At 69.6% G+C, this 113669-nt stretch carries 102 protein-coding genes, 5 pseudogenes and 2 CRISPR repeat arrays (1 of these 109 running past the window's edge); of the genes and pseudogenes, 62 read left to right on the top strand and 45 right to left on the bottom strand.

The annotated features are described in order from the left end of the window. Window positions 1-62: the beginning of a TIGR03619 family F420-dependent LLM class oxidoreductase gene (locus tag AC5L3X_RS31760; protein ID WP_189127820.1), read on the bottom strand. Its footprint begins 817 nt before the window's first position; the window shows 62 of its 879 coding nt (coding positions 1-62); it begins with the start codon at window positions 60-62; its stop codon lies beyond the left edge, outside the window. A gap of 83 nt (window positions 63-145) precedes the next feature. On the opposite strand from AC5L3X_RS31760, the gene AC5L3X_RS31755 reads away from it, so the two are divergent. Beyond that, entirely contained in the window at window positions 146-586 is a 441-nt protein-coding gene (locus tag AC5L3X_RS31755) for a DUF5713 family protein (RefSeq protein WP_225263160.1), read from the top strand. A gap of 59 nt (window positions 587-645) precedes the next feature. Here the strand turns inward: AC5L3X_RS31755 and AC5L3X_RS31750 are convergent, their stop codons facing one another. Beyond that, entirely contained in the window at window positions 646-2880 is a 2235-nt protein-coding gene (locus tag AC5L3X_RS31750; protein ID WP_494861918.1) for an Orn/Lys/Arg family decarboxylase, read from the bottom strand. A gap of 274 nt (window positions 2881-3154) precedes the next feature. Between AC5L3X_RS31750 and AC5L3X_RS31745 the strand changes: the two genes are divergently transcribed. Continuing rightward, window positions 3155-4849: a DEAD/DEAH box helicase gene (locus tag AC5L3X_RS31745; RefSeq protein WP_494861916.1), complete on the top strand. Its 1695-nt coding sequence runs from the start codon at window positions 3155-3157 to the stop codon at window positions 4847-4849. Next, window positions 4815-6962 carry a sensor histidine kinase gene (locus AC5L3X_RS31740; protein ID WP_494861915.1) on the top strand — a complete coding sequence of 716 codons (2148 nt, stop codon included), beginning with the start codon at window positions 4815-4817 and terminating at the stop codon, window positions 6960-6962. The genes AC5L3X_RS31745 and AC5L3X_RS31740 overlap by 35 nt, the downstream gene beginning before the upstream one ends. A 22-nt stretch (window positions 6963-6984) precedes the next feature. On the opposite strand, the gene AC5L3X_RS31735 is transcribed toward AC5L3X_RS31740, so the two are convergent. The 3 genes from AC5L3X_RS31735 to AC5L3X_RS31725 form a co-directional block, all read right to left on the bottom strand. Further along, a complete protein-coding gene (locus tag AC5L3X_RS31735; protein ID WP_494861913.1) occupies window positions 6985-8109 on the bottom strand; it encodes an epoxide hydrolase family protein in 1125 nt (374 codons plus the stop codon). Between the two features lie 62 nt (window positions 8110-8171). Then, window positions 8172-9401: an RNA polymerase sigma factor gene (locus AC5L3X_RS31730; RefSeq protein WP_494861912.1), complete on the bottom strand. Its 1230-nt coding sequence runs from the start codon at window positions 9399-9401 to the stop codon at window positions 8172-8174. A gap of 7 nt (window positions 9402-9408) precedes the next feature. Beyond that, window positions 9409-9807 (bottom strand): YciI family protein, encoded by a 399-nt coding sequence (locus tag AC5L3X_RS31725; protein WP_494861910.1) that lies wholly within the window; start codon window positions 9805-9807, stop codon window positions 9409-9411. A 191-nt stretch (window positions 9808-9998) separates the two neighbouring features. Between AC5L3X_RS31725 and AC5L3X_RS31720 the strand changes: the two genes are divergently transcribed. Beyond that, window positions 9999-10403 (top strand): AfsR/SARP family transcriptional regulator, encoded by a 405-nt coding sequence (locus AC5L3X_RS31720; RefSeq protein ID WP_494861908.1) that lies wholly within the window; start codon window positions 9999-10001, stop codon window positions 10401-10403. Here AC5L3X_RS31720 and AC5L3X_RS31715 read toward each other — a convergent pair. Beyond that, the gene (locus AC5L3X_RS31715) at window positions 10324-10647 is read right to left on the bottom strand and encodes a hypothetical protein (RefSeq protein ID WP_494861906.1); all 324 of its coding nucleotides are present in this window, start codon (window positions 10645-10647) and stop codon (window positions 10324-10326) included. The two genes, AC5L3X_RS31720 and AC5L3X_RS31715, sit on opposite strands and share 80 nt — an antisense overlap. 168 nt (window positions 10648-10815) lie before the next feature. Between AC5L3X_RS31715 and AC5L3X_RS31710 the strand changes: the two are divergent. Next, window positions 10816-11175 (top strand): annotated as a pseudogene (locus AC5L3X_RS31710) (transposase); the annotation flags it as partial. Window positions 11176-11289: 114 nt separating this feature from the next. Here AC5L3X_RS31710 and AC5L3X_RS31705 read toward each other — a convergent pair. Continuing rightward, the gene (locus tag AC5L3X_RS31705) at window positions 11290-11463 is read right to left on the bottom strand and encodes a hypothetical protein (RefSeq protein ID WP_494861939.1); all 174 of its coding nucleotides are present in this window, start codon (window positions 11461-11463) and stop codon (window positions 11290-11292) included. A 572-nt stretch (window positions 11464-12035) separates the two neighbouring features. Between AC5L3X_RS31705 and AC5L3X_RS31700 the strand changes: the two genes are divergently transcribed. Further along, window positions 12036-12464, top strand: coding sequence for an STAS domain-containing protein (locus AC5L3X_RS31700; RefSeq protein ID WP_494861904.1), 429 nt, complete (start codon window positions 12036-12038; stop codon window positions 12462-12464). A 27-nt stretch (window positions 12465-12491) separates the two neighbouring features. Here AC5L3X_RS31700 and AC5L3X_RS31695 read toward each other — a convergent pair whose 3' ends face one another. Both AC5L3X_RS31695 and AC5L3X_RS31690 read right to left on the bottom strand, forming a co-directional pair. Beyond that, on the bottom strand, window positions 12492-13061 hold the full coding sequence (locus AC5L3X_RS31695; protein WP_494861902.1) for a hypothetical protein: 570 nt from the start codon (window positions 13059-13061) through the stop codon (window positions 12492-12494). A 353-nt stretch (window positions 13062-13414) separates the two neighbouring features. Continuing rightward, a complete protein-coding gene (locus AC5L3X_RS31690) occupies window positions 13415-14173 on the bottom strand; it encodes an NAD(P)H-dependent flavin oxidoreductase (RefSeq protein WP_494861900.1) in 759 nt (252 codons plus the stop codon). Between AC5L3X_RS31690 and AC5L3X_RS31685 the strand changes: the two genes are divergently transcribed. Together AC5L3X_RS31685 and AC5L3X_RS31680 are read left to right on the top strand one after the other, a co-directional pair. Beyond that, window positions 14172-14357, top strand: a complete 186-nt coding sequence (locus AC5L3X_RS31685) for a hypothetical protein (protein WP_494861898.1) — start codon at window positions 14172-14174, stop codon at window positions 14355-14357. The two genes, AC5L3X_RS31690 and AC5L3X_RS31685, sit on opposite strands and share 2 nt — an antisense overlap. 161 nt (window positions 14358-14518) lie before the next feature. Continuing rightward, the gene (locus tag AC5L3X_RS31680) at window positions 14519-15091 is read left to right on the top strand and encodes a DUF4386 domain-containing protein (RefSeq protein ID WP_494861896.1); all 573 of its coding nucleotides are present in this window, start codon (window positions 14519-14521) and stop codon (window positions 15089-15091) included. Between the two features lie 204 nt (window positions 15092-15295). Here the strand turns inward: AC5L3X_RS31680 and AC5L3X_RS31675 are convergent, their stop codons facing one another. Together AC5L3X_RS31675 and AC5L3X_RS31670 are read right to left on the bottom strand one after the other, a co-directional pair. Next, the gene (locus tag AC5L3X_RS31675) at window positions 15296-15421 is read right to left on the bottom strand and encodes a hypothetical protein (protein WP_494861894.1); all 126 of its coding nucleotides are present in this window, start codon (window positions 15419-15421) and stop codon (window positions 15296-15298) included. A 457-nt stretch (window positions 15422-15878) separates the two neighbouring features. Continuing rightward, window positions 15879-16391: a protein kinase domain-containing protein gene (locus tag AC5L3X_RS31670; RefSeq protein ID WP_494861892.1), complete on the bottom strand. Its 513-nt coding sequence runs from the start codon at window positions 16389-16391 to the stop codon at window positions 15879-15881. Between the two features lie 160 nt (window positions 16392-16551). Here AC5L3X_RS31670 and AC5L3X_RS31665 point away from each other — a divergent pair, with 160 nt between their 5' ends. Next, on the top strand, window positions 16552-17979 hold the full coding sequence (locus AC5L3X_RS31665) for an MFS transporter (protein WP_494861890.1): 1428 nt from the start codon (window positions 16552-16554) through the stop codon (window positions 17977-17979). Next, the gene (locus AC5L3X_RS31660; protein ID WP_494861888.1) at window positions 17976-18800 is read left to right on the top strand and encodes a carbohydrate deacetylase; all 825 of its coding nucleotides are present in this window, start codon (window positions 17976-17978) and stop codon (window positions 18798-18800) included. Before AC5L3X_RS31665 ends, AC5L3X_RS31660 begins: the two co-directional genes overlap by 4 nt. 75 nt (window positions 18801-18875) lie before the next feature. Here the strand turns inward: AC5L3X_RS31660 and AC5L3X_RS31655 are convergent, their stop codons facing one another. After that, entirely contained in the window at window positions 18876-19838 is a 963-nt protein-coding gene (locus AC5L3X_RS31655; RefSeq protein ID WP_494861886.1) for a phage baseplate protein, read from the bottom strand. 224 nt (window positions 19839-20062) lie between these two features. Between AC5L3X_RS31655 and AC5L3X_RS31650 the strand changes: the two genes are divergently transcribed. Then, window positions 20063-21412 (top strand): glycoside hydrolase family 6 protein, encoded by a 1350-nt coding sequence (locus AC5L3X_RS31650; RefSeq protein ID WP_494861884.1) that lies wholly within the window; start codon window positions 20063-20065, stop codon window positions 21410-21412. Between the two features lie 529 nt (window positions 21413-21941). Further along, window positions 21942-23567, top strand: a complete 1626-nt coding sequence (locus AC5L3X_RS31645; protein WP_189127812.1) for a WD40 repeat domain-containing protein — start codon at window positions 21942-21944, stop codon at window positions 23565-23567. A gap of 139 nt (window positions 23568-23706) precedes the next feature. Here the strand turns inward: AC5L3X_RS31645 and AC5L3X_RS31640 are convergent, their stop codons facing one another. Together AC5L3X_RS31640 and AC5L3X_RS31635 are read right to left on the bottom strand one after the other, a co-directional pair. Continuing rightward, window positions 23707-23835, bottom strand: a complete 129-nt coding sequence (locus AC5L3X_RS31640) for a hypothetical protein (protein WP_263648108.1) — start codon at window positions 23833-23835, stop codon at window positions 23707-23709. Window positions 23836-24009: 174 nt separating this feature from the next. Beyond that, entirely contained in the window at window positions 24010-24222 is a 213-nt protein-coding gene (locus AC5L3X_RS31635) for a hypothetical protein (RefSeq protein ID WP_494861882.1), read from the bottom strand. A gap of 221 nt (window positions 24223-24443) precedes the next feature. On the opposite strand from AC5L3X_RS31635, the gene AC5L3X_RS31630 reads away from it, so the two are divergent. The 5 genes from AC5L3X_RS31630 to AC5L3X_RS31610 all read left to right on the top strand — a co-directional run bounded on the left by AC5L3X_RS31630 (window position 24444) and on the right by AC5L3X_RS31610 (window position 27738). Then, window positions 24444-24788 carry a VOC family protein gene (locus AC5L3X_RS31630; protein ID WP_494861880.1) on the top strand — a complete coding sequence of 115 codons (345 nt, stop codon included), beginning with the start codon at window positions 24444-24446 and terminating at the stop codon, window positions 24786-24788. A gap of 145 nt (window positions 24789-24933) precedes the next feature. Continuing rightward, window positions 24934-25359 carry a VOC family protein gene (locus tag AC5L3X_RS31625; RefSeq protein ID WP_494861937.1) on the top strand — a complete coding sequence of 142 codons (426 nt, stop codon included), beginning with the start codon at window positions 24934-24936 and terminating at the stop codon, window positions 25357-25359. Window positions 25360-25449: 90 nt separating this feature from the next. After that, window positions 25450-26268 carry an SDR family oxidoreductase gene (locus tag AC5L3X_RS31620; protein WP_494861878.1) on the top strand — a complete coding sequence of 273 codons (819 nt, stop codon included), beginning with the start codon at window positions 25450-25452 and terminating at the stop codon, window positions 26266-26268. Window positions 26269-26359: 91 nt separating this feature from the next. Further along, a complete protein-coding gene (locus AC5L3X_RS31615; protein ID WP_494861876.1) occupies window positions 26360-27088 on the top strand; it encodes an SDR family oxidoreductase in 729 nt (242 codons plus the stop codon). Between the two features lie 134 nt (window positions 27089-27222). Further along, window positions 27223-27738: a DinB family protein gene (locus tag AC5L3X_RS31610; RefSeq protein WP_494861874.1), complete on the top strand. Its 516-nt coding sequence runs from the start codon at window positions 27223-27225 to the stop codon at window positions 27736-27738. Between the two features lie 193 nt (window positions 27739-27931). Here AC5L3X_RS31610 and AC5L3X_RS31605 read toward each other — a convergent pair whose 3' ends face one another. The 3 genes from AC5L3X_RS31605 to AC5L3X_RS31595 all read right to left on the bottom strand — a co-directional run bounded on the left by AC5L3X_RS31605 (window position 27932) and on the right by AC5L3X_RS31595 (window position 30843). Continuing rightward, window positions 27932-29329, bottom strand: coding sequence for an MFS transporter (locus AC5L3X_RS31605; RefSeq protein WP_494861873.1), 1398 nt, complete (start codon window positions 29327-29329; stop codon window positions 27932-27934). Between the two features lie 20 nt (window positions 29330-29349). Beyond that, window positions 29350-30030, bottom strand: coding sequence for an esterase/lipase family protein (locus AC5L3X_RS31600; RefSeq protein WP_494861871.1), 681 nt, complete (start codon window positions 30028-30030; stop codon window positions 29350-29352). Window positions 30031-30189: 159 nt separating this feature from the next. After that, entirely contained in the window at window positions 30190-30843 is a 654-nt protein-coding gene (locus tag AC5L3X_RS31595; protein ID WP_494861870.1) for a TetR/AcrR family transcriptional regulator, read from the bottom strand. A 61-nt stretch (window positions 30844-30904) separates the two neighbouring features. Here AC5L3X_RS31595 and AC5L3X_RS31590 point away from each other — a divergent pair, with 61 nt between their 5' ends. Together AC5L3X_RS31590 and AC5L3X_RS31585 are read left to right on the top strand one after the other, a co-directional pair. Beyond that, a complete protein-coding gene (locus AC5L3X_RS31590) occupies window positions 30905-31957 on the top strand; it encodes a DUF1214 domain-containing protein (RefSeq protein ID WP_494861869.1) in 1053 nt (350 codons plus the stop codon). Between the two features lie 23 nt (window positions 31958-31980). Beyond that, window positions 31981-33300 carry a DUF1254 domain-containing protein gene (locus AC5L3X_RS31585; protein WP_494861868.1) on the top strand — a complete coding sequence of 440 codons (1320 nt, stop codon included), beginning with the start codon at window positions 31981-31983 and terminating at the stop codon, window positions 33298-33300. Window positions 33301-33377: 77 nt separating this feature from the next. On the opposite strand, the gene AC5L3X_RS31580 is transcribed toward AC5L3X_RS31585, so the two are convergent. Continuing rightward, window positions 33378-33809, bottom strand: a complete 432-nt coding sequence (locus AC5L3X_RS31580) for a hypothetical protein (RefSeq protein ID WP_494861867.1) — start codon at window positions 33807-33809, stop codon at window positions 33378-33380. A gap of 260 nt (window positions 33810-34069) precedes the next feature. Continuing rightward, window positions 34070-34381 (bottom strand): hypothetical protein, encoded by a 312-nt coding sequence (locus AC5L3X_RS31575; protein ID WP_494861865.1) that lies wholly within the window; start codon window positions 34379-34381, stop codon window positions 34070-34072. A 467-nt stretch (window positions 34382-34848) separates the two neighbouring features. Between AC5L3X_RS31575 and AC5L3X_RS31570 the strand changes: the two genes are divergently transcribed. Then, window positions 34849-35421 carry a helix-turn-helix domain-containing protein gene (locus AC5L3X_RS31570; protein ID WP_189127803.1) on the top strand — a complete coding sequence of 191 codons (573 nt, stop codon included), beginning with the start codon at window positions 34849-34851 and terminating at the stop codon, window positions 35419-35421. An 11-nt stretch (window positions 35422-35432) separates the two neighbouring features. On the opposite strand, the gene AC5L3X_RS31565 is transcribed toward AC5L3X_RS31570, so the two are convergent. Together AC5L3X_RS31565 and AC5L3X_RS31560 are read right to left on the bottom strand one after the other, a co-directional pair. After that, window positions 35433-36473 (bottom strand): RidA family protein, encoded by a 1041-nt coding sequence (locus AC5L3X_RS31565; RefSeq protein WP_494861864.1) that lies wholly within the window; start codon window positions 36471-36473, stop codon window positions 35433-35435. Between the two features lie 29 nt (window positions 36474-36502). Further along, the gene (locus AC5L3X_RS31560) at window positions 36503-38128 is read right to left on the bottom strand and encodes an amidohydrolase (RefSeq protein WP_494861863.1); all 1626 of its coding nucleotides are present in this window, start codon (window positions 38126-38128) and stop codon (window positions 36503-36505) included. 91 nt (window positions 38129-38219) lie between these two features. On the opposite strand from AC5L3X_RS31560, the gene AC5L3X_RS31555 reads away from it, so the two are divergent. The 7 genes from AC5L3X_RS31555 to AC5L3X_RS31525 all read left to right on the top strand — a co-directional run bounded on the left by AC5L3X_RS31555 (window position 38220) and on the right by AC5L3X_RS31525 (window position 46618). Continuing rightward, complete coding sequence (locus AC5L3X_RS31555) at window positions 38220-39752, top strand: PucR family transcriptional regulator (protein WP_494861861.1); 1533 nt, start codon at window positions 38220-38222, stop codon at window positions 39750-39752. 234 nt (window positions 39753-39986) lie between these two features. Beyond that, complete coding sequence (locus AC5L3X_RS31550) at window positions 39987-40982, top strand: L-2-amino-thiazoline-4-carboxylic acid hydrolase (RefSeq protein WP_494861859.1); 996 nt, start codon at window positions 39987-39989, stop codon at window positions 40980-40982. Window positions 40983-41067: 85 nt separating this feature from the next. Next, entirely contained in the window at window positions 41068-42123 is a 1056-nt protein-coding gene (locus AC5L3X_RS31545; protein ID WP_494861857.1) for an extracellular solute-binding protein, read from the top strand. A 118-nt stretch (window positions 42124-42241) separates the two neighbouring features. Continuing rightward, a complete protein-coding gene (locus AC5L3X_RS31540; protein WP_494861855.1) occupies window positions 42242-43105 on the top strand; it encodes an ABC transporter permease in 864 nt (287 codons plus the stop codon). After that, window positions 43102-43914 carry an ABC transporter permease gene (locus AC5L3X_RS31535; RefSeq protein ID WP_494861853.1) on the top strand — a complete coding sequence of 271 codons (813 nt, stop codon included), beginning with the start codon at window positions 43102-43104 and terminating at the stop codon, window positions 43912-43914. The genes AC5L3X_RS31540 and AC5L3X_RS31535 overlap by 4 nt, the downstream gene beginning before the upstream one ends. Further along, on the top strand, window positions 43911-45014 hold the full coding sequence (locus AC5L3X_RS31530; RefSeq protein ID WP_189127795.1) for an ABC transporter ATP-binding protein: 1104 nt from the start codon (window positions 43911-43913) through the stop codon (window positions 45012-45014). Before AC5L3X_RS31535 ends, AC5L3X_RS31530 begins: the two co-directional genes overlap by 4 nt. Then, window positions 44990-46618, top strand: a complete 1629-nt coding sequence (locus AC5L3X_RS31525; protein ID WP_494861850.1) for an amidohydrolase — start codon at window positions 44990-44992, stop codon at window positions 46616-46618. Before AC5L3X_RS31530 ends, AC5L3X_RS31525 begins: the two co-directional genes overlap by 25 nt. Here the strand turns inward: AC5L3X_RS31525 and speB are convergent. Then, on the bottom strand, window positions 46593-47570 hold the full coding sequence (gene speB / locus AC5L3X_RS31520; RefSeq protein ID WP_494861849.1) for an agmatinase: 978 nt from the start codon (window positions 47568-47570) through the stop codon (window positions 46593-46595). The two genes, AC5L3X_RS31525 and speB, sit on opposite strands and share 26 nt — an antisense overlap. Before the next feature lie 95 nt (window positions 47571-47665). On the opposite strand from speB, the gene AC5L3X_RS31515 reads away from it, so the two are divergent. From AC5L3X_RS31515 to AC5L3X_RS31490, 6 genes are all read left to right on the top strand, one after another. Then, window positions 47666-48253, top strand: a complete 588-nt coding sequence (locus AC5L3X_RS31515) for a flavin reductase family protein (protein ID WP_494861847.1) — start codon at window positions 47666-47668, stop codon at window positions 48251-48253. 5 nt (window positions 48254-48258) lie between these two features. Continuing rightward, window positions 48259-49692, top strand: coding sequence for a 4-hydroxyphenylacetate 3-hydroxylase N-terminal domain-containing protein (locus AC5L3X_RS31510; RefSeq protein WP_189127791.1), 1434 nt, complete (start codon window positions 48259-48261; stop codon window positions 49690-49692). Further along, on the top strand, window positions 49689-50915 hold the full coding sequence (locus AC5L3X_RS31505; protein ID WP_494861845.1) for a M20 family metallopeptidase: 1227 nt from the start codon (window positions 49689-49691) through the stop codon (window positions 50913-50915). Before AC5L3X_RS31510 ends, AC5L3X_RS31505 begins: the two co-directional genes overlap by 4 nt. Next, entirely contained in the window at window positions 50912-51742 is an 831-nt protein-coding gene (locus AC5L3X_RS31500; protein WP_494861843.1) for a polysaccharide deacetylase family protein, read from the top strand. The genes AC5L3X_RS31505 and AC5L3X_RS31500 overlap by 4 nt, the downstream gene beginning before the upstream one ends. Then, the gene (locus AC5L3X_RS31495) at window positions 51742-53361 is read left to right on the top strand and encodes an amidohydrolase (RefSeq protein ID WP_494861841.1); all 1620 of its coding nucleotides are present in this window, start codon (window positions 51742-51744) and stop codon (window positions 53359-53361) included. The genes AC5L3X_RS31500 and AC5L3X_RS31495 overlap by 1 nt, the downstream gene beginning before the upstream one ends. Before the next feature lie 81 nt (window positions 53362-53442). Continuing rightward, a complete protein-coding gene (locus AC5L3X_RS31490; RefSeq protein ID WP_494861840.1) occupies window positions 53443-54597 on the top strand; it encodes a C45 family autoproteolytic acyltransferase/hydrolase in 1155 nt (384 codons plus the stop codon). 71 nt (window positions 54598-54668) lie between these two features. Here AC5L3X_RS31490 and AC5L3X_RS31485 read toward each other — a convergent pair whose 3' ends face one another. Continuing rightward, entirely contained in the window at window positions 54669-56267 is a 1599-nt protein-coding gene (locus tag AC5L3X_RS31485; protein WP_494861838.1) for an ATP-binding protein, read from the bottom strand. 49 nt (window positions 56268-56316) lie between these two features. Here AC5L3X_RS31485 and AC5L3X_RS31480 point away from each other — a divergent pair, with 49 nt between their 5' ends. Continuing rightward, window positions 56317-57225, top strand: coding sequence for a PhzF family phenazine biosynthesis protein (locus tag AC5L3X_RS31480; protein ID WP_494861837.1), 909 nt, complete (start codon window positions 56317-56319; stop codon window positions 57223-57225). A gap of 107 nt (window positions 57226-57332) precedes the next feature. On the opposite strand, the gene AC5L3X_RS31475 is transcribed toward AC5L3X_RS31480, so the two are convergent. The 7 genes and pseudogenes from AC5L3X_RS31475 to AC5L3X_RS31445 all read right to left on the bottom strand — a co-directional run bounded on the left by AC5L3X_RS31475 (window position 57333) and on the right by AC5L3X_RS31445 (window position 61448). After that, window positions 57333-58025, bottom strand: a complete 693-nt coding sequence (locus AC5L3X_RS31475) for a CBS domain-containing protein (protein WP_494861835.1) — start codon at window positions 58023-58025, stop codon at window positions 57333-57335. Between the two features lie 343 nt (window positions 58026-58368). Further along, entirely contained in the window at window positions 58369-58590 is a 222-nt protein-coding gene (locus AC5L3X_RS31470; RefSeq protein ID WP_494861834.1) for a hypothetical protein, read from the bottom strand. Further along, the gene (locus tag AC5L3X_RS31465) at window positions 58568-58873 is read right to left on the bottom strand and encodes a 4Fe-4S cluster-binding domain-containing protein (RefSeq protein WP_494861833.1); all 306 of its coding nucleotides are present in this window, start codon (window positions 58871-58873) and stop codon (window positions 58568-58570) included. Before AC5L3X_RS31465 ends, AC5L3X_RS31470 begins: the two co-directional genes overlap by 23 nt. Before the next feature lie 35 nt (window positions 58874-58908). Beyond that, a complete protein-coding gene (locus tag AC5L3X_RS31460) occupies window positions 58909-59268 on the bottom strand; it encodes a glycine radical domain-containing protein (protein ID WP_494861936.1) in 360 nt (119 codons plus the stop codon). Window positions 59269-59361: 93 nt separating this feature from the next. Then, a pseudogene (locus AC5L3X_RS31455) lies at window positions 59362-59542 on the bottom strand (pyruvate formate lyase family protein); the annotation flags it as partial. A gap of 92 nt (window positions 59543-59634) precedes the next feature. After that, window positions 59635-60873: a hypothetical protein gene (locus AC5L3X_RS31450; protein WP_494861831.1), complete on the bottom strand. Its 1239-nt coding sequence runs from the start codon at window positions 60871-60873 to the stop codon at window positions 59635-59637. Window positions 60874-61157: 284 nt separating this feature from the next. Beyond that, complete coding sequence (locus AC5L3X_RS31445; RefSeq protein ID WP_494861829.1) at window positions 61158-61448, bottom strand: hypothetical protein; 291 nt, start codon at window positions 61446-61448, stop codon at window positions 61158-61160. 302 nt (window positions 61449-61750) lie between these two features. On the opposite strand from AC5L3X_RS31445, the gene AC5L3X_RS31440 reads away from it, so the two are divergent. Continuing rightward, entirely contained in the window at window positions 61751-62356 is a 606-nt protein-coding gene (locus tag AC5L3X_RS31440; RefSeq protein WP_494861827.1) for a class I SAM-dependent methyltransferase, read from the top strand. A 19-nt stretch (window positions 62357-62375) separates the two neighbouring features. On the opposite strand, the pseudogene AC5L3X_RS31435 reads toward AC5L3X_RS31440, so the two are convergent. Next, window positions 62376-62489 (bottom strand): annotated as a pseudogene (locus AC5L3X_RS31435) (transposase); the annotation flags it as partial. Between the two features lie 156 nt (window positions 62490-62645). Here AC5L3X_RS31435 and AC5L3X_RS31430 point away from each other — a divergent pair. The 6 genes and pseudogenes from AC5L3X_RS31430 to AC5L3X_RS31405 all read left to right on the top strand — a co-directional run. Next, window positions 62646-63152: a superoxide dismutase gene (locus tag AC5L3X_RS31430; RefSeq protein ID WP_494861825.1), complete on the top strand. Its 507-nt coding sequence runs from the start codon at window positions 62646-62648 to the stop codon at window positions 63150-63152. Window positions 63153-63412: 260 nt separating this feature from the next. After that, the gene (locus tag AC5L3X_RS31425; protein WP_494861823.1) at window positions 63413-64480 is read left to right on the top strand and encodes an ABC transporter substrate-binding protein; all 1068 of its coding nucleotides are present in this window, start codon (window positions 63413-63415) and stop codon (window positions 64478-64480) included. Next, the gene (locus AC5L3X_RS31420; protein ID WP_494861821.1) at window positions 64477-65574 is read left to right on the top strand and encodes a FecCD family ABC transporter permease; all 1098 of its coding nucleotides are present in this window, start codon (window positions 64477-64479) and stop codon (window positions 65572-65574) included. Before AC5L3X_RS31425 ends, AC5L3X_RS31420 begins: the two co-directional genes overlap by 4 nt. Beyond that, a complete protein-coding gene (locus tag AC5L3X_RS31415) occupies window positions 65571-66314 on the top strand; it encodes an ABC transporter ATP-binding protein (protein WP_494861819.1) in 744 nt (247 codons plus the stop codon). The genes AC5L3X_RS31420 and AC5L3X_RS31415 overlap by 4 nt, the downstream gene beginning before the upstream one ends. Next, window positions 66311-66691 (top strand): hypothetical protein, encoded by a 381-nt coding sequence (locus tag AC5L3X_RS31410; RefSeq protein WP_494861817.1) that lies wholly within the window; start codon window positions 66311-66313, stop codon window positions 66689-66691. Before AC5L3X_RS31415 ends, AC5L3X_RS31410 begins: the two co-directional genes overlap by 4 nt. A gap of 21 nt (window positions 66692-66712) precedes the next feature. Further along, window positions 66713-67360 (top strand): annotated as a pseudogene (locus AC5L3X_RS31405) (ABC transporter transmembrane domain-containing protein); the annotation flags it as partial. Between the two features lie 235 nt (window positions 67361-67595). Here AC5L3X_RS31405 and AC5L3X_RS31400 read toward each other — a convergent pair. Together AC5L3X_RS31400 and AC5L3X_RS31395 are read right to left on the bottom strand one after the other, a co-directional pair. Beyond that, window positions 67596-68721: pseudogene (locus AC5L3X_RS31400) on the bottom strand (IS3 family transposase). A 330-nt stretch (window positions 68722-69051) separates the two neighbouring features. Then, window positions 69052-70722, bottom strand: a complete 1671-nt coding sequence (locus AC5L3X_RS31395) for a YncE family protein (protein WP_494861815.1) — start codon at window positions 70720-70722, stop codon at window positions 69052-69054. A 146-nt stretch (window positions 70723-70868) separates the two neighbouring features. On the opposite strand from AC5L3X_RS31395, the gene AC5L3X_RS31390 reads away from it, so the two are divergent. From AC5L3X_RS31390 to cas2, 8 genes are all read left to right on the top strand, one after another. Further along, a complete protein-coding gene (locus tag AC5L3X_RS31390) occupies window positions 70869-71114 on the top strand; it encodes a site-specific integrase (protein ID WP_494861813.1) in 246 nt (81 codons plus the stop codon). 673 nt (window positions 71115-71787) lie between these two features. After that, window positions 71788-75292: a CRISPR direct-repeat array (repeat unit 37 nt; unit sequence GCAGCACCGGCCCTTCGGGGTCGGTGAGGATCGCAAC). 530 nt (window positions 75293-75822) lie between these two features. Further along, window positions 75823-78090, top strand: a complete 2268-nt coding sequence (gene cas3, locus AC5L3X_RS31385; RefSeq protein WP_494861811.1) for a CRISPR-associated helicase Cas3' — start codon at window positions 75823-75825, stop codon at window positions 78088-78090. A 387-nt stretch (window positions 78091-78477) separates the two neighbouring features. After that, window positions 78478-79152, top strand: a complete 675-nt coding sequence (cas5c, locus tag AC5L3X_RS31380) for a type I-C CRISPR-associated protein Cas5c (protein ID WP_494861809.1) — start codon at window positions 78478-78480, stop codon at window positions 79150-79152. Next, the gene (gene cas8c / locus AC5L3X_RS31375; RefSeq protein WP_494861807.1) at window positions 79152-80939 is read left to right on the top strand and encodes a type I-C CRISPR-associated protein Cas8c/Csd1; all 1788 of its coding nucleotides are present in this window, start codon (window positions 79152-79154) and stop codon (window positions 80937-80939) included. Before cas5c ends, cas8c begins: the two co-directional genes overlap by 1 nt. Before the next feature lie 10 nt (window positions 80940-80949). After that, window positions 80950-81828 (top strand): type I-C CRISPR-associated protein Cas7/Csd2, encoded by an 879-nt coding sequence (gene cas7c, locus AC5L3X_RS31370; protein ID WP_494861805.1) that lies wholly within the window; start codon window positions 80950-80952, stop codon window positions 81826-81828. Beyond that, entirely contained in the window at window positions 81825-82475 is a 651-nt protein-coding gene (gene cas4 / locus AC5L3X_RS31365) for a CRISPR-associated protein Cas4 (RefSeq protein WP_494861803.1), read from the top strand. The genes cas7c and cas4 overlap by 4 nt, the downstream gene beginning before the upstream one ends. Beyond that, a complete protein-coding gene (gene cas1c / locus AC5L3X_RS31360) occupies window positions 82468-83490 on the top strand; it encodes a type I-C CRISPR-associated endonuclease Cas1c (protein WP_494861801.1) in 1023 nt (340 codons plus the stop codon). Before cas4 ends, cas1c begins: the two co-directional genes overlap by 8 nt. A 1-nt stretch (window position 83491) precedes the next feature. Next, window positions 83492-83782 (top strand): CRISPR-associated endonuclease Cas2, encoded by a 291-nt coding sequence (cas2, locus tag AC5L3X_RS31355; RefSeq protein WP_494861799.1) that lies wholly within the window; start codon window positions 83492-83494, stop codon window positions 83780-83782. A gap of 124 nt (window positions 83783-83906) precedes the next feature. Beyond that, window positions 83907-85420: a CRISPR direct-repeat array (repeat unit 37 nt; unit sequence GCAGCACCGGCCCTTCGGGGTCGGTGAGGATCGCAAC). A gap of 303 nt (window positions 85421-85723) precedes the next feature. Here cas2 and AC5L3X_RS31350 read toward each other — a convergent pair. From AC5L3X_RS31350 to AC5L3X_RS31295, 12 genes are all read right to left on the bottom strand, one after another. Beyond that, window positions 85724-86788 carry a methyltransferase gene (locus AC5L3X_RS31350; protein ID WP_494861797.1) on the bottom strand — a complete coding sequence of 355 codons (1065 nt, stop codon included), beginning with the start codon at window positions 86786-86788 and terminating at the stop codon, window positions 85724-85726. Next, complete coding sequence (locus tag AC5L3X_RS31345) at window positions 86785-87834, bottom strand: ABC transporter substrate-binding protein (protein ID WP_494861796.1); 1050 nt, start codon at window positions 87832-87834, stop codon at window positions 86785-86787. Before AC5L3X_RS31345 ends, AC5L3X_RS31350 begins: the two co-directional genes overlap by 4 nt. Before the next feature lie 113 nt (window positions 87835-87947). Continuing rightward, a complete protein-coding gene (locus AC5L3X_RS31340; protein ID WP_494861794.1) occupies window positions 87948-88949 on the bottom strand; it encodes an NAD-dependent epimerase/dehydratase family protein in 1002 nt (333 codons plus the stop codon). Between the two features lie 12 nt (window positions 88950-88961). Then, window positions 88962-89741 carry an aminoglycoside phosphotransferase family protein gene (locus AC5L3X_RS31335; RefSeq protein ID WP_494861793.1) on the bottom strand — a complete coding sequence of 260 codons (780 nt, stop codon included), beginning with the start codon at window positions 89739-89741 and terminating at the stop codon, window positions 88962-88964. An 11-nt stretch (window positions 89742-89752) separates the two neighbouring features. Next, complete coding sequence (locus tag AC5L3X_RS31330; RefSeq protein ID WP_494861792.1) at window positions 89753-90589, bottom strand: class I SAM-dependent methyltransferase; 837 nt, start codon at window positions 90587-90589, stop codon at window positions 89753-89755. A gap of 37 nt (window positions 90590-90626) precedes the next feature. Further along, a complete protein-coding gene (locus AC5L3X_RS31325) occupies window positions 90627-91142 on the bottom strand; it encodes a P-loop NTPase family protein (RefSeq protein ID WP_494861791.1) in 516 nt (171 codons plus the stop codon). Window positions 91143-91184: 42 nt separating this feature from the next. Next, the gene (locus AC5L3X_RS31320) at window positions 91185-92243 is read right to left on the bottom strand and encodes a glycosyltransferase family protein (RefSeq protein ID WP_494861789.1); all 1059 of its coding nucleotides are present in this window, start codon (window positions 92241-92243) and stop codon (window positions 91185-91187) included. Continuing rightward, a complete protein-coding gene (locus AC5L3X_RS31315; RefSeq protein ID WP_494861787.1) occupies window positions 92240-93967 on the bottom strand; it encodes a carbamoyltransferase family protein in 1728 nt (575 codons plus the stop codon). The genes AC5L3X_RS31320 and AC5L3X_RS31315 overlap by 4 nt, the downstream gene beginning before the upstream one ends. Continuing rightward, a complete protein-coding gene (locus AC5L3X_RS31310; protein ID WP_494861785.1) occupies window positions 93964-94911 on the bottom strand; it encodes a thymidylate synthase in 948 nt (315 codons plus the stop codon). Before AC5L3X_RS31310 ends, AC5L3X_RS31315 begins: the two co-directional genes overlap by 4 nt. A 361-nt stretch (window positions 94912-95272) precedes the next feature. Continuing rightward, the gene (locus tag AC5L3X_RS31305) at window positions 95273-95602 is read right to left on the bottom strand and encodes a hypothetical protein (protein WP_494861783.1); all 330 of its coding nucleotides are present in this window, start codon (window positions 95600-95602) and stop codon (window positions 95273-95275) included. A 74-nt stretch (window positions 95603-95676) separates the two neighbouring features. After that, window positions 95677-96552 (bottom strand): SAM-dependent methyltransferase, encoded by an 876-nt coding sequence (locus AC5L3X_RS31300; protein WP_494861782.1) that lies wholly within the window; start codon window positions 96550-96552, stop codon window positions 95677-95679. A gap of 709 nt (window positions 96553-97261) precedes the next feature. Continuing rightward, window positions 97262-98473: a helix-turn-helix domain-containing protein gene (locus AC5L3X_RS31295; protein WP_494861780.1), complete on the bottom strand. Its 1212-nt coding sequence runs from the start codon at window positions 98471-98473 to the stop codon at window positions 97262-97264. Window positions 98474-98575: 102 nt separating this feature from the next. Here AC5L3X_RS31295 and AC5L3X_RS31290 point away from each other — a divergent pair, with 102 nt between their 5' ends. The 13 genes from AC5L3X_RS31290 to AC5L3X_RS31230 all read left to right on the top strand — a co-directional run bounded on the left by AC5L3X_RS31290 (window position 98576) and on the right by AC5L3X_RS31230 (window position 113453). Beyond that, window positions 98576-99286 carry an HAD family hydrolase gene (locus AC5L3X_RS31290; protein WP_494861779.1) on the top strand — a complete coding sequence of 237 codons (711 nt, stop codon included), beginning with the start codon at window positions 98576-98578 and terminating at the stop codon, window positions 99284-99286. A gap of 696 nt (window positions 99287-99982) precedes the next feature. After that, entirely contained in the window at window positions 99983-102823 is a 2841-nt protein-coding gene (locus AC5L3X_RS31285) for an AfsR/SARP family transcriptional regulator (protein ID WP_494861777.1), read from the top strand. Window positions 102824-103146: 323 nt separating this feature from the next. Next, window positions 103147-103605, top strand: coding sequence for a single-stranded DNA-binding protein (locus AC5L3X_RS31280; RefSeq protein WP_494861776.1), 459 nt, complete (start codon window positions 103147-103149; stop codon window positions 103603-103605). Window positions 103606-103769: 164 nt separating this feature from the next. Further along, window positions 103770-105617, top strand: coding sequence for a ParB/RepB/Spo0J family partition protein (locus AC5L3X_RS31275; protein ID WP_494861775.1), 1848 nt, complete (start codon window positions 103770-103772; stop codon window positions 105615-105617). A gap of 120 nt (window positions 105618-105737) precedes the next feature. Next, complete coding sequence (locus AC5L3X_RS31270; RefSeq protein WP_494861773.1) at window positions 105738-106079, top strand: hypothetical protein; 342 nt, start codon at window positions 105738-105740, stop codon at window positions 106077-106079. Between the two features lie 2 nt (window positions 106080-106081). Next, complete coding sequence (locus AC5L3X_RS31265) at window positions 106082-106642, top strand: hypothetical protein (protein ID WP_494861772.1); 561 nt, start codon at window positions 106082-106084, stop codon at window positions 106640-106642. Between the two features lie 160 nt (window positions 106643-106802). After that, on the top strand, window positions 106803-107954 hold the full coding sequence (locus AC5L3X_RS31260) for a DUF932 domain-containing protein (RefSeq protein ID WP_494861771.1): 1152 nt from the start codon (window positions 106803-106805) through the stop codon (window positions 107952-107954). Window positions 107955-108164: 210 nt separating this feature from the next. Beyond that, the gene (locus AC5L3X_RS31255; RefSeq protein ID WP_494861770.1) at window positions 108165-108551 is read left to right on the top strand and encodes a hypothetical protein; all 387 of its coding nucleotides are present in this window, start codon (window positions 108165-108167) and stop codon (window positions 108549-108551) included. After that, entirely contained in the window at window positions 108548-109528 is a 981-nt protein-coding gene (locus AC5L3X_RS31250) for a hypothetical protein (RefSeq protein WP_494861768.1), read from the top strand. Before AC5L3X_RS31255 ends, AC5L3X_RS31250 begins: the two co-directional genes overlap by 4 nt. Beyond that, the gene (locus tag AC5L3X_RS31245; protein WP_494861767.1) at window positions 109528-110910 is read left to right on the top strand and encodes a recombination directionality factor; all 1383 of its coding nucleotides are present in this window, start codon (window positions 109528-109530) and stop codon (window positions 110908-110910) included. Before AC5L3X_RS31250 ends, AC5L3X_RS31245 begins: the two co-directional genes overlap by 1 nt. Before the next feature lie 12 nt (window positions 110911-110922). Next, complete coding sequence (locus AC5L3X_RS31240; protein WP_494861766.1) at window positions 110923-111402, top strand: hypothetical protein; 480 nt, start codon at window positions 110923-110925, stop codon at window positions 111400-111402. A gap of 90 nt (window positions 111403-111492) precedes the next feature. Further along, window positions 111493-112731, top strand: coding sequence for a hypothetical protein (locus AC5L3X_RS31235; protein WP_494861765.1), 1239 nt, complete (start codon window positions 111493-111495; stop codon window positions 112729-112731). Between the two features lie 131 nt (window positions 112732-112862). Beyond that, complete coding sequence (locus tag AC5L3X_RS31230; RefSeq protein WP_494861764.1) at window positions 112863-113453, top strand: hypothetical protein; 591 nt, start codon at window positions 112863-112865, stop codon at window positions 113451-113453. Window positions 113454-113669 lie beyond the last annotated feature (216 nt).

Below are 113669 nucleotides of genomic sequence, written 5' to 3'. Positions count from 1 at the left end.
GCCCGCGCCAGCGGGAGGTAGTACGACGGATCGGTCATGGCCTCGGCATAGGTGAACCGCATGCGAGGAGCGTAATAGAACCTGTTCCACTACAGAAGGCTCGGGTGGGATCCGGGTCAAACCGGCACGCGCCGCGGAGCGGACCGTGGGTGTCGCGCTACTCCGGAGGCTGCCGGTGTCGCCGGTGTCGGCGGTGTGGTGCAGCATCGAGATCCAGCCGTACGCGCAGAAAGGGGAGATCGCGATGTCGCTCACCAACCAGCAGGTGGCCGGCCATGCCTTTCTCAAGGACCTGTACGAAGACGACTACTACCCGGATCACGTCCTCGACCAGGCGAAGGCGATCCTGCTGAGGCTGTGCGGGCGGATCGAGACCGAGCGGCCGGCGGATCTCGCGGCACTCTACGCGCTCACCCGGACCGCGACGGAGGAGTTCAACGCCCTGGAGGCGGAGTTCGAGGCGGCCGGCAGTGAGATCGAGACCGTCGCGCGAGAGGTGATCGCCGAGGACTTCTGGTTCGTGGCCTCGGCGTACGGGTTCGCGGAGGCGGACGCGGAGAAGCTGGTCGCCGCCCGCGAGTGGTGACACGGGCCTGCCCGGCGGCCTGGCGCACCTCGCGCTCTGGCTCGCCGGAACGTTCTACCTCAGCGTTCGACCTCGACGTGGTAGCGGCCGGCGTCGTCGCGGTGCGCGCCGTGGATGTCGGTGGCCAGGTCGGGGAACGAACGGTCGAAGTCCTCCAGGGCGTGCAGGAACGTCATCAGCGGGCCGTCGGCGGGCCCGGTGGCCTCGCCGGGGATCAGCATCGGGATCCCCGGCGGGGTGACGACCACCGTGGCGGCGGAGACACGGCCGGGCAGCTCGGCGAGAGGGACGCGTTCCGTGCGCGAGCGGATCAACGCCTGGTAGCTGTCGGCGGGGGTACGGACAGGCTCGGGGAGGGTGGTGAAGATCTCATCGAGGAGCGCGCCGAGCCCGAGCGCGCGCAGCCTGTCGTGCACGTCGGCGCAGAAGCGGCGCAGCGTGGTGGCCGGCGGCCCGAAGCCCGGCAGCACCTCGGCCAGGGGCAGGTCGTCGTCGTAGGCGCGCTTGAAGTCGGTGAGCGCGTCGATCAGCGTGCCCCACTTGCCCTTGGTGATGCCCATGGAGAACAGCACCAGCAGGGTGTGGTCGCCGGTCTTCTCCACGACGATGCCGCGCCGCCGCAGGTAGGTGGCGACGATCCGGGCGGGGATGCCCCAGTCGAGGGTGCCGTCGGTGGCGTCGGCACCGGGGCAGGTGATCGTCACCTTGATGGGGTCGAGCAGGCAGTAGCCGTCGGTCAGGCCCTGGAAGCCGTGCCAGGCGGCGCCGGGCTCCAGGGTCCAGCAGGCCGGATCGGTGCTCAGCAGCACGGGATCGGCGTCGGCGAACGGGATGGGCCGGCCGGTGCCGGGATCCGTGACCTGCGGGGGCTGCCAGACGCCGAAGTACCACTCGGGCCGCCGGCCGTCCTCCCGGATGCGGGCGGCCAGCCGGACCATGGCCTGGCGGAACCTGACCGCCTCAAGGACGGCCTCACCCGTCAGGTACGCCCCCGACGGGCCGTCCATCATGCCCGCCGCCACGTCCAGCGAGGCGATCATCGGATAGAGCGGCGAGGTGGAACAGTGCATCAGGTACGTCTCGTTGAGCCGCTCGTAGTCCACCGGGGCGCGCTCGGCGGACCGGACGTGCAGCATCGCCGACTGCGACAGGGCCGCCAGGAGCTTGTGCGTGGACTGGGTGGCGAACACGGTGGGGCGACCCGGCCCCGGCAGGGTCCGCTCGTCCACGGCCATCCCGTAGCGGCGGGCGTAGAGCGGGTTGAAGCGGGCGTAGGCGAACCACGCCTCGTCGAAGTGGACCCGGGGGACGCTCTCGCTCAGCAGCTCGGCGACGCGTACGGCGTCGTAGCAGAGCCCGTCGTAGGTGGAGTTGGTGATCACGGCGTAGGACGGGGCGCCGTCGGCGAGGGGGTGGCCGGACAGCCGGTCGCGCAGGGCACCGGCCCGCAGCGCGGCGGGCGGGATGGGGCCGGCCAGGCCGAGACCGTTGCGTTCGGGCACCAGGTAGACGGGGCGCGCGCCGCTGATGGTCAGCGCGTGCTGGAGTGACTTGTGGCAGTTGCGATCGACCAGGGCGGTCTCGTCACGGGCGACGGCGTGGTGGCCGACGATGCGGTTGGCGGTGGCGTTGCCGTTCATCACGAAGAAGGTGCGGTCGGCGCCGAAGACGCGGGCGGCGTTGCGTTCGGCGTCGCCGATCGGGCCGGTGTGGTCCAGCGGCGAGCCGAGCTCGGGGACGGAGATGGACAGGTCGGTGCGCAGCAGGCGCTCACCGTAGAAGTCGAAGAACGCCCGCCCGACCGGCGACTTCAGGAACGCCACGCCGCCCGCGTGCGCCGGGGTGTGCCAGGAATACTGGTGGTGGTCCTGCAGCTTGCGCAGCGCGCGGAAGAACGGCGGGAGCACTCGCTCGGCGTATTCCTCGGTGGCGTGCGCGATGCGGCCGGCGATGAAGTCAGGGGTGTCCTCGAGCGGGAACACGTAGCCCTGGATGACCTCGTACACCCACAGGGGGAGCTCCTGCTCGGCGGTCAGGAGGAAGACCGGCAGGCCGCGGAAGCGCTGGGTGACCGCCCGCAGCACCTGAGGGGCGCCCGGGGTGTCCCAGTCGGCCAGCATCCCCGCCAGCGAGGCGTCCGAGCCGATCACCGCCAGCGCGTCCTCCGTGCGGTGCGTCCAGCGCAACTGAACGCCGAGGTCGTGCATCGCCGCGCGGACGCGGCGGATCTGCTCGGCGAGTGCCGTGTCGGCGTCGGGGCGTTCAGCGACCGCGGCGAGGACCGTTCGTTCCATGCGCACTCCATGACCGGGGGGACCGTCGATCCGCCCTTTACCCTGAGTCGTTGATCGTCACTCAGGGTGGGCGGGCCCGTCGCCTGCGAAATCACCGTAAAATCAGAGGCGACTTGAGGGTCGCGCCGGCCGTGTTCGGCGGGGACGAGTCCGCACCGCGATGCTCCCCGCACCGGCCTGTCGCCGGACAGCGCACAGGGGGCGGGGTGCGTCGGAGCCCTTCCCGGGAGATGACCGGCGGCAGGGATGAGCGGGAGTTCGTGAGGAGTCGGAGATGAGCATGAACACGACCGGTGGCGAGGGCACCTTCGCCGATCTGGGGCTCCGAGCCGAGCTCCTGGACGTCCTGTCCGCGCTGGGCTACGAAGAGCCCACCCCGATCCAGTGGGAGGCGATCCCGCCGTTGGTGCAGGGGCGTGACCTGCTCGGCCAGGCGGCGACGGGCACGGGCAAGACCGCGGCGTTCGCGCTGCCCATGCTGCAGCGCATGCCGCACCCCGGCGATGGCACCGGGCCCGTGACGCTGGTGCTCGTGCCCACGCGCGAGCTGGCCATCCAGGTCTCGGAGGCGTTCCATCGCTACGGCCGCGCGCTGGGTGCCCGCGTCCTGCCGATCTACGGCGGCGCGCCCATCGGGCGGCAGTTGCAGGCGCTCAAGCGCGGGGTGGACGTCGTGGTCGCGACCCCGGGCCGGGCCCTCGACCACATCGGCCGCGGCACGCTCGACCTGGAGGGGCTGCGCACGGTCGTGCTGGACGAGGCGGACGAGATGCTCGACATGGGGTTCGCCGACGACATCGAGGCGATCCTCGCGGCGACCCCCGAAAGCCGCCAGACCGTGCTGTTCTCCGCGACGCTCCCGCCGCGCATCGACGGCATCGCCCGCCGTCACCTGAACGACCCGGTGCGGATAGAGATGGGGCACGCGGCGGCGGAGGGCCGCCAGACGACCCCGCTGGTGGAGCAGAGCGCCTACCTGGTCGCCAGGGCGCACAAGCCCGCGGCGCTCGGCCGCCTGCTCGACATCGAGGCGCCGACGGCCGCGATCATCTTCTGCCGCACCCGTGAGGAGGTCGACCAGCTCACCGAGACCATGAACGGCCGCGGCCACCGCGCCGAGGCCCTGCACGGCGGCATGGAGCAGGAGCAGCGCGACCGGGTGATGTCACGCCTGCGGGCCGGGACCGCCGACCTGCTCATCGCGACCGACGTGGCCGCGCGTGGCCTCGACGTCGAACAACTCACCCACGTCGTCAACTACAACGTCCCGTCCGCGCCCGAGGCGTACGTGCACCGCATCGGCCGGGTGGGCCGCGCCGGCCGCGAAGGGGTGGCGCTGACCCTGGTGGAGCCGCGCGAGCACCGCATGCTCAAGGCGATCGAGCGGGTAACCAGACAACGGATCCCGGTGGAGAGGCTGCCGACCGTCGCCGACCTCCAGGCGCGCCGGATGGAGCTTACCCGTGCCGCGCTGGAGGAATGCCTGCTGCAGGACGACCTGGAGCCCTTCCACGCCGTGGTCGAGTCGCTCACCGACGAGTTCGACCTCATGGAGGTGGCGCTCGCCGCCGTCAAGCTGGCGCACGAGGCCAGTGGCGCCACGCTCGACGAGCAGGAGATCCCCGAGATCACCGTGCGGCCCGTGGACAAGCGGCGCGGGCAGCGGGAGGCCGCCCCCGACGGCGAGCGATCCCACCGCGCGCCGGCGGGCGGCATGGAACGCCTCTTCTTCAGCCTGGGCCGCAGCGCGGGCATCAGGCCCCAGGACCTGGTCGGCGCGATAGCCGGCGAGTCCAGCCTGAGCGGGCGCGACATCGGCGCGATCGAGATCGCCGAACGGTTCTCGCTGGTGGAGGTGCCGCAGGCCGCGGCCAACGAGGTGATCGACGCCCTCCGGCGCAGCACGATCAAGGGCAGGAGACCGAACGTCCGCCGTGAGCGTGACCCGCGCGGCAGACGGCAACGATGACGCCCGGGTCGTGGGCGCGCTCGACACCGTCCGCGACGATCCGCTGATGGCCGGGGGCGGGGGCGCCGCGCCGGGCGCCGCCCCGCGATCGACGTGGGCGCGAGGGGCGTCCGCGGTGCTGGCCGTGCTGTCGGTGTCGCTGACCGTGGCCGGCACCGCGATCCAGTCGTCCCTGCCGGACGAGTGGGCGCCGTGGCCGCCCATGGCGCCCGACCACGGCGCGGCCCTGACGTTCCCCCTGATCGGCGCGTTCCTGATCGCGTACCGTCCCCGTCTGAGGCTGGCCTGGCTGATGTGCGCCGGCGGCCTCGGCTGCGCGGTCAACGTGATGATGACCGGGCTGCAGTTCGCGCAGGCGGCGGCGGGCGACCTGGAGAGCGCCGGCTGGCTTCGCGTCCTGGCGATCACGGGCTGGACGGCCGGGGCCTGCACGCTGGGGATCCTCATACCGCTGCTCTCACCGGACGACCGCCTGCCCTCGCGCCGCTGGCTGCCCGTGGCCATCGCCGGTGTGGCGGTGACCCTCGTCGAGGGCGTGCGCAACATCGTGCGGCCGACCCCGCCCGCGAGCACCTACCGCTGGCCGGAGGTCATCCCGAATCCCCTGGCGATCGAGGCCCTGGCCCCCTACCATCCGGCGTTGGCGAGCTCACTGGTCGTGCTGATCAACGCCTGTGTGGTGCTGGCCGTGATCTCTCTGCTGGTACGTCTGCGGCACGCCTCCTCGACGGCGCGCAGGCAGATCGCCTGGCCGCTGAGCGCGTTCGTCGTCTACACGCTGTTCGTGCTGCTCGGCGACGACTACTGGCTGCCGGCCACGATCTGGACCGCGCTGATCGCGGTGGCGATCGCGTTCGCGGTGCTGCAGTACCGCCTGTACGGCATCGACACCGTCATCAGCCGGACCGTCATCGCGGCCGGTCTGATCGCCGCGGTCGGCGCGGTGTACTTCGGCGTCGGCGCCCTGGCCGCGCTGCTGGTGTCGGGCTACGACCAGGTGGCGGGGCTGGCCGCAGCCCTGGTGGCGGGCGCGTGCTTCCAGCCGCTGCGCACCCGTCTGCGCCGCATCACCGACGTGATGCTGTACGGCGAGCACGGCCGGCCCGAGGAACTGGCCAGGAGACTGGCGCGCGAGGCCGGCGAGACCGAGCCGGTCAACGCGCTGGCCGCGGTCACGGCGGTGGTGCACGACGGCCTGGGCGTGACCGGCGTCGTCGTCGAGGCCGGCACGGCGGGCATGCGGGTGGAGCTCGGCCAGGTCGGTCCGGAGCCGCGCGTCGTACCACTGGTGTGGCACGGCGAGCCGGTCGGCCGGATGCTGATCGGGCCGCCCGGCCCGCGCCGCTTCTCCGCCGCCTACACCGAGCGGCTGATCAGGACCGCGACCCTGCACGTCGCGGACGTCGCGCACGCCGTGCTCATGACGGCCGACCTGCAGCGTTCCCGGGAGCGCATCCTGAACGCGCGTGAGGAGGAGCGGCGCCGGCTCCGCCGCGACCTGCACGACGGCCTCGGCCAGGCGCTCACCCACATGTCGATGTCGCTGACCATGGCCCAGCTGCGCCTGCGGGAGATGCCGTCCGCGGCCGACCGGATGCTGCGCGACCTGCGCGGCAGCATGGACACGGTCAGCCAGGAGGTCCGCGAGCTGGTCTACGGCCTGCGCCCGCCCAGCCTGGACGACCTCGGCCTGTTCGGGGCGGTGCGGGCGCTCGCCGAGAAGCCGGGCCCACCCGTCCAGGTCGAGACGGAGGGCGAGACCCGCGACCTGCCGGCGGCGGTGGAGGTGGCGGCGTACCGGATCGCCCAGGAGGCGCTGACCAACGTGCGCAAGCACGCCGACGCCACCCGCACCACCGTCACCCTGGCCTGCTCCGAGGACGCGCTGGTCGTGCGGGTGCGTGACGACGGCAAGGGGCTGCCCCGCCACCGCCGCTCCGGCGTCGGCTTCGCCTCGATGCGCGAGCGCGCGGCCGAGCTGGGCGGCACCTGCCTGATCACCCCGGCCGGCGCCGGCCCGGGGACACAGGTGGAGGCCACGCTGCCGCTTCCCGGGCGCTCGCGGGCCGCGAAGATCACCGGCTCGCCCCGTTCCGGAGCGGCCCGGGGATGACCGGGCGGGCTCCGATCCTTTTTCAGGACCGTAGCCCTGCGAAGAACTGGCGGATGTCGCCGACCAGGAGGTCGGGGGCGTCATGAGCGGCGTAGTGCCCGCCGCGGTCGTAGTGGTTCCACGAGGCGATGGTGGCGTGGTGCCGTTCGGCGAAGGTCCGGATCGAGGCGAGGTCCCCGGGGAACTGCGCGACCCCGAGGGGGGCCGTCGTGGGACCGGTGTCCGGTGCCTCTCTCTCATGCTCGGCGTAGATCCGGATGGCCGATCCGCCGGTGCCGGTGAGCCAGTGGACGGACACATGGGTGAGGAGCGCGTCGGTGTCGAGCCCGTGCATGGCCTGAGCGTTCCAGCCGAGCAGACCGGCGGGCGAGTCGGCGAGGGCATGCGCAAGGGTCTGGGGCTGCTGGCCCTGAACGGCCCCGTAGGAGGCTTCGTGGTCGAGATAGTGCTGGAAGCTCTGGAGCGCGGCCTGCTCCGACGGTGACAGCCGCGCCGGCCAGCTCGGATCGTCGTTCGGGGGGCCGGCCCACGCCTGGGTCACGTGCACGCCGACCACCGCGTGCGGAGCGATACGCCCGAGTTCGGGGGAGATGAACGACCCCCAGTCGTTGCCGACCGCGCCATAGCGGGCGTATCCCAGTCGCTCCATGAGAGTGGCCCAGGCGCGGGCGATCCGGCGTGGACCCCAGCCCGTGTCAGGGGTGGGGCCGGAGAAGCCGAACCCGGGCAGCGAGGGCAGCACGACATCGAAGGCGGGCGAAGGGGGCAGATCGTGGCGTCGGGGGTCGCTGAGCGGGCCGAGGATGTTGAGATATTCCGCGACCGACCCGGGCCAGCCGTGACTGAGCACCAGCGGCAGCGGGTTCGGTTCAGGGGAGCGGACGTGCAGGAAGTGGATGTTCGCGCCGTCGATGGTGGTGGTGAACTGGGGGTAGCCGTTGAGCCGGGCTTCCCAGCCGCGCCAGTCGTAGTGGTCGCGCCAGTGTGCGGCCAGCTCCCGCACGCGGGCGACGGGCACGCCGTACCCCTGGTCGCCGCCGGCCGGTTCGGGGGCCCAGCGGGTGCGCGCGAGCCGGTCGCGCAGGTCCTCCAGGTCCTCCTCGGGGACTTCGATCCGGTACGGCCGGATCGCCTCGTCGCCGTTCACGTGGGTTCTCCTTCGCGAGATCGGATGGTGGGAAGGGGGCTCGGCCGGTGCCGCGCGGGTTCTCAGCCGAGCCGCTCGGCCTGTGCGTTCAGGTAACGCACGTGGCGGAGGTTGGTCGCACAGCGAGCGGCGCGGGCGTAGGCGTCACGGGCGGCCTCGCGTTCCCCGGACAGTTCCAGTAGGTGCGCGCGTGCCGCGTGCAGCCGGTGGTCGCGCGCGAGACGAGGGTCGTCCAAAGAGTCGAGCAGGGCCAGGCCCGCCGCAGGGCCCTCGGCCATGGCCACGGCGACAGCGTGGTTGAGGCGGACCGGAGGACTGGGCGAGACTCGTATCAGCAGCCGGTACAGAGCGACGATCTGGGGCCAGTCGGTCTCGGCCGCGCTGGGCGCCCGATGATGGACGGCGGCGATCGCGGCCTGCAGTTGGTACGGACCGACGGGCCCGCGAGGCAGCGCTCGGGCGAGCAGAGCCGCGCCGCGCTGGGTGGACTCGGTCTTCCACAGTGACCGGTCCTGGTCACGCAAGGGGATCAGCTCACCGTGCGCGCCGGTGCGGGCGGGCGCCCGCGCGTCGGTGAGCAGCATCAGGGCGAGCAGTCCGGCGACTTCGCTGTCATCGGGGATCAGCTCGTGGAGCGTCCGCGTCAGGCGGATCGCCTCGGCCGCCAGACCGGGGCGATGCAGGTCCGGCCCGGATGTGGCGGCGTACCCCTCGGTGAAGATCAGGTACAGCACGTGCTGCACGGTCTCCAGCCGTCGCGCGCGGTCGGCCTCCGGCGGCATCTGGAAGTCGGCGCCGTCGTCCTGGATCGCGCTCTTGGCCCGGGAGATCCGCCGCGTCATGGCGGCCTCGGAGGTGAGGAAGGCCCGCGCGATCTCGGCCGTCCTCAGCCCGCCGACCGCCCGCAGCGTCAGGGCGATCTGCGATGCCCGCGACAAGGACGGATGACAGCACAAGGTGAGCAGGACCAGCGTGTCGTCCACTTCTTGGGGGGCGTCGGCGGGCCTGCTCCACCGGTCCCCTGGCAGCACCCGGCTCTCGGCGATGTCCTCGCGCCGGCGACGAGCCTGCTCGGCACGCAGCTGATCGGTCAGCTTGCGGGAGGCGACCTGGATGAGCCACGCCCGCGGCCGGTCCGGAATCCCGTCCTCGCGCCACCGCTGAGCCGCCGCCAGCAACGCCTCCTGAACGGCGTCCTCGGCGTGGTCGAAATGCCCGTAGCGTCTCACCACCGCCCCGAGGACCTGCGGCGCCAGCCGGCGCATCAGATCCTCGATCGCTTCATCGCTCATGGGCCGGTCAGTGCTCGAAATAGTCAGCGGACTCGAGGATCGGCCGGATGACCGTGCCGGACGCGGACTGTGGCCCGGGACACTGGTTCAGCCGCGCGGCGATCTCGCTGGCGCGGTCGAAACCGGAGCAATCCACGATCCAGTACCCGGCCAGCACCTCCTCGGTCTCCGCGAACGGGCCGTCGGTGACGACCTGGGCGCCATCGCGCAGGAGAACGCGACGCGCCAGCACGGGAGCGGCCAGTCCCTGCGCGTCGACCAGTTCTCCGGATTCGGCGAGTTCGGCGGTGAACGTGGCCAGGAACTCGCCGATCGCCACCAACTCCTGCGCGGAAGAGCCCGGGCGGCCGGTGTCCGCACCCGCCAACGCGTCATAGTCCCGCTGCGAACCGTAGGTGAGGATCATGTATTTCACCGCGGTGCCTCCTGTCTCGACGTCTTCCAGATGAGACGTCGAAGGTGAACCCGTCATTCGGACATCCACCGGATGGTAGGTGCCGGGTTCGGCGACTGTCGCGGGCGACCCGTCGTGCTACGACCGCGTCATCGGCTACCCGGTCCGTAAGTGGCAGATAGCACTGGCCGATCACGACGGAGGTGCTCTCCCGGGACTCGCGGGTCCAGGCCCCGGCTCCGGTGTCGGCGTACCTGCAAGAGCTGCATCTCAGCGCGGTCGAGCGACGGATCGACCTAGCCGTGGCCGACGAGCATGGCTGCGACGTGCTCGCGTGGGTGGCCGATCTGGCACGGCGCCATCCGCTGCGCGAGTCCTTACACGTACGCCTGCTCGGTCGTTGCGGCCGGCCGGCCGAGGCCTTGGTCCACTACAAACGGCTCCGACGCCGCCTGGCCGACCAACTCGGCGTCGATATTTTAGTCGTGGGGAGCGCTTCGATCTTTACCCACTCTCCGCAGAGCCCGCTCAGTCACCCGCTCCCTCATCGAGGCTGCCTTCCAACACGCCGGTGTCGAGGAGGTGTGCCCCGGCATCGTGCAAGGTGATGCCGTAGCCGACCGGCGCGTCGCCCGGAGGCGTCCAGTCGTTCGCCGAGATGATCGCCTTGAAGCGGGTGTCGCGAGTCGGGCCGTCGCCGGCGAGGTGGCCGCGCAGGTGGCCGGCACGGTCGTACACGGCCCAGCGCCCGGCGCCCATCTGCGGCATGGCGGCCGGGTTGTCCTTGAGCCACTGAGCGTTGGCCGCATGATCGGGCTGCTCGCCGGCCTCATTCGGCTTGGCGGGCTTCATCAAGCACTCCAGGGGGGACCGTCGCCTCTAGGCGACGCGGGAATCGGGAGCGGGAGGGCCGCCAAGGCCTGAGCGTGCAGTGAGCTGTCTGGTCTGCGCATCAAGGGTTTCCTTCCGGGTTAGTGCCGATAGCGTGGTTTCGTTGCTGAGCCGGTCGCCGGCCTTGATGTGGGTGTTGCCTGGCTCGTCACCACCAGTGATGGCGAGCATCTGGACAACCCTGGCCACCTGAATGCTTCGGCCGGCCGGCTCGCTGCGGCGCAGCGGTGCCTTGCCCGCAGGAAACGCGGGAGCAAACGTCGCGGCAAGGCTGTGGCGCGTGTCGCCGCACTGCACGGCAAGGTACGGCGGCAGCGCCTTGACGGCGCCCACAAGGCCGCGCTCGCACTCGTGCGCGACTACGACGTGATCGTGTACGAGGACCTGCGCATCGCCAACATGACCCGGTCGGCGTCCGGCACGAGCCAGGCGCCCGGCTCCAACATGGCGCGGAAGTCCGGGCTGAACCGTTCGATTCTGGATGCGGGTTGGGGGGTGTTCTTGACGATCCTGTCGCACAAGGCGGAAAGCGCCGGTCGAGAGCTGATCGCAGACCGGACAAACGCTGGGCCCGGCCTGGGCTGGGGTGTCCGGCATGAGGGATCAGTCCCGGGGAGCGTCCTTGACCTTCCCGCTGGACTGCTGCGGATCGCCCACGACCCGATCGGTCTTGCCCGCGATCGGCGGGCGCTGGCTGGCGGTGGTGCGGCCGAGGTGCGGCCTGATCCAGAGCTTGAGGGCCCGCACCTTGTTGTTGATTTCCCAACGCAGACTCATCGAGACTTCCTCTCACCGCTCAGCTCGGTCGTCGCTCCCGGAGCAGATCTGTCGAATCCGTCGCTCCATCGGCCATGACCTCGTGCCTGGCGGACATTCGCCGCGCGGTCACGCGGCCTGAAGGCCCAGGGTCCTCCCCGGCCTGCGGCAGGGAAACGAGCCATTATCGGTCCGGTTATCACTGGAATCGATGAACGCGCAGACGGTTCAGAGAGAGCTGTCGGCTCGGCGGCGTTGGATGCGGCCGTGGTCGGGACAGCGCACGAAACTGGTCATGGCCGGATCGGTTGGCAGGTCGGGTGCGTACCGTGCGGCCGGCGTCTCGTCGGCGGCGAACATCGAGCCCAGATGGGCGTGGGCAAGCCCCGATCGCCACACCAGCGTCGGCTCGGTAATCGCGGCTGATGATAAGCCCGATGGAGACTGCCGCTGTCCGCCACGTCGGGCCTCCTGGACGATGGCGTCAACCGCGCCTGACTGCTCCGTTCACGTTGATCCCCAGTGCGACGTGTCCATGGCCGCCCCGGACCCGCGGCGGCCCTGGCCCGCACTCCCCGCCCACAGGAGCAGCCATGAACACTACGGACCCGATCGCCGCTTTCACACCCAGCACGGCGGCCACCCAGCGCCTGCGCATCACGCCACTCGCCGACCTTGCCGGCCTGCGCATCGAGGGTGAGCTCGATCGCGCCACCCTTCCCACCCTGGTCCGGACACTGGCCTCGATAGCGGGCCATACCAGCTTCTGCATTGATCTGAGCGGTCTGATGTTCTGCGACGTCGGGGGCCTGCGCTGCCTGCTCACCGCCGCCGTCGGCCTGCCTGACGGCCACGTTCTGACGTTGCGGTCGCCCTCCCCGCAAGTCCGGCGCCTGCTCGAACTCACCAACTTGGCGCAGACGGCCGGTTTTTGCCTGCAGGCGCCGTCGTCGTCGACCACCTGCGAAGCGACTCTGGTCCACTTCAGCGCCGCGACGCGCGCAGACAAGACGTGCGCCTGATCGCCATGGCACGACCGCGTGGCGGACTCATCGATCATGTCCGCGGCTGGCAACCTCCTCAGGCTGAGCGTCTGTCCCTACGAGGTCGTCGAACAGGACGTGGAACTGCGTCATGGCGTGTCGAAGTTCCTGGATCGACACCCAACCGCCCGCGGCGCGCCCGCTGATCTCATGGGCTTGGCGGTAGTGATCCAGGGTGCGGCTGTGTCTCACCGACAGGTCGGACACCCGCTGCGCGAAGTCCTCGGTGAGATAGCCGCGCTTGGCCATGACGGCCCTCACCAGCAGATCGGCCTCGCTGACCGCGGGACCCGGCTCGTTCACGAAACGCTCCTGGACCGCCCTCCACCTCTCGGCATAGCCGCGGCGCGACTCGGGAGCGAGCGGCCGTATATCGAGTCGCCCCGATCGTGTCCGGCTCGCCCGCGCCTCACGCTCGGCCGCCCTGCGGTCACTCTCGACGGCAACAGCGCGCTCGTACTCAGGGCCGAATCGCTCGCGAAGACGACCTCGACGCCTCTGCACCCAGCAGAAGCCGACGGCCGGCACCGTCACCCCGACGATGACGACCACCCACATCACGGTCTCGGTCGACACGACCCTCTCCGTCCCATATCGCCGGCGCGCCCCGCCCGAAGAAAGGGGACCGGGTACCGCCAGTAAACGTGCCCCATCTGGAGACGGATATGGGCATTCTGAGCAGAACCCATCGCAGGAGCTGATCAGCGACCGCCCCTCGGCCGGGCTGACGTATTGCGCCTTCTTCGCCACCTTCGCGATCGTCGGTCGCGTCCAGGACGACCCGGGGCTGGCCACAGTGCAGCCCTACCTGAGCGAGAACCACCCGCGCCTCGACGTCATGGCGTTGCGGGACGCCAGGAACCGCCGGCGTGATGGTCGGAAACGCCGAGAGAACGGGCCGCCGGACCAGGTCAGCCCGCCGGACGCGGTCAGGTCCCGAACCCAGTCAGCACCCGCTCGGCCCGCTCCATCATGTCCTGGACGATCTCGGCGGCGGGCTTGACGTCGTGGACCAGGCCGACCCCCTGCCCCATCAGCCAGGGCATCTCCTCCCAATCGGCCTCCGTCTCTGGAACCGGCAGCAGCAGGCCGAACTTGCGCATCGCGGTCTCCTCTCCCTGGACGACGGTGCTGCCGACCCGTTCCAATGAGTCGAGATCGGGCGGAATGTCTGCCAGCCGGCCGTCCCACTCCGACACCACGCGGTTGCGCTGGACCCGCATCGGGTTGAACCGCGGGAACTCCGGCCCGAAGATCGACGTGAGCGCCGTGCCCTCCCCCGTGGCGGCGACCAGCCGCCGACGGTGCTCGGGGTGCACGCGGGCCTCGCGTGAGGCGACCATCCGGGTTCCGACCCACACCCCGTCCGCCCCCAGGCACAGGGCGGCGGCGACCTGCCGCCCGTCCGTGATCCCGCCCGCGGCCAGGACGAGCGCGCGTTCGCCCACGGCGTCCACGATGGCGGGCACGTTGACCATGGTCGGCAGGCCGCCGTAGTTGTGCCCGCCGGCCTCCCAGCCCTGGGCGATGACGACCTCGGCGCCGTCGTCTACGGCGATCATGGCCGCTTCGGCGGAGCCGATCTGCTCCCACACCGACACCCCGGCCTCGTGCAGCAGCTTCAGTGCAGGAGAGGAGTCACCCCAGACCTGCCGGGCGATGTGCCTGGCGCTGCTCATCCTGTTCATGGCGGCCGCCACCGCCATGTGGATCGCCGGCTTGGCCGCTTGCATCTGGCTCGGCTGGATTCCACCCCTCATGGTGTTGTGCATGCTCGGCGCCATCGCGGCCTACCTGGCATTCATGGCCGTCGTCTGGAGCATCTACAACGGCCGCGCTGCCGGCTGCGAGGGAGCCGACATCGCACGCTGACTCCGCAAACCGCCGCATGGACAACGCCCGAGACGGGTGTTGGCCGAGGACGCGGCCAGGACGGTCAGCGACATCACCGGCTCCGAACCGCATGTCGCACCAGACCGAGAAAGGGCAGCCCAGTCATGACACCCCGGAAGATCGCGGTCACGGTAGGCGCCTTGTTCATCTTCCAGATGGTCTCGGCAATGATCGGCACCACACTCACTCAAACGTTCATAGACGGCAACCCCGACAAAGCGGCGCTGACGTCCGGCGTAGCGCTCATGATGTGTTCAAGCCTGGCCGTGGTAGGAATCGGAGTGCTCATGTACCGAGTCCTACGGAGCTTCAATCGGAAGCTGGCCCTCTGGTACCCCATCATGAGGGTTGCCGAGTTCGCGGTCTCCGCCATTTGCGGCATCTACCTGCTGACTCAGCTGCAAGCCGTCCCCAACACGATGTTGTGGGTCTACATTCCCACGGCCATCGGCGGCTTGGTGTTCACCTATCTGCTGTTCGTTTCCGGGATAGTTCCGCAGCCCATCGCGGTCCTCGGACTCATCGGCTACGCCCTGCTTCTGCTGGGAGTGCCGCTGGACCTCCTCGGTGTCCTGGATATGGACGCGGGACTGGGCATGCTCTTACTGGCGCCGGGCGGGTTGTTCGAAGTCCTGGTGCTGCCCATCTGGTTGTTCGCCAAGGGCTTCACACTGCCTCAGACGTCACGGCCGGCGCGGGTCAGCGCGGCGTAGTCAACCGGCACGTAGCGTGGAGGCTGTCCTTGAAACCCGGGACATCCCCAGGTTGTGCCGGAAGGCGGGCGCCTACGGGCCAGATGGCGGGTCATGATGTTGATGGCCGACCAGGAAATATCGAGTCGGAATGGCTGCGCGGGCCGGTGTCGGCGTACCTGCAAGGGTTTCAGCTCCCGCCTCGCGCGGCTGACGGATGAGTGGTCAGGACAGGGCGCAGCCGGCCGACGGCGCGAACGAGTTGGCCGGCGGGTCGCCCACAGCGTGGCTGTAGGCCAGATACTTCCACCGGCACAGCGCCGTCAGCGTGACCTCTGTGTCGGTTCCCATGCAGCGCATGTTGGACCAGGTTCCGGTGTACAAGGTCGAGTTCGCCAGCGCCTTGCAGTAGGCGCTGGCGTCGGTCCACGTGACCGTGCCCGTGGAGGGCTGGAGGGACGGCTTGGCGGTGGGTTGCTCGCTGGCGGTCGGCTTGCCGGTGGGCCACTGGCGCGTGGATTTGGGCGTGGATTTGGGCGTCGCCTTGGGCGTCTTCGGCGCGACAGTGGGGCTGCTGCCCGGCGTCGAGTCAGTGTCGCGTGCCGGGGCGGTCGTCGCCCTGCGGGGCGTCTTGGAGGGGGACGCCGGAACGAGGTCGGTCGCCTTGCCCGGTGTCTTCTCGGCGACCGGCTCGTGTGCGGCGGTCGCGGTCGTGGACGTGGACGGGGTCGTGGACGGGGGGCCGGTGACGGAACCGAGGCGTTCGGGGTCGGCGCCGCCCCCGCCTGCTGCTGCGCGGTGGCGGGCGTCAGGGCGTAGACGCTGCTGCCGACGCCGACGGCGATGACCAGGGCGGCGGCCGCCGAAGCGATGGCGACATCCTTGGCCAGGCACTCCTGGAGCAACCGCCGCAGCCGCCCTCGAAGTGGCTCAGATCGGGCTCGCTCTGCAGGACCGCGTGCAGGGTGGCGGGGATGCTGTCCCCGCCGAAGGCCCTTCGCCCCGTGGCCGCGTAGAACATGGTCGCGGCCCAGGCGAACAGGTCGGCGGGCGGCCCCACCTCACCGCCGGCGATCTGCTCGGGCGCCATGTACGCGGGGCTGCCGATGGGCTGACTGCTGACGACCGACTGGCTCAGGTCCAGGGCCTTGGCGATGCCGAAGTCGATCACCACGGGCCCGTCGGGACCGAGCAGCACGTTGCCCGGCTTGAAGTCCCTGTGCACCCACCCCGGCCGCGTGGATCGCGGCCAGCGCAGTCGCGGTGTTGATCGCCAGCCGCTGCAGCGCCGCCTCGCCGCGCGGCCCGCTCTTAGAACCATGATCATCCCCGGCGCAAGCTGTCGCCGATCTTCTTCTGGAAGCATCACCGCCGCGGCACTCCCGGGCCGATCGCGCTCGAGCGCGGGGGTGGCGCCGCTCCGCTTCGAGTGCGAAAGTAGCGCCGCGCACCGCCTCGGCACGAGCAAGGAAGGTGATCGCGTGTCCCAGCCCGGTACGGCCTTCGCCCAAGGGCGGACTCCCGCGTGGCGCTACGCCATCGGGATGTTCGGCACCTCCATCCCGATCAACATGATCAAGGGATCGATGATCCTCTTCTACGTCGACATCCTCGGGCTCGACGTTCGCGCCTACGGCGTGGTCATGGTGGTCTACGCGGTCATCGACGCGCTCGACAACCCGCTGCTCGGCCACCTGTCCGACCGCACCCGCACCCGGTTCGGGCGGCGCCGCCCGTGGCTGCTCGTCGGCGCGCCGATGCTCGTGGCCTGCATGATCGCGTTCTTCTCCGCGCCGGCCTCTCTGCGGGGCATCGGCCTCGTGCTGTGGTTCGCGGTGTTCGCGATCCTGTGCGAGGCGTTCGACTCGATGCTCAACGCCAACTACGGCGCGCTGCTCCCCGAGCTCTACCCGAGGGAGCGCGACCGCGCCGTGGCCAACGGCCTGCGCCAGGGCTTCCAGCTGATGGCGCTCGTGATCTCGCTCGCGGTCACCCCGCTGCTCACGACCCAGGTGTTCGGCACCGAGGAATCCACCCAGGGCTTCCAGACCACCGCGATCATCTACGGCGCGATCGCGCTCGTCGTGATCGTGTTCATGGCGCTCAGCGCGCGAGAGCGGCCCCGCTACTCCACCCGCGAGCGGCCCCGGCTGCTGCCCAGCGTGCTGTCGATCGTGCGCAACCCGATGTTCTGGACGGTGGGGCTCACCGGCGCCTGTTACGGGGTGGCGATGGCGCTCGTGCTCTCGGGCATCCAGCTGTACGTCCGCTACTCGCTCGGGCTCCCGGTCGGGAACGCGCTCTACCTGCAGGGTATCGTCATCCTCGTCTCGGTGGCCGGCCTCGTGGTGTGGACGCGCGTCGTCGCGCGCCGCGGCGCCCTGTGGACCTGGCGGCTCGCCTTCGCCGTCCTCGCGGTCAGTTTCGCGGCCCTGTTCTTCGCCACCGACCTCATGACCGCGATCGCCGCCGGGGTGCTCGTCGGGGCCGGCTGGTCGGGCATGCTCGCGACGAACGACCTCATCGTCGCGCGGGTGCTCGACGCCGACGCGGCGCGCAACGGGGAGCACCGCGAGGGGCTCTTCCTGTCCGCGTTCGGCTTCTTCGGCCGGCTCAACGGGATCGTGACCGGGCTCGCGCTCACCTCGCTGGGCGTGTTCTTCGGCTACAACTCGGGCCACGATCCCGGCGCCGACCCCGGGCTCGCGTTCCGGGTGTACTTATGCGTGTACCCGTTCGCGCTGACGGCGATCGGCGCGATCGCGGCGCGACTGGTCTCGGTCCCGATCGAGACGCCGCCCACGGCGGACGAGCCGGACGAGCCGGACGAGCCGGACGAGCCGGTTGAGCCGGTCGAGCCGCCGCCGGCCGGCCCCGTGGACGAGTCGGCCGTGGAGCGCCCCCGATGACCCGGCGCGTCGTGATCACAGCCGACGATCTCGCCCGCGAACCCGGGACGACGGAGGTCATCGTCGCCCTGCTGGCCGAAGGACAGGTCAGCGCGACGACGCTCATCTGCCTCTCGCCGGACGCGGAGCGAGCCGCGAACCAGGTCCAGGCGCTGGGCGTCGTGCCCCGGCTGCACGTGACGCTCACGAGCGAGCGCGGGCTCCCGCGCTGGCGGCCCCTCGACGGCGCGGCGAGCCTCGTCGATCCGGACGGAACACTCAGTGACGACCCGTTCGTTCTCGGAGCGCGCGGCGAGGCCGAGGACGTCATCCGGGAGGCGGACGCGCAGCTGCGCTGGATGCGTGAGCGGGGCTTCACGCCCGAAGCGGCCGACTCCCACGCGGGTACCCTCTACGGCCTGCACGGCCGGTCGTGGCTGGCCGAGGCGCTTGAGTGGTGCGCGCGGCACGGCCTCGCCTTCCGGCTGCCCCGTGACCCGGAGCCCTACTTCGGCGGGCCGCTCCCGCCGCACCTCGCGGCGGCGCACGAGGGCGCCGTCGCCCTGGCCGACGCCCTCGGCGTGTCCATCCCGCGGACGATCGCCACCAACCGGCGCGGCGCGCACGAGCTCGGTGGCTACGAGCGGCTGCGGGACGACTATCTCCGCCGGCTCGCGGCCCTGCCCGAGGGCACCAGCGAGTTGTTCCTGCACCCGTCCCGGGAGGACGCGGTCACCGGACCGGACGGCATCGTGCGGATCTGGGAGGCGCGGCTGCTGCGTGACCCGGTGTGGCACCGAGCTCTGGAGAGCGAGGGCATCGAGGTCGTCGGCGGCTGGTGAACCGACGACCGGCGCGGGGGCTCACGGTGTCCAGGATCACCTGCCCCGTGCCCCGCGCCGTGGCGGGCGGTCGGCTCAGACGAGCTGGGTCTTGTAGAAGATGCTGGCCTTGCGCGCGCCCCCGACGCCCGAGGCCAGCCCGAGGCAGAGCCGTGGGGCGCCGGAGACGATCTGGATGCCCATGCCCTCCGGCTCGCGGAAGTCCAGGGACTTGCCTGCCACGCTGCGCGCGCGCTGGATCTGCCGCCCGGTGCGCAGGTCGATGCAGGTGACGTAGGTGTTGCCCGGCGCGGGGTTCGCGGCGCTGTAGGCGTTGCCGGTCAGAATGTAGACGAAGTCGCCGTAGGCGGCGTATCCCTGGAAGGTGCCCAGGCCGGACGGCTGGGCGATGTCGTGCAGCTTCTGGGCGCTGCCGGACTTCAACGCCGCCAGCGCGAACACCGCGAAGCGGAACGTGCTTCCGTCGTGGTAACGCATGACCAGCCGGTTGGTCGAGGGGTCGACCGTGCACGTGGTGTTGTTCGCGCCGGCGACCGGCGCGAACTTGGTCAGCGCCGACGACGTCGGCGTCAGCGTCTGGCCGTTGACGAACGTGAACCTGGCCAGCTTGGAGCCTCGGGCGCTCCCGTCGTCGCTCGTCCCGTCGGTCTCCGTCCACAGGTAGGCGGACGAGCCCGACGGCTCGACCCCGATCTGGACGCCGTGGCCGAAGCCCATGAGGTACATGTGGCCGAGGATCGAGCCGCTCAGGCTGAGCTTGGTCAGGCACAGGTCGCCCGCGGCGTCCGAGCCGGAGCCGTTCTTGAGCTGGACCGTGTAGATGTGCCCGTTGACGTTGTCGATCGCGAACGACTGCAGGACCGTCTCGTCGTACAGGGCCTTCTTCCAGATCAGCGAGGTCGAGGGGGCGGTCAGCTCGAACCGGCCCTCCGCGATGGCGGCGCCCGCGGGCTGGGCCGTCGCGAACGCGGCGGTCGCGGCGACTCCGGCGCCGAGCTTGAGGAGCCCTCTACGGGAGACCGGTGCCGGGGATGTCATGTCGAGTCCGTTCGCTGAGGGGCTGGGGCGAGCCTCACCCTAGGGAGTGACCGCCGAATGATCAAAAAGTGTCGCAGAACGGTCAAGGCGCTGAATGGGGCTATTTTCCAGGAATTGTCACGAAATCTGGCTAGGTCTGTGATATTGATCACCACAGGTCCGGAAGACCAGAAGGGACGCCTTACGTGCGATCGTTAACTCGTGTGACGGCCATCACCGCCTCGGTGCTGACACTGTTATCGATGGTGAGCGCGGCCCCCGCCGTCGCGGCGCCGGAGCTGGTGGTGAACGGCACCTTCGCGAACGGCACCGCCCCCTGGTGGAACTCCGCGAACACCTCCGTGGCCGTCGATGCCGGACGGCTGCGCGTCAACGTGACGGGCGGCACGGCCAACCCGTGGGACGCCATGGTGGCCCAGAACGACATCCCCCTGGTCGCGGGCAAGTCCTACACGCTCTCGTTCGACGCCTCGGCCTCCGTTCCGGTCACCGCGGTCACCACGGTGCAGCTCGCGAACTCTCCGTACACCAACACCCTGAACGCGGCGGTCTCGCTGTCCACCACGAGCAAGCGATTCAGCTTCCCCTTCACCTCCGGCCTCGGCACGCCGGCCGGGCAGGTGTCGTTCCAACTCGGCAGGAACGCCGGTTTCAGCATGTACCTGGACAACGTCTCCCTGACCGAGCGGTCGGCGTCCGGGCCGGTCGACATGACCAACGGCTTCTACGTCGACCCCAACTCCAACCCCGCCACCTGGGTGCGGAACAACGCCGGTGACTCCCGCGCGGCGCGCATCCAGTCGTCCATCGCGTCCAAGCCGATGGCCCGCTGGATCGGCAACTGGAGCGGCGACGTCCGCGCCGCCGTCTCCCAGTACGTGGCCGCCGCCGACGCCGCCGACAAACTGCCGGTCCTGGTGGCGTACAACATCCCCGGCCGGGACGCCTGCGGCGGGCACTCCGGCGGTGGAGCCGGCAGCGAGGCGGAGTACCGGACGTGGATCTCCGCGGTCGCGGCCGGCATCGGCGACCGCCCCGCGGCCGTCATCATCGAGCCCGACTCCCTGGGCGACTTCGCCTGCATGGACGCCGCAGCCATCCAGGCCCGCAACCGCATGCTGACCTACGCGACCGAGCAGCTCCGCACCCAGGCGCCCAACACCTGGGCCTACCTCGACGCCGGTAACGCCGGCTGGGTTCCGGCCGGGACGATGGCGGCGCGGCTGCGGGACGCCGGCGTCGGCAACGTCCGCGGTTTCGCGGTGAACGTCTCCAACTACTACCCGACCGGTCAGTCCGCCACCTACGCCGCCTCGGTCAACGCCTCTCTCGGCGGCGGCGCGAAGTGGGTGATCGACGTCAGCCGCAACGGCAACGGCTCCAACGGCGAGTGGTGCAACCCCGCCGGCCGCAAGATCGGCGTCGCCCCCCAGCTCGGCGGTGACAACGGCACCGAGATGCTGCTGTGGGTGAAGATCCCCGGCGACTCCGACGGCCCCTGCGGCATCGCTCCGGGTACACCCGCCGGCCAGTTCAGCCCGGACCTCGCCATCCGCCTGATCGACGGCACCTGACCCGGCCCTTCCCGCTGACGTGGCCATCCCATCCGGCCCGCGGTGAACGGCAGCGGCGCCGAACCGGAAAGCGCGCCATCGGACATCGATGGCGCGCCCCGGCCCGGGCGCTGCCCGCCGATTCCGGGCACCGGTCCTCTCCCGGCCACCTGGAGAACCTCGCGGCGAACGATCTCAGTCCCTCACCGAGGTGAGCGTCGACAGCCGCCATACCAGACGGGGCAACAAGGTGTCGATCAAGGCGCCTGCGTCCATGAGCCGACGGTGGACGACCGTGCGCGACGCACGCCGTCGTTTGCGCCCGGATAGTTCACTTCCCGCGGCCGAAAAGGCCTAGCGCACCGTTTTTGCTGGACCACGGACACCAGCCGCTACTGATCGTGGATCTTGACTGGGCTGGTTCTCCTGTGGATTGATCAATGCGGCGTTGTCAGACTTTTCTCCCCGACCGAGCGGAGTGCATGTGCGCCCATTATCACCAGAACGCGTTATTGCCGTCCGGCCACTCGTCACCCGGCTCACCCGGAGGTTGCTGGCCTTCGGCGGTGCCCTGACCGTCGCGGCCACTCTTGTCGTCGCCCAGGCGCCTCAGGCGTCCGCCGCCGACTCCACGACGTATCTCAACGGTGCCACTGTCGGCGGTGACGTGGCCGCGGGTGCCGGAAAGGTGTTCGTCGCCGCGAACGACCGCATCATCGTCGCGAACGCCGGCGGCGAACTCACTGGTGCCATCACCGGCCTGTCCGGTGTGGTGGGACTTGCCATGACGCCGGACGGCACCCGCCTCTACTCGGCTCTGAGCGGCTCGATGCAGGTAGCCGAAATCGATACCGCTGATCTCAGCATCATCCGGCGGATCGACCTGGCCGGATTTCCGTGCCCGTCGAACCTGGCACTGTCGGGCGACCGGCTGTGGGTCGGGTACGGCTGCCGCTTCACCTGGGGCGGCGGCATTCTCGGCCTCGACCTGACGGCGACGGCACCACAGCCGATCGCCGTCGGGAACAACACATCCAGCGCCCCGCTGGTGGCCGCGGCGGGAGACACGTTGCTGGCCGGTGATCCGGACATCATGCCCGCCGACCTGATGGTGTACGACGTGAGCGCCACCCCTGCGACTCTGCGCGGTGTGATCGCTGGCCTGCCCAGCCTGGGCGACCTCGCTGCCACGCCGGACGGCTCCATGGCCATCACCGTGGTGGGTGGCGGAAAGCAGTATGACGTCTGGGACACCACCAGTCTGACCAAGGCCCGCTCCTATGGCGCGGACCCTGCCATGGGTGCCACGCGAGCCGTCGCTGTCAGCCCGGATGGTGTTCATCTCGCCGGCGGTCGGTCGGGCGATCCGCGACTCACCCTGTACGACACGGCGACAGGGACGAGGACCTACACCAACGACGACCCGGTCGGTGAGCTGGTCCCGGGGAGCCTCACATTCTCGGGCACCGATGTCTATGGTGTGCTGAAGGAGCGGAACAGCAACGGGCGGCTCCACCTGTGGCGGCTGCACGGTGCCACGCTTCCGGCCTCCACGCTGACTTTGACGCCTCCACCGACGCCGGCGACCGTGCTTCAGCCGCTCAGCATGACGGGCCGGCTCACGTTGTCCGACGAGTCCGCTCCGGGTGCCCAGTCGCTCATGGTGATCCGCCGAGTCCCCTATCGAGCCGATGAGACGCTCCCCGGGGTGACGACCGCGGCAGACGGTACGTTCACCGTCACCGATACTCCACCGTTCGCCGGAGACATAAGTTATGACGTGGTTTGGGACGGTGGCCCGGATGCCCGGTGGAGCCGAGCCTCGGTGACCGTGCCGGTGGAGTTCATCCAATCGTCGCTCACCCTGTCCGGGCCAGGGGAGGGCATCGCCGGCCAAGAGCTTCAGTTCAGCGGCACATTCGAGATCGGCGACCAGCCTGCTCCGCCAGGCTCCTGGCTCTGGGTGGATCGCATCGTTCATATCCCGGGCGGCACCGCTGCCATCACGCTGCCCGGAGTGACGACCGCCAGTGACGGGTCGTTCAGCTTCACCGACACCCCCGCCGACGCCGGCCAGTACACCTACATTGTCCGCGCGGACGAAAGCGTCGTGTCTTCCGCGACGGAGGCGAGACACAACGTCACCGTGACAAACGGCGACTCTCCGCTCCTGTAGCGCGCCTCTACGCACAGATCGGCCACACCCTGGCGCGGCTCGGCGGGAACGGACCGGTGGCGAACACCGCTACCGCGCCCGGGCCCGCCGAGCCGTCGCCGGCGTCTCCGCCGTCAACCGGACGGGTAGATCCTGTGGATCATGGTTGGAAGACGGCGCGAACGCAGCCGTCCTGTTTCTTCTTGAACAGCTCGTAGCCCTTCGGGCCGTCCGCCAGGCTCATGGGATGGGTGAGCAGGGGAGAGGCGTCGATCTCGCCCTTGCTCATCCGGTCGAGGATCATCGGGATGTAGCGGTGACCGTGCTGCTGGCCGCTGCGCAGCGTGAGTTTGGGCGCCGGTGCCGTGTGGCCGCGATCTCGCTGCCCTCGCCCGCCGGGAGCCCGGGTGACGCGCTGCCGCGCGCGCTGGAGCCGATACGGTGCGGCTGCCCGCCACCGGCATCAGCAGACGGTGTGCGACGGTTGCCCGAGGAGAGACTCATCCTCGGCTGAACCGCGCGGTCCCGAGGCGGCCGAGGAGCGCGGGCAGCAGGGCGGGATCCTCGTGCGGGCCGAGATGCCCCAGGCCGTCGTCCAGGAGTCCAACCGCTCCCGGCACCAGTCACGGATCTGCCGCTCACCGGCGGGGGAGGTGTAGATGGTCGAGGAGGTCACGGGAGAGCCTTTCGCGGGGGACATCGGGTCCAAGCGCCGACCAGGCTTCCCGGCTCACCAGCCACACAAGGCACGCCTGTCATCGGCGCGCCCGCAGCGTTCCGCCATCCTGGCGAAGATCACCGCCTGCCGCAACGACTCCCGCCCACGCCCGTCCTGGAGCACCCCGCAAAGAACTTCGCCGTGCCATCAACGTTCGAGCCATCGCTACTCTGGCCGTCATGTACGCGCGCCTGAACCAGATCGTGGTGGATTGCCGGGATCCGCGAAGCCTGGTGCGCTTCTGGGCCGCCCTCCTCGGCGGAGACCCGGTGGATCGGGCCCGTGGCTGGTCGCAGGTCGAACCGCCGGGGGGCGTACGGCTGGCGTTCCAGCCGGTCGCGGAGGACAGAGCCGTGAAGAACCGGCTGCACCTGGACATCGAAGTCGACGCGATCGAGCCGGCCACCGCCCACGCGCTGCGACTGGGCGCCACGCGGATCGGGGAGACCGTCACGGACGATCAAGGTTCCTTCCAGGTCATGGCCGACCCGGAAGGCAACGAGTTCTGCTTCGTCGGTGATTGAGCCGCCGTCACGGTACGGCTGGCGCGTGACGTGCACCGCCACGTCACGAGGGATGTCGAGAACGGCCGGGCGGCTCCGTCCCAGGAGCGGACGCGGTCACCGTGGCCGCACCACACCAAGGAGACCCAGCATGACGATCCAGCGGATGGACAACGTCCTCATCGTTGTCGAGGACCTCGACGCTGTCATCTCGTTCTTCGTCGAACTCGGCATGGAACTGGAGAGCAGGATGCCGATCGAGGGACGTTGGGTGGAGCGTGTCATCGGCATCGACGACGTCCGGCAGGACATCGCGATGCTGCGGACCCCGGACGGCCACAGCCGAGTCGAGCTGGCGATGTTCCACACGCCGAACGCGATCAGCGCCGAGCCGAAGGACGCACCGGCGAACACGCTGGGCATCCGTCGCATCATGTTCGCCGTCGACGACGTCGAGGACGTCGTCGCCCGTCTGCGCGCCCACGGCGCCGAACTCGTCGGCGAGCTGGCGCAGTACGAGGACAGCTATCGGCTCTGCTACCTCCGCGGCCCCGAGGGCATCATCGTCGGACTGGCCCAACAGCTCAGCTGAAGGTCGCCGAAGGGACCGTGACCCCAGGAACCATCCGGACCGCAACCGGGGTCACCGTCTCACGGCGATGGCCGACTATCGTGATCGGCCATGAAAGCCCTCATCGTCGGCGGCAGCGGCTTCCTCGGCAGAACGCTCGCTCGGCGATGCCTGGCGGCAGGGTACGAGGTCGACGCGACCTGTCTGACGCGTCCGGGCGAGATCGCGGGCGTCACCTGGTCGCCTCTCGATGTGCGTCGCCAGGAGGAGGTCCGCACGCTGATCAGCTCCCTGCGCCCGGAGCTGATCATCAACACGGCCTACCGTCAGACCGATTGGACGACCACCGCGGTCGGCGCGGCGAACGTGGCCCTCGCGGCCTCGGTGGTGGACGCGCGCCTGGTCCAGGTGTCGAGCGACGCGGTCTTCTCCGGCGCCGGCGTTCGCTATGACGAGACCTGCGTCCCGGATCCGATCACGCCGTACGGAGCGGCGAAGGCAGCCGCCGAGACGGCAGTGATCGCGATCTCGCCCACCGCGGTCGTCGTCCGGACATCGCTCATCATCGGCGACGGGGAGTCCTCGCACGAAGCTCGGGTGCACGCGCTGGCCGCCCGCAGGTCGAGCGGAGTGCTGTTCACGGACGACATGCGGTGCCCGGTCCACGTCGCCGATCTCGCCCCCGCTCTCCTGGAACTCGCCGTGTCCGAGCATCGCGGTGTCCACCACGTCGCTGGAGCCGATGCCGTGAGCCGCTATGAGCTTGGGCTGCTCATCGCCCGGCGCGACGGTCTCGATGGCGGGCTCCTGCCGACCGGGCGGCGGGCGGACACGGGCTTGCCCGGCCCCTTGGACGTGCGCTTGGAGTGCGCCATGACGCAGCGGCGGCTGCGGACCAGGCTGCGCGGTGCGCGGGAGTTTCTCGGGTGACGGCCGGCCGTCGCCTCGTCCCTCGGTGGATCGAGATCGAGCGGAGCCCGCAATGCACCCCACAACCGATCTACGAACCAGGAGCGACGCCATGAGATGGGACAACCACCGCGTCGTCATCACGGCCGCCGGCCGCGACTTCGGGCGAACCCTGGCCATCCGCCTCGCGGACCTCGGCGCCGAGATCTTCCTCTCGGCGCGCGAACTCGCCGCCGCTCAACGAGTCCGCGACGAGATTCGCAACCGCGGCCATCAGCGGGTGCACGCCTTCGCTTGCGACCTGACGGACCCCTCCTCGATCCGCGACTTCGCTTCCAGCGTCGCGGAACACACGGACCGCGTCGACGTACTCATCAACAACGGCTCTCGCTACCTCGCGGGGCCGGACCTGCTGTCCGCGACCGACGCCGACATTGCCGACACCATCGCCTCTGGCGCCACTGGCACGGTCCTGACCACGAAGAGCTTCCTCCCTCTCCTGCGCAACTCGGAGATGCCAGATGTCGTGACGATGGTCTCCGCCTGCGGAACACCGGGCCACCACCGGTCGGACGCGCACGACGCCTTCTACGCGGCCAAGAGCGCCCAGGCGGGGTTCGCCGAGATCCTCTCCAAGCGCCTGCGTCCTCAAGGGGTCCGGGTGATCTCGCTCTACCCGCCCGACTTCGACAACGCCGACCCGCTCTCCGATGAGTGGAAGACCACCTCACGCGAGGCCAAGGACGCCCTCACCGCGCACTCACTCGTGGAGTGCATCCTCTTCGCCGTCGCCCAGCCCCGCGACTGCTTCATCAAGGCGTTCCACTTCGAACAGGTCTGACCAATGCCCTCGCACCACGACGTGCGACGCCTGATGCCAGGTCCGGCAGGCCACCGCCGTTCAGGACCACCGGCATTCAGGCAGCCCGCAAAATGTCGTGCGATGTCAGAATCGCCCCACTAACATCCGCCCCCATGAGCATTCCTCGTGTACGCCCGCCCTTCGTCGCCGACGAACGCACCCAACTCGTCGGCTGGCTCGACATGCAGCGCGCGATCGTCGCATGGAAGTGCGAAGGGCTGTCGGAGGAGGACGCCTACCGGCCGGTGCTGCCCACCTCGCCGCTCATGACCATGGCGGGCCTGGTGTCGCACCTGCGCTGGACCGAGCACTGCTGGTTCGAGGTGCTCTTCCTGGGGGGCCCCGCCGACGGCAACCCGCAGTTCGACGAGAGCGTGGAGAACGCCGACATGCGGCTCGATGGCGTCCCGCTGGCGCAGCTCCTCGACGAGTACGAGCGCCAGTGCCAGATCTCGAACGAAATCGTCGCCGCCCACTCGCTGGACGACGTGGGCAAGCACCCCGACTACCGCTCGGGCGCGGCGAGCCTGCGCTGGATACTCATCCACATGGTCGAGGAGACCGGCAGGCACGCCGGCCACCTGGACGTCATCAGGGAACTCGTCGACGGTGGGAAGGGCTACTACTGAGCGCCCGCCAGAGAGCGCTCGCGGGCCATCGAGCAGGTCACGCCCCGGCCGGCCTGGTTCGTCACACCAGGCTGATGAGCGACGTGATCGGCTGAGCGCGTGTGATCGGCCCGCCGCCGCTCAGGCCCGGCGTAGCGCCGGGCGACATGAGCACGCAGATCGCGCGAAAGTCGCTGGTGGCGCGTAACCATTTTCAACTGCCCGCTCCTGCGGTCGGCGGCGTGCCGCGGGCGGAGTCCAGGACGCGGGCGGCGTCGCGTTCGTACGGGCCGCGCGCCGTCACGGTGAGCAGCCCTCCGGCCAGTACGGGGAGGGTCATGACGAGCAGGGCGGTGGTGAGGGAGCCGGTCCGGTCGGAGACGATGCCCACGATCAGCGGCCCGACCGCGACGGCGCTCCCGCCGACGAGCTGGGCGAGGGCGAAGGCGATGCCCCGGGAGGAGGCCCCGATCACGTCGGCGAGCGACGCGGTGAGGTTGGGGGTGGCCATCGACATCAGGACGACCGCGGCGGCCGTCAGCAGGGTGAAGGGGACCAGGGCGTGGGAGGCGACGAGCAGCGCGGTGGCCATGACGACCGCGCCGGCGACGACGCCGCAGCCGCCGACGAGCACCCGGCCGCCCTTGCGGGCGCCGTGCGCGCGGCGTCCCAGCCACGCCCCGACGAGGGTGCCGGTGACCACTCCGATGACGGTGACCAGGCCGCCCAGCGCTCCGGCCTGCCCGGGGGGCAAAGCGAAGGTGCGGCCGATCAGCGTGGGCATCCAGTAGAAGAGCCCGGCGACGCCCATGCCCAGCGTGGCCAGGCCGACGGTGACGATGACGAGCGTGCGTACGGCGAGCACGTCCCGGACCTGCCGCGTGAGCCGCGGCGGCGTCGCCCGGTGCGCCTCGGCGTCGCCCGGGACAGCACCGTCGTCCGGAAGGGTGGCGGCCCGGGCGGTGACGCGGTCGAGGAGGCCGCGGGCCGGCTCGCGCAGCCGCAGGCAGATCAGGGCGGTCAGCAGGCCGGGGATCGCCATCAGCAGGAACGCCGTCCGCCAGCCGAACGCCTGCCCGAGCACCGCGCCCAGAACCGTGCCGATCCCGCCCAGGTGCGCCGACATCCGGGTCCAGCCGAACGCCTTGGCCCGGCTGATCGGTGGGTAGTAGTCGGCCAGCAGGCTGCCGGTCGCCGGGTTGTCGACGTGCTCGGCGGCGGCCAGGGCCATGCGGGTCAGGAAGAAGACGGCGAACCCCGGGGCGAGGCCGCTGCCCGTCGTGGCCACGGCCCAGAGCAGGACCATGACGGTGATGACGCGGGTCCGGCTGAACCGGTCGGCGAGGTATCCGGCGGGGATGGCGACCGCCGCGGCCGCGATCGCCGAGCCGGTCGGGATCGCTCCGGCGACGGCGTCGCTGATGCCCCATTCGGCTTGGATCAGCGGGAGGAGGCCGCTGAGCAGGCCGGCCTCGACCCGGTCCACCAGGCCGACCAGGAACAGGATGACGAGCGGCGCCCAGCCGTAGGGGGCCGGGTCGCCGGCGCGGATGCCGCCAGGAGGGGGCGCCCCCCAGCGGCGTCGCGGCAGGGGGCGGACCTCGTCACGCATGACACACCGGCCTCGGCCGTTCAGGACACAAAGTCGCGCACCTTCGCGTAGACCGAGGCGTCGGTCAAGAACGCGGCGTGCGACAGGCATCCGGCGTACGTGTTGACGGCCCCGGCGAGGGACACGCTGGAGTCGGGGTTGACCACCGTGTCGCAGTCGGACCAGAGCGTGCCGTACGTGACGTCGCCCGGAGTCTCGTCACCGCTGTTGAGCTGGGTCAGGAACGGCGAGCCGATTCGCATCTCCTGACAGGTCGGCCGGTCCTGCGGGCAGAACCGGGTCGCGGTCGTGCCATGGTTGGGGCCCGCCAGCGAGACCCAGGTGCTGACGGCCGCCGTGCCGCCGAGGAACTTGAGGTAGTGGCGGCTGTTCAGCGAGCCCATGGACATCGCGACGATCGTCACCTTCGCCGCGCCCGTGGCCGACCGGATGGCGTCGACTCTGGCCCGGATGTCGGCTGCGATGCCGACGTTGGACTTGGTGCTGTCGTAGTCGATGGTGAACAGCCGGTCGGCGGGCCACCCGTCCGCCTCGAAGCGGTCGATCATCGCGCTCCACCGGCCCCCGTTGCCGCCATAGCCGTGCACGAACAGGATCGGTTCGGTGTCCGCCCGTGCGGGCGGTGTGCCGGGGATCAGCACGGCCAGACACGTCAGCAGTGCCGCTGTCAGGGCGGTCCCGGCGCGAGCCAAGGCGTTCATGGGGCGACCTCCTCGGGGAGTCCGACGAATGCCACCTGATTGTGCGCGACAAGAAACTTAATGGCAACAATTAAAATTGCCCTCTTGGGTGGACATCGAATGCTTGACCGGGTCGCAGTCGGCCGTCTAGGATCCGGCCGCTTAATGGCCACCGTTAACTCATTCGGCAGGGATCGCCGCGAGCGTCTGCGCCGAGATCGGGGTGGTCAGTCCGGCGACGAGCATGTCGAGCAGGTTGCCGAAGAACAGCTCCGCCGTCACCGGCGGCTCGCCGGGAGCCGACTCGTCGAGGAGCTGGGCGCGCAGGCCGAACAGGCTGATGAGCTGCGCGCGCAGCATGGCGAGCCGCTCCAGCCGGAGGCGGCGGGGGAGCGGTTCGAGCGTCGCGTGCAGCCATCGCGCGACCGCGAGCCCCGCCGGCGCGTCCACGATCTGGAACGGCCGCCGATAGGCGAGCGAGGGATGGCTGAGCCTGGCCACGATGCGCAGGTGGGCCCGGCCCAGCTCGGTGCCGAGGTCCTCGTCCAGGGGGGCGGCGAGCGCGTGGACCAGGGCCCTCGGGTCCGCGGCCCGGTCGTCGGCGGCGATGGCGGCGACCAGCGGCGCGCGGCGCGCCTCGACGGCCTCCAGGTGCGCTCGCAGGATGGCCTCCACCAGGCCGTCCTTGCCGCCGAAGTGGTAGTGCAGCGCCGACTCGTTGCGCGCTCCGATGGCCTCGTGCAGCTGTCGGGTGGTCACGTCGGCGACCCCGTGCCGGGCGAACAGCAGCGCGCCCTGGCGGAGCAGGGCGTCACGGGTACTTGATCTGGACACCGCGCCATACTATCGTCCAGCAAGTATTAATGAGATCCATTACTTTGAGGGGATCGCACGAATGGCGGACGCTCTCGCGGCCTGGAGGCAGTTCGTGCGCGCGCTGGACGAGGCGGGGGAGACCGTCGCCGGTCTGGCAGGGCCCGGCGCGAGCGTCGACGTCGCCGAAGGCTTCCGGTATGTGCTCCACGTCCTGGCCGACCAGGTCGACCGGGCCGGGACCCGCGAGTCCGGCCGCCCGCTGTTCCTGCCGGGCGTCACTCCCGTGCGCAAGCTGTTCTTCGACAACCCCGACACCGACTACGACATCGCGCTCATCTCCAGCCGGCGCTCGTACCGCATCAGGGGCGACCGCGGCACGGTGCCGTACCTCGCCTTCTGCGTCTACGGCGCGAACACCGACGACGGCCGGCCGATCCGCGTGACCAACCTCAACGACGAGCGGATCGTCTTCGACCCCGACGGCACGTTCGAGATCACGCTCTCCCCGGACGAGCGGCCGGGCAACTGGATCCCGCTCGAACCCGGAGCGCACACGGTCATCGCCCGCCAGTACTTCCTCGACCGTGCCCGCGACAGGCCCGCGCGGTTCGCGATCGAGGCGCTCGACGATCGGGGGCCGGATCCGGTGTTCGACGACGACCGCTTCGTCGCCTTCACCAAGTCCGCCGCCGCGTTCGTTACGGTCGCGACGGGCGTGGCGCGGCAGCGCGCCGAGCAGGCCGAGGCCACGCCCAACCGCTTCGTCGAACACCGGGGCCACGGCTTGTACGGGACACCCGACGCCGGCTACGTCATCTGCTGGTACTCCCTCGAACCAGACCAGGCCCTGGTCGTCGACGCCCGGCCGCCGCGATGCCGCTACTGGGGTGTCCACCTCGCCAACCGGTGGGGCCAGTCGCTCGACCATCGCAGCCGCTCCACCACGCTCAACGCCCGCGGCGCGACGCTCGCGCCCGACGGGACCCTGCGCGTCGTCGTCGCCCACGCCGACCCTGGCGAGCCCAACTGGCTCGACACCGCCGGCCACCCGAGCGGCTGGGTTCTCTTCCGATGGCTGCTCACCGACGACGTGGTGATCCCCGAAGCACGCGTCGTCCCGCACCCCGCATGACGCACCGGCCCTGGAGGACCGAGATGAGCTCACATGTCTGGCACGACGACCCGCCGCCGGTCCCCGACCCGGCGGATCCCCGGGTCACGGCGGCCAAGAACGCCTTCCTCGCCGGCTTCCCCCTGGTCACCACCACGCGCACCATGCAGGGCATGGCGCAGCGGCTGGGCGTCAACAGGATGTGGGCCTCCCGGCGGCTGTCTGGCCCCGACAGCCGGGCCATCGTCGCGCCGAACCTGGACACCGTCTACGCGCTCGCCGTTCTGGACCTGCGGGCCGGCCCCCTGACGCTGACCCTCCCCGACATCCGCGACCGCTACCACAGCGTGCAGCTCCTCGACGCCTGGATGGGCGGCTTCGGGCTGCTCGGGACGCGGACCACCGGCGGCCGGGGCGGCTCCTGGGCCATCCTTCCCCCCGGCCACTCCGGCCCGATCCCCGACGGCCTCGCACCGATACCGTGCCCCACCGGCCACGCCTTCCTCCTCTGCCGGATCCGCGCCCTCGACGCCGCCGACGCCGCCGAGGCCGGCGTCCTCGCCGCCAGGATCGGCCTGCGCGCCCCAGCCGGGACAGCCGGGGTCGCGCCTCTGCCGCCCCCCGCCGGCCGCGCCCACGACACCGGGCGCAACGGCCTCGGTTTCTTCGACGAGCTCTGCGCCGCGCTGCCCGCCAACCCGCCCGTCACCGCCGAGCAGCGCCGGGCGCTCGACGCCGTGGCGGCCCTCGGCGTCGCCCCCGGCCGGCGCCCCGGCGCCGAACTGGACGAGGCCGGCAAGGCGGTCCTCGAAGAGGCCGTCGCGGCGGGCATGCGCGAGCTGGAGCCTCCCGCCGCCGCCCCGCGCACTGTCAACGGCTGGACCACCAACCTCGGCCTCGGCACGCAGGACACCCGCGGCGGGCTCCGCGAACGGGCGATGGTCGCCAGATACTTCTGGGGCCCCGTCCCGGCGGAGGAGGCGATCTACCCGCGGACCTCGACCAGCGCGGACGGCCAGCCCCTGGACGGCTCCAAGCGCTACCGGATCCGCTTTCCCGAGGACGGCCTGCCCCCGGTCGACGCCTTCTGGTCCCTCACCGCGTACGGCCCCGACATGTTCCTCGTCCCCAACCAACTCGGCCGCTACTCCATCAGCGGCGACGATCCGGGCCTGGTCACCGGCCCGGACGGCTCCCTCGACCTGCACCTGTCCCACGACCCGCCCGCCGGCTTCGAGGCCAACTGGCTGCCGGTCCCGGCCGGTCGGTTCAGCCTGATCCTGCGTCTCTACCTGCCCCGCCGGCCGGTCCTCGACGGCGTGTACGCATGCCCGCCCGTGACCGTGCTCCCGTCCGGTACGTGACGCCCAGGCCCCTCACGGCCGCGCCGGGCGGCCGGGATGAGCAGGACGCCCGCGCCCGGCGGCGGGGCAGCCGGGCCTCACAAGGTGAGGTCTCTGACGGTGAGCTCCCACGCCCGGCGGATGCGGCTGATCGCGCGCCAGGCGATGCGGGAGTCCGAGACGAAGGCCGCTCGCGCCGTCGCCAGCGCGTCGAAGCCGCCCTCCCATGCCGGCATCCTGGTGCAACATTCCAGACGAGCGTCGTCCAGTGAGGAGCCGAACACGTCACCCACTGTCTGGCAGAAGTAGACGTAGGCCGCGTAATCCACTCGCAGCCGTGTCACCTCAGGGGGTTCGCCATCCGCCCGGCGCAGGAGCGCATCCAGCAGCCGGGACGACGAGGTCGCCGGTCCGACGTCGTACAGAATGCTCCGCAGCACCGTGCCTCCGGCCGAGCTCGCGCCGGTCAACGCGTGGGTGAACGCGAGGGCCTTCCGGGAGATCTCGTCGTGGACGATGGCGGCGGACACGTCGACCAGCCGGCGGCTGCGGCTCGCGGGAAGGGGCCCCGCAATGGTGACGGACGATGGTTGACTTGCCTGATCCGCGTGGACCCGCGATGCCCAAGTTGATGCCCGCCACGTTCGTGATCAGATTCTCGACTTCGAGGGCGGCTCGGGTGGGCACCTCATAGAGGCTGTCGTGGATCTCGCTCAGCCCGGGGCTGCTGGTCACGCTGAAGGTCCGGTCGAAGCGGTACGCGCGCAGGGTGTTGATCCTCGTCCGTACCTCACCCAGAAGTTCGTGGCGAGCGAGCCTCTTCATGAGCGCGTCGCGCGCGTTGTTGGCCCCTGAGGCCAGCCGCGCCCCCTGCCAGGAGCGCCCGACCGGCCCATCGCACCCCCTCGAACGGATCGAAGCCGGCGTCGGACGCCGTCGTTCTCCGTGCGACCTCGTAGGCCGCGAATTCCTCCGGAGCGAGGGCGAGCACCTGCCGCACTTCGGAGACCAGCATGTGGCGTACCCGGTTGGCGGATATGCCGAGTTCGTCCAGCGCGTTGCGGATCTCCTCCTTTGCCAGGACCTCCGTCAGCGCGTGCATGTACATGTCCAGAAGCAGGGAGTCATCGTGGAGGGGGTGACGATCGGCGCACATGGGTGTCAGGTGGATTTCGATCGGGGGATGTCGATGCCATGAGAATGAACACCGCGATGAACGTGTGCAAGCCTCTTGAGGGAACGGGGCGGCGGGGGACCGGTGACGACGCCGGTGTCCCCCGGGGCGTCTCAGGCGACCTGCGGATCAAGGAAGTACGGATCAGCGACAGCGACCGGTTCGTCATCGGCCACAACTGCCAGCCTCTCGAATCGAGGGGCGTCGAAGCCTGCTCTCTCCGGGTAGGGCCGATGATCGATTACCTTGGTCTCCGGCCGATCACGGCACGCCCTGCCCTCGATACTGCAGGCCCTGCAGTCTTACTGTAAGAATGCGCCTGCGGAACCGGTACCCTGGCGGTTGTCGCGCTCGGGCCGCCCCCTTCGCCGACGGCCCGTCTAGAGGAGAAATGGATGTCAAACGAGATCGCGGAGCCACTGGACGTCGCGGAGATAGGCCGGCGACTGCGCGAGGCCAGAGCGTCCCGGAACCTGTCCCTGGACGTCGTATCCGCCGAATGCGGGATCAGCCCGAGCCTGCTCAGCCAGGTCGAGCGTGGGAAGGTGACCCCGTCGCTGGCCACGCTGCACAGCATCACCCAGGTGCTCAACATCGCGATGTTCGACCTGTTCGGTTCCCCGGCCGACCGGCCGGCCCTGATCAGGGAGGGCTCCCGCAACGTCATCCGCCCGCCGGACAGCGGCGGGGTGTCCTACGAGCTGCTCTCGTCGGGGCAACTGCGCAACCTGCAGATGATCGAGATGCACCTGAGCGCGGAGACGGGCAGGTTCAACCACGCCCTGTCCCACGCGGGCGAGGAATGCCTGATCGTCAGGCGCGGGTCGGCCCTGATCAAGGTCGGCACCGAGGAGCTGACGCTGAGCGCGGGTGACTCGCTCTCCTACGTCGCCCGGCTGCCTCACCAGTTCCGGGGGCTGGAGGACGACACGCGGCTGATCATCTCCATGACCCCTCCGGCGTTCTGAGGGGCGCCGCCTCAGTCGACCAGGGCCTGCACCTCGATCTCGACGTCCATGCCGGGGTAGGCCAGCACCGGGAGGGGCACCGGTACGAGAGCGGGGGAGGAGTCGCCGAAGAACGCGCCGACCTCGGACCGGAGAGCGGTCAGCCTGCCGGGGCCGCTGCCGGCGTCGGCGGCCACGAAGGCGGTGAGGCGCCGGACCGCGGACCGTGGCACGTCGAGTTCGTCCAGCACCCGCGCGATGTAGTCGAGCGACCGGCGCACCTGCGCGGGGAAGTCGCCGATGTCCAGCGAGCGGGCCCGCTGGTCGAGGGGGACCTGCCCGCCGATGAAGGCCAGGCCACCCGAGCGGTTCCCGTGCTTGTACGGCAGATGGAACGGCCAGTCCCAGTGGCCCTCCGGCCAGGAGTGCCGGCGGGCCGGACGGGCGCCCCGCAGCGCCAGCACCTGCATGGCGATCAGCACGCCGGTGTCGTCGAACCGGGGCACCGGGATCCCCGTCGTCGCCGGCCCTGGTTCGGTGAAGTACCCGGCGCGGACGCGCGCGGCGACGGCCCAGTCCTCCTGGGTCCCCTCACCGCGGTAGAAGATGTTGAACTTCACCACGTCGTCGGCGTCCAGCCCCTGCTCGGCGAGGAGGTCCTGGACGGTCCGCAGGACGGCGTGGGACTGCTCGACGATGTCCCCGGCCTCCGGCGCCGTGAGCAGCCGGGTCGCCACCGCCGGGCCTCCGGCCGCATACCGTCCGCCCGCCTCGCGGGCAGCGGTCAAGCCGGAGGGCAGGGCCGTGGCCTGCACCTGGGTCAGGTCCCCGCCGAGCACTCCGACGGAGGCCGGGATCGCCGACACCGGGAGGGTGCCGTCGGGGTTCAGCTCCCGTACCGTCTCCCGCGCCTGCTCGGCGCTGAGCCGCGCGTGGTCGTAGAACACCTCGACGGCGAGCAGTTCCTCGGGGCGGACGCCCTGCCGGGCGAGGGTCGCCGCGGCCGTGGGGCCGGGACCGGCGTCGAGGAAACGCAGGACGGGAGTAGTAGCAGGCATATCGGGACTCGCCATCGGTGAGGTGGGACGGGTTTCCAGCAGGTTCAGGAGGTCCACGCCGGGACGCCTCCGACCCAGGTCTGTGTGACGGGTATCCGGTCCAGTTCGTCGGGCGGGACCTCGAACGGGTCCGCGGCCAGGACGACCAGGTCGGCGAGGTAGCCGGGGGCGAGCCGGCCCTTGTGCCGCTCTTCTCCGGCGGCGGCCGCGGCCCCGGTGCCGAACAGGGCGAGCGCCTCGGCCGTGCTGATGCGCTGGTGCCCGCCGAGCACGCGGCCCGCGCGGGTGCGCCGGGTGACGCAGCTCTTCACACCGAACAGCGGCTCGTACGGCCCGCACGGGTAGTCGGATGACCCGGCGACGGTGATGCCGGCGTCCAGCAGGCGGCGGTGGGCGAACATCCGCCCGAGCCGTTCCTCGCCGTAGGCGTCCACCAGCGCGTCGCCGTGGAACGTGACGTAGCCGGCGAACGGGACCGGGATCAGGTTCAGCGCCGCGATCCGCTCCACGATCGCCTCGTCGACGACGGAGCAGTGCTCGATGCGATGGCGGGTCGTGATGTCCGGCCGCCGCCGGCGGGCGTGCTCGATCGCGTCCAGCAGCAGCGCCACGGCGCGGTCGCCGTTGGCGTGCACGGCCAGGCGCAGCCCGGCGGAGTGCACCCGCAGGGCGAGGTCCGTCAGCTCCTCCGGGGTCACGACCGGCATGCCGTGGTCGTCAGTGCCGTGGAACGGCTCCGACAGCCAGCAGGTGAGCCCGGCCACCGCGCCGTCGACGAATGCCTTGATCCCGCCCAGGCGCAGCCAGTCGTCCCCGAACCCATCCTGGATTCCGGCGGCGATCAGGTGGTCCGCGTGCGGGTACGTCACCAGGGCGGTGACCCGTTGCCGGAGCCGGTCGCGGGCTCGGGCGGCCTGCAGCAGCCGCAGCTCGTCCGGGCCGACCATCGCGTCCCCGATCGAGGTGATCCCCGCCGACAGGAACCTGGCCGAAGCGGCGTCCAGCCCGGCGAGCAGCTCGTCCTCGCCGGGCGGCGGCACCACGGGCGGGCGGCGCGCGAGGGACGGGTAGGCCAGGTCGAACAGCGCCTGCTCGTACAGCACCCCGTTCAACCGGCCGGCCCCGTCCCGGCCGAGCGAGCCGCCCCGCGGATCGGGGGAGTCGTCGGTGAGGCCGGCGGCGGCCAGCGCCGCGGAGTTGACCACGCCCCAGTGGGCGCCCACGTGGGCGACGAGGACCGGCCGGTCGGGCACCCAACGGTCCAGATCGTGCCGATCGACGACCCGCCCGCCGGTGGTCCGGACGTGGTCGTACCGGCTGGCGCGCAGCCAGGCACCGGCGGGCAGCGTCGCGGCGGCGGCCCGCAGGCGCTGCGCCAGCAGGTCCTCGGACGCGGTCACGTCCGCGGAGACGTCGGCGCCGACGGAGTCGCGCGCCGCCATCGTCAGGTGCAGGTGCGCGTCGACGAACCCCGGCAGCGCGCATCCGCCGCCCAGGTCGATCTCCGGCGCCGAGGGGAACCGCTCGCGCAGCTCGGCCAGCGGCCCGGCGGCGGCGACGCGGTCACCGGCGACCGCGAGCGCGTCCACCACCTGGGGAGCGCCGGTCGGAGCCATGGTGCGGATCCGTTCGCAGCGCAGCAGCCGCATCGGCATGTCGTTGACGGCCATGCTGCAGTCTTCCCGAACCGACGCGCCGGACGGCAATCGTCGGATCCTCCGGGCGGCCGGGCCGGAACTTGGAGATTGCTACAGTACCGGCGTGTACCTGCACGAACTCGTGGCCACGGAGGGCCTTGGCCTGCGGTTCGCGCTGCGCCCCGGCCGGCCGGTGCCCGTCAGCTGGGTGCACTCCACGGACATGGCCGACCCGAGCGCCTACCTCGGCGGCGGCGAGCTGATCCTGACGATCGGGCTGTGGCGGCAGGCCGAGGGCGACGCCGAGCGCTTCGTCGAGGCGCTCCACCGCGCGGGCGCCGCGGCCCTCGGCTACGGTGTCGAAGCCCCCGGCGCGGACGTCCCCGCCGACGTGCTGGAGGCGTGCCGGTCCAGCGGCCTCCCGCTGGTCCGGGTGCCGCACGAGGTGCCGTTCATCGAGGTCGCGCGCGCGTTCCACGCCGCCGCGAACGCCGAGCGCCACGACCTGCGCCGGCTGGTGCGGCAGCACGAGGCGCTGGCCGCAGCGGTCACGAGCGGAGGCATGCCCGAGCTGGTCCGCGTCCTCGCGGCGCAGCTGGCGGGTGACGTCTGGGTGGTGGACGGTCCCGAGGTGGTCTGGGCGAGTCCGGCCGCGCCGCCCGGCGCGGCCGCGGTGACCTGGCGGTGCGGCCACCAGGCCGCCGCCTTCCCCGTCCAGGCCGCCCTCGCCGACTCGACGGCCGTCACCGTCATGCGGGTGGACATGCCAGTGGACGAGGTCACGCCGGCCCGGTGCTTCCTCGGCTACGCGCGGCCGGTCGCCGCCATGACGGCGGCCGAGCGCCGCGTGCTGGACAACGCGCTGCCCCACCTGCGCGGCGAGCTGGTCCGGCTGCGGGAGCGGCGCGGCCACGCCGCGTCGCGCCGGCGCGAACGGCTCGCCCTGGCCGAGAGCGGCCGCCCGGCCGGCCCGCCGCTGGCCGGGCCCGCTCCGGCCGTGCTGGTGTTCGCCTACCCCGCCGTGCCCGGACCGGTCGCCGACAGCCTGCTCGACGCCGTGCCCCCGGCGGCCCGGGACGGCGGGGCCGCCGAGGTCGCGGTCATTCCGGACGTACGCGAAAGCGTCGTGATCCTGCGGCCGGGAGCGGCGGTCGGCGACCAGACCGTGGCGTGCCTGCTGAGGCGCGTGGAAGACCAGCTCGACCGGGAGGTCCATGCCGGCTGGACCCTGGCCCGCGACGGGGAGTCCGATCTGCCGCGGGCCGTGACCGCGGCCCGGCACGCCGCCCGGCTCGCCGCCACCGGCGCCGGGCGCGAGCGGGTCGCCAGGTACGAGCGGCTCGGCACCCACGAGGTCCTGCTCGCCCTGGACGAGGAGATCGTCGGTGGGTTCCAGGATCTGGTGCTGGGCCCGCTGGTGGAGTACGACTCCCGGCACGGGTCCCAGCTGGTGGAGACGCTCATGGAGTTCCTCGACCGCAACTGCGCGTACCAGGCGAGCGCCGAGGCTCTCGGGATCCACGTGAACACGTTGCGCTACCGCCTGCTGACGATCGAGCAGGTGACGGGGCGAGACCTGCGCCGGATGGCGGACAAGGTCGACTTCTATCTCGCCCTGAGATCCCGGCGGGCGCCAGAGGACCCCGGGGGCGGCTAGAGCCTCGAAGCGGCTCAAGGGGACTTTGTTGCGCTCAGGTAAAAGGCTCACACGTTCAGCACGTTTTTGGTTGACCTTTTCCGACATCGCTACCTATGTTGGTACCCAATCTGCAGCACCACTGCAGCCTCTTGCAGTCACGCTCTAGGGCAAACCAGTGCCACCGAGCGGTCCCTGCCCCACATCCGCCGATCGTCGACGTCTGCCGGAGCAGTGTCCGACAGGAGGTACGAAATGTCCCACGAATCTAGTGACGTGATGACGTCGCTGGTCACGACCTTGACGCACGAGGCACGGATCATCCGGCACGCCGGGCTGGCGTACACCAGGGCGCGGCAGGAAGTCGGCCTCGCCACCGTCGAGCATGCCCTGCGCGGCTACTTCGACTGGCGCGCGGTCGCCGCCGCCGGCCGCGGCGGCCACGGCCTGCCGGGCATCGTACGCGCCTGGGGGACGGCCGAACTGCTGTCGGTCAATGCCGAGAAGTGGGGTGAGCTGCGCGTCGGCGAGGCCGGGCTTCGACTGGAGCTGCACAGCACGCCGGAGCTGTTGCACTACCGGGCCTCCGGGGTGCCGGCGTTCGCGCTGATCCACTACCGGGCGCTCGTGTCGGCCCTGATGCGCGCCGCGGACCTGCCGGACGACGTGCGGGCCGGGTGGCAGGGCGACTCGCTCGTCCTGGAGGCAGGACAGGCGCCGCCACCGGGTGAGGAGGCGCGCCCCGGCGTCCCGCTGACCGGAGACGAAGGTCTGGCCCTGCTCAAGGCGACCTCCGAGAACCGCGGCGCGCTGCTGGTGTACCTCGGCCGCGAGGCCGAGCAGTCCTTCGGCGCCGACGGTGACCTGATGTTCCGCGAGGCCATCCGCGGCTTCGGCGCGGAGCGCGGTGCCGCCATGCGCCTGGACCACCTGAGCAAGGGGCTGACCCTCGACCTGGTGAACATGATGGAGCTGTACGACTCCGGCGGCAACGAGGACGTCTGGCAGTACCGCGACGAGGGCACCCTGACCCCCGTCGAGTGGTCGCAGGACTGCACCTTCTGCCCGTTCGTCCAGCCCTGGCACGACCTCGACGGCCTGCGGTACGGGGAGATCTACGACTACGAGTTCCACGTCTCCCAGTTCAAGGCCTACCGCGAGGACATCGAGGTGAAGTGGGGCGAGTTGATGTCGCGCGGTGGCGCGACCTGCGAGTTCCGTTTCTCCATCCCGGGACCCGTCCCCGCCTGAGCGGCGTTCCACCCCCCACGTCCCAGGAACGTGTGACCACTCGTCCCTGGATCGTTCCATCGCCAAACGAACAGTAGGAAGAATCATGGGTTGGTCGAGAAGGCCCGTCACGGTGGCAGCCGCCACGTCGGTGCTCGCGCTGCTCCTGGCAGCGTGCGGCGGCGGAGACGGTTCAAGTGCCGGTGGCGGCGACAAGCAGCTCACCTTCGTGTCCTGGGGCGGCGGCTACCAGGAGACGCAGGAGAGCCTCATCGTCAAACCGTGGGGTGAGAAGAACGGCGTCCGCACCCTCTCGGATGGTCCGACGGACTACGCCAAACTGAAGGCGCAGGTGGACTCCGGCAACACCCAGTGGGACGTGATCACGCTGGAGCCCTTCTGGGCGATCTCGCAGTGCGGCACCATGCTGGAGAAGATCAAGGACAAGGTCGACACGTCCAAGCTGCCCGCCGAGGCGGTCACCGACTGCGGCATCCCGTTCGACATCCTGTCCTACGTCCTGGTGTACGACTCGTCGAAGTTCGGCGGCAACCCGCCGACCTCGTGGGCGGACTTCTTCGACACGGCGAAGTACCCGGGCAAGCGCGGCGTGTGGAACTACGCCGCCGGCGGCGCGCTGGAGGCCGCGCTGCTGGCCGACGGCGTCGCCCTCGACGACCTCTACCCCCTCGACACGGCCCGGGCGCTGAAGAAGCTCGACGCGATCCGCGGCGACGTCGCCTTCTACGACACCGGGGCGCAGCAGGTGCAGCAGTTGCAGAGCCAGGAGGTCGTGATGTCGATCGCCTGGAGCGGGCGCGCCCTCGACGCCGTCCGCGCGGGCGCCACGTACGAGCCGGTGTGGAAGGACAACCTGCTGCTCGTCGACTCCCTCTCGATCGTGAAGGGGTCCAAGAACGTCGACCAGGGCGTGAGCCTGATCAACGAGATGACGTCGGCGGCCGCCCAGAAGGCGTTCGTCGAGAAGTACACCTACGGAGTCGTCAACTCCGACGCCAAGCCGGAGCTCGACGAGACCGCGCGGAAGTTCTCCCCCACCGAGAACGGCCAGGGTGAGCAGGGCCGCTACATGGACCAGCAGTGGTGGGCGGACAACTTCGACAAGGTGAGCGCCGACTGGACGAAGTGGGCGTCCGGCTGACCAGAGCGTCCACCACCTTCGCGATGAACGCGGGCGCCGTCCAGAGGCGGCACCCGCGTCATCGGCCCATCCGACGTCTCATGGCCGACCGAAGCACGACAGGAGCGGGAACCACGGCATGCTGAAGCTCGCCCAGCAGACGACCCGGCGACTCCGGGGGATCCACCTGGCGATCCCCCTGCTCGTCCTGCTCGTCGCATTCTTCGCCATCCCGGTCCTGGAACTGGTGCGGCGCTCGTTTCTCGACCCGGACGGCGCGCTGACCCTGCAGAGCTACGGGGACTTCCTCGGCACGCCCGCCTATCGCACGATCCTGTTCCGCACGTTCTTCGTCGCGGTCATCTGCACCGTGACCTGCCTGCTGTTCGCCTACCCGTACGCCTACCTGATGACCCTGGCCGGTCCGCGGCTGCGCCGGGCGCTGCTCGTGCTGGTGCTGCTGCCGTTCTGGACCAGCCTCATGGTCCGTACGTACGCGTGGCTGGTGCTCCTGCAGGACACGGGACCGATCAAGGCGGTCCTGGCCGCGATCGGGCTCGAACAGGTGCACCTGATCCGCAACACCACGGGCGTGGTCATCGGCATGGCGCAGATCCTGCTGCCCTTCATGGTGCTGCCGCTCTACAACAACCTTCAGAAGATCGAGCGTTCCGACCTGCTGGCCGCCCAGTCGATGGGGGCGACACCGGTCCGGGCCTTCTGGCGGGTGTACTTCCCGCAGAGCCTGCCGGGGCTGTTCGCCGGCAGCGTCCTGGTCTTCATCCTCGCGCTCGGCTTCTACATCACGCCGGTGATCCTCGGCTCACCGCAGAACTCGATGATGTCCCAGTTGATCGTCCGGCAGGTCACCGAGCGGCTCGACTGGGCCAGCGGCGGCGCCATGGCCGTGGTGCTCGCCGTGCTGACCCTCGTCTTCGTCGGCCTCATGAGCCGGGTCGTCAACGTCCAGCAGGCCTTCGGCGGAACGGTGGACAAGAAATGACCAGCACGGAGACCAGGAGCCGGCCGCGCTGGCTCTACCTCATGGCCGCCATCGTGGCCATCTGGATGACGGCGCCGCCGCTCGTCGTCATCCCGATGAGCTTCGCCTCCGAGCGGACGCTGACCTTTCCCCCGTCCGGCTACTCGCTCCGCTGGTACCAGGAGTTCTTCGAGAACCCGGTCTGGATCGACGCGCTCAAGTCCTCGCTCCTGATCGGCGTCCTGGTGATGGTCATCTCCGTGGTGATCGGGACGCTCGGCGCGTTCGCCGTGGTCCGCGGGCGGTTCCGGGGCCGCGGGGTGCTGGAGATGGTGGGGATCGCCCCGCTGGTCGTCCCGATCGTGGTGCTGGGCATCGGGGTCTACGCGATGTTCCTGCGCTGGGGGCTGATCGGCACGGTGCCCGGCTTCGTCGCCGCGCACTGCGTCCTCGCGGTCCCCTACGTGATGATCACGGTGGGCAGCGCGCTGCGGGTGGTGGACGGCCAGCTGGAGCGCGCCGCCCAGGTGCTGGGCGCCCGCCGGCACCGGGTGTTCCTGCGCGTGACGCTGCCGCTGATCGCCCCGGGCATGCTGGCCGGCGGGCTGTTCGCGTTCGTCACCTCGTTCGACGAGGTGGTCGTCTCGCTCTTCATCGTCAGCCCCGGCCTGCGGACGCTCCCGGTCGAGATGTACTCCAGCGTGACGCGGGACATCAACCCGACCATCGCCGCGGCCTCGACCCTGATCCTCCTGGTCAGCACCGTGCTCATCCTCGTCTCGACGAAGTTCCTCTTCTCCGACAGCGCCAACGGAAGGTCAAAGCGATGACCGTTGCAGTGGACACCGACCTCGCCCTGGAGCTGCGCGGCGTCTCCAAGCAGTACCCCGGCACCGACACGGCGGCCGTCAGCGGCGTCGATCTCCAGATCCGCCGCGGTGAGTTCGTGACCTTCCTCGGCCCCAGCGGTTCGGGCAAGACCACGACCCTGAACATGATCGCCGGCTTCATCTCGCCGACGGCGGGCGAGATCGTGCTGCACGGCCGGAACATCGCCGACCTGCCCCCGCATCAGCGCAACCTCGGGATGGTCTTCCAGAACTACGCGCTGTTCCCGCACATGTCCGTCTGGGACAACGTCGCGTTCCCGCTGGTCGAACGGAAGTACCCCAAGGACCAGATCCGCGAGCGGGTGCGCGCCGCCCTGGAGATGGTGAACCTCACCGGTTTCGAGAAGCGCCGTCCGCGGGAGCTGTCCGGCGGCCAGCAGCAGCGCGTCGCCCTGACCCGGGCGCTCGTCTTCGACCCGCCGATCCTGCTGATGGACGAGCCCCTGAGCGCCCTCGACAAGAAGCTGCGCCAGCGGCTGCAGCTGGAGATCAAGCGCGTCCACCGCGAGGTCGGGATCACGTTCCTGTTCGTCACCCATGACCAGGAGGAGGCGATGGCGCTCTCGGACCGCGTGGTCGTCTTCGACCAGGGCCGGATCGAGCAGGTCGGTACGCCCGACGAGCTCTACCGCCGGCCTGCGACGCGGTTCGTCGCGGAGTTCCTCGGCGACAGCAACCTGATCGAGGGCAAGCTCGTCGAGCGGGACGGCGCCACCGCCCTCGCGACCCCGGAGTGCCAGATCCCGCTGCCGGACTGGCCGGGCGGCCGGGAAGCCCCGTCCGGGGACGAGCACTGCGTGATGTTCCGGCCGGAGGACGTCAAGGTCCTTCCCGCCGACGATGAGGGCGCGGCCTGCCGGGGCACCGTCCGCGACGTCGTCTACCTCGGCTCGGAGCAGCGGGTGATCGTCACGACGGAGACCGGCCGCGAGGTGACCGTGCGGACGGGCGGTGAGACGACCGGGATCCCCGGCGTGGGGGGCACGGTCGGCCTGCGGTTCTCTGCGAGCAACGCATGGCTGATCCCGACGGGCGGGTAAGCCTCTTCCGGGCCCGCGCCGTCCTGCCGGAGGCCGGCCGGCCGGGCCGGCCCGCGGACGCGCTCGCCGTGGTGGGCGGCAGGGTCGCGGCGGTCGGCCCGTTCGGCGAGCTGTCCGGCGCGTGGCCGGACGCCGACGTGGTCGACCTGGGCCGCCGCTGGGTCGTCCCCGGCCTGGAGGACGCGCACTGCCATCCGACGATCGCCGCCGACGAGCTGTGCCACGTCAGCCTGTCACCGCCGGACCAGCGCGATCCGCGGCGGGTGGCCGCCGCGGTGGACCGGGCGGGCCGCAGCAACGGCTGGGTGAAACTCGTGGGCTGGCTGGAGGAGCGGTGCGGCGGCGCCGCGGTGGACCGGCACCTGTTCGACCGGGTCTGCCCGGCCGACCCCCTGGTGGTGGTGCACGCGAACGGCCACTGGGGGTACGCCAACACGGCCGGCCTGGCCCGCATGGGCTTCGCCGACGACACCGGCGCGGTGATCGCGGCGGCGGTGCCGGCGAACGGCTGGGTGGAGACCGGGTCCGACGGTCTGGCCACCGGCCGCGTCTTCAAGCAGGCGATGTTCGACATCATGGAGCCGGCCCTCGCCCGCCACCCCGGCCGGGTCGCCCTGGCCGGCTTCGAGGACCGCCTCGCGGCGCTGCGGCGGATCCAGCGCGACTACCTGAGCCGCGGCGTCACGGCGCTGACCGAGGCGCTGTGCGGCGAGACCGGATGGGACCTGCTCGAACGGATCCAGGCCGAGGGCGCCTCGCCGCGCTACTCGGCGCTGGCGCCGGTCGGTGATCCCGACCTGGCGCGCCGGCTCGGCGAGCGCGGCGGCCCCCGGCTGCGCCTGATCGGGCTGAAGTCGTTCGTGGACGGCGCGCTCAACGGCGGGACGTGCCTGCTGAGCGAGCCCGTGCCGGACGGAGACCCGCAACAGCTGCGCACCGCCGACGACGTCGCGCGGGAGCTGCGGCTGGCCGCCTCCCTCGGCCTCCTCCTCGCCGTGCACGCCAACGGCGACGCGGCGATCGACGTGCTGTTGCGCGCGTCGGAGCGGGCGGGGCTGAGCGGGCGGATCGAGCACGGCAGCGTCGTCCGCGACGACCAGGTGCCCGCGATCAGGCGTCAGGGCTGGGGCGTCGTGCCGTTCGGCTCGTACATCCATGAGCACGGAGAGCGGCTCGCGGACACCTACGGGCGCGCCCGGATGGGGCAGCTCATCCGGCACCGGACCCTCGTCGAGGCCGGTGTCCCGGTGGGCGGCTCCTCGGACTACCCGTGCGCGGGCCCCGACCCCTGGCAGGGCGTCTGGAGCTGTGTGACGCGACGATCCCGGGAGGGGGAGATGCTCGGTGAACAGGAGCGGCTCACTCCGGTGCAGGCGCTGCGCCTGTACACGCGGGGGTCGGCGTCGGTGCGCCCCGGGTCCGGCCAGGCCGGCACGCTGCGGCCGGGCGCCCCGGCGGACTTCGCGGTGCTCGACGCCGACCCCCGGCGGCCGGAAGGGCTCGAAGCCCGGCTCGGCGCGCCGGTCGCGGCCACGTTCGTGGCCGGCGCACCCGTGTACGCCGGCCGTGACGTCGAGGTCAGCGGGCCGGAGTGGTGTCGCTGACGTGGCCGCCGCCGCCGGCCATCACGGTCAGCAGCTCGTAGGTGACGTGGGCTGCCGCGACGCCGGTCAGCTCCGCGTGGTCGTAGGCCGGCGCCACCTCGACGACGTCCGCGCCGACCACGTTGCGCCCGTCGAGGGCGCGCAGCAGCTCCAGCAATTCCCGGCTGGTCAGGCCGCCGGCCTCCGGGGTGCCGGTCCCGGGCGCGTGCGCCGGATCGAGCACGTCGATGTCCACCGAGACGTAGACGGGACGGTCGCCGAGCCGTCGCAGCATGACCTCGATCAGCGTGTCGAGCCGCTCGTGGGCGAACTGGCGGCTGGTCAGCTGCTGGAACCCGAGCCGGGCGTCGTCGGTGAGATCCTCCTTGGCGTATACGGACCCTCGGATGCCGACGTGCAGGCAGCCCTCGGGGTCCAGCAGCCCTTCCTCGGACGCCCGCCGGAACGGCGTGCCGTGGGTGACCGGCGCGCCGAAGTAGGTGTCCCAGGTGTCCAGGTGCGCGTCGAAGTGCAGCACCGCCAGCTCGCCGTGGTGGCGGTGCAGGTCCCGCAGCAGCGGCAGCGCGACCGTGTGGTCCCCGCCGAGGGTCACCAGCCGCGTGCCCGCACCGGTCAGCGCCCCGGCCTGCTCCTGGATCTGCCCGACGGCCTCCGTGAGGTCGAACGGGTTGATGACCATGTCACCGGCGTCGGCGACCTGCACGACCCCGAACGGGGAACGGTCCAACGCCGGGTTGTAGGGCCGCAGCAGCCGGGAGGACTGACGGATGTGGGAGGGGCCGAACCGGGCCCCCGGACGGTAGCTGACGCCGCTGTCGAACGGCGCGCCGATGACGGCGAGGTCGGCCTTGCCGACCTGGTCGGTGCGGGGCAGGCGGGCGAAGGTGGCGGGCCCGGCATAGCGCGGGACCTCGGTGCCGGGCACCGGCCCGACGGGGCGGTTGGTTTCCATTCCGTTCTTTCCGTTCAGGGAGAGCGCTGCTTCCGGTCCCGGCCGCACTGGCTGGGGACATTGCGCTCAGGATACGCGATCTGTAGTATCACTGCATGAGTTTCAGTCAGACTGCAGAAGCGAGTCTCTGTGACTCCGTCCGCAGCGTGCTGCGCCGGGTTCCCGCCACCGTCGTGGTCGTGACCTCGTTCGTGTCCGGCCGCCCGTGGGGCGTCACCGCGTCGAGCTTCTCGTCGGTGACCCTCGACCCGCCGATCGTGTCGATCTGCCTGTTCTCGCACACGGCGGTCATGCGGGCCGCGCGCCTGCACGGCCGCGTGGGCGTCTCGGTGCTGTCAGCCGACCAGGTCCACATCGCCCGCGCGGCCGCCGCGCCCGGCGCCCCCAAGTTCCTGGAGTCCTTCTCCCCGGAGGCCGAGGGACTGGGGGAGACCGGCATCCCCCATCCGGCGTCGAACCGGCGCTGGGACCCGCACGACGGCGCCGCCGTCCCGCCGGCGCCGTCGGTGCACGGCGCGCTCGCCCACTTCGACTGCGCCGTCTCGCAGGTCGTGACCGTCGGCGACCACGACGTGCTCTTCGCCCGGGTGGAGCGGGTCCGCGAGGGCGACCCCGCCCTCGCGCCGCTCCTCTACTACGACCGTGACTTCTACCGTCTCCCCGACGACCCCATCGAAGGTTGAGGACCATGCTCAAGACCGGTGACGAGTACCGGGCGAGCCTGCGCGACGGCCGCGTCGTGCTGGCCTCCGACGGCTCACGGGTGTCCGACGTCACCACGCACCCGCAGTTCCGGGACGCCGTGGACACCGTCGCCGCCCTCTACGACATGCAGCACCGGCCCGAGACGGCCGAGATCGCCACCTACCAGGACGAGGAGACGGGGAAGCCCGCCAGCCGCGCCTGGCAGGTGCCCCGGACCAAGGACGACCTGGTCGCCCGGCGCGAGCTCGCCCGGCTGTCCACCTACCACACCTTCGGGGTGTTCGGGCGGCCGCCGGACTACGGCTCGTTCAACGCGCTGGGCCTGCTCTCGGTCGCCGACCGCATTGCCCCCAGCAGCGAGGAGTGGGCGCGGAACATCGACACGTTCATCGACTGGGGCCGGGCGAACAACGCGATGAGCGCCGACATCGTCGCCGACGTCCAGTCGGACCGGTCGGTGCCGACCGCGCAGAAGCCCGGCCGGCTCCGCTGCGTCGAGGAGCGCAAGGACGGGCTGGTCCTGTACGGTGCCAAGCCGTGCGCCTCCGGGGCGGTCCACTCCCACGTCGGCACCGTCGTCACCCTGCTGACGCCGGGCGCCGACCCCGACGCCAACCTGTTCTGCTACGTGCCGCTCAACGCGCCGGGCCTCACGATGGTGGCCAGGGAACCGGTGATCATGCCGGGCACCACCGACGAGCACCCGCTGGACGTGCGCGGCGAGGAGCCCGACTCGCTGCTCGTCTTCGACCGGGTCTTCGTGCCCCGCGAGCACGTGTTCTCCTTCCGCAACGAGCAGATGCTGGGCCTGTACCACGAGCTGGGCGCCCTCGCGCTCTGGCACATCCTGGCCCGGCTGTCCTACAAGTCCGAGATCCTCGCGGGCGCCGCCCAGGCGATCGTCGAGGTGCTGGGCACGGAGAACATCCCGCAGGTGCGCGACGCCGTGTCGGAGATCAGCGCCTACGCCACCGGGCTGCGCGCCCACGTGCTCGCCGCCGAGGACACCGCCGCCTACGCCAACGGCGTCCTCGTCCCGGCCGAGCGGTATGTCACCGCCGGGCGCCTGCACTCCGTCGAGAGCTATCCGCGGATGCTGCAACTGCTGCGGGAGATCTCCGGCCAGGGCCTGATCAGCCGCTTCTCGGAGCGGCAGTTCGCCGACGGCTCGGTCGGGGAGATGCTCGCGGAGTTCCTCCCCGGCACGGGCGTCAGCGCGGAGGCCAAGAACCGGGTGTTCAACTTCGTCTGGGACCTGACCTGCGGCGCCAACGCCATGCGCGTCGCCCTCTTCGAGAACGTCAACGCCACGCCCCCGGCCGCGATGCGGGCCCGGATCTACGCTTCCCCGTACCGCAGGCCGTGGCGGGACTTCGTGTTCGACCACCTGGGCGTCGACATCAGCGCGGCCCGATGACCGCACCGCCGACGGCGGCGGGCGCGACCCTCCGAGACGAGCTCGGCACGCTCGTCCTCGACCTGCTGGCCGCGCCCAGCCCCAACCCGCCCGGCGACGTGCGCGACGTCGCCGGGGTCGTGACCGCGTACTGCGACCGCGCCGGCCTGCCGCACCGGCTGGACCGGCCGGCCGCGCGCCGTCGCAACATCGTCGTGGACGTGCTCGGGCCCACCGGCCGGGACGGCCGGCACCTGGTGTGGAACGGGCACCTCGACACGTTCCCCGCCTCCGGCCCGCCGTCCCGCCCCCGGCGGGCCGCGGACCGGGTGCACGGCCGGGGAGCGGTCGACATGAAAGGCGGGGTCGCGGCGTTCCTCGTGGCCGCCCGCCGGCTGCGGGAGAGCGCCGGCGACCTGCCGGGACGGCTTTCGCTGGTCCTGGTGTGCGACGAGGAGACCTTCGGCCCGATGGGCGCGCGCGGCCTGCTCCAGCGCCGGCCCGACCTGCTCGGCGACGCGCTGGTCAGCACCGAGCCGTCGTCTCTCGGCCTGGTACGGGTGGCCGAACGCGGCTACCTCTGGCTCATGGTGCACGTGCCCGGCCAGAGCATGCACGCCGCGTACCCCGGCGCCGGGGAGGGCGCGATCCTGCGCGCCGCCGGATTCGCCCGGCGGGTGGCCGACCTCGTCGCCGAGGTCAACCACGGGCTCGCGGCCTCACACCCGCCGCCGACCGCCCGCGACGAGGCGATGGACCGGCTGCTGGGCGACGGCGCCGCCCGCATCGTCCGGGAGGTCTCGCTCAACCTGGGCACCGTCCGCGGCGGCCTGGCGGTCAACATGCGCCCGGCCGACTGCCGGCTCAGCGTCGACCTGCGTGTGCCCGAGACGGTCGACCCGCAGGACCTGCTCGGCCGCGTCGAGGAGCTGGCGCGCGAGGCAGGCGGCCGGGTCGAGGTCCTCGGCCGGGGACCGGCCAACTCCACCGGCGAGGACGCGGACATCGTCACGGCCGTGACCGAGGCCGTCACCCGGCGCACCGGCCACCGGCCCGTCCCCTCCACCGGGATCGGCTGCACCGACGCCCGGCTGTGGCGCCACGCGGGTGTGCCCGCCTGCGTGATCGGGCCCGACCCGGCCACGATGGGCACCGACGACGAGCATGTCCGGCTCGCCGAGCTGGAAGCGCTCGTGGACATCCTGTGCGATTCCGCACGCCAGTACCTCTCTGGAGAGTCATGACCGAGCGGAGCTCGCCCGCGTACCCTCCCGGCCAGCTCAGCGCGCTGTGCCTGACCTTCGACCTGGACGCCCACACCATGTGGACCTCCAAGGACCCGGTGAACGCCGCCCGGCCGGCGGTGCTGTCCTCGGGCGACTACGACCTCGGCCAAGGGCTGGACCTCGTGCTCGGGCTGCTCACCGAGCACGGGATCCGCACCACGTTCTTCGTGCCCTCCGACGTCGCGGCGGACGCGCCCGGGGCGATCGGGAAGATCGTCGCCGAGGGGCACGAGATCGCCATGCACGGCACCGACCACAACCCGCTGCCGGACCGCTCCCGTCCCGCCGAGGCGGCGCTGCTGCGTACCGTGAAGGACACGCTGGAGCAGGTGAGCGGCACGCCCGTGCGCGGCTACCGGGCGCCGCTGTACGACGTCACCGAGCACACCCGCGACATCCTCGCCGAGATCGGTTGCACGTTCTCCTCCAACTTCATGGACGCCGTCCACCCGTACGTCGTGCGCGGCGAGCACGGGCCGATCGCCGAGATACCGACGCACTGGGCTCTCGACGACGGCCCCCACCTGCTGTTCGCCAACAGCCCGCCGAACTACCGGCAGTTCCTGGCCAACGACCAGATCGCCCGCATCTGGACCGACGAGCTGCGGGCCATCCACGCCCTCGGCGGCGTGACGACCATGGTGCTCCACCCGCAGCTCGTGGGCCGGCCGTCCCGGGTGGCGCTGCCGGCCCGGCTGATCGAGACCGCGGAGGAGCTCGGCGAAGTGTGGCTCCCCACGATGGGCGAACTGGCCGCCCATCTGCTCGACCAGGAGGTGACCTGATGGATGACGAGACGGTGCTGCTGACCGGCGCCTCGGTGGTGTCGCCGGAGGTGGCGGCCGGGACCGCCGACACGGTGGCCGTCCGCGGCTCGCGCATCGCGGCGGTCGGCACGCTGCAGGCGGTCCGCGCGGCGCTGCCCGGCGCCCGGTACGAGATCGTCGACCTGGGCGGCGGCTGCCTGACCCCGGGCTTCGTCGACCCGCACAACCACCTGCTCGCCACCGGAGAGACCATGTCCGGGGTGGACGCCGGCTACCCGGCGGTCCGTTCCATCGCCGACCTGGCCCGCGCGGTGGGGGAGGCGGCCCTCGCCCAGCCGGCCGGGACGTGGGTGCGCGGCTCGGGCATGGACGTCGCCAAGTATCCGGAGGGCCGCCTGCCCACGGCCGCGGACCTGGACGCGGTCAGCCCGCACCACCCCGTGATCGTCTTCCACAAGTCCGGGCACAGCGCGGTGGTCAACTCGGTCGCCCTCGCGATGGCCGGCGGCGCGACCGGGACCGATCCCACGGGAGGCTACTTCGACCGGGACGAGACGGGGCGGGCCCGCGGCTACTGCGTCGACGCCGCCCTGGACCTCGTCTTCCCCCGGGCCGTCGACATCGGCTGCCACGGCCCCAACTTCCACTTCGACGCCACTGCCGAGGACCTCGACCACGCGCTGGAGGTGGGCGTCCGCGCCTACCAGGCGGCCGGCATCACGACCGTCTGCGATCCGCAGGTGACCCGGCGCGAGATGAGCACCTACCTGCGCGCGCGGCGCGCCGGCCGGCTCGGGATGCGCGTCGTGGCCATGCCGTTGTCGAGCAACCTCCCGGCGCTGAGCGAGGCGGGGCTGTCCAGCGGGATCGGCGACGACTGGTTCCGGATCGGCGCGATGAAGTTCTACTCCGACGGCGCGCTCACCAGCGGCACCGCCCTGTTCAGCGGCGGCTACTCGAACGACGCGCTGACCCGGGGACAGCTGTTCTGGCAGCCCGGGCAGCTGAGCGAGCTGGTGGCCGACGCGATGGCCCGGGGCTGGCAGGTCGGCATCCACGCCCAGGGCGACCTGGGCATCGAGTACGCCCTGCGGGCCATCGAAGCCGGCGGCGGCACCGGCCGGCACCGCATCGAGCACTGCGGCGGGCCGACCCCGCAACAGCTGGGACGCATCGCCGACCTGGGCGTCATCCCGGTCAACCAGCCGAACTTCCTCACCGAGAGCGGCGACGAACTGCTGGCCACCCTCGGTGACCGCACGCACCGGCTGCAGCCCCTGCGCTCGGAGCTGGACCGGCAGATCCTGACGGTGCTGTCCAGCGACGCCTTCGTCTCCAACTACCGGCCGATCCGGACCATCGCCTCGGCCATGGGACGACAGACGGAGTCCGGCACCGTGATCGGCGCCGACGAGCGGCTCGGCTTCGACGACGCGCTCCGGATGCACACGCTGCTCCCCGCCGAAGCCCTGGGCCTGGACGGGGTCATCGGTTCGATCATTCCCGGCAAGTACGCCGATCTGGTCCACTTCACCACGAACCTGAATGACCTGCGACCGGCCGAGCTCGCGACGACCACGCCGAACGCCACGATGATCGCCGGTCACTGGGTGACGGGCGCGCCCCCGAAGCCCTGACCCACCTCGCCGACCACCGAGCGCGGAGAACACGGCCGACGGATCTCCGCGCCGAGCAGAGCCCGAAGCATGGAGAGCACGATGCCCGAACCACGGAGATACCCCCGCATCCGGGTGAGCGGCGGCCCCTACGAGCGCGGCCGCCTCTACGGAGACGCCGCCCGCGACCGCGTCCACCGCAGCAGAGCCGGCTACGAGGCGGCCTTCGCGCGGGCGGCGGGCTGGAGCTGGGAGCAGGCGGTCGCGGCCGCCGCGCCGCTGGAGGCCGCGATCGCGGCGGTGTTCCCCGCTTACGTGGAGGAGATGCGCGGCATCGCCGACGGCGCTCAGCTCGCCTTCGCCGACATCCTCACCATGAACGCGCGCACCGAGGTGATGTGGGCCGCCACCGCCCGCCAGGCCGCGTCGATGCGGGCCGCGCACGCCCGCGAGTGCAGCTCCTTCGCGCTCCTGCCCAGCCGCACGGCCGACCACCACACCATGGTCGGGCAGAACTGGGACTGGCTCGTGCACAGCTTCGAAACGGTGGTCGTCCTGGAGGTCGAGCAGGACGACGCCCCCAACTACGTCACCGTCGTGGAGGCCGGGCTGCTGGCCAAGACGAGCCTGAACTCCTCGGGGCTCGCCATCGCCACCAACGCGCTGGTCACCTCGGCGGACCGCGGCGCGCCGGGCCTGCCGTACCACGTGGTGCTGCGCGCGCTCGCCGACTGCCACACGCTGACCGACGCGGTCAACGTGGTCCAGCGCCACTGGCGTTCCTCCTCCGCCAACTACCTGCTGGCCCACCAGGACGGCACCGCGATCGACCTGGAGACCGCCCCCGGCGACTACAGCCAGGTGTATCCCCTGCTGCCGGTCGGCGGTGGCCTCGTCCACACCAACCACTTCCTGGCACCGCTCCGGGAGGTGACGGACGTCTCCCTCTACGCGATGGCCGACAGCCTGGTGCGCCTGCAGCGTGTCCAGGCCGCCATCGCCGAGACCGGCCGGCCGGCCACCGTCGACTCGCTGCGCGAAGCCCTCAGCGACCATGCCGACCATCCGTACTCGGTCTGCTGCCACCCGGACGTACGGGCCGCGCCGGACGAGCGGTCGGCGACCGTCATGTCCGTGATCATGGATCTGGACGAGCGGACCATCTGGCTCAGCGACGGCAACCCATGCCGGCGCCCGCACCGCCCGCTCACCTTCGACGGCCTGCTCGACAAGCCGTCGCCGCTGCTCGCGACGTAGCGGGCGAGCGGTCCTAATGAAGAAGGCCTGCCAATCAGGCAGGGATCTGTTGATCGGAACTCGGGCACCCGTCACACGCGCAGGACGGTGACCTGGCGGCCGGAGGGCGTGGTCGTCCGCTCGAAGCCGCCGCGTTCCTTCCAGGGCGGGGCCTCGGGGCGGCGGTCGAAGATCACCAGCACGCCGGTGGAGAGGGTGAGGCGGTCCAGGTAGCGGTCGAGCTGGGCGAGGCCGTCGGGTGCCGGGTCGTTCTCGCCTGCTCGCCACACCTTCAGTTCCATGGCCTCGCGCTGCATCAGGCGTTCGCCGTCGGGGCTCGTGTAAGGCCAGCGGACGAGGACGTCCAGGCGCTTGGTGCCGGCCGCGTACTCTCGGTCGAGGTAGCCTCCGCCGTTGACCAGGCGGTGCAGGAAGGCCATGAGGATGATCTGGCAGGCGGCCTCGTGGTAGCCCTCCTGCCGGATGAGGACCTCGCCGTGCTCGCGCCAGAACACGACGAACTCCTCCAGCAGCCGCGGCAGGTCGAACCGGCCGTCCGGCAGCACGAAGCTGTGCGGATCGGCCATCACGTACTGTTCCGACGGGTCTCCGAGCACTCGCAGGATGACCTCCCGGTAGATCGGGTTCGCCACTTGCAACGGGGGTTTCTGCTTGATCAGGCCCAGGTCGCGTACGTAGGACAGGTCGTCGGAGAAGGTGGGGTCGATGTGGGGGAAGGCCCCGGCCACGACAGGCTCCATCACCCGCTTGACCCGCGGCTCGTGCAGCCGGGCCATCACAGAGTCCAGATGCGTGGCGCGCGCCCGGATCAACCGCTCCTTGGCGTCTTCCACCTGCCCGGCGGTGACGGCGCCGGCCACGCCCATCTCGAAGACGACCTCATGGGCCAGGGCGTTGACCAGCCACGGCTGGCCCTGCGTCAGCTCGAACACCCGCTCCACCGCGTCCTTGGTGAACTCCTGACCGGTCTGCTGAGTGTGCTGGCCGTAGAGTTCGGCGATGTCGTCGGCGGTGAAGTCGCCCAGGCGCAGCGACTTGGCGACGATGTTGAACGGGCTGGCCGGATTCGACCTGCCGACTTCGCCGCCCGAGGCGACCTTGTAGTCACGAAGGTCGCGCAGCCCGCACAGCACCACGGACGCAGGGAACGGTTGGCCCTCATGCCGGGCGTTGTGGCCGTGGCGGAGCTGGCTGAGGATGCTGACCAGGCTGTTGCCCTGCAGGGCGTCGATCTCGTCGAGGAGCAGCACCACGCGGCGCGGGCAGCGGCGGCACCACTCGCTCAGCGCCGAACCGAACCGGGCGCCGGGCGTGACCTGCGGCCAGGAATCCGGCGGTAGCAGTTTCTTCGGCCATCCCGACCGCGCGGCGGCCTCGCGGAGGGAATCCAGCAGAAGCGACTCCGCGGCGGCGTAGTCGTCACCGGCCGACTTGGCGCGCTCGCAGGAGAACATCAGGGCGGCGATGTCGCCCTCGGCGGTCAGCTCGGACGCCAGGGTGCGCAGCATGGTGGTCTTGCCGGTCTGCCGGGGCGCGTGGAGCACGAAATAGCGGTCCATCTCGATGAGCTCGCGCGCCTGGGGGAGCCGTTGCGTGGGGGGCAGCATGTAGTGGTGCTGTGGGCTGCACGGGCCGGTGGTGTTGAAGTATCTCGCTCGGCGTGGCTGCATGGTCGCATTCTGTCATCGCCTTGGATTGATCCGGTGCGAAGTGGTTTGCATGGTGGTCGACGACGAGTTCTGTGTCGGACGATTCAGTCTCGGTTATAGTCCGCGCCATGATTGCCGAGTGACCCAGGTTCTGGAGTATGCCGCTTTCACTACCTCTCCATCTGGGGGCAACCCTGCCGGGGTGGTCCTGGATGCTCGGGACATGTCAGACGCGGAGATGCTCGCCATCGCCGCCGAACTCGGCTACTCGGAGACGGCCTTCCTGCTGTGCACGGGCGAGCGCAAGTACCGGATCCGGTTCTTCAGCCCCCTGGCCGAGGTGGCCTTCTGCGGCCATGCGACGATCGCGAGCTCAGTCGCGCTCGGCGAGCGGATCGGCCCCGGAACCGTGGAACTCACCACGCAGGCAGGCCCGGTCCCGGTGGAGATCGCCGCGGATCCGGCCGGTGGGATCACCGCTACCCTGACCAGTCCGCCCACCTCCACCCGCCCGGCATCCGAGGAGGAGGTACGGCTGGCGCTGGCCACGCTGGGCTGGTCAGTCGATGACATGGACCCCGCCTACCCCGCGCACGTGGCCAACGCCGGCAATGACCATCTCGTGCTGCCCGCGGCCACCCGGGACCGCCTGGCCGACCTCGACTACGACTTCGATGCCCTTGGCAAGATCATGGCGGAGCTGGGCTGGATCACCGTCCACCTCTTCTGGGCCGAATCTCCCACCGTCTTTCACGCCCGCGACCCGTTTCCGCCCGGCGGCATCATCGAAGACCCGGCCACCGGTGCCGCGGCGGCCGCCTTCACCGGCTACCTGCGTGATCTCGGACGCCTCGACGATGGCACCGTCCTCACCATCCACCAAGGCGTCGACATGGGGCGGCCCAGCCTCCTGACGTGCACCGCCATTTCCGGGGATGCCCGTGTCAAGGTCTCCGGCACTGCGGTGTCCATCCAGTAGCGGCCGGAAGGGGGGCACGTCACGGTTGACATCCCTGGCGGTGACCACGACCTTCCACCTCTTGACGTGGGCCTTGTGAGCAGGTCACACCGGCTGACGACGCCGGGTCACGCGCCGCCCCACACGGGCAGGGCGGCGATGTCGTCGTGCTTCCAGTCGAGCTCGTCGTGGACGGCGACGACGCCGTCGATGTTCTCGGCCAGCCGGACAGCGGTGATGGCCTGGCTGTGCTCGGGAAGTGTCCCGGACAGGGTGACGACGGCGTCGGTCACCGTGACGTGCGGGCCGGCGGCGCCGGCCGGCACGGCCTCGCGCACCTGCTGCTCGATGTCCTGGTCGGAACGCAGGAAGACCTTGATCAGGTCGTGGCGGCTGACGATGCCGACCAGGCGGCCGTCGGGGTCGACCACAGGCAGGCGCTTGACACCGTGGCGGTCCATGAGGCGGGCGGCCGAAACGACGGGCATGTCGGGGGTGGTGACGTGGGCGGGGCTGGTCATCAGCGCGCCGGCGGTCTCGCCGAGGGACTTGCGGTAGCCGCTGCCCTCACTGCCGGCGCTGTGCCGGATGCGGGCGCGCAGCGGCGGCCGGTAGTCGTCGCCGTAGTAGCGCTCCTTGAACTCCTCCTTGGCCAGCAGGTCGGCTTCGGAGATGACGCCCAGCACCCGGTTGCCGTCGTCGAGCACGGGCACGCCGCTGACGCGTCGGCTGATGAGCAGTTCGGCGACGGTGTGGAAGGAGGCGTTCTGGTTGACGGCGGCGATGTCGCTGGTCATCACGTTCTCGACGATGGTTCTCATGGTGAGCTCCTGAGCTGATCGACCCGGACGATGCCGGGCACGGTGCGGCGAGCACATCGGCGACGTGGTCGGCGTGCTCGTGGGGCCGGCTGCTCGGCTCGGCCACGCCGTCGTGCGGGGCGACGTCCCAGCTCGGGCGGGAGGGGTGGTGCTCGTGTGGTGCGGCGACGGTGATGTCGGTCATTTCCATCACAACTCCGGCCGGAAGCCGGGTGTAGGGCCGGAAGTCCCGAGAGGTCGTGGTCGTTCGGTCAGCGCAGGCCCCGTCATGCCGCGACCGTGATGCGCTGCCCAGGACGGCGAATGGCGAGATCGGAACTCACCCCGGTCTGACCACGATGCCTCAGATCGAGACCACACCGTGGTCCCGGAACTGGCGGTGCACCCGGTCGAGCAGCCCCTGATCGGGCGGCGGGACGTCGGCCAAGGGAAAGCGCAGGCCCAGACCGGCGTACGTGGCGGTGGCCAGGCGGTGGAAGGGCAGGACGTCGACCCGCTCCACGTTGCCCAGTGCCGCCACGAAGCGGGCCAAGGCGTACGCGTCAGTGGGCCCTGGCACCAGCACGAATCGCACCCAGGTAGGCCGGCCGAGCTCGGCCAGGCGGCGAGCGAAGCGCAGGGTGGGCCCGACCGGCCCGCCGGTGACGCGCCGGTAGGTGGCCGGGTCGAATGATGGTCACGCCGGCGACGGAGATGAAGCGCTGATATCTGCCGATCTCGGCCATGATCTCGTCGGTGGTGGCCTGGCGGCCGTCGCGCATCCGCCAGGTCTCCGGGTTCTGGCAGTACGGGCAGCGCAGCGGGCAGCCGGCGGTGAACAGGACGAACCTGGTACCGGGGCCGTCCACTCCGATCGACAGGTCTCAGGAGCTGACGGCACCGTTCATATCGACCCGTGGAAGGTGCGGTTGAGTACGTCGCGCTGCTGGTCGGGGGTCAGGCGGACGAAGTTGACCGCGTATCCGGAGACGCGGATGGTCAGCTGCGGGTAGCGGTCGGGGTGCTCCATGGCGTCCAGGAGGACGGCTCGGGTCAGGACGTTGACGTTCATGTGGAACCCGGCGGCATCGAAGTAGCCGTCCAGCACGCCCACCAGGTAGCGGACGCGCTCGTCCTGGATGCGGCCGAGACCCTCGGGGGTGACCGTGTTGGTCAGAGAGATGCCGTCGAGGGCCTGGTCGTAGGGGAGTTTGGCGACGGACGGGGCGGAGGCGATGATGCCGTGGCGGTCGCGGCCGTTCATCGGGTTGGCGCCGGGTGCGAACGGCTCGCCGGCGCGGCGGTGGACCTTCTCCATGAACGAGCGGACGAGTTCGACGGCGAGGGCGTCGGCCCGGTCGTCGTTGTTGCCGTAGGCGGGGTAGTCGCCGTCGATCTCGTAGTCGACGGCGAGGCCGGTCGCGTCGCGGATCACCTTGACGCGCGTGTCCTATGGCCGACAGGCTGTCGGCGGCGACGGACGGACCGGCGATGCCGCAGGCGAGGGTGCGCTTGACCGGGTAGTCGTGCAGGGCCATCTCGGCGCGCTCGTAGGCGTATTTGTCGTGCACGCAGTGGATGATGTTGGCTTCGGCGCCGCCACCATCGCCGCGACGACGCCGAGCGCCGTTCAGCGCAGCCGCCACAGCGCGCCACGCGGGCCGGCCAGCTCCCCTTGAGCGCCGACCGCGCCCAACGCGTAGACGTCTCCTGTGTCATCCCGCATCACCAGGTCCTCCACGACCGCCGGCCCGTACTCTCCCGTGGGCAGGCGTTCGCTGGTCCAGCGGCCGGTGGCGGACAGGTGCCAGAGCGTGCCGGTGTCGGTCGCCGCCCAAAGGCCGTCCTCGCCGTCGGGAGCCGCCGCCGTGAACGCCTTCGGCTTCGACTCGGCGGCCACCAGGCAGGTCCACCTGGTTCCCCGCAGGCGCATTGCCACCGCCCGGGACAGAAAGACATCCTCCAAGTCGGCCTCCTCGCGCTCCATCCACTGGAACGAGCCGAGCACCCACCATTCCTCTGGCCCGGTCCGCACGACCGCCCGCAGGTTGGTCCGTCCGGTGTCGCCGTGGACCGGTGCGGCGTCGGTGGGCGACAGCAGCGTCGGCAGTTGCACGGGCTGCCACGCGCGGCCCGTCCACCGGGCGATCGACGGCCTGTCGGAACCCTCCCCGGGGGTGCCGATCATCCATGGGGTGTCAGCGGTGCCGCTCAGGGACAGGGCTTGGAAAGGTACGGGAACGGACTGCCATGCCGCGCCGTCCCAGCGCATGGAGACGCTTCCGAGGATGATCCAGGTGCCCTGCGCGTCGACTGCGGGCGCCGGCTGCTCGGCGAGCTCCGGCGGGCCGGTGTGCCAGGCGCGGCCGTCCCAGGTCAAGAGGGCGGCGTGGCCGTCCTCTGTGTCGGCGAGCACCCAAGCTCGGTCGGCGGAGGCCGCACCGAGCGCCAGCAGCCTGCCGGAGGCGGGGACCGCGGCCGGCTCGTCCCATCTACTGCCGTTCCAGTGGTGCGGCTCGCGCGCTCCTCCAGGTCCCAGGCGCCACGCCCAGAGGGTGCCGTCAGAGGCGGCGGTGCCGGAGCTCATGACGGTGCCGGGAGTCTGGTCGACGTGGACGAGCTCCCAGCTCCCTGAGGCGGAGCCGACCCGGAACTGTCCGGTGCGGCGGGACGTGGCCGGACACGTGGCCGGAGTGGTGACCACGGGATCGAGCGCCTTCCTCACCGTGGTCGCGCTCGCGCTCGGGGAGGGAACCGAGGAGGAGGGAGGCTGAGGGGATGAGGGCACCTCGCCCTGCTGGCATCCGCCCGCCATCAGGAGCGCAACGGCCAGCAGTCCGGTGATCCGGCGCGAGGGACGTACGGTCACCCGACACATCTTGCCGGAACCGGAAGCGGAACCGAGCCGGCGAAGAGGCGATCCGACAACCGGGCGATGGCGCCGCGGCCTCGGCGAGCACGTCGGCCGCGTCGCCGTACCGCGACTCCCTGACGAGAGGCATCGCCCGCCTGCGGGCGAGCCCGATGTCACCGCGGCTGAACTCGTCATCCGCAGGGGTGTTCCCCGCGGCGGGGACCCCGGCCGGACTCCGTCGGTGAGCGTACGGCTGATCGCGTGCGCGTACATCCTGGTGGGGCTGGAGCCGGGAGCGGTCATGTCGCCGAGCGGGCCCGTCCCCGCCAGATACGGCATGAGCCGCTCGTGCCAGGACGCAGGCAATCGAACACCTCGGGCGCGTAGCCGGTCTCACTGGTCTTGAACGGCCCGAACCTCACAGCCAGCAGCGCGCGGGTGCCGCAGGCCACTACCGCCACCAAGCGGACCAGCGGATACCCCGACCCGCCGTGCGAACCGGACTGATGACCGTAGCGGGCCAGGTTGGCTTCGCTGTCGGGCACCGACAGTGTGGTGCCGACAGCGAACACACCAGCAGACCCCGCCACCGCGCGGCTCCTGCCGAGGGACCGGCCAGCAACTCGAACAGCGCCTTCAGCGGCGCCACTCCGACCCTACGCCGGGGATGGCCGGGTGCGAACACTCCCGCGGCTGTTCGGACCTGGCGATTGACCACAGCGATGGCGCAGGCCAGCTGCGACCTGACAGAATCAGCACTCAACGGAGATTTAGTGGGCGACGGATGGTTTGGGAAGATCACCCGTTCTACCGGATCTCCGTTCTCATGTCTTGATCACCGCAGGGCTAGACAACTCAGAGCCGGCCCCCTCCGCTCAGGGAGAATGCAGGCATGGTCGAACAGAGCATCTGGATGCAGAAGGTCGCGGCTGACCCCGGTCACTCCACCTGGTTCATTGAGCGCTTCCGTTCCATGTCTCGCGCCGGTGACGACCTCGCCGGGGAGGCCCGCCTCATGGACGCCATGGTGCCGCGCCGCGCCCGCATCCTCGACGCCGGCTGCGGATCCGGCCGGGTCGGCGGCATGTTGGCCGAGGCCGGCCACGACATCGTCGGCGTCGATGTCGACCCGGTTCTGATCGAGGCCGCCGAGCAGGACCACCCCGGGCCGCGCTGGATGGTCGGCGACCTGGCCGAACTCGACCTTCCTGCGCAAGGCATCACCACGCCGTTCGATGCCATCGTCTGCGCCGGGAACGTGATGACGTTCCTCGCGCCGAGCACCCGTCGTGAGGTGCTGAGACGGTTCCGCGCGCACCTCACGCAGGAGGGCCGAGCCGCGATCGGCTTCGGCGCCGGCCGCGGCTACGAGTTCAGCGAGTTCTTTGCGGATGCGGCAGCCAGCGCGCTCGAACCCGACCTGCTGCTGTCCTCCTGGGACCTGCGTCCGTTCGGGGACGACTCGAGCTTCCTGGTTGCTCTTCTCCGCCCTGCCTGACACAGCGGCTGAGGGCGGCCCGGCCGCCCGAGCGCATCTTCTGGGTGAGCGCGTCGATCCACACGAAGGTGTACGGCCCGCCATCCAAGGGTCGGGACCGGAAGGAGACCACCAGCTCATCGAGCTCGGCGGCCCGGTGGGCGTCGTCACCGATTGGGCCGGTTGCCCGACCGTGGACCATCCCTTGCTCGCGCAGGGCCGACGCTGGAGAACCTGGCGGTGCCGCCGACGGTGATGGCGTCCAGCGGCTTCGAGATGGGACCCTGACGGCCAGGTGCTGAGTGAGGGGTTGCCATCGCTGTCAGCATGCCGCCAGGGACAACCGCTAGTTGCTCATCTGGCGCGCGACAAGGGCGAGTTCGGCGGGCTGGTCGGGCTGGAGAAGACGTTCGCGTTCAACCTGTCCGGGCACGTCCTGCACACGATCTTCTGGCAGAATCTCTCGCCCGACGGCGGCGACCGCCCCGACGGCGAGTTCGGCGACGCCATCGCCGAGCACTTCGGCTCCTTCGACGCCTTCAGGAATCAGCTCACCACCGCCACCGCCACCGTGCAGGGCTCCGGCTGGGGCGTGCTCGCGTGGGAGCCGCTCGGCCGCCGCCTCGTGGTCGAGCAGGTCTACGACCACCACGGCAACGTCGGCATGAACACCGCCCCGCTGCTCGTCTTCGACGCCTGGGAGCACTCCTACTACCTGCAGTACCGCAACGTGCGCCCGGACAACGTCGAGAAGCTCTGGAACCTGATCAACTGGAACGACGTGATCGCCCGTTACGACGCCGCCCGCGGTTCCTGACGTCCCCATGCCGGCGACGCCCGCCCAGTCACAGGCGTGGCTGGCGCGCGGCGGCGGTGTACCCGGGTCCGGGAACCGGATCCAGGCTGATCATGTTCCGCGGCCGTGGTGGGGCCTGTCGCGAAGAGGGACCTCGGCGCGAGATCTGGCCTGTACCGAGGCGTACGCCACCTTGATGCGACTTGCTCGTAATTGCGCATGATGTGCAAAATGAGGTGCTTGGTCACCTTTGTTCTCACTCACCACCGGAGACGCACCACATGAGCCGCCCGCCCCGCACCCATGCCAGGCTCCATACCGAAGGCGGTGGACGGATCACCAGAAAACTGCTCGTCCTGGCCACAGCTCTCACGCTGACGACGGCCTGCTCCCAGCCCTCCACCCAGGAAACCGCCCAGGAGGCCAAGCAGGCGGCGCCCGGCTTCCCGGTGACGATCGAGAACTGCGGCCGCACCCTCACCTTCGACCAGCCGCCCGCCAAGGTCGTGACCGGCTACCACCCCTCGCTGGAGACCCTCCTCGCACTCGACCTCGGCGACCGGATCGCCGGGCGGACGAACTTCTCCGAGAGCGCGTTCATGCCGGGGCAGAAGGAGAAGTACGACAAGATCCCGGAGATCTCCGACACGATCATGTTGCCGCAGAAGGAGGTCATGCTCTCCCAGGGCGCGGACTTCGTCCTGGACAACGCGATGGCCGGCTTCGACTCCGCCGGCGGCTACGCCACCGTGGAGGAGCTCGACGCGGCCGGCTCGCCGGTGTACATCCTGGGTGGCTGGTGCAGCCCCGAGGAAGTGCTGCAGTTCACCATCGACGACACCTACACCGACCTGCGCAACCTCGGCAAGATCTTCGGGGTCTCCGACCGCGCCGAAAAACTGATCACCGAACTTCAGGGCAAGCTCGCCGACGTCAAGAAGCGCGTCGAGGGCCGCACCCCGGTCAAGGTGCTGGCCACCGACGGCGGCAAGGGCCCGGTCAACGCCTACGGCGGCTCCGGCATCACCCACCAGATGATCACCCTGGCGGGCGGCGAGAATGTGCTGGCCGGGGTCAAGGGCGACTACACCGAGGTCAGCGCCGAGGAGGTCAGCGCCTCCCAGCCCGAGGCCGTCCTGGTCAGCGACTACGCCACGCTGCGCGGCGAGGACATGCCCAGCTCGAAGGCCAAGGCGGACGAAGCCTTCGCCATCGTCAAGAACAGCCCGGCCGCCAAGGAGCAGCGCTACCACGCCCTTCCGGTCGCGGCCCAGCACCCCGGCTACCGCAACATCCTGGCGATCACCGACATCGCCAGGTTCCTGCACCCGGACGCCGTCGCCAAGTGACCAGCAGCACCCGGCAGAGCCCGGCACGGACCGGGCTCGCCCTCAAGCGCCGCCCCCTGAGCCGGTTCCTCCTGCTCATCGCCGCCCTCATCGCCGCCGTGGTCGCCTCAACCTGGCTGGCGGTGAGCATCGGCGCCGTGCCGGTCGCCCTGCCCCAGGCATGGGGCATCGTCGCCGACCACCTCGTGCCCGGCCTGGTGCCGCGTACCTGGACCCCGGTGCAGGAACAGATCGTGTGGGAGTTCCGGTTGCCGCGCGCCCTGCTGGCGCTCCTCGTCGGGGCCGGGCTGGCGGTGGTCGGGGCGGTGCTGCAGGCGCTGGTCCGCAACCCGCTGGCCGACCCGTTCCTGCTCGGGGTCTCCTCCGGAGCCTCGTTCGGGGCGGTGCTCGTGCTGATCCTGGGCGCCTCGGCGTTGGGCGGGCTGTCGCTGTCGGCCGCCGCCTTCGCCGGCTCCCTGCTGGCTCTGGGCCTGGTGTACGCGCTGGCCCAGCGGTCCGGCCGGCTCACCGCATCACGGCTGGTGCTGGCCGGGGTGGCGCTGGCATACCTTTTCCAGGCCGCCTACAGCTTTGTGCTGCAACTGGCGCAGAGCGGGCGGGCCGCCCAGCAGGTGCTGTTCTGGCTGATGGGCAGCCTCGGCGGCGCCCGCTGGCACATGCTGCCACTGCCGGCTGTCGTGCTGGCCGCCGGGGTGACGTACCTGCTGCTGCAACACCGGCCGCTGAACGCGCTGGCCGCCGGAGAGGAGACGGCCGTCTCGCTCGGCGTGAACGTCAACCGCTTCCGCCTGAGCCTGTTCGTGCTGACCTCGCTGCTGGTCGGCGTGCTGGTGGCCACCAGCGGCGCCATCGCGTTCGTCGGCCTGATCGTGCCACACGCCGCCCGGCTGCTCGTCGGCGCCGACCACCGCCGGGTGCTGCCCGTCACCGCCCTGCTCGGCGCCGTGTTCCTGCAGCTCGTGGACATCGCCGCCCGCACCGTCAACGCCCCGCAGGAACTGGCCCTCAGCATCGTCACCGCCCTGTTCGGCGTGCCGTTCTTCCTGTGGCTGCTGCGCCGCCGCTCCGTGGACCGGGCGGTGAGCGTCCAGTGAAGCTCGACCTGCGCGGCGTGTCCGTCGCGATCGACGGCACGCCCATCGTGCGGGAGGCCGACCTGCTGGTGAACGACGGCGAGTTCGTCGGCCTGGTCGGGCCGAACGGGTGCGGCAAGTCCACCCTGCTGCGCGCGGTCTACCGGGCCCTGCGCCCGACGGCCGGGCTCATCACCGTGGAGGGGGACGACGTGCACCGGCTGCCCGCCCGCGAGGCCGCCCGGCGCACCGCCGTCGTCGCCCAGGAAACCCCGCCCGACCTTGACTTCACCGTGGCCGAGATCGTCTCCATGGGGCGCACCCCGTACAAGCCCGACGCTCGCGCCGACGAGGAGCTGTGCGCGCAAGCGCTGGACCGCGTCGGCCTGACCGGCGCCGCCGGCCGGATCTTCGCCACCCTGTCCGGCGGCGAGAAGCAGCGCGTCCTGCTCGCCCGCGCCCTCGCCCAGCGGACCCGCCTGCTCCTGCTGGACGAGCCCACCTCTCACCTCGACATCCGCCACCAGCTGGAGATCCTGCACCTGGTCCGTGAGCTCGGCATCGCCACCCTGGCGGTCCTGCACGACCTCAACCAGGCCGCCGCGTTCTGCGACCGCCTGTACGTCATGAGCGCCGGCCGCATCGTGGCCGGCGGCCCGCCCGAGCAGGTCCTCACCCCCGCTCTCATCTCCGCGGTGTACGGCGTACGCGCCGTACGCCGCACCCAGCTCGTCTTCGAGCGGCTCAAGGAGGAGCAGTGATCCCCCGACTGCTGGCCCTGTCACCGTCCATCCGGTGGCGCCTGGCGGGGCTCGTGCTGTTGTTGCTGTCCATCACCGCCACCTACGTCGGCCAGGGGGTCCTCGTCGCCCAGGCCCTGTCCCGGATCTTCGCCGGCCGGGACGCGGGCTCGATCGTCTGGCTCGTCGCCGGCGTCGTCGTGTTGCAGCTCGCCCGCAGCGCCGCGCTGGCCGTGCGCGAGTCCGTCGCGCTGCGCACCTCGACCGCGGTCAAGGCCGAGCTGCGTCGTCGCCTGACCGGCAAGCTGCTGCGGCTCGGCCCAGCCCACGCCCAGCGCGGGCGCACAGGGGCGGCGCAGACCACGCTGGTGGACGGCATCGAGACCACCGACGCCTAAATCGGCAGGTTCCTGCCCCAGGTGATCGCCTCCGTCCTGGGCGCCGTCGCCGTGACCTGTTCACGCTTGACCCGCTGGTCGGCGCCGTGGTGCTGGCCTGCGCGCTGCTGCTGCCCGTCGTGGCTGGCAGACGTGCGCGGCCGCGTCTACACCGCTTTCGAACGCCTCGCGCCCGGCTACCTGCTGCAGCGCCGCTCCGGCGACCTCGGCAGCGCCGCCATCTCCGACGTCGAGCAGTTGGAGCTGTGGTTCGCCCACACCCTCAGTCCGCTGATCAGCGCCGTCACCGTCCCCGTCGCCGCGCTGACCGCCCTGGGCGTCTTCCATCCCGCCCTGGCCGCGGCTCTGGCACCCGCGCTGATCCTGCTCGCCCTCCTGCCCGCCTGGCTGCGCAAACGCGCCGCCGACCAGGGCGCGCGGCTCCGTGCCGAGCTCGGCGAGCTCAACGCCGAAGCGGTCGACACCCTCCAGGGGCTGCGCGAGCTCCTCACCTCCGGCGCCGGGGACCGCCAGCTGGACCGCCTGCACGAGCAGGACCGGCGGTTGCTGGAGGCCAAGCTGGCCCACGGCCGCCGCTCCGGCCTCGAACATGCCGTCACCAACGCCGCCACCACCCTCGGCCTGCTCGCCGTCCTCGTCACCGCCGCCCTGCTCGTGGCGGCGAACGCGCTGCAACCGGCGCTGTTCCCTGTGGCGGTGGTGCTGGCCGCCACCACCTTCGCCCCGGTCATCGCCGTCACCGACGTGGCCTGCGACCTGAACCTCGTCACCGCCGCCGGCGACCGCATCATAACCATCCTCAATACCCCGGCCCCGGTCACCGACCGCGTCACCGCGTCACCGAGCCGCCGCCCGGCCCGATTGAGGAGCCCCGCGTTCTCCGGACAGCTTCCTGACGATCACATCATGCTGCGAGCTGCCCGCTCAGGTACTCGTTGTGGACCTCCAGCGGAGTCCGGTACCCGTTCGCGGAATGAAGCCTACGCCGATTATAGAACCCTCGATATAACGGACAACCGCCCGGCGGGCTTTAGCGCGGGTGGTGAACACCATCCCGTTGAGCCACTCACTCTTCAACGCCCCGAAAAACGATTCAGCCAGCGCATTGGCCCAGCACACCCCCGTACGCCCGACCGGCCGACGTATCCCATACCGGGCCAGATGCCGCCCGAACTCCTCACTCGTATAGTTCGACCCGCGGTCGGAATGGAAAATACACCCCGGCTGCAGCTCGACAGTACCAGCGGCGGCATCGATCGCATCGCAGACGAGCGAAGCCTTGTAGTGATCGGCCATCGCCCAACCCGCCACCATCTTGGAATGACAGTCGATCACCGTGGCGAGATAGACAAAGCCCTCCCAGGTGGGAATGTAGGTGATGTCCCCGACCAGCTTCACCCCTGGCCGTTCGGCGGTGAAGTCGCGCCGCACCAGGTCGGGAATCCCCCGGAAGGAGCCGTCCGCCAAGGTGGTGACCGGCCGCCACGGCCGGCTCTGGCCCGGCCGCAGGCCCAGCTCGCGCATCAGGTGCCGGACCAGCTCGTGGCTCACCCGTTCACCGCAGCGGAGCAACGCCGCGTGGATCCGCCGATATCCGTAGGTCTGATGGCTGTCATCAAACAGCCCTTGAATTTTCTCTTTCAGACGTTCGCGGCGTTCGGCGGTCGCCGACAACGGCCGCCCACGCCACTCGTAATAGCCCGAGCGGGATACACCCAGCCACGAGCACATGTCCACAATGGCGTAACCGGCCTTCTCCGCATCGATGAGCTCGTACTTGGCGGTCACCGCTGTTCCCGGGCGAAGAAGGCCGCGGCTTTTTTTAGAAACTCGTTCTCTTCGCGGAGCTTGCGATTCTCACGCTCCAGCGCCAGTTCCCGCTCGCTCTTGTGCTCGCCCGGCTCTCGCGCCGACGTCGGCCCGTCGCCGCGAGTCCGACGGTAGGTATTCACCCAATTGCCGAGGGTGGTGTCGTGGATGCCGAGTTCCTTGGCCACATGCGCCACCGGCCGCGGGCCGTTCAGCACCATGCGGACGGCCTCGTCCTTGAACTCCTGGCTGAATCGTCGGTTGCCCCGCCACAGCCTTCCCTTCCAGTTCTCCCTCAACCTTAGTTGGGGACCTGTCCGGAAGATCAGGGGCACCTCAGCCTCGACCCGACCGGCAAGGGTCGCAAGAGGTGGACCATGCGCTGGAAGGCACCACTGAACGCCTTCCAGATCGCCTTCGAGGGCCGCCTCACCCCGGCCAACAGCTGACCACTCAACAACCAAGATCAGCCGTTAAGTTGACACACCCGATCAGCGTGGCCCAACGACATGGGTGACGGCGATTCGGATCGCCGTCACCCCGTCGGGAGGTTACACGGAGGGTTGGGAGACGACGACCACGTGGGTGGTCTTCGCCGGCTCGATTGTCGAGTTCCCCACCAGCTGGATGACGTACGTGTGCTTGCCGGCCGTCGTCGGCGTGTCAGCGAAGCTGAACGACCCGTCAGCAGCGGCAGTCATCTTGGCCAGGGCTTTCGAGGTAGTGCCATCGGGGCTGGAGACGTTACGTACGACGGTGACGATGGTGTGCGGGAAGGTGATGCCGTCGGCGGCGAACGTTCCGTTGAACTCGAGTCGCTCGCCGACGGCGCCGGCCGACGGGCCGGTCACCGTGAGCACCGGCTGGTACAGGCCCACCTCGACGATGGCCGAGGCGCCGCTGCCCCTGAACCATGAGTTGCCCGGCCAGTACAATCGATATTCGTACGACCCCCATTTCGGTGCGGTATCGGTGAACTGGTAGGTGCCGTCCGCCTCCGTGGTGACTTCCTGGAAGGGCCGGGAGGTGCCGTCGGGGAGCCAGCGGTACAGCTCAAGCGTCTGCACGCCGGGCAGCGCGCCGGTGCTCAGTGTGAGCCGCCCGCTGAAGGTCAGCTGCTTGAGCGCGGTCGCCTCGGAGGGAGCCGTCATGGTCAGGGTGGAGGCGTGGTAAGGCGAATGCGGCAGCCGCCAGAGGTGCATCCGCCCGGTGTCAGGCTCCTTCAGCACCGCATAGGTGAGTACGCCGTAGAAGGCGATGCTGCCCGCCACCAGCGCCTTCCCTTGGTGGTCGGCCGAGTAGATCACCTCCGCCGTGGCCGGGTCGTACACCACGAGCTCCGCCGCGTCGCCCGCGGAGGAGTTCCAGCCGCCCACGACGTAGGCGCCGTTCGGGCTGGCCGCGACGGCGGTGGGGAGGCCGTGCTCGCTCAGCTCGCCGCTGTCGTAGGCGCGTGTCTTGGCGTTGGTCGTCGTGTCCCAGGCGTCGAACCGGTGGGTGTCGGCCAGCGCCGACAGCGCCGCTGACCCGTAGTCGGCGAGGGCGAGGTCCCGCAGGGACGTGTCAGCGTGGATCTCACCGCGCGGGGTGGCCGGGGTGGTGCTGACGTCATACACCCTGATCGAGGCGGGGTCGGCTCCCGGCTCTCCCGCCACCAGTGTGCTCCCGGCGACGGCGACCAGCGGAGGCTGGGTCGCGCCTGGCCCGACCGGGACGAGGGTGGGTGTCGGCCTCCACAGCTCGAGGGCGACGACGCCTCCTTGCCCCGCTTGGCCGCACCCGTATCCGACCCACAGCCGCTCGTAGGACTGGGCCAGCGTGGACGGGCACGAGTAGGCGGTGAGGTCGATCCGCTTGGTGATGGCGAGCGTTGCGATGTCGATCTCGATCACTTCATGCGAATCGCGCAGCGCCGCGTACACCTTCCTGCCGTTGTCCGCAACGGACAGGGCCACGGCACCGGACAGGCCGCTGATCGTGTCGATGAGCGCGCCGTCGCTTTTGGTGACCACGATCCGATCGTCGGCGGCGACGAAGATTTTGCCGCTGTGTCCCACCACGTCGCCGCCCCTGTCGGAGGCGACGCCGAGGTCGATGACGGTGTCGGCGGCCGAGGCGGCGGGTGCCTGAGCGACCAGCAGAACCGCTGCCAGGAAGAGGGGCCCGGCCAGGGCGACTAATCGGTGGGAAAGAGGAGCACGGCCAGGGCTTGAGAGGCGCACATGCACTCCATTCTGAAGGACGATTATCGAACGTATGTTCGCACATTGGATGATCGTCGTCCAGAACGACCTCGGAGAAGGTAGTCCCATCGCCCGCCTCCCCAGGCGGACCTCGTACGGGGCGTGGCCACAAGGTCCTGACCGCGATGGGCGCGGTGTACCACCTGGTGGCGTTCCGGGGGCTGCGGCGCGGGGAGGCGCGCGGTGCGCGGTGGGTAGACGGCGAGCTGGAGGAAGGCGTTCTGATGGTGGCCGGGCGACTGTCCGATGTGGGCCGCCGGGTGGAGGAGGGCAAGCCGAAGTCGCGGGCGTTGGATTCGGGGACGTTGGCCGTGCTGCAGGCGCCGCGAGTCGGCGATGCTGCGGCACTCGTCGATCGGGATCACGTCTGACATCTACACGGCGGCGTTGCCGGGGCTGGCGCGTACGGCGGCGGAGGCGTCGGTTGCTCTGGTGCCTCGGAAGGTCACGTTGGGGGAGGTGTCCGAAACTGGCGGTCACCCTTCGGTCCCCCAAAGGCGGATCGTCGACCTACGGATTCGGAGTCGGATGCTGCGCCGCAGGTGGAGTAGGTAGGGCGGGTGGGACTTGAACCCACGACCCACGGATTATGAGTCTGTGGATCAACGAGTCGGCTGATGTCGGGCCTCGCCGCTCTATGGCATTCCTGCAGGTAGGTGCGTCGTGGGTGGGCCGGACAGTGTCGGAAATGCCGCCCTGAAGCGGGAGTGTCCGAGACTGCCGGTCCCCCTACGGTCCCCCAAAATGGAGGTGCCAAGGGCCGTGGTGCACCCGTAGAAGGTTGGCCAGACCCCCGCACGCGCGGGGCCGACCGGCCTAGCCATGCGTGTCAACGACGCTCGAAGTCTTTCACGTGTCGTCGACACAGCATCTTGGAATTCCCGGAGAGGTCGATCCCAGAGGTCCGCTTGTGATCTAGGAACCTCCGGTAGTTCCGCGACACGCCATGTGTTCCGAACCTAAAAGTGTCACAAATCGGGCGTTTCTGCGGCTTTGGTGGTGGCTGACTCTGCGGTGAATCGGTAACCTTCCAGCTCAAGAACCGCAGCACCGGCCCTTCGGGGTCGGTGAGGATCGCAACATCCAGTCCCACGGCAGGTAGCAGGGCAGCAGCCCGGCAGCACCGGCCCTTCGGGGTCGGTGAGGATCGCAACCGCTTGTGCAGACTTCCCAAATGACGCTCTTGCGCTTCGCAGCACCGGCCCTTCGGGGTCGGTGAGGATCGCAACAACGCTACGTCGATCAGCATCGCGTCGTACAGCTTGACGGCAGCACCGGCCCTTCGGGGTCGGTGAGGATCGCAACACGGGCACGGACGCCACGGTGAAGCTCCAGGAGTCGAGCAGCACCGGCCCTTCGGGGTCGGTGAGGATCGCAACACGGGCGAGAGCGTCGTCGAGGCGCTCGAACTCCCGGAGCAGCACCGGCCCTTCGGGGTCGGTGAGGATCGCAACCCCAGCTTGCCGAAGCTGGACAGGACGCTGTCAGAGCAGCACCGGCCCTTCGGGGTCGGTGAGGATCGCAACGCCAAGTCGAAGGATGACGTAATCGCCCTTTTCGGGCAGCACCGGCCCTTCGGGGTCGGTGAGGATCGCAACACGTCGCTCGCCGCGACGGGCGTCTCGGGGGTCTCGCAGCACCGGCCCTTCGGGGTCGGTGAGGATCGCAACGTGTCTGGTGGTCCGGGATCGGAGAGCAGACGGTCAAGCAGCACCGGCCCTTCGGGGTCGGTGAGGATCGCAACGTCGGCGACGCGGCCAAGCTCCCCGCTCAGGCGGTTGCAGCACCGGCCCTTCGGGGTCGGTGAGGATCGCAACGGAGGCGGCGGCGACGTCGTACAGAGCGGCGACGTGCAGCACCGGCCCTTCGGGGTCGGTGAGGATCGCAACGCCACCGAGTGCCCGGGCGAGCGGCTGACCGCCTGGGCAGCACCGGCCCTTCGGGGTCGGTGAGGATCGCAACCTACGGGTCGTGCCCGTCGAAGCAGTCCGACGCGGTCAGCGCAGCACCGGCCCTTCGGGGTCGGTGAGGATCGCAACTCCCAGTCGTCCCACATGGCGGCGGCGATCTCGTCCGGCAGCACCGGCCCTTCGGGGTCGGTGAGGATCGCAACACCGTGGTGCCGCCGAAGGTGCGCACGATCACCGGGCAGCACCGGCCCTTCGGGGTCGGTGAGGATCGCAACTGTTAGCCACGAGACGCCTCCTCGCTTGCGTTGGCCGCAGCACCGGCCCTTCGGGGTCGGTGAGGATCGCAACGTTCAGCTTCCGGAGGTGGCCGATCCCCGACTCGGTGGCAGCACCGGCCCTTCGGGGTCGGTGAGGATCGCAACGTCCCCTCCCGCTACGACGCGTGAGCTCCAGGAGGCAGCACCGGCCCTTCGGGGTCGGTGAGGATCGCAACCTGCGCCTGCGCGGGTATGACGTGGTGGGCGCGTGAGCAGCACCGGCCCTTCGGGGTCGGTGAGGATCGCAACGGGTGGTCCGGGAACAGCTCCCACAGCAGCTTCAGCAGCAGCACCGGCCCTTCGGGGTCGGTGAGGATCGCAACGCGGGATCTACCTCCAGATCGACGCGTCCGGCGGGGCAGCACCGGCCCTTCGGGGTCGGTGAGGATCGCAACATGGCGGCCGGGGTGTCCTGCAGCCGGGTGAGGAGCAGCACCGGCCCTTCGGGGTCGGTGAGGATCGCAACACGTGTTGCACCCATCCTCTTCAGTTTCCGCCTCGACAGCAGCACCGGCCCTTCGGGGGCGGTGAGGATCGCAACTCGTTCACCGCCTGGGAGATCAACAGGCCGGTCGTCCGGTGCAGCACCGGCCCTTCGGGGTCGGTGAGGATCGCAACTACAAGGCGGCCCCCTACGACCGGTCCGCGTCGATGGTGGCAGCACCGGCCCTTCGGGGTCGGTGAGGATCGCAACTCGGCCCACTCGACCAGCCGCTCACGCCGCCGCTCCGAGCAGCACCGGCCCTTCGGGGTCGGTGAGGATCGCAACGCCAGCTGCCAGACCAACAACAACCCGTCCACGCACGCGCAGCACCGGCCCTTCGGGGTCGGTGAGGATCGCAACGGCATGGACACCAAGTCCCTGGTCATCGGCATCGCGCTGCAGCACCGGCCCTTCGGGGTCGGTGAGGATCGCAACCTTTGTGACAAGTTCCCTCAAGCGGTGCCTGTCGAGGCAGCACCGGCCCTTCGGGGTCGGTGAGGATCGCAACTCGCGCCGGTACGCCGAGTAGGTGGGGATGTGTCCGCAGCACCGGCCCTTCGGGGTCGGTGAGGATCGCAACGGGGGTGAGCACGTGTGCCTCGACCCATCTCCGACGAGCAGCACCGGCCCTTCGGGGTCGGTGAGGATCGCAACCTCTGGTCACGCCGATCGCCTTGACGGCGGTCTCGCAGCACCGGCCCTTCGGGGTCGGTGAGGATCGCAACCTTCGCCTCCTCCGGATGAGAACGAATCCGAGCCGGGCAGCACCGGCCCTTCGGGGTCGGTGAGGATCGCAACGGTCGCGGGCCGGCCCATGAGGGTCGCCCATTTGCGGCAGCACCGGCCCTTCGGGGTCGGTGAGGATCGCAACATCGACATCGCCGCAAGGGATGTCGCTGAGAGCCTGGGCAGCACCGGCCCTTCGGGGTCGGTGAGGATCGCAACAACACCAGCACCGGCGACAAAGCCGGCGCGCTCAGGCAGCACCGGCCCTTCGGGGTCGGTGAGGATCGCAACTCCACCACCTTCGACGGCATCGCCGAGAAGACCAGGCAGCACCGGCCCTTCGGGGTCGGTGAGGATCGCAACGGTGCCGATGCTGCCGGCGGCCGCGATCGGCAGCATGAGCAGCACCGGCCCTTCGGGGTCGGTGAGGATCGCAACGAGGGCACAAACCCGGCACGCCGGATCACGGCCCCAGCAGCACCGGCCCTTCGGGGTCGGTGAGGATCGCAACACCAGGAGGTCCCCGTAATACTCCGGGTTCGACGTGGCAGCACCGGCCCTTCGGGGTCGGTGAGGATCGCAACACCCAGGACGGGGTGCTGGTGGAGGCGGGCGGCGGGGAGCAGCACCGGCCCTTCGGGGTCGGTGAGGATCGCAACTCCGATGACCACACCCGTCCTGCCCAAGGACATCCCCGGCAGCACCGGCCCTTCGGGGTCGGTGAGGATCGCAACACGGCTTTACCTTGCCTCTCGCGCCGATGATCTTGAGCAGCACCGACCCTTCGGGGTCGGTGAGGATCGCAACAAGCGGGGCGTCGAGCTGATCGGGCAGTTCTGGAACGGGGCAGCACCGGCCCGGCCCTTCGGGGTCGGTGAGGATCGCAACGGGTTGATCGGCAATGGTCAGTCCCCCTGTTCGATGGCAGCACCGGCCCTTCGGGGTCGGTGAGGATCGCAACGCTGTTCAGGGACAAAAAAGTGCGGTCTCCGGACTAACGCAGCACCGGCCCTTCGGGGTCGGTAAGGATCGCAACGTCAGCAACTTCGCCCAAGCCGTCCCTGTCGATGTCATCGCAGCACCGGCCCTTTGGGGTCGGTGAGGATCGCAAGCACGATCACCTCGATCACGTCGGCGATCGCGTCCCGCCCGCCCGAAGACTTGGCCCATCTCCACCAGCAGGTCTTCCAACTGATCCGACTACTTCTCGGCCCACGCCTTGTCGGTAACGGCCGGGCTGACCTCCTGCACGGGGGCACGCATGTCCCAAGCCTTGTCGCACTTCGTGGACAGGAAAGAATCGCGAAGGTGAGAAGTTACGACTGAAGGGGCAGAGGTCGGTGAAAATCGCAACGTCATCTTCGGTTTGATCTCGGCGGGCCACCTCGCCGAGATCAAGGACATCGTGGTCCAGTCTTTCGATGGCACCCACCAGTTTGGGCGTCTCACGTCGCGGTCGTACTTACTCGGACTTGCGATCCCGTACAGGTGTAAAACGGTCAAGCAATCACAGTCACCTGAAATCAGGCGTTATTAACCTCCGAGATGAAAACCGTACCCTTCTTGTTATGAATAAAGTGCAGGTGATCTTAGGCTGCCAAATATCGTGATTCATTTACTTCGTCGGTAAAGCGAGGTTCAGATGGTCACCGTTGGTTCGACCTATGCCCACAGCGATAACCCTCAGGGGCGGTGGCATCCGCTTACGGACCACCTTCGGGGTACGGCTGAGCTGGCGGCACGCTTCGCGGCACCCTTCGGGGGAGAGCGGGTGGCGTGGTGGTTGGGGCTACTGCACGACTGTGGCAAGGCCGCCGGTGGCTGGCAGGAGAGGCTGGCGCTGGTCGCCGGCACTGATCGGCCGGTCGGGCTGGACCATAAGATGCTGGGAACGCGCTTGGCGATGGATCGTGGGCTGGGCTCTTTCGCCATGGCGATCGCGGGCCATCACGGAGGATTGGCCTCGCCGGAGGCCTTGCGTGAACGGCTGAGGAACCTGACCAAGTCGGAGCGGGAACGGGAAGCCGATGCCTTGCGGGTGCTGGCCGCTGAGGCGTTGCTGCCGGAGCTCGCGGCAGCAGGCAGGGTCGCGATCCCCGAAGCTTGGAAGCAGCCACTGGTGCGGGAGATGGCACTGCGGCTGACGTTCAGTTCGCTGTGCGATGCGGACTTCCTCGACACCGCGGCGCATTTCGTCGGTGCGGTGCGCCCTGCCGTGCGGTCGGACGAGGATTTCGGGGTATTGCGTGACCGCTACGAGAAGGCGCGCGTCGCGATGCTGAGCGAACGAGCCGGTCGTTCGGCGATAGATGATGATCGGGATGCCGTCTACCGGGCCTGCGTCGCCGCCGCCGGTGCCGAGCAGGGCGTCTTCCGGCTGGCCGCGCCGACTGGTGTGGGCAAGACCATCTCCGCGGGCGGATTCGCCCTCCATCACGCGGCCGAGCGCGGGCTTCGCCGGGTGATCGTGGCTGTGCCGTACCTGACGATCACAGAACAGAACGCGGCGGTCTACCGCAGACTGCTCAGCTGTCCGGATGGTGCCGATGTCGTATTGGAGCATCACAGCGCCGTCGATTTGGATCAGTCCTCCCGCCGTTGGGCGAGACTGGCGGCGGAGAACTGGGACGCCCCTTTCGTCGTGACAACCACGGTGCGGCTTTTCGAGTCGTTGTTCGGCAGGAGGCCTGCCGCTATGCGTCGGCTCCATCGGCTCGCAGGGGCGGTGATCGTGTTGGACGAGGTTCAGTCGCTGCCGCATCAGATGCTGGTTCCGATCCTGAGTGCGCTGCGGATGCTGGTCGATCACTTCGGTGTCACCGTGCTCATGGCGTCGGCCACGCAGCCGGACTTCTGGCACCTGAGTCCGTTTCGTGAATTGTGCGCGACCGAGATCGTGAAGGATCCTGTTGCCCTGGTGACCCGGCTGCGCAGGGTCGCCTATGAGTGGCGGATCAACCCTGGCCCTACGTTGGCGGAACTCGCCGAAGACGCGGCCGCCCACCAGCAGGCCCTGGTCGTGGTCAACACCACCGCGGACGCTCGTACCGTCTTCGGCGTATGGAGCGGCCGGGTTCCCGAGGGCGTCGCCTGGCATCTGTCGACGCGCATGTGCGCGGCGCATCGACGTCGTGTGCTTCTCGCCGTCCGGGAACGCCTGGCGACAGGACAGCCCGTGTTGCTGGTGGCGACCCAGCTTATCGAGGCCGGTGTGGACGTTGACTTTCCCGTCGTCTACCGAGCGATGGCCCCGGCGGATTCGCTGTTGCAGGCCGCCGGCCGCGCCAACCGGGAAGGGAAGCTCGAAACCGTCGGTCGCGTGATCATCGTGGATCCCCCGGACGCCGGTCAGCCTCCGGCATACAGGACGCTGGTGGAGGCCACCCGTCTTCATTTCGGGCCCGGCCGGGCCGATCCCGATTGCCTTGACGCGTTGCGCGCCTACTACCAATCGGTTTACGGAGCACTGAACCTGGAAGATCCGCGCAGCGTGGGCCAGCGAATCCAGGACGCACGCTATCGCCTGGACTTCAGCGCCGTGACGGAAGGTCCCCGTGATCCTGTCACGGACATCGCCGATCGCAGGTACGCCTTCAGGATGATCACAGAAGATGGTGTCGCTGTGGTGACATCGCTCGGGGCGGCCGACGAAAACGATCAGGAGGAGATCGAAGCGCTGGTGCAGCGGATACGCGATGCGGCTCGTCCCGATCGAGAGGACTTGCGGCGCCTGCAGCCCTACGTGACCACCATCCACCCTTCGGCCGTGAGAAACCCCGGTGTGCTGGCTCTCATGAAGCCGATCCTTGGGGAACCCGGCCGGTCCGGTTCGCTCGCCGAGTGGGACGGCGGTTATGACCGGCACACCGGCATCGAACTCGACCCTCGCACAGAGGACTTCGTGTGCTGACGGAGGGGACTCGATCTCGTCTGCTCACGGAAACGCGGTTCGAGCAAGTGCTCCGGGAAGGCGCAGGACACGGCATTTAGGCGATCCGATGGGCGGCGAAGATCGGCCCATAAACGTTCAGATCGACCGAATGGCCAACTTTTTGAAATAGGCTCCGTCTGGCTGACCGAAGTTGTACAGTCGGGCCAGCGGCGGGTCGGTGGCAGCCGGTATAAAGGTTTCCTCTCGCCGGGGATCGCAACGGTCATCCAGACGGAATCAGTCAGGACAGTAGCCGGATTTTCGGGGTCGCCCGAATGCCGGGATTCATTTTTGGTTGCTCCGAATCCGTGCTGCGTATTCGCGTGTCGCTATCGAACTCGATTTCCACGCCGAGGAGTCGTGCTTATGAACGGCGAAAGCCCTCTGTCGCCGCTGCCCCGTACTCGAGACGGTGCCCCTCCCGTCGTCGTTCAGGTGTCCGGAGAGGCCGCGCTCTTCTCCCGTCCCGAGCTGAAGGCGGAGCGCGTCACCTACCCGGTGATGACTCCGACCGCCGCGCGCGGCGTGCTGGAGGCCATCTTCTGGAAGCCTCAGATGCGTTACCAGGTGGTGGCGATCGAGGTCCTCAAACCGATCAAGCAGTTTACGATCCGCCGCAACGAGACACACCAGGTCGTGCCCCTGAGCAGGGCCCTGCACGGAGAAAGGGTGGACACCGCAGCCAACCGCGACCAGCGCAACGCGGTCTGCCTCAGAGACGTCGCTTACCGGATCCACGCCCATATCGAGGCCGGTAAGGACGCGACCAAGAACGCCGCCGCGTACCGGGACCAGTTCCGGCGGCGAGTGAGCCGAGGTTCCTGCTTCCACCAGCCGTTTCTCGGAACGAGGGAGTTCTCTGCTGAGTTCGGCGATCCCGATGACACGCCCCCCATCTCCCGCAGCGAGGACCTGGGCGTCATGCTGCACACCATCCACTTCGGGACGCCATATCGGATGGAGTGGTTCACCGCGCGCCTGGAGCGGGGCGTACTACACGTTCCCGCCCGCGGCATCGAAATCCCGGCGGGGGAGAACTGATGCTGCTCACCCGCCTCGTGGCGTACGCGCGCGACAGTTCGCGGGTACATCCGCCCTTCTACAAGACTCAGAGAGTCCGCTGGATCCTCGACCTCAACAGTGACGGGTCGCCGACATCCGGCAGGCTCGTCCCCCTCGCGAATCCCGACGTTCCCGCGCAGAAGAACGGTGTCGAGTACGTGGTCCCCTCGATCACCAAGACATCGGGAATCGCTCCGCGGATCGCCGTCGACACTCCCGAATACCTCTTCGGCTGGGTGGCCAAGGACGCCAACCCTGCCCGGGTGCACAAGGCGCACGACGCCTTCCGCCTGCTGACCGATGCGTGGATACGCGCCGATCCGGACAGCCCGGCACGGAGCCTGCAACGCTTCCTGTCCGGTGGGCACGTGGAACGTCTCACTCCACCAGAGGTGTGGAGCCGGGGGGACCTTGTCGCAGTGCGGGTGCACGACGCCAGCACACCCGGTGGCGCCTTTCTCCACGAGACCGATTCGGCGCGGCGGTTCTGGGGCACGGTGGCGTCCGCGCGGAAGGGAGCCGGATCGACTGGACTCTGCCTGGTCTGCGGGCAGGCCGGCGCGTTGTTGAAGACGATCCCGCAGCAGTTGCCTGCCCGGTTGGTCCCGCAGGCCACTCAGAGCGCGTCCCTGGTCAGCGTCAACAAGGCCACGCACGGATTCGGGCTACAGGAACAACTGGTGCACACCCCTATCTGCGTCGGCTGCGGCCTGGCCGTCATGGGTGCTCTGGAAAGCCTGCTCGACGATCAGTGGAAAAGCGCGCTGACCGGGCAGGACACTCGCCTGGCCTGGTGGGTGACCGGCGAGGTCGACTTCACCCTCGACCCGCTCGACGATCCGCACGCCCATCCCGAGCAGGTGGCGCGCATGCTCGGCGCCCCCGTACGAGGACGGCGGCCGGACACGCTCGATGAGGAGGATCTCTCCACGTTCTGCGCGGTGGCCATCGGCGGCAACGTTTCGCGGGTCGTCGTCCGCGAATGGATCGAACTGCCCCTCCAACGCGTCCAGCACAACCTCGCCGCATGGATCGCCGACCACGAGATCATCGACTTCTGGAAGCAGGAACTCCGCTACACGGGACTCGGCCGGATGGCCCTGGCCAGCGGCCGATGGCTGGCTGACAGAAAGACCTATGCCAAGTTCGGAGCATCGGGCGAAGACCGGCCCGACGGCATCTACCAAGCGCTCTTGCGCAGCGCACTGCTCGGTAAGCCGCTTCCGCCCAAGTTGCTCGCCCATCTGGTCCACCGGATCCGCGCCGACGGACGTCTGGACACCGAACGTGCCGCCCTGCTTCGCCTGGCGCTGGTTCGCCGGCCCGGCATCTCTCATCCGGAGGCGTACATGCCCGCACTCAACCCCGACCTTCACCAACCGGCCTACCTGGCGGGCCGCATCTTCGCCGCGCTGGAGGACATCCAGTTGTCGGCCGTCCGAGCAGGCGGCGACCAGGCGCCGAACGTCACCTTCACCGATCGATACTTCAGCCGGGCGGTGACCAGCCCAGCGGTCGCCCTGGTCGCGGGACGGCGAGACGCCCGCGCCTGGCTCAAGCGCATGCGCAGGGACAAACCCGCATGGGCGTATCGCGCCGAAGAACGTCTGGACGACCTGTTCTCCCAACTCGCGGTTGCCGGTGGGATCCCACACGGCGCGGTCCTGGCCGATCAGGCCGCATTCATCCTCGGCTACCACCAACAGCGCGCCGCTATGCGTGGCGAACGCGGCACAGGCACCACCGACCAGACCCTCCAGGACTAAGGAGCCTTTAGTGAGCAACCACCTCGACCCGGCCGTACGGCACGACATCGTGATGCTCTTCGACGTCACGGATGGGAACCCCAACGGTGACCCGGACGCCGGCAACCAGCCGAGGACCGACGACGAAACCGGACAGGGCCTGGTCACGGACGTCGCCCTCAAGCGCAAGATCCGCGACGTCATCCCCGACATCAAGCCCGGAGACGACAGGTACGGGATCTTCGTCGAGGCCGGCCACGCACTCAATCCACGGATCGAGGAGGCCCGTGCGATCACGAAGGGTACGACGGAGGAGCAGCAGCGCTGGCTCTGCGACCGTTACTTCGACATCCGGTTGTTCGGCGCCGTGCTGTCCACGGGCAAGAAGGAAGAGGGCAGCAAGACGGCGGGCGCCGGTCAGGTGCGCGGTCCCCTGCAGTTCACCTTCGCCCGCAGCCTCGACCCCGTCCTGCCCAGCGACCACGCGATCACCCGGGTGACTCCTACCAAAAAGGAGGACATCGACTCCGGGAAGCGCACGGAGATGGGGTCCAAGTGGACCGTTCCGTACGGGCTGTACCGCGCACACGGTTTCTACTCCGCCGGGCGCGCCGACAAGACCGGTGTCACGAGCGAAGACCTCAAAACCCTCTGGACCGTGCTGACCATGATGTTCGACCACGACCGCTCGGCCGCCCGGGGCGAGATGAGGCTGTGCGGGCTCTACGTCTACAGCCACCGTGACGCCTTCGGCACCGCACCCGCGGCCAGCCTCACCAGCCGCGTTCGGCTGGAGCGCATCGACACGGACAAGCCGCCGCGCCACTTCACCGACTATCGACGGACGATCAGCAACGACGACCTACCTGAGGGCGTCACCTTCTGGAGCGGCGTCGACCTGTGGCCATGACCGGTGCCGACGAGGCCGGCGGCGCGATCGACGCATCCCTCAGCATTCCACTGTCGGCGCTGGAGCATGTCACCTACTGCCAGCGTCAGGCTGCCCTGATCCACGTCGAGGCCACCTGGGCCGACAGCGTCGATACCGTACGCGGCGACCTGGCTCACGCTGCGGTCGACCTTGCCGGTACGCGGCGACGACGTGGCGTGATCACCGTACGGTCACTCCCCGTACGCAGCCGAGTGCATGGTCTGCACGGTGTTTGCGATCTGGTGGAGATCCAGGGTGAGCAGGCCACCCCCATCGAGTACAAGGTTGGCCCGTACCATCCGGACGGGCCAGCCGATGTACAACTCGCTGGGCAGGCGGTCTGCCTGGCCGAAAGCGGATACGCCGTACCGGTCGGTTACGTCTACTCCGCCGCCGACCGGAAGCGACACGAGGTCCCGATCACCGAAGACCTGCTCATCCGCATGAGAGAAGCCGTCACGCGGATGCGCACCCTACTCATCGAGGACAGACTTCCCGCGGCTCACAATGATCGGCGTTGCCGTCGTTGCTCGCTGCGGGACGACTGCGTACCAGAACTCACCCACACCCGGAACCGGGCCATCGACCTCTTCACCATCCGGCCGCTCGGAGCATGGCGTGACTGAACTCCTCAACAGCCTTTACGTCCAGACACCAGGTACGAGCCTGCATCTGGAGAACGACACCCTGCGCGTGGTCCACCCCGACCAGCCAGGCCGAAAGATCTTGCCACTCGCCCGCATCGACCACGTCGTCCTGTTCGCCGGTGTCACCATCACGAGTGACCTGTTGCTGCGCTGCGCCGACGATCGTCGCACGGTCAGCTGGCTGACCGGCTTCGGACGGTTCCGGGCACGCCTGTGCGGACCCACCGCGGGTAACCCACTGTTACGCCGAGCCCAGCACCGCGCGCACGATGATCCGTGCCGTCGTCTGGCCATCGCTCAACACATGGTCGCAGGGAAGATCCACAACGGCAGGCAGGTGCTACTGCGCGCGGCTCGTGACGCTCAGGGGAGCAAACAGGAGACGCTTCGCGCAGCAGCCGAACGTAACGCCGGAGCACTCGATGCCGTCCGTCGGGCCACCGACATCTCGGCTCTGATGGGGGTCGAAGGAACGGCGGCTCGCGACTACTTCGAGGCCATGCCTTCGATGTGTTCAAGCGCGACCACGCCATTCGAGCGTACGCGCCGCCCACCGGCCGATCCCGTCAACTGCCTTCTGTCCTTCAGCTATGGCCTGCTCAGGGTGGCCGTTCATGGTGCTCTTGAGCAGGTTGGCCTGGACCCCTACATCGGCTTCCTCCACGGCGTACGTCCTGGCAAACCAGCTCTTGCCCTCGATCTCATGGAAGAGTTCCGGCCGCTTCTCAGTGACCGATTCGTCATGACACTGCTCAACCGGAACGAACTCGGTAGCAGTGACTTCGAGTATCTGCCCGGCGACACAGTGCGCCTCACCGAGGGTGCTCGCCGCGCCGTGCTCAACGCATGGCAGAACAGTCGGCAACGCGCGTGGCCGCACGCTCGCTTGGGACGTGAGGTGCCGGCCGCTCTGCTCCCAATGGTGCAAGCTCGGCTGCTGGCCCGGCATTTGCGCGGAGATCTCGACGACTACGTCCCATGGACCGTGAACTGATATGGACCTGCTGCTTACCTATGACGTCGAGACTGTGACCAAAGCCGGTCAGGCGAGACTCCGTCGCGTCGCCAAGATCTGCGAAGGTTACGGTCATCGCGTACAGAAGTCCGTTTTCGAGATCGTGTGCGGTGACGCTGACAAGCTCCGGCTCATGGCCGCGCTTGGCAACGTTATCGATCAACGGTGCGACACGATCCGGATCTATCGGCTTCCGGCTCGAGCGCTCGATGATGTCGAGCATCTTGGGATTCCCAGGGAAGTCGATCCCAGAGGTCCGCTTGTGATCTAGGAACCTCCGGTTCTCCCGCGACACGCCATGAGTTCCGAACCCGGAACTACCACCAATCGGACGTTTCTCGGCTTTGGTGGTGGCTGACTCTGCGATGAATCGGTAACCTCCCAGCTCAAGGACCGCAGCACCGGGCCTTCGGGGTCGGTGAGGATCGCAACCCCGTAGTCCCCGCCTTGCCGCCCCCTCGTGGCGGGCAGCACCGGGCCTTCGGGGTCGGTGAGGATCGCAACACCATCGCGCCGAGAGCGACGCCCAGGATCAGCACGCAGCACCGGGCCTTCGGGGTCGGTGAGGATCGCAACCGAGGTGGGCGCCGCGCTCGGCGGCTACTACCTGCGGCAGCACCGGGCCTTCGGGGTCGGTGAGGATCGCAACGCTGGGCGGATGAGTAGTAGGTGCCATGCGCAGAGGAGCAGCACCGGGCCTTCGGGGTCGGTGAGGATCGCAACAAGAAGGCCGAGAACCAGATGCTGCTGTCCGAGGAGTGGCAGCACCGGGCCTTCGGGGTCGGTGAGGATCGCAACGACCGATATCCGGAAGATCGTGGGCATGTTGGACCGTGCAGCACCGGGCCTTCGGGGTCGGTGAGGATCGCAACCACTGATCGCACGCAGGGTGTACGTCCTGCTTCCAGGCAGCACCGGGCCTTCGGGGTCGGTGAGGATCGCAACGGGTGGACGCCCGGAGCGTCCGGCCCCGCTTCGATCTCGCAGCACCGGGCCTTCGGGGTCGGTGAGGATCGCAACACGGCGTTGTATCGGGTAGACATCCACTACGCCCTGGCAGCACCGGGCCTTCGGGGTCGGTGAGGATCGCAACAGCGGCGGGGCGAAGCTGAGCGTCGCCGACGCGACGGCAGCACCGGGCCTTCGGGGTCGGTGAGGATCGCAACCTTCGCTACGCGCTCCCATCCGGGAGTCCCGTCACCGGCAGCACCGGGCCTTCGGGGTCGGTGAGGATCGCAACACCATCAGCATCCCCACCCGGCCCACCGTGTGGGAGGCAGCACCGGGCCTTCGGGGTCGGTGAGGATCGCAACCCGACGGCCGCGCCCGGCTCGCCTGTGGCCCCCTTGGAGAGCAGCACCGGGCCTTCGGGGTCGGTGAGGATCGCAACCCGCTGGTGAAGTAGTTGGCCGTCTGCCTGGCCACCCCGCAGCACCGGGCCTTCGGGGTCGGTGAGGATCGCAACAAGGTGCTGCGCAACAAGCGGCGCCCGGCGGTCGCCCGCAGCACCGGCCCTTCGGGGTCGGTGAGGATCGCAACCACGTACTCGACCCGGGCAATCGACGACCGCGGCCCCTGGCAGCACCGGCCCTTCGGGGTCGGTGAGGATCGCAACCCCGACGTGCACCCCACGCTCGTCGGCTGGGTCGCCATGCAGCACCGGCCCTTCGGGGTCGGTGAGGATCGCAACATGGGGGACATCCAGATGCTTCTCCGGGAGAGCAAGCAGCACCGGCCCTTCGGGGTTGGTGAGGATCGCAACGAGGTGGGCGTGATGGAGAAGACCCGCAAGAACCCCGCAGCACCGGCCCTTCGGGGTCGGTGAGGATCGCAACGCAGTGCGCGGAGTGCAGCAGGTGCCGGGCGTCCTCGGCAGCACCGGCCCGTCGGGGTCGGCGAGGATCGCAGCGGCCACCTGGTCGCGGGTAGCCCACGTTGGAGCAGGTCAGAGGCTGGACTCGGGGTACAGAGTCCGGCTTTTTTGATCCGCTGACTGCGATCTGACCCTCGGAGGAGCCGTCACCCACCCTTTCGGACCACCATGGGGCGGCCCGTTCTGACGCCCATCGTGGTTCAGGCGGTTCGTGATGTTCAACTGGCATGCCTTCTCGGATGTCTCACTGGGTGGGGTGCACCCCTTTTGGTGTGTGTGAGCCTTATAGTGATCTACAGTGTAAAGAGGCGAGCAGGGACCAGCGGAGCAACGGCGTGATCAGCTCTGCCGTTCGTGTGCCGGGTGGCCTGCGAGCAGGGTCTGTCCGTTGGGTAGTGGCTGGGTGTGGTGGATGCTCAGCCCGGCCTGTTCCGCCAGCTGGTACAGGTGCGGGCTGCGGCGTACCCGGCCGCCGTGGAACAGGGCCATCATCCGGATGTCGGTGCTGTGCCAGGGGCTTGCAATGCCCGGAAGTGTGGGCAGCATGCCCTCGACGATCCATACCTCTCCGTCGGCGGTGTCTTGCAGGGCTTGGCGCACCGTCGTCAGCAGGCTGACGCATGCCTCATCGCTGTAGTTGTGCAGGATCGACGACAGTAGGTAACGCTGTGCCCCTTGGGGGATCTGTTCGAAGATGTCGGCGGTGGTGATCTGGACCCGGTGGAGCAGGCCTTGTCCGGCGAGGTGGGTGCGGGCGCGTTCGGCGACGTGGGGGCGCTCGGCGAGGATGCCCCGCAGGTGTGGGTGGGTGTGCAGGAGGGTGGCCAGGACGCCGCCCTGGCCGCCGCCGAGGTCGGCCACGAGCCGGATGTCGGTCCAATCGTCCATGGCGGCGAGGTCGTGGCCGACGGCGGTGCTGCGCGCGGTCATGAAGCGGTCGAAGTCGGCGGCCAGTTCAGGGGTGTGGGCGAGGTGCTCGTACACCGGTCGGTCGTTCGGTGGGGTGGGGTGTCCGCGGCGGATGGTGTCGGTCAGGTGGCCGATCGTGTCCCACCAGTAGGCCGAGCCGGTGACCAGCACGGCGTGCCGCTGGGACGGGTCGGCATCGGCGGTGAGGACGTGGCCGAGTTCGGTGAGCCGGTAGCCGGCGGGGGTGTCAGTGATGAAGCCGTGAGCGTGCAGCCAGCCCGCCAGCCGGTCCATCGCGGCGGGGTCGGTGCCACAGACATCCGCCAGTTCGTCGCTGGTCATGGACTGGTGCGCGAGGATTTCGAAGACGTCCAGGTCGACCGCGGCGTGCAGGGCGGCGAAGTCGGGCACGGCGTCGATCATCGCCTGCACGTGCCGGTACGCGACGAGGCCGGGGCCGGCGGGCAGGGTGTCGGGACGGGGGTGCGGGGTCATCGCGCGGCCACCCTCGCCTTTGACGTGGTGGGCGTCGATGGCGTGATCGGAGCGGGTGGGGGCGCTGGGGGCGGGGAGGAGAGGCTGGTGGCCGGGAGCGGCATCAGCAGTGAGCTGACGTCGAGTTTGCTGCTGATGTATCCGTATTCCTGCATCAGGTCGGCGACGCGTTGGATGCGGCCGACATGAAGGTTGGTCGGGAAGGTGCCCAGGGTGATGGTCGCCGCCGTCGCGGCGTCGATCTTGGTGTAGCTGGGCAGCGTGTCGGTGATCAGCTGCCGGGTTTGGGCGTCGGCTTGGGCCTTGAGGATGGCTCGCTGGAACGCGGCGACCTGCTGGGGGTGGTTCTTGGCGTAGTCGGCGGAGGTGGCCCAGCCCGCGATCGGCCAGTTCTCGGTCTGGCCCTGCATCACATCCCAGAGCGTTCTGCCGCCGTGCCCGGTCTGGTAGGCGGTGATGAACGGTTCGGTCATCCAGGCGACATCGATCTTCCCGGTTTCGAGGGCGGGGATCATGTCGGGGAGGGGCAGTTCGGAGATCCGCACGTCGCGTGCGGTCAATCCGGCGATTTTCAGTGCTGCTTCGGTGGTGAGCGTGCCGACCGACTTGAGCGTCACGACCGCGATGTGTTTGCCACGAAGATCGTCCAGGTCTTGGACGGGTGACTCCTTGGGGACCATGAGTTTGAAGGTGTTGGGGGCCGCTTGGTAGGCGTCGGCGGCGATGCGCAGGGTGCCCGGCTGGTTGACCTCGGCCAGCACGGCGGCGGTGTAGTTCATGATCGAAAAGTCCAGGGCGCCCGATTTGAGCTTGGGGAGTGCGACGCCGCCGCCTTGGACGGTTTCGAGCTGCACCTGGAGCCCTTCGGCTTTGAAGTAGCCCTTCATGTCCGCGATGGGCACGGTGGCGCAGTCTGGGATGGGCATGATTCCGACCTTGACGACCTGGAGGGGGCCGCTGGGTCCTGAGGCAGGGGGAGGAGAGCCGCATCCCGCCACTGCGAGCACGATAAGCGCCGACAATATTGCTCTATGTAACCGTTTCATGGCGTGAAGCTCCTGTTAAGGACAGATGTTCGGTGATTGCCGTCCGAGCTCGTGTGACCCGGAGGTGAAGCCGCGTGTTGCGGGGCGTTTCGCGTTCGCCCGGGGTGGCTCGTCTAACGCTTGTCCCAGGAGGACGCCGCGTTCCGGGAGGTGAGCCAGTGCAGCTGAGCTGCCATGCCTGTCAGCAGGTCGGTGGTAGGAGCGAAGCCGAGCAGCCGGTGGGCTGTGGAGGGATCGGCGCACGTTGCGGGCACGTCCCCGGCGCGGGCGTTTTCGGTGTGGACGTTGATCGGGCGGTCGGTGAGTACGCGGGCGTTCTCGACAACCTCAAGCAGGTCGGCGTCGGAGCCGCCACCCACGTTGATCACGCAGCTCGGCAGGAGCGCGGTGCCTGCGCAGATCGTGGCGGTGACGGCGTCGTGGATGTAGGTGAAGTCGCGGCGCTGTTTGCCGTCGCCGTACAGCCGCATGGGGATGCCGGTGACGGCGGCGGTCAGCACCCGCTGGATGACCATGTCTTCCCGCTGGCGAGGCCCGTAGACGGTGAAGTAGCGCAGCGCCACCACAGTGGTAGGGCAGTCGGTTCGGGCGGCGTGCGCGAGGCATAGCTGCTCCTGCGCGACTTTGGTGATCGCGTACGGCGAGGCCGGGCGCGGCTGGTCGGATTCCGTGCTGGGATGCCCGTCGGTGACTCCGTACACGCTGGAGGAGGAGGCGACGACCAGGCGGGGGACGCGCATCTTGGTGATGGCGTCCATGAGGCGCTGGGTGGCGGTGATGTTGGTGGCCACGTACTGGCCGAAGTCGGGCCCCCAGGAGGGGTGGACGCCGGGCAGCCCGGCGAGGTGATAGACCACGTCGGCTTCGACCAGGAGGGGTTCGATGGCGCAGGTGCGCAGGTCTGCGGGGACGAACAGGAAGCCGGGCTCGCGCCGGATGTCGGTGAGGTTGGCCGCCGCGCGCGGATTCTGGTCGGGGTCGAGCCGATCCACTCCGATGACGGTGACTCCTTGGGCGAGCAGGGATTGGCAGAGGTGGGAGCCGATGAATCCGGAGGCGCCGGTGACGACCACACGCCTTGGCCGGGCCGGCTGGTCGGTGAGGGGTTGCTGCACGAGGTCCTCCGGTCAACGCGATGGGGACGCCGGTGGTGTAGCGGCGGCGGCCAGTTCGTCCAGCGAGGGGCGAAGGCCCGGCCAGGAGTGCCGGTATCCGCCGATGCCGAGGTAGGGCAGGGTGAGTACGTGGTGCAGGTCGGTGTAGCCGAGGAAACCGGCGGCCGTGACAGGGGCGAGACCGGCACCGAGCAGGGCTTTGTTGTAACAGGTGAGCGCGGTCGCGATGTGACCAGGCGGGATCGGGCCGTGCGTCATGGCGAGGGTGACCACGAGTTTGGCCAGGTCGTAGCCGAACGGCGCGAGGGTGAGGTCATCGACGTCCACCATGACCGGACCTTCGGCGGTGATGAGCACGTTGCGCGGGTTGGTGTCCTTGTAGAACGCGGCCGGTGCGCCGGGGGCGTGGTGCAGGAGCTGTTGGGCGACCGTGAGCTGGTGCGGGGTGATCAGCCCGGCCTGAAGGCGGCGGTGGAGCGCGACCTGGCGGGGGGAGACGAAGTCAGCCAGTACACCCCCGGCGGGCAGCGGGTGCGGCGTGGTGAGCTGGGCCCGGTGCAGGTCGCTCTGCCAGGCGGTGGTGTGCGCGCGGCCGAGGATGCTGGCGAGCGCGGGCAGGTCGCAGATGAGCGCGTGTCGGCCCTGCACGAATGCGAAGTCGATGCGGCGGGCGTGCACCGCCACGATGGGTGGCTGCCGAAGCGGCTGGGCGTGCTGGGCGAGCCAGGCGTGATGGGCGGCGGCCCATCGGACGGCGTCGCGGGTGGCGTACGGCTTGGCGAATATGGTCATGTCGGGTGGGCTCATGTCGGTGTGGCGGTCAGGTAGGTGATGGTGGACGTCGCGGTGACGGGCTCGTCCGGCCAGGCGGCGCGCAGCCTCGCGGCGATCGCGTCGGGGTCGGTGGCCAGGCCGGGAGGCAGCTTGTACTTCGGGGTGGTGGCCAGATAGGCCGCGACGTGCTCCAGCCCGGCGAAGACGAAGCGGTGTTTCTCGTGCAACGTGGCCAGGACACGGAGGTGGCCGGTGGTGAGATCGACGAGGTTGCCACTGTGCGCTGCGGCGTACAGGCTCGGCCGGTCCGCGGCGCCCGCGTCGAGTCCGGCGGCGGCCACCAGTCGGTCCAGCTCTCGGTAGCTGTCGGCGGATTTGGTCACCAGGATCGCGACCCCGCCCGGTGCGAGGACGCGGGCGATCTCGGCGATCACCGGGCGTGGGTCGGGCGCGTGGTAGAGGCAGAACGCGGCCGCTGCGAAGTCGCAGCCGGCATCAGGTAGGGGCAGGTGGTGGAAGTCGGCCTGCACGAACTCCACCGCTGCGGCCACGGCAGGGCTCAGGGTTGCCAGGCGGGCGCGGGCGGCGGCGAGCATCGCGGCCGACGCGTCCAGGCCCACCAACCTGCGGGGGCGGAGCCGGTCGGCCAGGGCCAGCGTGCTGGTGCCGCGCCCGCAGCCGATGTCGGCGACCACCGACCGGCTGGGGTCGTCCACGTAGCAGGCGGCGACCTTGGCGATGACGTCGGCGACGGGCCGTCCATGCGTCTTAGCGCGGTGCAGGGCGGAGGTGCGGGCCGCCAGCCGGCCGCTGTCGCGGTAGAGGCCAGCGGTGGCGGCCGGGTCGGTGAAGACGCTGTCGTTCATGCCCGCCTCCCGCGAGTGGTGCGGGGGCGGCCGAGGTTCAGCGGCCGGCGGCCAGCTGCTTCAGCCAGCTGCGGGCGTGGGCGCGGCTGCGCAGCACCACTACCTGAATGCTGTCTCTGGAGTGCTGGCGGATCTTGGCCAGCACCTGCGGACGCATCCGCCGCCGGTAGGAGGCGACGTACCGGACGAACGACCAGTTGATCCGGTTGTAGACGCCCGCATCGTGCTGCCCGGCGCCGTGGCGGGCCTGCCGGGACAGGACGCCCCACAGGGCGACGACGGTGGGGACGTCGACCAGGATCACGGTGTCGCACGCCTGCAGCCGTACGTGCAGCGTGGAGTTGTAGTTGCCGTCGATGATCCATCGCGGCTCGGCGACCAGCTCGCGTTGAACCTTCTCGAACTTCTCCGCTGACAGGGGGGTCCACTCGTCGTCGTAGTAGATCGCGTCGAGATGGGTGACCGGCGCGTCCAGGACACGGCCAAGCTCGCGTGCCACGTACGACTTGCCGCTGCCGCCCGATCCGATGACGGCGACCCGGGACATGTGCATGGTTCTCCACGATAGTCGGGACAGTAGGACGCCGAGGGTTGGTCATGAGCGTCCCCCTGCAGGTTGTGCGTCTCGGTTGGCGGTGAGCGGAGCGAGGATGTCGTGCAGGGCCCGGAGTTGGTGGCTGAGCCGGAACAACTCCAGCCGCTCCAGACACGCGGACAGGAGGTTCACGTGCTCGTGGCTGCCTCGGATGTTGTCGAGCCAGTGCAGGGCACGGATCGTGTCGCCGCCCGAGTTCACGATCAGCTGTGGCGGCACGAACATGTGGACGCGGTTGATGGTGGCGGGCGCGAGCGGCAGGCATCCGGCCAGGACCGCCTCGAAGATGCGTTGTGTCATCTGCCCGGCGGCGGCGTATCGGTCCGGCAGCAGTAGCACCGTGGCGAGGCTCTTGCTGTACAGGGAGGTGACCTCGGTGAAGGGCACCCGGCCGATGAAGTTGAGGTCCGGCCAGCGGCTCGTGTGGGTCCACTTGCCGGCGATCAGGTGTCGTGTGCGGGCCGCCGCGGGCGCGAAGTACCGGTCGAACGCGGCGTTGCGGCCGTGCTGGTTGCCGATGTAGCACAGGGGGTTCGGCCGTTCCCGCTGGGCGAGTTTGACCGGGTCGGCCGCGTCCAGGAGCGCGTCATCCAGCGGGAACAGCAGCGGTACGGTGCCGTGGCGTGGGGTGAGAGTGGCCTCGCACACGACGATGTTGGGTCGTTGGCGCACGGGGTGGTGGGCGGGGAGTTGCCGGTCCTTGTCCCAGATGACGGTGGGTGTGCGGGTGCGGTGGGTGTAGTGGTAGAGCAGCCGGTTCTGCCGGTGCAGGTCGCAGGTGTGGCTGGGGCTGCCGCAGATCGTGGTGTTGCGGCCGGAGATGGGCCAGCGCCACTCCAGGAACAGCACATCCACGGGCGGGAGCCCGGCATCGAACAGGTAGCTGTCGGCGATGTGGTCCCCGGCTTCGGTCAGGTCCCGGTTCGGCTGGAGCAACACGAGCTCGTGGCCGGCCGCGATGATGCCGTCGATGAAGGGGCGGCGATGGCTGCGTCCGCCGTCCGGGGTGTCGGTGATGCCTGGGCCGAGGAACCCCCAGAAGCTGTAGCCGATCTTCACTTGGTGATCCACCGGCCTTCCAGCAGCAGGGCGTCCAGGCCGCTTTCGGCGAGGCACTCCAGCGCCATGTCTGGGGGGCCGCAGATGGGCTTGCCCTTGACGTTCAATGAGGTGTTGATGAGGACCGGAACGCCGGTCCGGCGGGCGAACGCTTCCAGGACGGCGTGCACGAACGGGTTGTCGTCCTTGGTGACGGTCTGAACGCGCGCGGTGCCGTTGGCGTGCACGACCGCGGGGATCCGGTCACGCGCCAGGGCGGTCACTCCGGATGCCATCGACATGAACGGCGACTCCTGGCCGAGGGTGAAGTACTCGGCGGCGCGCTCGGCCGTGACCATGGGCGCGAACGGGCGGAACGGCTCGCGGAATTTCACCGTGTCGTTCAGCCGCGCAACCACGCCCGGGATCAAGGGCGAGGCGAGGATCGACCGGTTCCCGAGCGCCCGGGGCCCTGTCTCGATCCGGCCCTGGAACAGGCCGACGATGTCGCCCTGGGCGATCTGGCTGGCCAGGAACTCGGCCGGGTCACCGGGCACTGGCAGTGCGGACAGCTGGGGCCAGCGGGTGAGGTCCGGCAGGTGGCCGGCGAAGGACGGCCCGAGATAGCAGGCCCCTACGATGCCCGACAGCGGCAGCGGGCTCGCCTGGAGATGGACGGTCGCGGCCGCGCCGATGGCCGTGCCCGCGTCGCCCGGAGCAGGAGGCACGAACACCTCGTCGAACAGCCCCGACTCGGCGGTCTTCCCGACGGCGACGCAGTTCGTAGCGACTCCTCCGCCGAGACACAACCGCTTCAGCCCGGTGCGTGTCCGGGCCAGGCCCGCCAGATGCAGCATCACCTGCTCGGTACGCTCCTGAAGGGCGGCGGCCAGGTCCATGTGGACTTGCGTGACCGGCTGGTGCGGTGCCCGGCGCGGGCAGGTGTGCGCCGCGAAGCGGGCCGTCAGCCGGGGGTAGGCCGACGACAGCACGCGCACGGCGAAGAAGGCCGGATGCAACGCGAACCCTGACTCGGTGATCGGGATTGCCCGCTGGAACAGGGCGCGGAACCGGTCCGGGTCACCGAGCGCGGCCAGCGCCATCACGGTGCCCTCCTCGTCGCCGCGCCGCCACCCCAGATGCATGGTGACTGCGCCATAGGCGTAGCCGAGCGAGGCCGGATCGTTCAGCGCGTACACCTGCTCCAGAGTCGGCCGGCCGGACCCGAGCAGGCGGCCCGTGGCGATGGTGGTGGTCTGCGTCTCGCCGAGACTGTCCACCACCAGCACGGCCGCGCTCGACCAGCCGGAGGCGGCGAACGCGTACATCTGATGGGTGCGGTGATGCGGCAGCGGCCGGACGCGAGCGTATGGGAAGTGGCGGCCGAGCTCGCGGACGCGGCCGAAGGTGCGCGCGGCGACCCGCGCGAAACTGGCCGCTCGCGGGATCGCCCTGCCGCTCGTGGCCGGGTGCGCCAGCATCTTGAGGGCGCCTGCCGCGGCGGGGAGATAGCGCGCGCCGTGGAAGTTGTACGCGACCGCGTTCACCTCCTCGGGGCTGATGTCCGCCTCGGCCAGCAGCCAGCCGATCGCCTGCTCGGGGTAGGCGCGGGTGTGCTTCACCTGCGACAGGCGTTCCTCCTCCACGAACCCGACCAGCTCGCCGTCGACCAGGAGAGCCGCGGCGGAGTCGTGGGTGTAGGAGCACAGGCCGAGCACGATGTCAGGGGCGCGCATGAGGGTCATACGGTCACCGCCAGCCCTCTGGTACCAGCCCGCAGGGTGGTGTACCAGGCGCGCAGCCCTTCCCCGAGCGGCCCGTCGATTCCACTGGCTGCCTGGACTGCCTGGTCGCGTTGCCCGTTCTTCCATTTGCGGTAGCTGGCCAGCACGGCGGCCAGCGGATCCCAGCCGGCGTGTCCCACCGGCAGGCCCGCCTGGACCGTGGCCAGCAGCTCGTCGAACCCTTCCCACGAGGTGGCCACCAGCGACTCCATGACCGCGCTCGGGCCGGCCGGTTCCACGGCGGCCGCCTTCTCCAGGTCGTGCTCGTACAGGTGCAGCGAGTCCACGTGATGGCGGTAGGTGCCGATCTCGGCGCCGAGCCAGCCGGCCACCAGCTCGTGCAGCACGGTCGCGGTGAACACGTCGTAGGGCAGGCCCAGCCACAGATCATTGCTGCGCATGGTCGTCACCATGTCCAGCCGGTCGCGACGCAGGTGGAAGCGGTAGCTGAGCGTGCAGGGCACATCGCGGTGGCCGCCGGCGTCGCGAGCCGGGTCGTAGAGCTGGATGACCGCCCGCCGGGAGTCCGGGTCGCCGCGCAGCGTGGCCAGCACCTGGGCGAGCTGGTCCACGTGCCCGTCCCAACGCCGCATGCGCGGCCCGTACGCGCCGCGCAGGATGCCGTCGTCTTCGGCGAACTGCCGGAGCCGGCCGTTGAAGTGGTAGATCCATGGCGCGTCGGAGCCGGACAGGATCCACACGCATTCGGCTACGGCGAACGCCGTGTTCAACACCCTCGCGGGCGATGGGGGAAGCAGGCGGGCGCGAGGTTCGGCAAGCAGCAGCCGCACGTCCAGCAGTTCTCGGGTGGCCATGCCGCGCGGGCTGACCTTGTTCCCTTGGATGGTCAGCGTCACTGCGCTGGTGAAAAGGTCGGCGATGGTGTCGCCGGAGATGGTGGTCACGTTGCCCCTTCTCCGTTGTCGTCGATGGAAGCCCGCGGCCCGAAGTGACGTGTCGTTCGCCGCCTCGGGCGGTGGCGGGGACCGGTCGTCTTCTCCGGGCCGCGGGTGTTAGGTCTGGCGGGCCTCGCTTGCAGCCTGGGGTGGTGGCTGCCAGTGGGGGATGTATGAGGTCCGCCAGAGTTCGAGTTCTGCGTGGAGCATTCGGCCGCGCAGTTCGTCGGGGGTTTTGGCATGGACAGGGCGGCATTCGCCGGGGTTGGCCAGGTGCCACGCGGTGAATTCCCTGGCCCAGGGCCCCCACATGACGAACCACCTGGGGTGCTCGTACTGGAGCACGGCCGCGTCGGCGACTCTTTCGAGATCAAGAGGCATGGCGGGCCTCAACGTCGTCCAGTGAGTCGCCGGTCAGTAGCCGGATGCAGCCGGAGCCGAGGAGTTCTGCGATAGGGATGGATCGCAAGTCGTGGTGGTGCTTGGCGACCCGGTCGGCCGCGCCCGCCACGGTGTGGGCGTAGGTCCGGAGCGGCCGCTGGCGGGTGCCGGTGAGGTCAGGGATTGCCCACCAGATGACGTGATCGACGTGGGTGATGAGTCCCGGGTACACCCGAACGACGACGCCGCAGGGCGGGGATTGCACGGTGGCGGGGATGTTGTGGCGTTCGGCGAGCAGGATCACCAACTGCGCGGCCATGCGTAATGGCTGCTCATGCCCGCCTGGTGGGAGTGCGTGGCGTGGTGTCACGGTGACGCTTCCTTCTGGCAGGGTCAGGAGTCGGCGAGCCGTTCGGCCATCCACATGAGGAAGTGCGGCGCTCGCGTCGGGGGCGGCCCCTCGTGCGAGGGCATGAAGTCGATGGCGCGGACGACTCCCGGCGGCTGGATCGCGAACGGCCCGGCCATGGCCGTGATCTCTTCCGCGGTGCGGATGTGGATCTCGACGCCGTGGAACCGCTCGTAGACCTCTTTGCCCCGTGCTGCGTCCTCGGGCGGCATGCCGGTCCTGGTCACGTGAGTGGCAATGATCCGGCTGCCGGGGACGAGATGCTTGTGCAGGGCAGCGATGAGAGTGGTGGCTTCCTGGTCGGTCATGAAGTGCAGCACCGCGCCCAGAATCACCACGATCTTCTGCTTGGCGCCCAAGTGAAGGTCCAGTAGGGCCAGCACCTTCGCCGGCCGCCGGAGGTCTTCCCATTCCACGTGCACGTTGGGGTGCCTGCCGACGAGCGCGCGGCCGTACATGACGGCCAGTTCGTCGGAGTCCACCAGCAGCCACCGCAGGCCCGGCTGGACGCCGCAAGCGAGGTCGTAGAGGTCGGGCAGCCTCCACCTGTCCGACTTCTGAATCGGGATGCCGCCGCCCAGGTCCGCGAACAGCGTGTGGCCCTGCTCGGCGGCGTACCGTACTGCCCGTCCCAGCGCGAGGGCGTTCTCACGGGTGACTTGATTCACTACGCCGCCGAGTGCTTTGTTCAGCTCCTCTCCGGCAGCGCGAGCAGCGGGAAGGGCGTCCTTCGATCCGCGCAACGCGGCATAGGTGGCCGCCGGAGTCGTTTCAGACGAATTGAAGGTGCTTCCAGGGCCGCTGGGACGCGTGCTGGGAGCGGATGGCAGGTCAGCGGGCGAAGGGGCGGAGGTACGCATCGTGGGCTTCGTGTCGTTGGCGACGTGACAGGCACATGGGAGGAAGCCACGCCGACCGGCGCTCATAAAGCTCTTCCTTCACGACGCTGTCGGATCCTGGCGACTTCACGCTTCTGCATGGGTCAGAAAGTCCTTCCTGATCAAGGGACCCAGAGGACGCAGCGAACGCCCGTGGCGGTCTTCTCGTACGTCGCGAACTTCCAAGCCGACAGGTACGGTGCCTGGTGGAGCTGCGCGGGAGGCAGGGGATGCGCTCCGGATGCTCTCCAACGCCGCACGTAGCTCCCTCGCTGCGGCACGCTGAGCCGAGACTCTTGGCAACAAGAGCCAGTAGCGTCCGGGAGGCATCTGCTGCCGAGTCGGAGGGAGGATGAGACGACGCCTGATGTCGGCGATTCGCCGCTCGGGTAACTGCCAATGGTCGGCTGAGCCGATCGGCACGAGGAAGTAGAGAGTACGTTCCGCGGGGTCGACGACCACAGGCAGGCTGACTTGTGACAGTCGGTGGAGCATCGTCAGGCCGACATGACGCGGGACGCGGATACCGTCCCACTCGGCCACCCGGAGCGTAGCTTGCACATCAACGGCTTCGAGTGGCGTATCTGCTGGCCTTCGCATGATCACCGTCTGTTCATCGAGCGATGTTTCCTGCGACGGTAGGGAAGCGAAGGAGCAGTCACCCGAACTGTCAGTTCGGGTGGGCTGGCAGTTAGGGCTCGCGAAGACTCAGACGCTCGGCAAGCGCATCCACTTGTCGCCGATATGTCGGCCGGACGCGACGTCGCAGACGGGAAACCATCTCTTGCGCGAGGGGGTTTCTAGCCAGGTCTTCGGGTGCGAGTTCTTCCAGATCGAGCAGATGCACGAGTACGGCCGGATCTTCTCGGCGCAGGTCGTAGCAGCGGGCAACTTCCAGCAGGAAGGTGAAGCGCCGTTCTATCGATGGCAGATGGGCGATGTCGATCTGGTCCGCGACGCGGAGCGCTTCTGTGGCTTCGCCGGCCTCCATCTCGATGCTCACAGCGTGGAGCTCGACATTGCTGGGGCCGAAGACCGTCCACATGGTGTTGCCTTCGCCGGCCTGAGCGGCCCGTACTGAGGCGCTGGCGGACAGCCGCTCGCGTGCTTGCCACCACTTCTTGCGTCGAGCATCAGCCACGACTGCCACCAGTTCCAGCGCGCCCGCCATCGCGATGACGTTTGCGCTGGCTGGTAGGGCGTCCAAGGCCTCGATGCCCCGGATCGCAGTCTGCTCCGCTCCCTCGAACTCGCCATCAGCGAGGAGAACATGACCGAGGTTCCATTTGGCCGCGGCCGACCGAATCGGATCGTCGGCGTCTTCGGCTGCGCGCAACGCTCGGTCGGCAACCATGAGCGAGAGTTCGATTCTCCCGGCCCGGCGGCAGTACGAGCGAAGCATGAAATACAAGTCAGCAGCTGTCCTGAGGACGTCTCGCCGTGTAGTGCTGTCTGGGCTGAGGCGATGTGCTCGTATGGTGCTCTCGGTATCGATGATGAGTGCAGGAAGTATGGCGCCGGCCTCGGTGTACCGATTAGGGCTTGTCTGCCATATTCGCCAGACCGCTTCTACGCGCTCCCGTAGTTCCGATGCTGCCACGGGCTCGGTGCCGTCGTCCGGACCGTAACCCATCAGGGCGGTGACGACGCTGTCGGCTACGTAGGCGTTCTCCGACAGAAGTTCGCTCCGCTTTTCGTCACCCAGCAGTGCCGCCATGGGGACGCCCAGTTCCACCGCGAGAGCATGCAGCACAAGCAGAGAGGGAATCTTCAGGCCACGCTCGATCTGGCTCAGGTACTCCTCGGTTATCCCGCATAGCCCGGCGACGGCGGCCTGCTTCCGCTGCCTCTTCTCTCGCCAGAAGCGAATGCGTTCGCCGATGAGAAGCGTGGGTGCGCTCATCCGAGTCCCCTCCCTGCTGCTGCCTTGAGGGTAGACCTCGACGAGGTTCGCAGGACCAGATCGGAATGAGTATGTGCCACTCTGGAGTGCGACGAATGTCGGTTGGAGGACTTAGTGACGGTTCGCCGGATCGTGTTGTGGGACATCGATCACACTCTCATCGACACGAGGGGGGTTGGGCGCGAGCTGTCATCTCAGGCTTTTGAGCAGGTTACTGGCGTGCCCATGATCCAGCAGGCGAAGATCGACGGCATCACCGAACCTGTGATCTTCCGGGAGACCGCCAAGCTACATGGCCTGCGGACCGATCGGCACGACTTCGAGCGATTCGCCGCTGCGCTTACCAAGGCCCACCTGGAGCGGGCTGCCGAGTTGAGAGAGCGTGGTCACGCGCTCCCTGGGGCTGCCTTGGCTCTGGACGCTCTGGACGCAAGAGCCGAAGTCGTTCAGACGGTTCTCACGGGCAATATCCGGATGGTCGCGGAGATCAAGCTTCAGGTATTCGGTCTCGACGGTCATATCCGTTGGGAAATCGGCGCTTACGGAGAAGACGACGATGTACGGGCGGAACTAGTACGTATCGCCTTGAGGCGGTCAAACGCCGTATTCGGGGAACCCGTCACGCCTCGTAACGCGGTACTCATCGGAGACACGCCGGCCGACGTCGAAGCCGCCCTTGAGAACGATGTTCCAGTGATCGCGGTGGCATCCGGGCGAAGCTCCGTTGATGACCTGCGCGACGCGGGAGCGGTGGAGGTCCTGCCCAGCCTTGAGGATGCTGACGCGCTCGTGACCTTGGTCCTGGGAGCTTGACTTCTCCTGGCGGTAGGTCAGAGGCTCCTCAGTGGCAGGTCCTCGGTTGGAACCAGATCCGCCGCGCGTTCGCCACCCGCTGCAGCAGTTCCACAGGCTGAGCTTCCCGCCTCGGGTGACGCGCTCAGCGGTCAAGACAGAGACGCCCGGCCGAAGCCGTAGCGTCTCCGCTTCGTCCTTCGTCGCGGCACGAGCTCCGATGCGTTCGCGGACGCGGGCGGTCTGGGGATCGAGCACACCGGCGGCGATGAGTGCGGCCAGGATGCCGCCGTCGACCTTGCCGCTGCCGGCCACCGGAGTGTCGTCGACGTGGGTGATGAGTCCCGGGTACACCCGAACGCCGACGCCGCAGGGCGGGGTTCGCAGAGGTTGGCGCGAGCCGGATGCCGGCCCAGTTGATCGAGGGCGGCGAGGTCCTGGCCGACAGCGGTGCTGCGGCCGGTCATGAAGCGGTCGAAATCGGTGTCAAGGCCGGGTGTGGGCGAGGTGCTTCTGCAAAATGGTGGTGGCTCGGCACTCTCCCGATAAGGCATGCCAGAAACGGGTGGCGAGAGTGTTGATCGGGTTGTGATGCGGTTGTCGCCGGGTCATGATCCAGTTTCGGATTTGCGCAGTAATATCCAGAACGATCAGATTTCGTACAAAATCTCTCCTGTCATATCGCCGATCTCCTTCTTGCCGTGAATGGGGGCTCCTGTGCGGTTCGCCATCTTGGGCCAGATCCAGGTCGATCGCGGAGGAGAGCGGATCGAGATCACACGGACAAGACGCCCGTTGCTGGCCACGTTGTTGCTGGCCGGCGCTGACGGGATCGGTGCCGAGACGCTGATGCAGGCGGTCTGGGGCGACACTTACGGCCGGGAAAACTCGCTGAAAACCGCCTTGTCCCAGCTTCGCCGGCTGCTACCCGGGCGAATTCCGTCCGCTCGCGGCCATGGATACCGCATTGTGCTCCGTCCGGAAGACAGCCTTGACCTGGTCGAATTTCGGCGGCTGACCGGGGATGGCCGGGCTCAGCTATCAACGGGTGATCAACATGCCGCAGTCGCCTCGTTACGCCGGGCGCTGGAATTGTGGAGAGATCCCCCGCTGGCCGATGTGCCGGAGGATCCCATCCGGTTGGCGACATGGCGCCAGGAACTGCTGTGGGAGCGCAAAGTGGCCCAGCAGGATCTTCTGCGCGCGCGGTTGAAGACGGGCGAGCATCGTCAACTGCTCGGCGACCTTCGCCGGGAACTGGCCGACGACCCGTTGTCGGAGCTGCTCAACGCGTTGCTGATGATCGCCCTGTACCGAGCGGGATATCGGGTGGAGGCGTTGCGGCACTACGACACGCTTGCCACGTTGCTGGCCCAGGACGCCGGCGCGGACCCCGGGGTGAGGCTGCGCCGGCTGCGTGACGACATCGCCAACGACACCATCGATCCCCGGACTCTGGACGAAGACGAACAGGCCAGCGCCATCACTCCCGTCGCTGCCTGGGGAGCCGGAGGACTGCCTCCCGCGCAGCTACCGCCGGTTGTGAGCGATTTCACCGGCCGCGCAGCAGAGACGGAAGAACTGACGCGATATCTGCGCACCGCCGGGCAGACCGGCCGTGTCCCCATTGCGTCCATCAATGGCGCACCAGGAGTGGGTAAGTCGGCTCTGGCCCATCAGGTCGCGCATCTGTTGCGGGCGCACTTCCCGGATGGCCAGGTCTACGTTCACCTCGCCGGCATGTCCGAGCGGCCACGCGAGATCAGCGACGTGCTGGGGGAGGTGCTGGCCGCGCTGGGAGTTGAGCTCGGCAACGTGCCCGCCACCGTCACCGGACGCACCGCGCTGTATCGCTCGGTCCTGGCCGGTCGACGGGTCCTGGTCGTGCTCGATGACGTGTCCGGTATGCACCAGGTCGATCCCTTGCTGCCCGGCACACCGGGATGCGCCGTGATGGTGACCAGTCGCGCGCACCTGGTCGGCGGCGCCGGCATGCGGACGGTGCGGCTGGGCCCGCTGTCACCGGAGGAATCGCTGAGCCTTTTGGGTGAGATCATCGGCGCCGAGCGCGTTCATACCGATGCGGTCGCGGCCGCCGACATCGTCAGCGCCTGTGACGGACTCCCGCTGGCGGTGCGGATCGTCGGCGCCCGGCTGTCGGGACAGCCGGAATGGCCGCTCGCGACGTTCGCCACCCGACTGCGCAAGCGGCTGCTCACCATGCTGCAGGCCGACGACATGACGGTCGAGGCCGGTATCGCCGACAGCTACGAGTCGCTACCGGATCTCGCGGCGCGTGTCTTCCGCTTGGCCTCCCTGCTCCGGCCGGGCGGATTCGCGGGCTGGGAGATGGCCATGCTGGGAGGCGAAGACGTCGACGATGTCGAAGAAGTCCTGGAGAGCTTGACCCGTCACAGCCTGCTCTCCACGATCGGGGTGGATTCTCTCGGCCAGCCGCGCTATCGACAGCATGATCTGCTGCGCGTCTTCGCCGCCGCACGCCTGGCCGAGCGCCCCAACGAGCGCGACCAGGCCGTCCACCGGCTGATGCTGGGCTGGCTTGAGCTCGCCAGCCTGGCCGACGAACAGATCGTCCGGGAGCCGCATGATCCACCGGTCGTGGCATTGGAGATGTCCTTGTTCGCTCCGTCGAACGTTCGCCAGTCGATCGTTGACGACGCTGACGGCTGGCTGGCGACCGAGGCAGCGAATCTCTTGTACGTGGTACGCATCGCCTGCGATCAAGGGTTGCAGCGCCTGGCTATGGGGCTGGCGTTGCGTGTGACGTCCTATCTGTATCGCGAAAGCCGTCATCGCGACGCCGAGGATATGTGGCGGCGCCTGCTGCAGACGCTCTCACCCACCGATGTGCGCTTGGCCGCGGAGGCGCGCCATCGCCTGGCCGCGCTGATCATGCACCGTGTGGGCGGCGCGAAGCGGGCATTGCCGCTGCTGGATGATTGTGTGAGCGCGCGGGAGAGCAGTAAAGATCTTCCTGGGTTGGCGCGGTCGCTGGCGTTGCGAGCGGTTTGCCGTCGCCAGCTCGCGACCGCGGCGTCAACGGCCTCTGATCGCGATACTTTGCTGATCGAAGCCGAGGAGGACGCCGACCGGGGATTACGAATTGCCGACGACATCGCCAATCCGCACGCCGAGCTGGTCTGCCTACGGGCGATGGCGACTGCGGCCAGCGCTCGCGGAGATCACGAGCGTGCCCTCGTACTCGGGCATGAGGCTGTCGCGGTGGCCGGGCGACTCGCTGGGAAACCACAGGACCAGTCCTATCTGCGGTTGACGCTGCAAACGCTGGCGGCGGTGATGCTGGGCGCCGGTCGTGCGGAGCCCGCGTTGATGCTGAGTGAGCAGGCCCGCGAGTTGAGCGTGGAGATAGGGCACCGTGCCGGACAGGCACACGCGCAGGAGTCGGCCGGTGACGCGCTGGCCGCGCTGGGGCGCCGTTATGAGGCCGGCGAGCGCTACAAGGAGGCGGCCGCGGTGTTCGAAGCCGACGGGGGAGCGGAGGAGGCCAGGCGCTGCCGCGCCAAGCTGGCCGAATAGCCGGCGCGGCACCGGCGCGTCTGTGATCAGCCTCGGGTTGGAGACCGGATGGCGGCCCCGTCCCGGCCGGCCGACCGTGCGCCGCCTTGGCGCGGCGCCGCAAGCCGGGTTCTCGCCAAGGCTCGTGCCTGCCACGGCATAGATCTTTTGCTGGCGCAAAACATCTTGCCGTGGCCGCCACCACCCGGTTTGCGTCCCTCGCGTCCGGCGGCGCTGTGTCTGCCTCGCCGGGACAGGCCACTACCCGACCAGCCCTTACCCCGGCAGCCCAGCTCATCCGCTGCCGCCCCGAGGGCGCTGGCGTCGGCTCAGGAAGGCCAGTTATGGACATTCAGATCAGCGTCACCGGCAGGATCGCCTACGAGCCCCATTTCTTCTCCGCCGGTCATAACAAGCCGGCCATGTGGTCGGCCACGCTTGAGGTCAACGGCCCTCCCACTCCGGGCCGTGACGGGTCCCCCTACGTCCCCACCCGGTACGTCGAGGTGGTGACCTACGGGGTGGCGGCCATCCGCGCGCACGAGTCCTATCGCAAGGGCCACGTGCTCGTCGTCCAGGGCTGTGACCTGGCCGCGCGCAGTTATGAGGCCAAGGACCGGCAGAACAAGCCGGTCGTGCGCAGCGTGGTCAAGGTGACCGCCACCGCGATCGGGCTGTGCTCGCGCTACAGCGTGGTGTCCGAAGCCGCGACCGCCTGGCCGCCTGTCGGCGCCGACTCTCCCCGGATGGTGCAGGGTGCTTCGGCCCCGACCGCCGAGGTACCCGCAGCAGCAGCCGCCTGACCAGCTGGTTGTAACTGGAGGGCCGCTCGCCTCTGGCGTAGCGGCCCTCCGTCGTTCTTCACGCCGCCTATCGGCACCGCCGCCACCGCGCCTTCCTGCCACTGCGCGTGCGCGGCGAGCCTTCCTTGTCCCGCTTCGTCTCCTCGAAGGGAGTCACCGTCCGCATGTCCATTACTTCCGCAGCTCACGACACAGACCCCGAGGCCCATCCCGAGCCGGGTTCCGATTCCGAGCTCGAACTCGGCACTGGATCCGCCGTCGACACCGATACCGATCTTGAGGTGCCCGAGGGCTTTCGCCTGGTGTACATCCCGGTGCGCCACCTTGGCCACTTTCCCGACAACGTGCGGGAGGACTACCACATCACCCAGGGCTTCTGCGCCTCGCTCAAGTCGGAGCAGCAGGTCCCGGTGACGGTCATCCCCATCCCGGCCGACTACCAGCGCGGTGAGGGAGAGGAGGAGCACCGCTGGTGGGTCGTCAAGGGCAACCGCCGCCTTGAGGGCGCCATCACGATCAACTTGGCGAAGCTGCTGTGCCTGATCGACCTGACCAAGGCCGACGACAAGGCGAGCCTGTTCGTCGACCAGGTCGTGGAGAACGACGAGGAGTTCCGCCGCGGCTTGAACCCCTTCGAGCAGTCTCGCGCCCTGTTCCTGGCGCACCAGCTGGGCGCCACCCGGACCGCGATCCGCAAGAAGACCGGCCGCACCCGCGAGGAGGTCGCCCACGCGATCGCCGCGGGAAAACTGTCGCAGCAGACCCGCCGTAGCGCGCAGGCGATGGAGTACGCCTGGACGCTGGACGAGCTCGCGTTGCTGGACGAGTTCGACGGCGACGACGAGGCGTTGGCCCAGATCGATCAGCTCATCTCCCGCTGGGGGCACACCGGCCGGCACGCCATCGAGCGCGTGCGCAGAGATCGTCAGGAGGCTGCCGCGCACGCCCAGGCGCTGGCCGATCTGGAAGCGGCGAGCATCCCGGTGACCGAGGACGAGCCACCCGGTGCGGTACGGCTCAGCCGGCTGGCCAGCAGAGTGGAGAGCTTCGATCCGGAGCAGCACGCCGATTGCCCGGGGCGCGGGGCGTTCTTCTACTCCTGGCGCCAAGAACAGCCGGAACTGTATTGCAGCACTCCCGAGCGGCACGGCTACAGCCCGCCTCCGGTCATCACGCTGTCGTCGGCGGCCAAGGCGAAGGATGACGGCCCGTCCCGCAAGATCATCGTGCAGGGCAACCGGGCATGGATGGCGGCCGCCACGGTCCGTCAGGAGTGGCTGGCCTCCTTCTTCGCCCGTAAGAGCGCCCCCAAACCGGTCGCCCGATTCATCGCGCAGGTCCTCAACGACATGCCGTTCCCGGTGCGGGACAAGCTCGGTTCGGCCTCCTCCTCGACGCTGTATGGCAAGCTCGGCGGACCCGCTGACCTGGACGCGGCGCTGGCCACCGCCACGCCCGGCCGGTTGGCGATGCTGCAGCTCCTGCCCATCGCGGTGGCCTGGGAGTACCAGATGAGCCAGGCGTCGGCTGAGTGCAAGAACACCTGGCGGGAGGGACGCTACAGCCCGTGTTCGACAGCTGATGCCGCCAAGTGGCTGCGCTTCCTCGTCGCCGAGCTCGGGCCGGAGCTCGGCGACAAGGCATACTCGCCGGCGCCGATCGAGCAGGTGCTGATCGACGGCATTCCCTACCGTGGTGACGCCCTGGCTGACACCGACGAGATCACCGCCCCGCCCGAGGAGGACGACAACCCGCAGGACAACGACGCCGCCGTCGAGGAGGCAGGCGTCGAGGACGGCGCTGCTGACGGCGGCGACCTCGCCAGCCCCCACGCTCGCCCGGACGATCTCGCCCAGGACTTGACCGCCACGACAGCTGATGAGCCCACCACCGGCGAGCCCGCCGGCGAGCTGGGCCTGACCGACCTGGTCGCCGAAGTGCTGGACGACGCCATCCCAAATCCCACACCCGGCGAGCCTGCCGACGATCACGCCGATCCACTGGCGGCCTGACCGCATCGGCCACCGGCCTCTGCACGAAGCAGGGGCCGGTGGCACGTTCCCGCCCGACCAGCGAGGTGCTGGGGCAAGGCGCCCCAAGGGCGGACCGCTCTTCGGAACGAAAGGACCCGCATGGGATCCACCAGGTATCTGTTCACGATCGTGGAAACCCTGGACACACAATGGGCCACCGACGACCACACCACCTGCCGCGCCTGCCTACCCGGGCCGGACGACACTTCTCAGCCCACCTACACGATCCGCCTGCTACGGCACTGCAGCGGTGAGTGCGGCTGCGTCGTGCAGATCGACCACCTCGCCGCCGTCCATGACCGCACCGGCACGGGCGACTGGGCGGGCACCTACGACACGCCTGAGCAGATCGGCGATCCGGCGCTGCGCCGCTACGCCGAGGCGCTGCTCATCGACCGGGTCGAGCCCAAGGCGGCCCTCTCCGACTCAGTGAGGTCGTGACCATGGCAACGCGCGGATTCGTCGGCTTCGTGGCCGACCAGAGCGAGAAGATCGCCTACATCCACGATGACTCCTACCCGGCCGGAGTGGGCCTGGACGTGCTGGCGTGGCTGCGCACCGCCATGCGGGCCCCAGACCGGCTCCGGGAGCGGGTCGCCGCCCTGCGAGTCGTCAGCCCTGACAGCACGCCCACCGATGCCGACATCGAGCGGCTTGGCAAGTACGCCGACAAGCTCGCCGATACGTCCCGCATCGGCCACTGGTGGCAATTGCTCTGGCAGACGCAGGGCGATCCCGAGGCGATCTTGGAAGCGGGCGTCATCGAGGACGTCTCCGATTTTCCTGCCGACTCCTCCAACTGCGAGTGGGGCTACGTGGCCGACCTCGACACGATGGTCTTCGAGGTCTACCGAGGACGGCAGGACCAGCCGCACAATCGCGGCCGCTTCGTGGCCGGGCAGGACCCGTACGAGGAGTGGCCAGCCGCGCTGGTCACTGGATGGCGGCTCGACCAGCTGCCGAGCGATGACGAATTCCTGGACACCCTGGCCACCGCGGGGTGAGCGCCGGGTGCCGCCCGGTGTGGCGCGCTCACCACCTGGCACCCCCAGCCTCCCAGCACCTTCCGCATCCCTCCTCTTCCTGGGCCCGGCCGCATGCGGCCGGGCCTTTCGCATCCCCCATCCCCATCATCCCTATTCCTGGCGAAGGAGCTCGTCCCTCATGACCTCCGCATCCGCGCTCACGCTGACCACGCGCAATGCCGACCTGCCGAACTTCGTGGAACTGCTGCGCCACCAGCAGGAACACAAGGTCGACGTCGTCGTCCACAGCGAGCAGATCCGCGCCGTCGACACTCGACTGCAGCTCACCGGCACCGCGCCGCTGCTGTCGCCCAGCGGCGTCACCGCCACCGCCGGGCTGTACCTGCCCACCCGGGTATGCGACCAGGGCCTTGCAGCCAAGCTCGGCATCCCGCAGCAGTACCTGCGCCGGCTGCGCGCCGACAAGCCCGACCTGTACGACGCCAACGTCAACGGCTGGCTGGAAACCGCGGATCGGCGCTTCCTGCTGCGCGGCCTGCATGGCGAGCACGGCGGCCCCGGAGGCCCCGGAGTGGCCCGGGCGTTCCTGTCCGACAGCTACCGCATCATCGACAACCTCGACGTGCTCATGGCCGCCCTGGACGGCGTGCGCCAGGCCGGCGTCCAGGTGCAGATCGACGGCTGCGACCTGACCGAACGCAGGATGTACGTACGCGTGGTCTGCGAGAAGGTCCGCGCCCTGGCTCCGGAGCTGCTGCGCGACTACCGCAGTCCGTTCACCGGTGCCGGCGGCGCCGATAACCCGATCGTGTTCGCCGGCTTCGTCATCGCCAACAGCGAGGTCGGTGAAGGCGCGTTCACCTTGGTTCCCCGCCTGGTGGTCCAGGTGTGCCGCAACGGGCTGACCATCACCGCCGATGCCCCCCGCCACGTCCACCTCGGTGCCCGCATGGAGGAAGGCATCGTGCGGTGGAGCGCCGACACCGCCAAAAAGAACCTGGCGCTGGTCACCGCCCAGACCCGGGACGCGGTCGCCACCTACCTGGACGTCGACTACGTCCGCGCCAAGCTGGACGAGCTGAGCGGGCTGGCCCGCGTCAAGGTCGCCGACCCGGCCAACACCATCCAGCTGGTGGCCAAGAAGCTCTCCTTCAGCGACGAGCAGCAGGAACAGATCCTGGCCCACTTCATCAAGGGCGCCGATCTCAGCGCCGGCGGCGTGATGCACGCCATCACCAGCGTCGCCCGAATTCTGCCCGACGCCGACACCGCGCACGAGATGGAAAGCGTCGCCTTGCGCGCGCTGCAGCTGGCCGCCCACGGCCGCTGAACACCCGCACCCGGGCTCGGCCGAACCCCTCGCTCGCTCGCGCCCGGGTCTGTTCGGGCTGTACTGGCCCGCCGTTGCCCCCCTCGCTCTCTCGATCCCGTCTTGCTCTCCGTGAAAGGAGGCACCGTGGTGTGCCTGTCCGACCTGCCCAACCCCGCCGCATACTCCGCCCGAGCCCCGCAGCCCAGTTCGCCTTCCCACCCGCGCATCATGCGGGGTGAGACTCAGACGACCTCCGACGTGCAGGTACTCGACGCCATCTACGACCGGCTCCTCAACGACTACGGCGACTGGGGACCGGACACCCTGGCAGCCATCGCCGACACCCTCACCCAGTCCGGCCGCATGATCGTCGACGTCGAGGCCATCGGCGCCGAGATGATCGAAGACCACCACGGCTGGCCCATCGCCCGTATCCACGCCGACCAGATGGTCGGCTACATCCACCAGGCCCTCGATGGCGGCATCCTCGTCGAGCTGTTCACCCGCGACGCGGACGCGGCCGACCGGCTGCGCGTCCTGGTCGACGGGCAGCCACTCCACACCGGAGAACCTCCCGAGCCGATCCCGGCCGTACACCAGCCGCGATCGCGATGAACGGCAACGACGACGGCAACGGCAACGAGCTCCCCTACGAGCAGGACCCCGACGCCCCTCAGCACGCCGTCATCACCAGCAACGGCCGCTACTACAGCGATCCGGCCACCGGCGAACTGCTCGTCTCGGTCACCAACGTGCTCAGCACGATGGCCAAGGAGGCGCTCGTGCCCGCGGCGGCCAAGCACACCGCTGAGTGGTTCGCCGAACACCTCCCGGCCGCGATACGAGCCGCCGCCGACCCTGACGATCTGGCCGAGTTCGTCAAGCAGGCCAAGGCCGCCTACCACGCGGAGTGGGAGCGGTGGATGCGGCTGGGCAGCCGCGTCCACCGCCAGGCGCAGGCGATCAACCTGGGCGGCGCGCCGATTGCCCCCGACCTCGAAGCCGAACCGTTCGTCGGCTCCTACCGGAGCTGGCTGGCCGACTTCGGCATCGACATCGCCGCCGACATCCTCACCGCCGAGTGCACCATGCTGAACCGCGAGCTCGGCTACGGCGGCACCAGCGACCTGTGGGTCAACCTGCGCTTCCCCGCCGACACCTCGCCGCTGGTGCCCCGATTCAAGCCGCGCAAGGTGCCGGCCGACCCGCTGCCCACCCCGTCCGGGCTGTGGCTGGTGGACATCAAGACCAGCCTCAAGCATCCGGCCTCCGCGGTGTGGGATGAGTACCCGCTGCAGCTGGCCGCGCTGCGCCGGGCCCGCGACGCGCTGGTCTGCCCGCCCGCATGCCGCTACGGGGCCACCGAGCACCACGACGCCCTCCACGAGTTCCCGGTCCCGGACTTCGTCGGGGCCGCGGTGCTCAACCTGCGCACCACCGGCTACGGGTTCATCCCGCTGCCCGCCGACGACCATGCGTTCGCCGCCTTTCGCGGGCTGCAGCCGGTCACCGCCTACCTGCACCAGGTGGACCTACGAGGTCGCAAACCCATCCAGCCACCCATCCAGTCTCCGACCAGGAAGGACGCCTGATGCCGATCCACCCCGCGATGTTCGAGCGGATGAAACGCCAGCAACGCGCCCACTGGCCCGACGGCCACATCCGCATCGGTGACAGCGTGCCCGGCAACGGCGGCCACCCCCAGCCGCGCAAACTGAACACCTTCCGCTTCACCTCGCCCTCCCGCCCGCTGATCGAGGCGGCCGCCGACCTGTACGGCGGGACCGTCACCGAGATGACCCGCGGCATGGACAAATGGCAGGTCACCACCGCCGCCGACGAGATTCCCGTGCTGCTGCCGCCGCACTCGGTGACGCAGTGGATGGAGTACTGGGACGGCCCCTACTGCGAGCGGCGCTGCGACGGCGAGACCATCGAGCAGAAGTCGGGCCGGCCCTGCCTGTGCCGGGCGGAGCGGCGGCTGCGCTGCAGCGTCAAGACCCGGCTGTCGGTCCTGCTGCAGGACGTGCCCAGCCTGGGCACCTGGCTGCTGGCGTCCCAGGGTCTCAACGCCGCCGAGGACCTGCCCGACCGGGCCGCCTTCATCGAGCGCGCCGGCGACTACATCGACGCCATCCTGCTCGTCACCGAAGTCCGGACACTGAAAGACGGCAAACCGGTCACCTTCCCAGTCCCCAGGCTGCGGGTGGAGGGCATCTCCCCACGCCAGCTGATGACCGGCACCGTCCCCGAGCGCTCTGAACTGGCACGCCGCAACGCACCCCAGTTGCCCAGCAGTCCAAGCAGCGACGCTGGCGAGCAGGGCGGCCAGGGCGGCCAGGGTGAGACGACCCGCCAGCCCGAGACGGCCGCAACCCCCGGAACGACCAGCGGCACCGGACCGGATGACGGCGACGATCGGTCCAGTCACACTCCGCCGGACTACCTCGCGCTCGCCGCGGCCGCCGCCACCCCCGACCGGGTGCGCGCCATCTGGCACCAGGCGAAGGAGGCCGGGCATCTCACCCCGCAGTTGCGCACCATGCTCAACACCTTGGGCGCCGCGCTGACCGCCCGCCAACGCCAGGACACCTCAACGGCCGATTCCCCGCTCTCCGATGGCGCGCCTGCAGGCAGGGTCACACCGTTCGCAACCGGCGAGCCATCCTCGCGCGAGGGGAGCGGCTCGGACATGGAACTCGCCCAGCAGCTCACGCCACAGGCCGAAGCCGAATGGCTGCGCCACCAAATCCTCGGCTGTTGGCCGGGCGGCACAACCGCCCTGCACGACACCTTCCACGCGACGACCGGCACGACCATGCGCGAGGCGAATTTGCGGCAGCTCAAGGACTTCGCCGCCAACCTGCGCCGGCAGCTCGGCGAGCAGGACCGCGAAGTCGTCGACGCCGACCTCGTCGACGACAACCAGCCTCCCCACCCCGCGGCCGACCGGCCGCAGGACAACGCACGCTGAAAGGAAACCGCCATGATCATCAACTCCGCCCGGCAGCGCTACCGCGAGGTGGCCTGGCTGGGCTTCGATCGGATTGTCGAGGCCGACACCAGCCCCAACCCTGACCTGCGCTGGTGGCAGCTGGAGTATCGCAGCGTGTGCGGTACGGGCTGCTGCTACGCCGGGCATCTCGCCCTGGCCGCAGGCGGCCGGTGGCTCATGGACATCCGCGACCGCCAGATGGTCATCGACGGCACGCCCATCACCAAAACCGATCTCAACTCCGTGCCGTACTCGCTGTGGCAGTACATGGTCGCCACCGTCGACGACCCCCGGCACCTCGTCCACAAGGTGCGTCGTGAGCGCGTCATCCACGTCAGCCATCGAGCGGCCCACCTCATCGGACTGGACCCCGACGCCGATCACCTCGGCGACGAAGGGCTCTTCGGAGTCGACAACACCCGCGAAGACCTGGAGCGGCTCATCACCGAGCAGGTCGGCCCCCGCCCCTAGCTCTTGCCTTCTTTCTCCCCGCTCATGGGGCCGGCCGCGTCTGCGGCCGGCCCCATGACTTTTGTCCGCACCACGATGGAAAGGCTCACCATGCCGAGACAGGACATGACGGCCGAGGAACTGGCCGCCTGGCAGGGCCGCAAGGACCGCGGCCGTGCCCGCGCCAAGGAGCGCGAAGTTCACGCGGCCGCGGCGTTGCGCGACAACCCGGAGCTGATCGATGCCTTCCGGACGTTCTGCGCCCGCATGAACCCCTACTCCCTGCGCGACTGCCTGCGCATCTTCGGGCAGGACCCGGACGCCACGCACGTGCAGCCGCGCTTCTTCTGGAGCGGCTACGGCCGCGCCATCGCCGAGGAGACGTCCGCCATCTGGATCATGGCTTCGAAGGTCGAACGAACCAAGACCAAGGAGGTGGAGAACGCGGCGACCGGCGACGCCGAGACGGTCGAGGAGTCCTACAAGTTCTGGCCCGTCGAGGACGTGTTCCCCGCCTCGGCCACCGTGCCGAAGAACGGGGCGTGCCCCTTCTGCGCCACCGCTGAAGGTCAGCGCTGCCCGGACACGTGCCCGGTGATGATGCCGCAGGCCGCCCGGATCCCGTCCCGGCAGGATGTGGCGGACGCGCTCGACCGGGTGCTGCGGCAGATCGGCGGGTTCGACACCGGCCTGCTCGACGACCTCGGCGACGACCCGTTGCCCGAGCACAGCGACGGCATCATCTGGACCACCGTCACCCTCACCAAGGGCGCCGCCCAGGGCCGCAAGCCGAAGACGCGCCGCTACCGCTTCCACCACACCGTGGACATGGACCGGCCGGGCGTCCGCTACGCCATCGCCGGCCTGGGTGTCATCTGGATCGGCCCCTACGAACTGGCGCGCGAGGAAGAGCCCGCCCTGCAGGTCCAGTACGGCGACAACGTGACTCATGAGTGGGAGATGACCCACTCCTCCTCCTGGGACAGCTCTCGCACGGTGGCCGGTTCGCACGCGCCGGTCCTGAACGGGATCGCGTTCGCCTCCACCAGCATCATCTACCCCGCCACGAGCTGGGAGTACTTCTCGCCGTGGCGTGAAGGCCGGTCCCAGGTGCCGGAGAGGACCGCTCAGCAGATGGGCCAGGTCGTGCGGCAGCTCCTGGAGCACTACCGGTCGCTGCCGGAGGCCGCCGAGCTGGACAAGGAAGGCGCTCGGCGCCGGGCACATCGTCGCGCCCGCGAGGCCGAACATGACGCGGCGTCCCTGGCCAAGCAGGAAGCGCAGCTGGCCCGCCAGCGGGCCGAGGCCGAGCAGCGCGCGGACGCACAACGGGCGCTGGCCGAGCAATAGCAACGCGAGCCCGATCTCGTCGGGCTCGCCCCGACCTTCTTGATCGCACGGTCCCCGCCCGGCCAGTCCCGGGCGGGACCGTTCCCCTACCGGACGAAGGAATTCACGCCCATGGACCTCAAGGTCACACCGTGAACACGCCGATCCCCATCCAACTCGCCAAGGCGGCACTTCACGCGGGGATGATCGTCCCGGTGATCACCCTTCGGCATCTCGACGGAGTGCCGGAGTTCGGCATGGTCGACCACGACAAGCTCACCGCCTGCCTCGGCGGCATGCTCTGCCAGCTGTGCGGGGCTCGCCTGCAAGGCGTCGCCATGCTCCTGGCCCGTCCCATGGACTTCGGGCACGGCTACGTCGCCGAGCCGGCCCAGCATCCATGGCGCGCCGCCTACTCCCTCAAGGCGTGCCCCATGCTGGCCGACCGCCTGCCCAAGCACCGCGACCGAACCCAGTCACGCCGGCAGTGCGGAACACCCGGCTGCTGGTGCGAGACCACCACACCCACACCAGACATGATCATCCGAGCCGATCGGCCCGCGAACCCCTGGTACTCGGTGCGCATCCCGCTCAGTGACTACCGCATCGAGGAGTCCGCACGACGAGGTCCACGCGGGATCTCGCTGCGCCACATGAAGCATCCCAAGATCCGGCTCGCCTCCCGTGGACAGCCGGACGCCGCTGACCTGGCCCGAATCATGTTCCTCGACCTGCCCTACTGACAGCCGCTACGCCGATCCTCCCCGGGACTGCCCGCTGACGGCCGCCCGGCCCATAGGCCTTCGATACTGGTGTGATCGCCTAATCAACTGTCGCCAGTTCCCCGGGGAGTCCAGTCAGCTGGTGACTGACTGTGGTCGCGTTCACGTCCAGGGAGATGGTGTGCGGGTGATCTAGCCCATGCTGTGGTGCGGGTGAGATCCATGTGACAAGAGACG

The organism is Nonomuraea sp. CX421 (assembly GCF_059358955.1).
This window is presented reverse-complemented; position numbering and strand designations above follow the sequence as displayed.

Excerpts from the sequence above, each read along its gene's own strand:
- AC5L3X_RS31750 (WP_494861918.1), bottom strand. The coding sequence starts at position 2,880 with ATGGAACGAACGGTCCTCGCCGCGGTCGCTGAACGCCCCGACGCCGAC.
- AC5L3X_RS31745 (WP_494861916.1), top strand. The coding sequence starts at position 3,155 with ATGAGCATGAACACGACCGGTGGCGAGGGCACCTTCGCCGATCTGGGG.
- AC5L3X_RS31730 (WP_494861912.1), bottom strand. The coding sequence starts at position 9,401 with ATGAGCGATGAAGCGATCGAGGATCTGATGCGCCGGCTGGCGCCGCAG.
- AC5L3X_RS31725 (WP_494861910.1), bottom strand. The coding sequence starts at position 9,807 with ATGATCCTCACCTACGGTTCGCAGCGGGACTATGACGCGTTGGCGGGT.
- AC5L3X_RS31715 (WP_494861906.1), bottom strand. The coding sequence starts at position 10,647 with ATGAAGCCCGCCAAGCCGAATGAGGCCGGCGAGCAGCCCGATCATGCG.
- AC5L3X_RS31705 (WP_494861939.1), bottom strand. The coding sequence starts at position 11,463 with ATGAGTCTGCGTTGGGAAATCAACAACAAGGTGCGGGCCCTCAAGCTC.
- AC5L3X_RS31700 (WP_494861904.1), top strand. The coding sequence starts at position 12,036 with ATGAACACTACGGACCCGATCGCCGCTTTCACACCCAGCACGGCGGCC.
- AC5L3X_RS31685 (WP_494861898.1), top strand. The coding sequence starts at position 14,172 with ATGGCGGCCGCCACCGCCATGTGGATCGCCGGCTTGGCCGCTTGCATC.
- AC5L3X_RS31690 (WP_494861900.1), bottom strand. The coding sequence starts at position 14,173 with ATGAACAGGATGAGCAGCGCCAGGCACATCGCCCGGCAGGTCTGGGGT.
- AC5L3X_RS31675 (WP_494861894.1), bottom strand. The coding sequence starts at position 15,421 with ATGGGAACCGACACAGAGGTCACGCTGACGGCGCTGTGCCGGTGGAAG.
- AC5L3X_RS31670 (WP_494861892.1), bottom strand. The coding sequence starts at position 16,391 with ATGGTTCTAAGAGCGGGCCGCGCGGCGAGGCGGCGCTGCAGCGGCTGG.
- AC5L3X_RS31660 (WP_494861888.1), top strand. The coding sequence starts at position 17,976 with ATGACCCGGCGCGTCGTGATCACAGCCGACGATCTCGCCCGCGAACCC.
- AC5L3X_RS31655 (WP_494861886.1), bottom strand. The coding sequence starts at position 19,838 with ATGACATCCCCGGCACCGGTCTCCCGTAGAGGGCTCCTCAAGCTCGGC.
- AC5L3X_RS31640 (WP_263648108.1), bottom strand. The coding sequence starts at position 23,835 with ATGAGCAAGGGCGAGATCGACGCCTCTCCCCTGCTCACCCATCCCATG.
- AC5L3X_RS31630 (WP_494861880.1), top strand. The coding sequence starts at position 24,444 with ATGTACGCGCGCCTGAACCAGATCGTGGTGGATTGCCGGGATCCGCGA.
- AC5L3X_RS31625 (WP_494861937.1), top strand. The coding sequence starts at position 24,934 with ATGGACAACGTCCTCATCGTTGTCGAGGACCTCGACGCTGTCATCTCG.
- AC5L3X_RS31620 (WP_494861878.1), top strand. The coding sequence starts at position 25,450 with ATGAAAGCCCTCATCGTCGGCGGCAGCGGCTTCCTCGGCAGAACGCTC.
- AC5L3X_RS31615 (WP_494861876.1), top strand. The coding sequence starts at position 26,360 with ATGAGATGGGACAACCACCGCGTCGTCATCACGGCCGCCGGCCGCGAC.
- AC5L3X_RS31610 (WP_494861874.1), top strand. The coding sequence starts at position 27,223 with ATGAGCATTCCTCGTGTACGCCCGCCCTTCGTCGCCGACGAACGCACC.
- AC5L3X_RS31605 (WP_494861873.1), bottom strand. The coding sequence starts at position 29,329 with ATGCGTGACGAGGTCCGCCCCCTGCCGCGACGCCGCTGGGGGGCGCCC.
- AC5L3X_RS31600 (WP_494861871.1), bottom strand. The coding sequence starts at position 30,030 with ATGAACGCCTTGGCTCGCGCCGGGACCGCCCTGACAGCGGCACTGCTG.
- AC5L3X_RS31590 (WP_494861869.1), top strand. The coding sequence starts at position 30,905 with ATGGCGGACGCTCTCGCGGCCTGGAGGCAGTTCGTGCGCGCGCTGGAC.
- AC5L3X_RS31585 (WP_494861868.1), top strand. The coding sequence starts at position 31,981 with ATGAGCTCACATGTCTGGCACGACGACCCGCCGCCGGTCCCCGACCCG.
- AC5L3X_RS31575 (WP_494861865.1), bottom strand. The coding sequence starts at position 34,381 with ATGCACGCGCTGACGGAGGTCCTGGCAAAGGAGGAGATCCGCAACGCG.
- AC5L3X_RS31570 (WP_189127803.1), top strand. The coding sequence starts at position 34,849 with ATGTCAAACGAGATCGCGGAGCCACTGGACGTCGCGGAGATAGGCCGG.
- AC5L3X_RS31565 (WP_494861864.1), bottom strand. The coding sequence starts at position 36,473 with ATGGCGAGTCCCGATATGCCTGCTACTACTCCCGTCCTGCGTTTCCTC.
- AC5L3X_RS31560 (WP_494861863.1), bottom strand. The coding sequence starts at position 38,128 with ATGGCCGTCAACGACATGCCGATGCGGCTGCTGCGCTGCGAACGGATC.
- AC5L3X_RS31550 (WP_494861859.1), top strand. The coding sequence starts at position 39,987 with ATGTCCCACGAATCTAGTGACGTGATGACGTCGCTGGTCACGACCTTG.
- AC5L3X_RS31545 (WP_494861857.1), top strand. The coding sequence starts at position 41,068 with ATGGGTTGGTCGAGAAGGCCCGTCACGGTGGCAGCCGCCACGTCGGTG.
- AC5L3X_RS31540 (WP_494861855.1), top strand. The coding sequence starts at position 42,242 with ATGCTGAAGCTCGCCCAGCAGACGACCCGGCGACTCCGGGGGATCCAC.
- AC5L3X_RS31535 (WP_494861853.1), top strand. The coding sequence starts at position 43,102 with ATGACCAGCACGGAGACCAGGAGCCGGCCGCGCTGGCTCTACCTCATG.
- AC5L3X_RS31530 (WP_189127795.1), top strand. The coding sequence starts at position 43,911 with ATGACCGTTGCAGTGGACACCGACCTCGCCCTGGAGCTGCGCGGCGTC.
- AC5L3X_RS31525 (WP_494861850.1), top strand. The coding sequence starts at position 44,990 with ATGGCTGATCCCGACGGGCGGGTAAGCCTCTTCCGGGCCCGCGCCGTC.
- speB (WP_494861849.1), bottom strand. The coding sequence starts at position 47,570 with ATGGAAACCAACCGCCCCGTCGGGCCGGTGCCCGGCACCGAGGTCCCG.
- AC5L3X_RS31515 (WP_494861847.1), top strand. The coding sequence starts at position 47,666 with ATGAGTTTCAGTCAGACTGCAGAAGCGAGTCTCTGTGACTCCGTCCGC.
- AC5L3X_RS31510 (WP_189127791.1), top strand. The coding sequence starts at position 48,259 with ATGCTCAAGACCGGTGACGAGTACCGGGCGAGCCTGCGCGACGGCCGC.
- AC5L3X_RS31505 (WP_494861845.1), top strand. The coding sequence starts at position 49,689 with ATGACCGCACCGCCGACGGCGGCGGGCGCGACCCTCCGAGACGAGCTC.
- AC5L3X_RS31500 (WP_494861843.1), top strand. The coding sequence starts at position 50,912 with ATGACCGAGCGGAGCTCGCCCGCGTACCCTCCCGGCCAGCTCAGCGCG.
- AC5L3X_RS31495 (WP_494861841.1), top strand. The coding sequence starts at position 51,742 with ATGGATGACGAGACGGTGCTGCTGACCGGCGCCTCGGTGGTGTCGCCG.
- AC5L3X_RS31490 (WP_494861840.1), top strand. The coding sequence starts at position 53,443 with ATGCCCGAACCACGGAGATACCCCCGCATCCGGGTGAGCGGCGGCCCC.
- AC5L3X_RS31485 (WP_494861838.1), bottom strand. The coding sequence starts at position 56,267 with ATGCAGCCACGCCGAGCGAGATACTTCAACACCACCGGCCCGTGCAGC.
- AC5L3X_RS31480 (WP_494861837.1), top strand. The coding sequence starts at position 56,317 with ATGGTGGTCGACGACGAGTTCTGTGTCGGACGATTCAGTCTCGGTTAT.
- AC5L3X_RS31475 (WP_494861835.1), bottom strand. The coding sequence starts at position 58,025 with ATGAGAACCATCGTCGAGAACGTGATGACCAGCGACATCGCCGCCGTC.
- AC5L3X_RS31460 (WP_494861936.1), bottom strand. The coding sequence starts at position 59,268 with ATGAACGGCCGCGACCGCCACGGCATCATCGCCTCCGCCCCGTCCGTC.
- AC5L3X_RS31440 (WP_494861827.1), top strand. The coding sequence starts at position 61,751 with ATGGTCGAACAGAGCATCTGGATGCAGAAGGTCGCGGCTGACCCCGGT.
- AC5L3X_RS31425 (WP_494861823.1), top strand. The coding sequence starts at position 63,413 with ATGAGCCGCCCGCCCCGCACCCATGCCAGGCTCCATACCGAAGGCGGT.
- AC5L3X_RS31390 (WP_494861813.1), top strand. The coding sequence starts at position 70,869 with ATGGGCGCGGTGTACCACCTGGTGGCGTTCCGGGGGCTGCGGCGCGGG.
- cas3 (WP_494861811.1), top strand. The coding sequence starts at position 75,823 with ATGGTCACCGTTGGTTCGACCTATGCCCACAGCGATAACCCTCAGGGG.
- cas5c (WP_494861809.1), top strand. The coding sequence starts at position 78,478 with ATGAACGGCGAAAGCCCTCTGTCGCCGCTGCCCCGTACTCGAGACGGT.
- cas8c (WP_494861807.1), top strand. The coding sequence starts at position 79,152 with ATGCTGCTCACCCGCCTCGTGGCGTACGCGCGCGACAGTTCGCGGGTA.
- cas4 (WP_494861803.1), top strand. The coding sequence starts at position 81,825 with ATGACCGGTGCCGACGAGGCCGGCGGCGCGATCGACGCATCCCTCAGC.
- cas2 (WP_494861799.1), top strand. The coding sequence starts at position 83,492 with ATGGACCTGCTGCTTACCTATGACGTCGAGACTGTGACCAAAGCCGGT.
- AC5L3X_RS31350 (WP_494861797.1), bottom strand. The coding sequence starts at position 86,788 with ATGACCCCGCACCCCCGTCCCGACACCCTGCCCGCCGGCCCCGGCCTC.
- AC5L3X_RS31345 (WP_494861796.1), bottom strand. The coding sequence starts at position 87,834 with ATGAAACGGTTACATAGAGCAATATTGTCGGCGCTTATCGTGCTCGCA.
- AC5L3X_RS31335 (WP_494861793.1), bottom strand. The coding sequence starts at position 89,741 with ATGACCATATTCGCCAAGCCGTACGCCACCCGCGACGCCGTCCGATGG.
- AC5L3X_RS31330 (WP_494861792.1), bottom strand. The coding sequence starts at position 90,589 with ATGAACGACAGCGTCTTCACCGACCCGGCCGCCACCGCTGGCCTCTAC.
- AC5L3X_RS31325 (WP_494861791.1), bottom strand. The coding sequence starts at position 91,142 with ATGCACATGTCCCGGGTCGCCGTCATCGGATCGGGCGGCAGCGGCAAG.
- AC5L3X_RS31315 (WP_494861787.1), bottom strand. The coding sequence starts at position 93,967 with ATGACCCTCATGCGCGCCCCTGACATCGTGCTCGGCCTGTGCTCCTAC.
- AC5L3X_RS31305 (WP_494861783.1), bottom strand. The coding sequence starts at position 95,602 with ATGGCCGCGCAGTTGGTGATCCTGCTCGCCGAACGCCACAACATCCCC.
- AC5L3X_RS31300 (WP_494861782.1), bottom strand. The coding sequence starts at position 96,552 with ATGCGTACCTCCGCCCCTTCGCCCGCTGACCTGCCATCCGCTCCCAGC.
- AC5L3X_RS31295 (WP_494861780.1), bottom strand. The coding sequence starts at position 98,473 with ATGAGCGCACCCACGCTTCTCATCGGCGAACGCATTCGCTTCTGGCGA.
- AC5L3X_RS31280 (WP_494861776.1), top strand. The coding sequence starts at position 103,147 with ATGGACATTCAGATCAGCGTCACCGGCAGGATCGCCTACGAGCCCCAT.
- AC5L3X_RS31275 (WP_494861775.1), top strand. The coding sequence starts at position 103,770 with ATGTCCATTACTTCCGCAGCTCACGACACAGACCCCGAGGCCCATCCC.
- AC5L3X_RS31270 (WP_494861773.1), top strand. The coding sequence starts at position 105,738 with ATGGGATCCACCAGGTATCTGTTCACGATCGTGGAAACCCTGGACACA.
- AC5L3X_RS31265 (WP_494861772.1), top strand. The coding sequence starts at position 106,082 with ATGGCAACGCGCGGATTCGTCGGCTTCGTGGCCGACCAGAGCGAGAAG.
- AC5L3X_RS31260 (WP_494861771.1), top strand. The coding sequence starts at position 106,803 with ATGACCTCCGCATCCGCGCTCACGCTGACCACGCGCAATGCCGACCTG.
- AC5L3X_RS31255 (WP_494861770.1), top strand. The coding sequence starts at position 108,165 with ATGCGGGGTGAGACTCAGACGACCTCCGACGTGCAGGTACTCGACGCC.
- AC5L3X_RS31250 (WP_494861768.1), top strand. The coding sequence starts at position 108,548 with ATGAACGGCAACGACGACGGCAACGGCAACGAGCTCCCCTACGAGCAG.
- AC5L3X_RS31245 (WP_494861767.1), top strand. The coding sequence starts at position 109,528 with ATGCCGATCCACCCCGCGATGTTCGAGCGGATGAAACGCCAGCAACGC.
- AC5L3X_RS31240 (WP_494861766.1), top strand. The coding sequence starts at position 110,923 with ATGATCATCAACTCCGCCCGGCAGCGCTACCGCGAGGTGGCCTGGCTG.
- AC5L3X_RS31235 (WP_494861765.1), top strand. The coding sequence starts at position 111,493 with ATGCCGAGACAGGACATGACGGCCGAGGAACTGGCCGCCTGGCAGGGC.